Raw genomic sequence first — 92092 nt, forward strand, 5'->3', positions numbered from 1 at the left:
GGCAAAGCTGGACGGCAACGATACCTTGAGCAAGGCGTTGAGCGACGATGCGCTGCGCGCGCTGCCCGGCCAGAGCGACGGCACCTCCCGGTAGCTGATCCAGCGGAGCCTTCTTCCCATCAACTAAAAGGCAGAATGATATGAGCACTCTCACCGTGGAGCGACGCCCCGATCTGACCGCGCTCCTCGCACGCGATCCGTCCCAGAAAGAGTATGCAGCGGAGCTGATCACCGAATTTCACCGCCTGCACGAAAAGATGCACGGTCGTCAGGCGGTCAAGCTGCTGTTTAGCATCGACGACTCCGATACCTTTAGCGTCAAGGAAGTCGTCGAGCATCTGAAGCCGTTTTATCCCGTGCCGGATACGCTCTCGCAGGAGTTTAACAAGGCCGGATTTCCGCTGCCGCGCGACCGGATGGTGTCGATGGAGCGCAGCCGCTACGGGACGAGCTGGAAGATCGCGGCGCTGCTGCCCCACGATCGGGAGCAGGCCTACACCAGCGGCACGATCGCGGCGGTCACGCCCACCAGCATCACCTTCGCGCCCGATGCGCGGCTGGCGGCGATGACGCTGCCGGGATGGACCGCGATCATCACGGGCGGTCCCGGCAAGGGCCTGACGGGAACGATCGCGAGCTATGATCCGCAGACCCATACCGCCACGATGGAGGCCGACTGGGAGCCGCTGCCCGCGCCCGGCTCGCGGTTTGCGATCGATACCGACGCGCCGGTCGAGGGCACGGTGGCCCAGATCGGCCAGAAGGATGGCGTCGCGACGATCACGCTGAATCCGGCGGACGAGGCGCTTCTGGACGCGAGCCAGCTTGCCGGTCGGCGCGTCCAGATCGTCGCGGGGCCGGGGACGGGCCTGCTCGGCACGATCGCCAGCTATGATGCCGCGACCAAAACGGCGACGATGGCCGCCGACTGGCAGCCGCTGCCTACCGCCGAATCGACCTTTATCGTCACCAGGCTGACGAGCTACACACTCAAGCAGGCCGAGCGCCGCCTGGACGTGTACGGCGAGAGCGACGATCCCGCGCTGCTGATTCAGTATCGCATCGCCCAGATCGACGATCTGATCAGCCGCCAGCTCAGCCTGATCATGCATCACCCGGAGTTTCAACGGCTGGAGGCCTCGTGGCGCGGCCTGCACGATCTGGTCCATAAGACCGAGACGGGCACCCGCCTGAAGCTGCGCGTGCTCAACACGACCCGCCAGGAGCTACAGGACGATCTGGACAACGCGGTCGAGTTCGATCAGAGCGCGCTGTTCAAAAAGGTCTATGAGGAAGAGTACGGCCTCTTCGGCGGCTCGCCCTACAGCGCGCTGCTGGCCGACTATGAGTTTGGCCGCCTGCCCCGCGATGTCAGCATGCTCCAAAAATTGTCGAATGTGGCCGCCGCAGCGCACGCGCCGCTGATCACCGCCGCGTCGCCTGGCCTCTTCGATCTGCAAAGCTTCCGCGATCTGGATAAGCCCCGCGATCTGGCGAAGATCTTTGAGAGCGCCGAGCTGATCAAGTGGCGCTCCTTCCGCGACAGCGAGGATTCGCGCTATGTCGCGCTGGTGCTGCCCCACACGATGATGCGCCTGCCCTACGGCCCCAGCACGATCCCGGTGCATGAGTTCCATTTCGTGGAAGATGCGTCCCGGCCCGAATACTTCTTGTGGGGCAACGCGGCCTGGTCGCTGGCGCAGCGCATGACGGCGGCGTTCGCCCGCTACGGCTGGACGGCGGCGATCCGTGGCTATGAGGGCGGCGGCATGGTCGGCGGCCTGCCGATCTATACCTTCAAGAGCGACGACGGCGATATTGCGGTGCAGATCCCGACCGAGGTGGCGATCACCGACCGCCGCGAGAAAGAGCTGAGCGATCTTGGCTTTATCGCGCTCTGCTACCGCAAGGGCACCGACTCGGCGACCTTCTTCGGCGGCCAGACGGCCAACCGGCCCAAGGTCTATGTGCAGGACGACGCCACGGCCAACGCTCGGCTCTCCGCGCAGTTGCCGTATATCATGGCGACCTCGCGGTTCGCGCACTACATCAAGGTGATCATGCGCGATAAGATCGGCAGCTTCCTCACGCAGGGCAACGTCGCGACGCTGCTCAACAACTGGATTGCCCAGTATGTGATGCTGAACGACGATGCCGGACAAGAGCTGAAGGCGCTCTATCCCCTGCGGGAGGCCCGCGTCGATGTCACCGCCGATCCCGCCCGTCCCGGCTGCTACCGCGCCGTTGTCTTCCTCCGCCCGCACTTCCAGCTCGAAGAGCTCACCGTTTCGCTGCGCCTGGTCGCGACGCTGCCGCCTCCGGCTGCGGGCTAGTCTGCGCCTATCCATAGCTCAGGAGATCGATCATGGACTATATGCTGTTGAAAATTCAGGACTCGGTAAAGATCAATGGAGAGACGAATCTTTCCGGCTTTACCAACTGTATCGAGATCACATCCTTCAGCCACGGCGTCGCCAACCCGATCCAGACATCGACCAGCAACACCGGGCGCACGATAGGCCGTCCGCAGTTGTCGGAGCTGACGCTGAACAAAGTGCTGGATGCGACGACGCCGCATTTGAACTTCCACTGCGCCAAAGGCACGAACCTCGGCAAAACCGAGCTGCATCTGGTGCGTCAGGATGGCTCGTCGGAGGGCAATAGCAAGAATGCCTTTGCCTACATGGTCTACGAGATGACCGAGACGATGATCTCGTCGGTTGCGGTCGGCGGCGGCGGCGGCGGCACGCCGATGGAGACGATCTCGCTGAATTTTAGCCAGATCACCTGGACGTATAAGCCCCAGGAAACCAAGACCGGCGCGAAGGGCAATGTCACCCACTCCTGGGATCAGGCGAAGAACACCGGGAGCTAGCGCGCCATGCAGGATCACGATCGGCATGCGCGGATGGTCGCGCCACTCTTTGATCGGCTGCGATCGACGAAATCGGCGGCAGAGCCCCAGCCGCTGGCAACGTTGAGTCGGCGCGAGCTCCACGAGTCGATCTGTCGGGAGCTCAGCGGGCTGCTGAATGTACGCAGCCCGCTGACCGCCGACCGCTACTGTGAGCAGCCGCTCACGGTGCTTGACTACGGTATCCCGGATCTCACGGCGCTGTCGCCCCAGCACAGCGACGATGCCAAACGGCTGTGTCGGCTGATCACCCGCGCGATCACGGCCTTTGAGCCCCGCCTGACGGGCGTGCAAACCAGCCTGACCGTGCTTGATGGTCGGGCCGGGCTGCTGCTGACCTGCACGGCGGCGCTGGTCAACGATTCGGAGCCACTGCATCTGACGGTGTTGATTCCGGGACCCGGCGGCGCGGATCAGCTCGTGAGCGTCGATCTGCCGCCGGAGGCGTGAGCGAACGATGGTCGTGCGCGCGTGAAAGGATCGTATGAGCGGGCATCGCGAGGATAACCTGCTGAAGTACTACCTGCGGGAGCTGGCCTACCTGCGGGCGATGGGCGCTCAGTTTGCCGAGCAGCATCCGGCGGTCGCGGGACGGCTGGACCTGGGCGAGCACCAGGGCAGCGATCCGCACGTGGAGCGGCTGCTGGAGTCGTTCGCGCTGCTGACCGGGCGGATCCAGCACCAGATCGACAGCGAGTTTCCGGAAATTCCCTCGGCGCTGCTGGAGGTGCTGTATCCGCAGCTCCAGGCGCCGATCCCATCGATGTCGATCGCGCAGTTCGAGGTCGAGCCGAGCCAGGGCCAGCTCACGACGGGCTTTACGATTGCGCCGCAGACGCCGCTCTTCGCCACGACCCACGACGGCCAGACCTGCTGGTTTCGGACGTGCTACCCGCTGACGCTGTGGCCGCTGGAAGTGATCGACGCCGCGCTGAGCCTGGCGGCTCCCGGCGGGCCGGCGCTGCGGCTGCGGCTCGCAGCGGGGCCGGGCGTCGACCTGGCGGCGCTGTCGCTGGACCGGCTGCGCTTCCATCTGCGCGGCAATCAGCAGCTAGTTGCCGGGCTGTGCGATCTGCTGTTTGGCTACGCCGACGCCGTGTATCTGGTGCCCGCGAGCGACCGGACAATGCCCGTGGACGATCGGTATCTGAGCGCGTCGTCGCGGCTGCCGTCCGGCGCGCTCAGGCCGGTTGGCTTTGGAGCCGACGAGGCGGTGCTGCCCTATCCCGGCCACGCGCATCCGGCCTACCGTCTGCTTCAGGAGTATTTCGCGTTTCCCAAGAAGTTCCATTTCTTCGAGATCGGCGGCATCGATCTGACCACGCTCAGCATTGCTCCGGGCACGTCGCCGACCGTGTTCGACCTGGTGATCACCTGCCGGAACGAGACGCGCGCCGAGCTGGCCGGTCTTGAGCAGGTGCGCGATCTCGTGCGGGCCGAGACGTTTAGCCTGGGCTGCACGCCAGTGATCAATCTCTTTCCCCAGACATTGGAGCCGGTGCGCCTGGATCATACCCGGACCGAATACCCGCTGATCCCGGATGTGCAGCGCCAGAGCACGATCGAGGTTCACTCGATCGAGCGGGTCGTCGCCGTCTCGGAGCGCGGCACCGAGATGAAGACACTCGCGCCGCTTTATGGGCTGGACCACACGATGCAGCGGCGGAATCAAAAGGCGTTCTGGCATGCCCGGCGGCTGCCGTACCGGCACCAGGGTCTGCCCGGCACGGAGATGACGCTGGCCTTCACGGATCTGATGTTCAATCCGCAGGCGCCCGCCGCGCAGACGGTCTATGTCCACGCGCTCTGTACGAACCGCAGCCTGGCGGAGCACCTGCTGCCCGGCACGCGGCTTCAGTTCGAGCAGGCCGCTCCCCTGCGGCGGATCACCTGCCTTGACCGGCCCACGCCGCCGATCACGCCGCCGCTGCGCGGCGCGACGCTGTGGCGCCTGGTTTCGCAGCTGTCGCTCAATCATCTATCGCTGATCGATCCGGTCCAGTTCAGCGTGCCCAGGCATCATCGCGCCGATCTGAATACCCGGCAGTTTTCGCCGGAGCTGCGGGCGATCTTTCAGGATCATGGCCTGCGGCTGTCGCCCAACGTCCTGGTGAGCGATCAGGCCACTGGTGAGACGGAGACGGCCCGGATCTGGACGATCCAGGATCAGGCGCATGGCAAGACCTACCTGATCGTCGACGAGGCGCAGCAGCTTGCGGTGACGACGAATGCCGGGGCGCTGCACGCGCTCCGCGAGATCCTGAAGCTCTACAGCGTCGCCGACGATCCGGTCAGGCACCGGCAGATCCAGGGTATCGTCGATCTAGCCTGCCGCCGGGTAATGCAGCGGGTCGGCACCGACGGCTGGGGTGGCTTCGGGCGCGGCATCGAGATCACGCTGACCTTCGATCAGACGCTGTACCAGCACGAGAGCGCGCTGCTGCTGGCAGCCGTGCTCAATCACTTCTTCTCGCTGTATGTCGGGGCGAATCTGTTTACCCGGCTGGTGGCGCGGCGCAAGGATAGCAAGGGGATCTGGAAACGATGGCAACCGCTGGCTGGTGGTCAGATAGTGCTGTAGCAGAGGCGCTCCACGCCGAGGGGCCGCGCTTCGATTTTTACCAGGCGGTCAGGCTGCTGGAGCTGCTGCATCCGGCGACGACGCCGGTCGGCGACGGCATCAGGCCGGATCGCGAGGCGGTGCGCTTTCAATCGACGGTGGCGCAGGCGTTTACCGGCACCGACATTGCGGCGGTGGAGCCTGCCGCCGACGAGCACGACCAGGCGCTGATGCGGGTCAACTTCCTTGGCCTGGCGGGCGCGCTGGGACCATTGCCCGCGCCATACACCCGGCTGCTGCTGACGCGGCTTGACGACGGCGATCCGGCTACGCGCGATTTTCTGGACATCTTCAATCACCGGCTGATCTCGCTGATGTACCGGGTGCGCAAGAACCATCGCGCGGGCTTTGGCGGGGAGGCGCCGGGCGACGATCGCGTGGCCGGGTATCTCTTCGCGCTGCTTGGCCTGGGGACGGATGGCCTGCGCGACCGACAGGCGATCCCGGATGTTGCGCTGCTGCGCTATGCCGGGCTGTTCGCGCAGCAGCCCCGCTCGGCGGCGGGCCTCGCATGTCTGCTGCGCGATTACTTCAAGGTTGGCGTCGAGGTCGGCCAGTTTTGCGGTCGCTGGGTGCGGCTCGACGAGGATCAGTGGACGGCGATCGGCGAGAGCGGGCGCAACCAGGCGCTTGGGCGCGGCGCGCTGCTCGGTCAGCGGATCTACGACGTGCAGGGCAGGCTGGAGCTACGGCTCGGCCCGCTCGATCTGCGGGAATATCTGGATTTTCTGCCGATCGGCCACGGCTTTCGCTCGCTGTCCGCCCTGGCCCGCTTCTACCTTCAGGAGACGCTCGATTTCGATGTGCGGCTGACGCTCCGATCCGCCGACGTTCCCAGGTTTCGCCTTGGCAGCGCCGAGGGGGCGCGGCTCGGCTGGACGACGTTTCTCACGACGCAGCCAGCACAGACCGCTCCGGAGCTTCGGCTGTGCACCATCGGCTGAGCGCGCAGCCTGTGCGGAGGACAAGCCCGGTCGCGTCTCGACCCAACCAGCGGAGGCAGCGCTATCATCAAAGCGTGAGCGCATCTGGCCGCAGATGTGGCGTCATCCCTAAGGCATGTTCCGCCTCCAACAAGGCGCGTCCGTCCTGGGAAAGGTCGTCACCATCGACTTCAAAGGCGACATCAAGTACTACCAGATCAGCGGCTGAGCGATCACGTGTTCGCTATCCGTCATAAGGTGAGAGCCCTATCATGTCCTATACGCAAGCCAACTCGTATCTTTCGGTGACAACGCCGCTTGGCAAGGATACGCTGCTGCTCAGGACGATGCACGGCGCGGAGACGATCTCTGGCCTGTTTCACTACACGCTGGAGATGATCTCCGAGGACAAAAACCTGAGCTTCGATACGATCGTGGGCAAGAGCGCGACGGTCAGCATCGGCATGGCGAACGACAGCACGCGCTATATCAACGGCATTGTCGGTCGTTTCTACCAGGCCGGGAGTGACGGACTGTTCACCACCTACTACGCCGATCTGTATCCCTGGCTGTGGCTGCTGACGCTCACCTCCGACTGTCGGATCTTTCAGGCCAAGAGCGCGCCGGAGATCATCACCGCCGTGTTTGACGAGCTGGGCTTGAGCGACTACAAAAAATCGCTGTCGAAAACCTACGCCGCCCGCGAGTACTGCGTGCAGTATCAGGAGACGGCCTTTCAGTTCGTGTCGCGGCTGATGGAGGACGAGGGCATCTCCTACTTCTTTGAGCATGCCGACGGCAGCCACACGCTCGTGCTGGCCGACGACGCCGATGCCTACGCGGGCTGTCCCGGCCTGAGCGGCGCGGTGCGCTACCAGTCGTCGCTGAGCGGCGCGACGGAGGCCGACGCGATCACGCGCTGCACGTTCGAGCGGCAGGTCACGCCCGTCAAGTATGCCGTGGATGACTTCAACTTTGAAACGCCCACCAATGATCTGCTGTCGAGCCAGCAGAGCGGCAGCGGCAAGCTGGCCCTCTACGAGTATCCTGCCGGGTTCAGCAGCAAAGATGCCGGGAGCACCAAGGCGAAGCTGCGCCTGGGCAGCCAGCAGGTTCCCAAAACCCTGCTGCGCGGCCAGGGCTTCAGCCCGGCGCTCACGTCCGGCCATACCTTTACGCTGGTCGGCCACGATCGGGATGAGGTCAACGCCGAGTATGTCGTCTGGCGCGTCTCGCACAGCGCGACCGCCGAGAGCTACACCAACAGCTTCGAGGCGTTTCCATCGAGCGTGCCGTTCTACCCGCTGCACCAGACGCCCAGGCCGGTGATCCCCGGCACGCAGACCGCGATCGTCGTCGGGCCGTCGGGCGAGGAGATCTTGACCGATAGCTATGGCCGCGTCAAAGTGCAGTTCCACTGGGACCGGCTGGGCAAGAACGACGAGAACAGCTCCTGCTGGATCCGTGTCGCGCAGGGCTGGTCGGGCAAAAGCTGGGGCACGATCTTTATTCCGCGCATCGGCCAGGAGGTGGTGGTCAGCTTCCTCAACGGCGATCCCGACCGTCCGCTGATCACCGGCTGCGTGTATAACGCCGAGCAGACCGTGCCGTACGCGCTGCCGGGCGCGCAGACCAAAAGCACGATCAAAAGCAACACCACCAAAGGCGGCGGCGGCTCTAACGAGATTCGCTTCGACGACCAGAAAGACGCCGAGGAGCTGTACATGCACGCCCAGAAGGACCTGAACATCACGGTCGAGAACAATCGCGCCACGACGCTGGTCGAGGGCAGCGATACCTTGACCGTGGAAAAAGGCAATCGGACGGTTGCGGTCAAGACCGGCAACGAAACCCACAGCGTGAAGGGCACGCGCGGCCTGACGATCACCGGCGACGAGACGCACACCAACGAGGCCAATTTTACGCAGAAGGTCACGGGCAGCTTCACGCTCAAGGTCGACGGCGATCTCACGATCGATGTGACCGGCTCGGTGACGATCAAGGCCGGACAATCGCTGACCAACCAGGCCGGGCAAAACCTGAGCAACAAAGCCGATATGAACCTGAGCAATCAGGCCGGGCAAAACCTGACCAACAAGGCGGGTATGTCGCTGACTAACGAGGCCAGCGTGGGCTTGACCAATAAAGGCGGCGCGACGCATACCGTCGAGAGCGGCGGCATTCTCACCGTCAAAGGCGCGCTCGTCAAGATGAACTAATGGAGGGTATCGATCATGGGAATGCAGGTGTGTATGGGCGCGACGCTGCAATGTAGCTTCGGCATCGCGCCAAGCTCGCTGGTGGTGCTGCCGCAGAACGCGGTGCTGACGACGACACCGGCGGCGAATATTCTGGACAATAAGCCGTTCGTCAACGTGGTGCCGTTCGGTATGTGCCAGTCGATGGCGAATCCGGCGGTCGCAGCGGCCACCGCCGCGGCGATGGGCGCGCTCACGCCGATGCCCTGCACGCCAATGCTCAGCGCGCCGTGGATCCCTGGTGCTCCCACGGTGTTGCTCGGCAGCCTGCCCACGCTCGACAGCAACTCGAAGCTGATCTGCTCATTTGGCGGCGTGATCCAGGTGGTGAATCCCGGCCAGGTCACGGTTCAGCTCGGCTGAGCGTGGGAGCAGGAGTACACGATGCCAGACGCAACCATCCAGGTCGGACGCGACACGAGCCAGCCCAGCGGCGACCAGCCCGACGGGGTGGTGCGCAGCTACGACGCGCAGCGTCGGCTGCTGCGCAGCACGATCTATCGCGATGGCCGGATCGACGGCTGGGATCTGCGCTTTGATCCTCCCGGCGAGCCGCTGTTTGCTCTTGCGCTGGACTTCCAGGCCGCGCTCGACGCGGGCGACATCAGGCGGCTACAGCCCGCATTTCGGCAGCACGGTCATGCGCTGGCCGACGATGCGCTGATCGTGGTGGATCTGGCCGACCGCGAGTGGCGGATCGTCCAGAACGAGCGGATGCTGAGCGTGCTGCGCGCCGACCACGGGCTCACGATCTATCCGGGCCGCGTCGCGTGGCGCGCGATCGTTGCCGATGGTCGGCTGATCGAAACGGCACACTACCGGGCGGGATGGCTCGATGGCGTCGTGACGAACTACGGCCCGCTCGGCCCCGCGCTGCTGCGCATCGATCTGTCTGTCTGCGCCGCGCTCGACGCCGGGGAGGTTGGCGCGCTGGCGCGGCTGCTGCCGCAGCACGGCCATCTGCTGGCCTCGGACGCGATCGTGACCACGGTGCTGGAGGGTGATGAGTGGTTTATGGCGCAGGCCGGTCAGAGCTACACGATTCAACGCAGCGCGGATCAGCTCGTGCTGTTTCGCGGTCGCGTGATCAGCCAGAGCAGCTATCGGCGCGGGAAGCTGGACGGCACGACCGCGCTGTATGACGAGCAGGGCATGCTGGCGCAGCAGATCGGCTACCGCGACGGCCTGCTTCACGGCCCGATGACGCTCTATGCCGCTGGCGTGAAACAAACGCTGGTCACGTTTCAGCACGGCAAGAAGCACGGCCCGATGATCGCCTATGACAAGCAGGGCCGCCCCAGCATGATCAGCCACTACCACGAGGATGTGCTTGACGGCGAGCTGCGCCTCTACAAGGCGGGCAGCCTCCAGGCCGTCGCCACCTATCGCGGCGGCGTCCAGCATGGGCCGACGATTGCCTATCATGCCAGTGGCCGGGAAAGTCTGGTGGAGGAGTATGCCGATGGCGTGCTCGACTCCGAGAGCGTGCTCTATAGCGAGACGGGCCAGGTGGTGAAAACAGCGCAGTACCGACAGGGCAAGCTCGAGGGAGCGGTGATCGAGTATTATCCTTCCGGCGCTGTTCGTACCCACGCGACCTACCACGACGATCAGCTGGACGGCATCGTCTATCTGTACGATGATCAGGGCCGCCTGAAAGAAAAGACCCACTATCGGAACGGCGAGCCGGTCGGCAAGCCCGAACGCCGCTCCTGGCGGCAGACACTCACGCAAAGGTAACGACCATATGGACGACAGCTCGCGTCGCAAGGTGATCTGGAGCGAGGGGCTGCTGATCGGGCCGCATCATTTCCAGCAGGCCGATCGCTATCACGAGCACACGCTCGATCTCCGGGTCCGCACGCTGGTCCCGTTTGGCTGGGGCGCGCTCGACCTCCAGATCGATCTGAGCACCTTAGAGCAGCGCAACGCCCTGCGGATCGAGCGGTTTCACGGCGTGCTGCCCTCCGGCGCGGTTGCGAGCATTCCCGATGTGGATGACGTCCCCGCGACGCGGGTGATCCCGCCGGATCGGATACCGCTCTTCTCCGGGCATCTGGATGTGTATCTGGCGCTGCCGGTCGATCGTCCGAATGGACAGAACTATCGCATGAGCGGCAGCGCGGCCAGCGCCGATACGCGCTACGTGCCGTCGTTCGTGAATCTGGTCGACGAGTGCAGCGGCGAGAATGAGCAGACGATCGTCACCGCCAAGCACCATTTCCGGCTGCTGCTCGGCGATGAGGACGATACGCAGCTCGAGCGGATCAAGATCGCGGAGCTGATCCGGCTGCCCGATGGACGAGTCACGCTCAACCAGGAGTACGCGCCGCCGTGCCTGGTCGTTCAGGCATCGGCCACGCTCTCCGGGATGGTTCGGGAGCTTACGCGGCGGCTGAAGCTGATGATCCTCGCGGTCGCGGGCGCTCGGCAGCGCGGCGCTGGCGACACCGGCCTGGATCGGCTGGAGCTGGTATCGGTGCAGGCCAGCCTGAGCGGGGCGCTGGCAGTGCTCAATCACTTCAACCAGATTCGGCAGGTCCACCCGGAGGTGGTCTATCGGAGCCTGCTCCAGCTGGCCGGGCAGCTCCAGGTGCTACTGCCTGCGGCACAGATGCTCGATCTTCCCGCCTATGACCATGACGATCTGGTCGGCTGCTTCGGATCATTGATTCAGAGCATTGAGACGCTGCTGCATGCCGTGCCGACACCACCGCCGGGGCCGATGATCGCGATCGATCTGGAGCCTGCGCAGAGCGCGGCGGGCTATCCCGTGCTGCGCACCCGATCGCCGCTGGATGAGCGGCTGCTGGCGGCTGACTACGCGCTGTTTCTGGTCGTTGAGGTTTCCGGCGAGTATAGCGACCGCCTGCACTTCTTGAGCAAGCACCTGCCGGCAACCGTCACGATCGCCGCCTTCCATCAGATCGATCGGTATATTGAGCGGGCCTATGGCCTGCGCATCACCGCCGAGCAGCGACCGCCGGAAGCGCCGCTGCACGCGCATACCGTGTATTTTCAGCTCGAGCATACCGGCGCGGCCTGGGAGGGCATTCGAGCGGAGCGCTCGCTGGCGATTCAGATCCCGCGCGCCGTCTGGCAGGAGTTCAAACAGCTTGACGTAACGCTGATCGCGATTCACCGGCAGGCGCAGCAGCCAGCCGGCTAAGCAACGCTGTGCCACGGTCGCTCTCCGGGAGCGCGGGACGCACTAGGAGTCGTATGTCCAACGTAGTGTATGCGCCGCCATCACTGGCTGCGACGCAGGGCCAGGAGCATCCGCACGCCGCGACACAGGGCGCTCATCAGGAGGTGAGCGCCGCCCATCGCGTCGGCGCGCAGCCCGCGCCGCGCCTGGCCCAGCTCTGCGACCCAATGCTGAGCCTGATCCTCTCGCTCCAGAATCCTGAGCGTCTGGACAATGTTCCAGCGCTGTACGCCCAGCTTCAATCGCAGCACGCCGCGCTCTGCCACCAGGCGGCGCTGGCAGGCATCGACGAGCGCGACCTGCACCTGGCGACCTTTGCGCTGGTGGCGTTCGCCGACGAGACGATCGCCGAGTCCGCCTGGATCGATCGGGCGCAGTGGCCGTTTCTTCAGTACGAGTACTTCACCACGCGGCGCGCCGGAGAGCAGTTTTTTGAGCAGCTTCAGCAGATCCAGGGAAAGAAATACGATTACGCGATCTGGAAGGACGCATCCAGGGCCGAGCTGCTCGAAGTCTACTATCTGTGTCTGCTGCTGGGCTTTCGGGGAGCGTGGGCGTTCGATCCGCCGCTGCGGGTGCAGCATGAGCTCGAGCAGATCCAGCGCCATGTGCGCGCCCGTCCTGCTGGACGGCTCGCACCGAATGTCGGGCCGCGCTCGTACCGCAACCGGGCGCACGGCTCGGCGCACGGCTGGATGTGGCTGGCGATCCTGATCCAGATGGCGCTGATCGCCGGTCTGGTTATGATTCACGTGAAATAAAGGGAAGCCATGAACCGAGAAGGTCTGCGCGATGACATGATCAATCTGGCGTTCTTCTGGCCGTCGATCCTTGGAGCCTGGATCATCGCCTGGCTGCGTTTTCGCAACGCCGATCAGGTCACGCCGCCGATTGTGCCGTCCCGCATCATGGCGCTCTGGATCGTGCTGGCGGTGATCCTGGGTCTGCTGAGCGTCTGCGTGCTCTGGCTGATCGTCAAGCGGGCGCGGATCGGTCGGCTGGACCCGCTGCCGTGGTATCTGGTGGTCGGGCCGCGCGGATCAGGCAAGACGGTGCTGCTCACGCAGGCGGGCGTGCGGCAGGTGGCCGCCTGGAACGATGACTCGTTTGTCGCGCACCACAGCATTATTCTCGATCAGGTGGGCGGCTATATCCTGGATGAGATCCAGCAGGCGGACCCGAATACGCGCCGCGAATATCTGGCCGACGTGGAGGCGTTTCTGCGCGGCAAGTCGCTCAAGGGGATCATCGCCACGATCGAGGTCGACGCGGCGCTCGACGCGGCGGGCAGCGCCGCCCAGGCCCAGACGCTGCGGACGCACCTTGCCGAGATCACCCACCGCTTCGGCGTTCACCTGCCGGTCTATCTCGTGATCACCCGCTGCGATCACCTGCCGGGCTTTCTGCCGTTCTTTCAGCACCTACCGCCCACCGATCGGGCCAACGCCTGGGGCGCGACCCTTTCGGGACAGCAGCGCGATGCGCTCACCGCGTTCGACCAGGAGTGCGCGCTGCTGCAGCGGGCGCTCGCCGATCGGCGGCTGGCGTTTCTCGATGCCCCGCATCCGGCGACCAATCGGGCGATCTATCAGTTTCCGGCAGAGTTTGCCCTGCTCTGCGAGCGCCTGCGGAGTGCTGTTGAGACGATCTTCACCGGCTCCTCGCCGCAGGAGCGCCTGCTCTTCCGTGGCTTTTACTTTACCGGCGCGTCGCCTGCTGAGCGAGCGCTCGACGATCGCAGCGCGCGCGGGGGCGTATGAAGAGGTTTGACATGAGCAGCGCTGCGCGTCCAGCAGAATCGCACAGCCCGGCGAGCTATTTTAGCCACGGCCTGCTGTCAAAGATTATTCCCAGCGACCGGCACCTGGCCCGACCGACCGATCAGGTATTGCGGCGGCGCTGGCTCAATCGAATGATCCTGGCGGAGCTTGGCTTTGTCGTCGGGGTGGTCCTGCTTCAGTTTTTCCCGGTGATCGAAACGTCGGCGACGACCCAGCCCGCGCCAACGGCGACGGTCGCCGCTGCCACCGTGACGGCGATTGCCAGCCCCGTCGCAACCGAGTCCGCGATGATCGTCGCTCCGACCGCCAGCGCCGAGCCGACGACGCTTACACCAGCGCAGCCTTCAGCCCCGGTCCCGGTTGCGCTGCCGGATACCGGGAGCGCCGCCGCGCTGGATACCGGCTTCTACGCCGCTCCACTGCTCTGCCTTGGAGTCGGGCTTGTCGTGTGGCTGCTGGCCGGTACGCGATCGGCGCATGATTCGTCTGATGCGTCGCTGCCCGCTAACCTTCGGCGCGATGACGAAGGATTCGTCTGATGCGCACATCCTTCCAGCCCCAGTGGCTGCTGCTGCTGCTGCTGCCGGTGCTCCTGATGACGGCCTCGCTGATCAACCAGCAGCCGGGTGTGGTGCCGCGTGTGCCGACCGCGACGCCGACGAATACCGCCACGCCCACCAATACCGCCACGCCCACCAATACCGCGACGCCCACCAATACCGCGACGCCCACCAATACGCCGACGGCGACTATCACGCCGACCGCCACGCTGACGCCGACCGCCACGCTCGTTCCCACGGCGACGCTCGTTCCCACGGCGACCGCAACGCCGACCGCCACGCCGCGTCCGGCGGACGTGCTGAGCGGTCAGCAGCACTGGGGCGGGGCGAATCGGCGCCTGGTGCTGAGCCGCGATCTGATCGTGGCCGCCGACTCGTCACTGACGATCGATCCCGGCGTTGAGATCCGCTTTGGGCCAGGTGTTCGGCTGACGGTTCTCGGCAAGCTCTTCGCCCAGGGCAGCCAGGCAGCGCCGATTCGGATGATCGGCAGCGCTGAAGGCTGGGAGGGCGTGATGGGCTTGAGCGGCAGCATGATCGTGCTGGATCATGTGCAGATGCGGCAGGCCGGCAGCGCAGGCGTCGCGCTGAGCAGCATGGATGGTACGCTGATCGTCCGCAGCGCGTCGGTGCAGCAGAGCGCGGGCGGGATCGTCGCGCGGGGCAGCCAGATTGAGCTGCGCAGCACCACGATCAGCGCCAATACGATCGCCGGCCCTGCCGTCAACATTCAGGCGGTGCGGCACGCGACGACCGTGCTCGTCGGCAATACGATCGGTGGGAATGAGACGCCTGCGGGTGCGCCACAACTGCTGGTCGACGTCTCCGGCGCGTCCGGGCAGCTGACCGTGGAGGGCAATAGCGTGCTTGCCAGCAGCGCGGGCGCGGGATTCGTGCTCACTACGGACCTGCCGATCCAGGGGATCATCCGCTGCAACAGCTTTCGCAACGGCACCATCGGCCTCCAGATCGGAACGCAGCGCGATGACCCGGATGGCTTTCGCCTGCTGATCGATCAGAACTCGTTCACCGGGCAGCTTCGCTATGGCGCGACCGGGCCGCTCGCGTTCAATCTCACAAACAACTGGTGGGAGGCTGCGTCCGGTCCCACGGCTGCCGGACGCAATCCCGGCGGCGGCGGCGTGCCGGTCGGCATCAATCTGTTGTTCGAGCCCTGGCTTGCGGCGCGTCCAGGCTGTGCTCCCGGCGGCTAGGGCTGACCTACCATGCCGCTGGCTCGGCGATCGTCCCGCCCCGCGCAGGCGATCGGGCGTGCTCTGCCCGGCACCCTGCTCGACAGGAGCTAGGCGTGCTCAGCAGTGGGGGTAGGTCCGGCGTGTGCGGGCGGGGTCGCCTTCCTGGCGACGTAGGCGTAGAAGTTGCTGGCACCAAAGAACTGTCCCACGTCTGAATCATGCGCCAGGCGGCCGGCCCAGGCATCGGCCTGCGCCTCGGTCATCGTGCCCGACCTGGGCACCAGTCGGCGGTAGGCCTCGATGCCTGAAGCCCAAAAATCCGCCTGTCCCACCTCCGCCAGGACGTAGGGAAAACAGGCGATGATCGTCAGCCCGGCCCGGCGCAACAATCGCGGCATCTGCCGCATCACGCGGGGATTGGCGACCAGCGCCGTGATGAGCGCTTCATCATCGGCGCGGCCTTGCACGAGATCTTCCTGGTCGAAGGTCAAGGAGGCATAGTCTCCATCAAAGATGCCCACCATACCTCCGGGCCTGACCAGCCGGGCCGCCTCCTGGACCACCGCGCCGGGATCGGTCACGTGACTCAGCAGGGTGTGCGCCACCACCGCGTCGAACTGGGCGTCTGGCAGATCCAGGTGATGCGTATCTCCGACCTGAAACGTGACTCGGCTCGCGACTCCCGCCTCGGCGGCGAGGCGGGTCGCCGCGTCCAGCAGATACGCGCTGAGATCGATGCCGACAATCGTGCCGACGAAGCGGGCGCGCAGGGCGATCGTGCGCGCCGCGAGGCCGGTGCCACAGCCCAGATCCAGCACGGTGCGCGCCGAGTCAATCGCCATCGCCTCCAGATACTCCTGTAACATCGTGCTGAAGAACGGATGCCGTCCGCGAGCTTCCAGCCGCGTCACCATCACGTCGAGCATCTGCTGATCGAGGTGGTCGGTCATGCTAAAGATATCCTGGGGCGGCATACGCAGCCTCCCTTGCCTGATCCTGGGAGCCTCAGGACAGCCACACCGCTGTCGTCGTCGGCGCGCTGGATTGCCCAGGCTCCGGCTGATGCGCATCATGCGCCACTGGCTTCACAGGTATGGCGCGGATACGATGCTGGACCCGTCGAGGCCGCAGCGGGAATCCTCTCGTCCAGCGTAGCACAGCGGTCTATCAACGACCTTGCAAACGGCGGCGAGCGCGCACTGTGCCTGTCGATTTCCCCGACCTCTGGGGTGTCTGCCTCGGCGCGATCCGGCTCAAAGAATCAGTGTCTCGTGTCGCCGTAGCGATAGCACGTCACCGGGCGGCCAGCACGCTTGAGCGATTCCTTCAGCTCGGCGACCTGAGATAGCGGCTCAAACTCATCGTTCGCGGCAAAATGACCGAGGCAGGCCGCGCGTGGCACGGATGTGGCCGGGATCGGCGGCACAGCAACGCTGCATGTCGGCGGGTTAAGCTTCAAGAATCTTCCGCCAGAGCGTGCCCGGCAGGACCCGCCTGCGCCATGATCTTGGCAATGGGCCGGAGATCGAGCCACCACTGCTCGCGCGGTCGCCGCGCCCTGGCGTCGAGCATGTGCGGCAGATCCTCAAGCCGGTGGAACCGTGCCTCACCCTCCTGCATCCCAATGAACGCCGCCCCCGCTACGGCCTTGCCAACTTCGTCGATCAGCCAGTCAATGCAGGCCGCCGCCAGCCGTGTCGCGTGGATTCGGTCGAAGGGCGTTGGATTGCCGCCTTGCTGGAGATGGCCCAGGATGGCCTGCCCGACATCAAACAGGCTGCCGCCCTCTTCCTCAAACAGCGCGGCGATGAAGCCGGTGGTGTAGACCGGGTTGGCGGAATCATTGCGCACGATCAGGCTGAGCCGCTTGCCCTGTTGGAAGTTCTGGATCAGATTCGCCACATCGCGCGCGAGGTCGTGCAAGGTGATCCCTTCTTCCGGCAGATAGATCCGCTCGGCGCCGGTTGCCATGCCGCTCATCAACGCCAGGTAGCCTGAGTCACGCCCCATCACCTCGACGACGTAGGTGCGGCGATGCGCCACGGCGGACTGTTTGATCTTATCGACCGCTTCCACAATGTTGTTGAGCGCCGTATCCGCCCCGATGCTCAGCTCGGAGCCGGGCAGGTCGTTGTTGATCGAGGCCGGTAAGCAGACGATCGGCAGGCGAAAGACCGGAAACGCGGCGCGCTGCCGCACCAGCTGGTAGGCGGCCTGGTAGGCCGACCAGCCGCCGATGATTAGCAGCCCATCGATCGCATGTGCCTCGATCGTGCGGGCGATGGCGGCGAAATCATCGTCCTGCGGGATGGTCCGATTGGTTCCCAGCTCGGCCCCACCCCAGGACACCCATCCGTTGACGCTCAACCACTCTAGCTCCTGGATCTCGCCACGTATCAGACCCTCGACGCCGTTGCCGACGCCGAGCATCTGATGGCCCTGGTCGATTCCGAGTCTGACCGCCGCGCGCACCGCCGTGTTCATTCCGGGCGCCAGCGTGCCAGCGTGCATCACCGCCAGGCGAAAGCGCGGCTGCGTCTCGGTCGGTTGGTGCGGCAGCGCGCGCACGAGCGTCTGGTGGGTGCGGTAGGCCGCCTTGAAGCTGCGGCCACGCAGATCCATCGCCCGCTCATAGTCGTGCGCCGCGATCGCCGCCGCCACCGCATGCGTCTGCTCCACACAGTGCATCAGGGGCGTCCGGGTAATGCGGTTGCCGCGAATGCCGAAGACCTGCGGCTCGCTCGTCGCGCTGTCGTCCAGCAGATGCTCGACGGCAGCATAGCCGAGGATTGTGCTCAAGTTGCGATCGAAGGCGCTGGGACTACCGCCGCGCTGCACATGACCGAGAATCGTCACGCGGGTATCGTCGCCGGTGCGCGCTTCCAATACCTGCTTGACATAGGCGCTGCTGATCGGGTTGCCGTGCCGGTCCTGCGCGCCCTCGGCCACGATCACGATCGTGTCGCGCCGACCTGCGGCACGGCCAGCCTTGAGGCGTCGACACATCGTCTCCTCCCAATCGTCCACATCCGGCGGACTCTCCGGGATCAGCACCCACTCGGCCCCCGTTGCGAGCGCCGCCATGACTGCCAGGTAGCCGCAGTGGCGGCCCATGACTTCGACGACGAAGCTTCGCTGATGGCTGGCTGCCGTGCTGCTGATCGCGTCGATCGCGTCGGTGATGCGGTGTAGCGCCGTATCCGCGCCGATCGTCATATCGGTGCCAAACATATCGTTGTCGATCGAGCCGACCAGCCCGGCGATGCGCAGCTCGCGATGGCGCTCAGCCAGCGCCGGCGCGACGGCACCCTGCTGCATCAGCGCATCCAGGATCTGCGGCCACTCCTGGCGAAAGATGTTGGCGCCGGTAAGGCTCCCGTCGCCGCCGATCACCACAAGGCTATCGATCTCGCGCTCCAGCAAGTTGCGGACGGCGGTCATGCGTCCCTCGGCGGTGCGAAAAGCGGCGCTCCGGGCGGTGCCAATCACGGTGCCACCCCGATGCAAGATACCGCCAACCGCGCTCCACGTCAGTTTGCGGATCCGCTCGCCCCCATCGACCATCCCCTGGTAGCCCTCGTAGATGGCGTAGACCTCCACACCACGGTTGAGCGCCGTGCGGACGACCGCACGGACCGCCGCATTCATGCCCTGCGCATCGCCCCCACTGGTCAGGACCCCCAGGCTTCGCTTACTGTTGGTTGACATAATGGCTATCCTCTCGATCAGGCAGCGATCAGCGCTATTCTTGCGCAAACGTATGCGAATTCGCAAGTGACGGCATGGAGCGTCACCTCCTTATCCCCTCCCGATCCGACGACAGGCGCATCGTGTACACAGTGGCCCCTTGCTCGTAGGTCCTCCCAGTCGGGACTCCAGGCAGCTCAACCATGATGGAGCCGTCTCGTTGTCGCGGTCGTTGCCGCTCGGGGGCGAATGTCCTTACCATCAGGAGCGTCGATCTATTATACAAGCAGGGGGCCGAGGACGACGGCTGCTGCGGGGCGCGGAGGGCCGGGGGCTGTGGGAGCGCCACGGTGTTATTCTCACCCCCTGCCTTCCTACCGCCGCCTGCCACGCGGGTAACGGCTTCTTCGCCCCCCGTGGTCGTTCCTTTTCGCCACCCACCGCCCTGCTGTTGTATGGTGATCCTGAGCTCGGATGGGCGTTCTGCGCTCGTCTTTCCCCCACCATGCGCAGAGCGCTGCGGCCATCCCACACAACGACACCGCCTGCGGGCATGTGTTCGCAGGCACAAGGAGGCACCTTATGGCGACGATAACGACACCAATGATGGCTCCCCATGTGGGACGAAGCTGGTGGCGGCAGGGCTTGCTCAGCTGCGGCATCATCGCGTCGGTGTGGTGGGTCGCGATGGACGTGGTTGGCAGCCTGCGCTATCCCGGCTACAGCTATATCGATCAAACGATCAGTGAGCTGGGGGCGGAGGGCGCGCCGACACGGGCTTTCATGACGGTGCTGAGCGGTATCCCGTACTTCGTGCTGATGATCGCCTTCGGGATAGGCATCTGGATCACGGCGGGTGGGAGACGGACTCAGCGCATCACCGCAGCTCTGTTGATTGGCGAAGTGGTGTGGGGCTTCGTCGGGGGGCTCGCCTTCCCGATGGCAACCCGCGAGGTCATCGCCGCCGGCCAGGACACGCTGCGCAACCAGATGCATGCCTGGTATGGGATCGGGATGCCGATCTTCTTCGTGCTGGCTATCGCCTTCGGGTCGCGGTTGTTCGGCACGCGGTTCTGGTACTTCTCGTATGCGACCATCCTTGTGATGCTCGTGGGTGGCCTGCTGGTGGGCTTGCAGACCAGTGCCTTGACCGTAAACCAACCGACCCCGTGGCTGGGAGTTGAGGAGCGCATGAACGCCTACGCCTCCTTGCTCTGGTTCGCGGTGCTGGCTATTGGCCTGTTGCGTGCGCGGGGTGCCACAGCGCCGAAACCCCTGGACAATCCGACGGAAACCCCGCAGCCGCAAGCACCGTGAGTCGAGCAATGCGGCACGTCGGCAGGCACCACCTGACCAGCCCGGTCAGCCTTACGCACGGTTGCAGCTAGGTTGGGTATCGGTTGAAGGTACCGTCGTAAAACTATCGTGTCTTCTGAGCGCTCGGTCGACGCCGGTGGTGGGAGCTTATCGAGTGCCATATGCGGGCGGTGCAGGCAGCATCGAGGTGTCATGGCGTTGATACGCGCTCGCGCCATCAACCAGCCAACCGGGCGAACGGATCGCTGCCTGGTGTGCCGGCTGGTATGCGATTGGGAGGCCAACGGTGCGGCGAATCACGCGAGCGCGGCGCGGTACAGGGGGTATCACCACGTGCAGCCGCGCTGGATCACGTATGGGCGGTTTTGCGGCATCGTTCCGCTGACACGCGGCACGAAGCTTGCGGACACCTGTAAGCAACTGCGCGGTCGTTCGATCGTGCGCTGGGTCGCCACGATGCGCCGCAAGACGAGGCTGGCGGCGCTATCCGTCGGCGCGGTCGCTGCCCACCCGCCACCGCTGAACGAGCGCGCGGTGGTCTGATCGGAGGAGCGGGAGCCATGATCCGCGAGGATGCTGGCAACCGTGGGAGCGCTCGGTGAGGAGGCAGAGATGCAGTACACGCATTTGGGCCGCACCGGCCTGCAGGTCAGCCGCTTGTGCCTTGGCACGATGAACTTTGGCCCGCAGACCAGCGAGGCGGACAGCTTCGCGATCATGGATCGGGCGCTGGAGCTGGGCATCAACTTCTTCGACACGGCCAATGTCTACGGCTGGAAGCTCGGCGAAGGCGTCACCGAGCAGATCATTGGCCGTTGGCTGGCGCAGGGTGGTGGACGGCGCGACCAGGTCGTCCTGGCGACCAAGGTCTACAACGCGATGGGCGAGCGATCCAACGAGCGTGGCTTGTCGGCCTACCACATCCGTAAGGCGTGCGAGGACAGCCTACGACGCCTCCAGACCGACCACATCGACCTGTACCAGATGCACCATATCGAGCGCACGACGCCCTGGGAGGAGATCTGGCAGGCGATGGAGATCCTGGTCCAGCAGGGCAAAGTTCTCTACGTGGGCAGCAGCAACTTTGCGGGCTGGGATCTGGCGACCGCCCAATGCACAGCCACCGCGCGGCACTTCATGGGCCTGGTTTCGGAACAGAGCCTTTACAACCTCAACGCCCGCATGATCGAGCTGGAAGTGATTCCGGCGTGTCGTCACTATGGCCTTGGGCTGATCCCCTGGAGTCCCCTGGCGGGCGGGCTGCTCGGCGGCGCGCTCCAGCAGGCGAGCGCGGGGCGACGCGCCGATCCCGGCAGGCAGCAGGAGATCGAGCAGCGCCGCTCCCAGCTCGAAGCCTACGAGGATCTCTGTCAGGGCCTGGGCGAGTCGCCGGCGGATGTCGCGCTGGCCTGGCTGCTCCACAATCCGGTGGTCACTGGGCCGATCATCGGGCCGCGTACGCTCGACCAGCTCGACGGCAGCCTGCGCGCGCTTGAGATCCAGCTATCGCCGGAAACGCTGACGCGGCTCGACGAGATCTGGCCGGGGCCGGGGGGGGAAGCGCCGAATGCGTATGCCTGGTGATCGCACCGACCGTCTCCGGCACGGCGTCTGGGTCTGCCGCAGCATCACGGGAGCCGGTCGCGTGCGGCGTGAGCGCCAGTCTTTCTTGGAGTTTCCTGCCATACAGTATGTGTGCCAGGTATGAGGAAACCGTAGCCCTGCATGCAGCGACCAATGACGCTGGCCGTATTCGGATCATTCCTAACGCCTTGGTCGCTGCAACCAGTGGGTAGATCAGCTTCATCGCGCGTACAATTGGAGGCCATGCGGGCGGGAGGTCGCTCACCCCGCCCGATCGCCGCGCAAGACACGCCAGACAGGACCGCTCTCCCGAAGGCTGTCCCGTCCCACGCCGCACCTCCTACTCCTGCGTGTGAACGATCTGCACCAGGTCACTCCCGGCGAAGGCGCGACCGTCGACGAAGTAGCCGATGATGCTCACCTCGACGCTGCCGCTATACCCGGCGAGGACGCTCCCGAACGCACGACCATCAACCTTGAGCATCAGATCAGGAATCCCGTTGCCGTTGTAGTCGCCCCGCTCCATCGGGGATGGCTGCACCTCGATCGCCTTGCCGTCGGCGAAGACGCGCACCGTGGAGCCGACTACATGTGCTACATCGTCGCCGTGAGGAAGCTCGACATACAGCGTCGCGCTGCGCGGGCTTGTATTGGGCGTCTTGACGTTCCAGACGTCGGGATCGATGTCGACCGAGGCTGGAACTACCGAGCCTGTGCGTATGCGTGGCCGCGCAGGCTGCGCCATGCCTTCGCCCAGATAGTAGCTGACGTGCGGCGGCTGGTTGTAGCCGATGTTCTGCCACGCAATGCCCAGCCGGTACACCGGATCGTGCATCAGCGTTGTGAAGCGGTGCTCCGTGACGTAGGGTGTCGTGAACAACCGCAGCGCGCTGCTGTCCTCGGTTCGCCAGATCACCTCCTCGCGCCAGTCGCCCAGGATGTCGGCCTGGAGGCTGGGATTTCCCTTCGTCCCGTTGTTCGAGTACGTTCCCTCGGCGGTCAGCAGGTTAACCGTCCGGCTATTCTGGTAATCCCACTTGCCGATCGTGCCGACGCCCGCGCCGAGTGCATCTGCATAGCTATGGTCGAGCACTTCGCGGAGCAGATCGCCGTCCCACCAGATCGCGAAGTTGGCGGGCGGAATGCTGGTGGAGAGTTTCTGGCCCTGGGCGGTGTAGAGGCCACCGACCGGACTATTCCACGCACCGCTGATCGCCCACGCCTCAGCACCGTTGTGACGCGGATCGACGTCGGCGGCCACGCCACGGCCAGTGTCCTGCCCGGTGAAGACGCCCCAGATCGTCTCGCCGGTGTCGGCGTCACGGAACTCGATCCCAGAGCGCGCATTTCGGTCCTCGTGGACCTGGAACACCTCCAGACCGGGCCGCGCAGGGTCGAGATCGCTCAGGTGCATCGCGTCGCCGTGGCCCAGGCCGGTGGTGTAGAGCGGGGTGCCGTCGTCGTCCACCGCCATCGCGCCATAGGTGATCTCATCGTGTCCATCGCCATCGACATCGGCAACGCTGAGATTATGATTGCCTTGCCCGGCGTAGGCGCTGCCTGCCACGTTGCTATCGAAGACCCACCGCTTCGTAAGCTGCCCATCGCGCCAGTCGTAGGCCGCCAGAACTGTCCGCGTGTAGTAGCCGCGCGCCATCACAAAGCTCGGTCGTTCGCCGTCGAGATACGCCACGCCCGCCAGGAAGCGGTCGACCCGGTTGCCGTAGCTGTCGCCCCAGGCGCTCACGTTCCCACGCGGCGGCTCGTAGTTCGTCGTCGCCAGCGCGCGCCCGGTCGCTCCGTCGAAGACCGTCAGATATTCCGGCCCCGACAGAATGTAGCCGCTGGCGTTGCGGTAGTCGGCTGCGGCATTCCCGATCACGGCTCCCGCTCCGTCCGTCGTGCCGTCGGCGGTCTTCGCCACCACCTCAGCCCTACCATCGCCGTCGAAATCGTAGACCAGGAACTGCGTGTAGTGCGCGCCAGCGCGAATGTTCTTGCCGAGGCCGATCCGCCACAGCCGCGCACCTGCAAGCGTGTAAGCGTCGAGGAAGACGTCGCCGGTGTAACCTGCCTGCGAGTTATCCTTTGAGTTGGACGGGTCCCACTTGAGCACGATCTCGTACTGCCCATCGCCGTCGAGATCGCCGACGCTGGCGTCATTCGCGCGGTAGCTGTAGGCGACACCATCCGGCGTTGTGCCGTCGGCAGGCCGCTGGAGCGGAATGTCACGGTAGTTGGTTGCCCACACGCCCACGCTCTCCGAGCTTGCCTGCTCGGTCCCGTTGACGATCGCCCGTACCGAGTAGGTCGCGCTGTCGGCTCCGGTCGCATCGAGATAGGTGGTGCTCGACGTGATCGGCGTGGGATGTACCATCTGTCCATCGCGGTACAGGTTGAAGGCGATATTCGGCGGATCGGTACCGAGCATGCGCCAGCTCACCAGCACGCCGCCGTCGACGCGCACGGCAACCAGGCCACGGTCGAGCTGCTCCATCTGCCGCAGGGGAGTCCTGGTGATCGGCGTGCGGAGGATGTTCGATGGGCTGGACAATCCGCCCTGGTTTACGGCGACGACGTGATAATATGCGTTCGCCGTTTTCGGCGTCGTGCTATCGGCGTAGGTCGGCTCCACGGTGGTCGCGACCTTGACGAACGGGCCATCTGCGGCGCTCGACTGGTACACATAGTAGCGCAGCGCATCGGCAACCGCGTTCCATGCAAGCGTGATCGTGTCCTGCCGCGCCGCTTCGATGCGCAGACCTGTTGGCGCGCGTGGTGCCGGTACCGTGGTGTCTTTCACGGCGACAGTCAGCGGCTCGCTCTGGGCCGACTCGATCCCCGTGCTGCCGACCTGCGTGACCGTATACACATAGGTCAGTCCCAGCTCGACGCTCGTATCGGTGTATGCGGTGTTGGGCGAGCTGCCGATCCGGATAAAGGCTGTCTGGCCTGCGAGCGCGCGGTAGATACGGTAGCTGGCCGCGCCGTCCACGGCATCCCAGCCGATCGTCACCGACGGCTCGGTGGTCGGGGACATTCCAACAATATGCAGGCCGGCTGGCGCGAAGGATGGAACGATCTCGATCGCGTTAACGCGACCATCCCGGCCAAAGCTGAAGTTCATCTGGCCGTCCGCCACGTTGACAATCGTAGTCAGCGCAGAGAAATTGCCGGTCGTCGACGAGATCGTGCCCCGCGCTACGCCCTCGATCGCGACGGTGGTTGCATTGGACGCGATGTGGTCGCCGGAGATAACGTTGACGGCGTAGTCGCCGCTCGGCAGGTCAACCGTGAAGCCGTAGGTGCCGTTGGTAAAATCGCGGCGCAGATCGTCAGGCGCGCCTCGGTCGCGAAAGGTCGCCGTACCTTCGATCCCAAATCCGCGCTCGGCGGTGTAGAGCATCGTGTTCGTAACCTGCTGATACCCCGCCGCGACCGGACTCGATGCTGAGCCAAAGTCGAAGTTCAGGTTCATGACCGTCGCTGATGACGATGCTGCCAGCGCCGTGGCGCTGCTGCCCGCGACGCTCAACGGCACGGTCGTCACCATCAGAATCGCGGAGACAACGATCTGGATCGCTCGAAGGATCGTATGGCGCTGCTTCACTAGCTACCTCCTTAGTCTTAGTTCGTCGGCTTGACCGCCTATCGCTGCGATCATTCCTTAGCGGTCCTGGCACGCTTGAAGTGGCTGGGGATGTCGAGGGCCTGCGGGCGAAGGAAAATTAGATATTATATATAATTGGATGATATAATATATAATATAGCTGATGATTTGTCAATGGTGCTGGCGAACGACAATCGTTTCAGGTCATTGCGAGCGCGTATCGTCGAGGAGGCGACTCAGCAGCCTTCTGGTGTAATGCCGTGGTCGCGGCGGTGCTTATCCCGCTGGCGTGGCGATCTTCTCGGACGCGCCCGGCACCCGCGCGAACGCACGCCACGCAGCGGCAGGAGGTGAGCCACCCCCGTGGCTGGATGGGGCAGCGTCCGTGGATCTCGCACAGCCCCACACGAGCGCTCCGATGATTTTTGGTTCACGCCCGCATTGATCTTCCATGGAACCGGTCCGCGTGATCTACGGTCGTGAACCACGCCGCCTGTTGCGGCGTACGATCTGCCGATGCTCGACGATACATCTGCTGGGCCGCGATCCACCGCGCCGGGTGCGCGTCCGCGGACATACCGCCTCCGACCGACGACCTTCGGACAGCACGCGCACGGGAAAGGTTGACATGATGCTCATCCCACCCCACATCGAGAATCCCGCCGATGCGGACTTTGCCGCGGCCAGGCGCCGGGCACGTGTGGACGCGCTCCTCGACCGCCTCCACCGCACCCCGCGTGAGCTGCTGCCGTTTGCCGAGGTGCGCGCCCGCCTCGTGGTCCGTGGTCAGTACGACCGAGGTATCCGAATGGTGCCCCTGGCCGCGATTGTCGGGAGCCAGGGTCGCTATCGCGAGTTCGATCGCCGATTTCGACCGCGCACAGCACGCACGGCGGATCGCTGGAAACAGGTGAGCCGCGCCCGCGCGCGGCATATGGAACTCCCCCCGGTGGACCTGTATCAACTGAGCGGGATCTACTTCGTCACCGATGGCAACCACCGCGTCTCCGTCGCGCGACAATCAGGGCAAGTTGACATCCGGGCGCATGTGACGGAGCTGGTGATTGACGTACCGCTCACGCCGGATCTGGCGGTGACGGATCTGATCCGCCTGGAAGAGCAGGCCGATTTCTTCGCGTGGACCAACCTTGGCCTGCTGCGGCCAGGGAGCGGCATAGAAGTGAGCGACCTGGGCGGGTACCTGGAGCTGATCCGACATATCAACTGGCAACGCATCTGCCAGAGCGCGGTGCGCGGGGTGTCCGTGAGCAGCGAGGAGGCCGTCTGTGACTGGTACGACACGGTCTATGCCCCGCTCGTGTCGGTGATCCGCGCCAGCGACGTGCGGCGGCACCTCCCCGATCGCACCGATACCGACCTCTACCTGTGGGTGATGGAACACGGCACCAGCCCCCTCCGACAACCTCCGCGCCACGCCCGCCGCTGGCAGTGGCGGTTCCCTAAGATCCGCTGGGGTGAGGCGATGCGCACGTGGCTCCCCACCCGCCTCTACCGCTAACAGCAACGAACCCGCCGCCAGACGCAGGCCGTCGACTCACAGGGCGGCCTGTTTCTGGTGCTCACTGGACGCGCGTGGGTGGGGCGGCTGCCTTGCGCGACCGTTCGCAGCGGTCGGGTCGATCGCCTGGTTCGGTGGCTGCCCGCTGTCCCCCTCACGCTAAGCGAGGCCGTATCCAATCTCGCGCCAGCGCAACAGTGTGCTCGATGGTACGGCCTGTGGTATCCAGCAAGCTCAGGGGTGGATTCGTCGTTGCCGCATGCATCTTCAGCCACTGGTTGAATGTCACCATCGCCTGGATAAACGCTGTCGTATCAGCGCCCCGCCAGGGTGGACGCGCCGCGAGGCGGTGCATCAAGACCGCATCATCACAGACCAGGGCAAGGTAGTGGAGCGCGGTGAAGTACCGCCGTTCGGGACACGACTCGAACTGCTCCGGCAATGCCGTGCCGCATAACACCACCGGTCGTCCGGCCTGCCCAATATTCTTGGCGACCCGAAGCCACATATTCCGATAACTCCGGTACTGATCTGCGGGCGTCGCAAACTCTGGCCGCCATAAGATGTCGCTGTCCAGCACGACGCATTCAGGGAGCGCCGGAGCGAGCGCGAGAGCGATGGCTGATTTCCCGGCTCCACTGGCCCCCGTGACGATGAATAACGGCAATTGGACAAAGCGATGCTGATAGCCGCAGGCAGGACATATCGCAAACGGCCCGCGTGGGTCAATGGTTTTCTCGTCTGAGTACAGGCCGCAGTGAGGACAGACATTGAACATGGAGCCACTCCAGCGATAGCACGACTGTTGAGAGCGCAGCACCGATGAACATGGCCCACGGTTTGGGGCGCGGAGCGGCAGCGCGGGCACCGATGCGTTGGGCGTGAGCAGTGCAGTTGTGCAGCATCGGAGATAAAACTGAAAACGCCAGCACTGCGCTGCCTCATTAGTCGCAATTCGGAACACCCAGAAAGCAAGGCAGTTGGTCAAGCAGGATGCTGCCCCACAGCCAGGTGAGGAGGATCACACACGCGCCCCTGAGCACCAGGCTGCGGGGATTGACCATAATGCTCTTTCCCGCCCGTAGGTTGTTTACGATTGGCGTGAGGAGGAGCATGACGCCTACAGGCAGGAGCCACAATATGCCGAAGAGCATGATCGGAAACGCCTCATGGAAACCGCTCCTGTTAACCAATTCAAGGATCAGGAACGGAAGCACGAGGATTGCGCCGATGATCGCGGATGACCTGAGGTTGGTAAGGATCGTGTTCATACAACCTCCACCAGGATTCGTCAGAGTCCGTGCTGATCGCAATGGTCAGTGTACCAAACATCATACGCACACGAGCGTCCAACGAGGCGCTGGTGCGCTGGTGACGCGGCAGGCTGCGGGATGAGGAGAGGCTGCTGATGGCCGGGATAGCCTCGTCGGCGTATGGTCGGTTCACCTTCCAGCACAACCCTGTCCTGGTTGAAACACCAGCGCCAGCGCCGATCGGTTTACAGCGCCCCAATCGGGGCTGCCACAGACAGAGCGACCGGGATCGCCGATGACGCTGGGAACGCCCTTCATGCATCACGCCGTTCGAGAGCGGACCGTTTCTCGCTGATTGGGTCATTCCATCTACAACGTCAGGCCCATCGACGGGGCAGGCGAATGGACTACGTCGCGCATCCGCCCCGATCAGGAAACCCAGGCACCAGGAATGCCGCACGACACGCCCTGGCGCTCGGAGCCGTCACCATCGGTTCGATTCCTGCCCTCCGCTCAAAGCCGTCACCATTGGCTCGATTCCTGCTATCACCGTGGGCAATGCGGTGCTGGTTGACGGGGCAGGTACGATTGCAGCACAGGCTGGCACGCGGCAAAACCTGCTCCTGGCGAGAACAACGAGCAGGCACGAACATCGACCGGTCGCGCCCTGGTGTTCGTGGTTTTCTCATCGTCGCTCTCACGTCTTGAGCTGGTTTCGATCCGCGCCTATCGCGCCGCGATGGACGAGAAAAGGAGCACGCCATGTACGCAGCTCTGCGGTGGTACAACGTCGAGCCTGGCTTGGTCAACGAAATGGCACGTCGCGTCAACGAGGGCTTCGTGCCGATCATCCGCACTGGTCCGGGATTCGTAGCCTACTACCTCATCAACGCCGGAAACAGCGTCGTCGTGACCGTGAGCGTCTTTGAAGATCGAGCCGGGGCGGAAGCATCGCACGACATGGCTGCCGACTGGGTTGCGAGGAATTTAATATCGGTTATCCTTGGCCCGCCCACGATGACGGCGGGTGAGGTGCTGGTGCAGAGCATCGGCGGCCAGTAGCGCGCCGACGTTCGTCACGCCCTGATCGGTGGTGCCGCCATGCTCCGCCAGCCGGTCGCCTGATCGGTGCGCGCGCCTGCCAGACATTGACGACGCACGCAACCGAGATGATATGATTGACACCTCATCAAGATACGTATAAGATGGATAGCGTCGGTTTTGTCGGCATATAACACACCGCCGCAATTGCGTCCCAGACATCGCCTTGAAAACGCGGTAAGGGGGCGCAATGTCTCAAGTCTTCCATCCTGCCGCCAATACCATCGCCAAAGTCAGTATCATCGGCGGTATCGCATTCCTGGCCGGCCTCGCCTGGTTCGCCGGAACGTACACCCGATCGCCGTATCGAACTGCCGTCACGACGCATGTTGAGCAGCCCGTGCCCTTCAGCCACCAGACCCACGTCGGGGGCGACGGGATTAGCTGCTTCTACTGTCACACCTCGGTAGAAACGTCATCCTCCGCTGGCATTCCCCCAACCGAAACCTGCATGACCTGCCACTCGCAGATCTGGGCCGACGCGCCCATGCTCCAGCCGGTGCGCGATAGCTTCCAGACCGGCCAGCCGATCGAGTGGAACCGGGTCCACGATCTGCCTGATTTCGTGTACTTCAATCATAGTATCCATGTGCAGAAGGGCGTCGGCTGTGTCACCTGCCACGGGCGGGTTGATCAGATGCCGTTGATGCGCAGGGCACAGCCCATGACCATGGAGTGGTGCGTCGCGTGCCACCGTGAGCCAGAGCGCTTTATCCGACCGCGCGAGGAGGTGCTCAACATGGAATGGGTACCGGAGGAGGATCAGCTTGCCCTCGGACAGAGGCTCGTGCAGGAATATCAGATCAACAAGGCGCAGTTGCTGAACTGTTCTATTTGCCACCGGTGATGGCGATGATGAAAGACACGCATAACCAACCTCTCGATCTGGCGGCGGCCCGCGCTCGGCTTGCGGGGCTCCAGGGACAACAGTACTGGCGCGGGCTCGAAGAGCTGGCCGCGAGCGACGAGTTCGAGGAGCTGCTGCGCCGTGAGTTTCCACGGCAGGCCGCAGGATGGATGGGACCGATCAGCCGCCGGTCGTTCTTGAAATTGATGGGCGCGTCGCTGGCGCTCGCCGGGCTCAGCGCGTGCGGGCCGCAGCCTGCCGAGAAGATCGTGCCGTATGTCGAGGCGCCGGAGGAGATTGTGCCCGGCAAGCCCCTCTTCTATGCGACCGCCTTGCAGCTCGGCGGCTTTGCCAGAGGCGTCCTCGTCGAAAGCCACATGGGGCGTCCGACGAAGGTGGAGGGCAATCCCCGCCATCCCGCCAGCCTGGGCGCCACCGATGTCTTTGCGCAGGCCTCGGTGCTGACGCTCTACGATCCCGACCGCTCCCAGGCGGTGAGCAACGTCGGGCGGATCAGCGGCTGGGATGCGTTTGTCGCCGCCCTGACCACCCAGATCCAGGAGCAGCGCGCTGGCGGAGGCGCGGGGCTGCGCATCCTGACGGAAACCATCACCTCGCCCACGCTGACCAGCCAACTGGAGACGCTGCTCAGCGAGTTTCCGTCAGCCAGATGGCACCAGTATGAGTCGGTCGGACAGCACAACGTGCGAGCGGGCGGCAATCTCGCCTTTGGGCAGAACGTGAATACCGTCTACCGCTTCGACCAGGCTGACCGGATTCTGGCGCTCGACGCCGACTTCCTGCTGTCCGATCCGGGCAGCCTGCGCTACGCCCGTGAGTTCATCGACAAGCGCCGCGTGTCGAGCGGCCAGAACGAGATGAATCGCCTGTACGTCGTCGAGAGCACGCCGACGATTACCGGGGCGATGGCCGATCACCGGCTGCGGCTGCGGGCCAGCCAGATCGAGAGCTTCGCCAGGGCTATCGCGCAGCAGGTGGGCGTGGCCGAGGCAGGCGGCGGCACCGTCCCGTCCGAGGTGCCCGCCGAGTGGCTGGCTGCCCTGGCGCGCGATCTGCAACAGAGTCGCGGCAGGAGCATCGTGCTGGCCGGCGATTGGCAGCCGCCGATCGTGCATGCGCTGGCTCATGCGATGAATCAAGCGCTGGGCAATGTGGGCACCACCGTGCAGTACACCGCGCCGGTCGAGTCCAGTCCGGTCGACCAGATGCAATCGCTGCGGGAGCTTGTCGGCGATATGGCCGCCGGGCGGGTCCGAACGCTGATCATCCTCGGCGGCAACCCGGTCTTTACCGCGCCGGTCGATCTCAACTTCCGCGACGCGCTCCGCCAGGTGCCGTTCCGCGTCCACCTGAGCCTGTACGACGATGAAACGTCGGAAGAGTGCCACTGGCACATCCCGGAAACGCATGACCTGGAAGCCTGGAGCGACGCGCGCGCCTTCGACGGCACGGTGTCGATCGTCCAGCCGCTAATCGCGCCGCTGTATGGCGGGAAGTCGGCGCATGAGCTACTGGCAACCGTGCTTGGGCAGCCTGCCCGCTCGAGCTACGAGATTGTGCGCGAGTACTGGCGGGGCCAGAACCTGGCCGACGATCAGGCGTGGCGGCAGGCGCTCCACGAGGGCCTGATCCCGGACTCGGCGCTGCCGCCGGTCCAGGTATCCGTGCGATCGGGCTTTGCGCAGGCGGCGCCCGCGCAAGCCGCCGAGGGCCTGGAGATCAACTTCCGGCCCGATCCGTCGCTGTGGGACGGGCGCTATGCGAACAACGGCTGGCTTCAGGAGTTGCCCAGGCCGCTGACCTTGCTGACCTGGGATAACGCCGCCCTGATCAGCGCGCGCACCGCGATCCAGCGCCTTGGGCTTCAGGTCGCCGATCCGAACAACCCGACCGCCGAAGACCTGGAAACGCTGAGCCGCGCGAATGGCCGGATGATCGAGCTGCGCTATCGGGGGCAGAGCGTGCGCGCGCCGATCTGGATTCTGCCCGGACATCCCGATGACTCGGTCACGGTGCAGCTTGGCTATGGGCGCAGGCGGGCCGGCACGATCGGCAGCGGTGTCGGCTTCGACGCCTATGCCCTGCGCACGGCGGACGCGCCCTGGTTTGGCTCCGGCCTTGAGATCAGCTCGCTTGGCGAGCCGTATCCGCTTGCCACCACGCAGACCCATCATACGATGGAGAACCGCCATCTGGTGCGCGCCGGGACGCTTGAGCAATACATCCAGCACCCCGATTTCGTGGCCGAGATGGAGATCGCGCCGCACGCCGAGCAGGAGGCCGAGGGCGAGCACGTCGTCGAGGAGCCGCCGTCGCTGTATCCTGAGTACGACTACAGCACCGGCAATCGCTGGGGCATGGCGATCGATCTCAACGCATGCATCGGCTGTAACCGCTGCATGATCGCCTGCCAGGCCGAGAACAACATCCCGATCGTCGGCAAAACCGATGTGCTGCGCAGCCGCGAGATGCACTGGCTGCGGGTCGACCGCTACTACGAGGGCAGCCTGGACGATCCGGCCACCTATTTCCAGCCGGTGCCGTGCATGCACTGCGAGAAGGCACCCTGCGAGCCGGTGTGTCCCGTCGAGGCGACCAGCCACAGCGCCGAGGGACTGAACGAAATGACCTACAACCGCTGCATCGGCACGCGCTACTGCTCGAACAACTGTCCCTACAAGGTCCGGCGCTTCAACTATTTGCAGTACGGCCTCAAAGCAGGCGACGCGCCGGTGCTGCAACTGCTGTCGAATCCGGATGTGACGGTGCGCGAGCGCGGCGTGATGGAAAAATGCACCTACTGCGTGCAGCGGATCAACGCCGCGCGGATCGAGGCCAAGAAGGAGGGCCGCCCGATCCGCGACGGCGAGGTGAAGACGGCCTGCCAGGAGGCGTGTCCGACCCAGGCGATTATCTTTGGCAATATCAACGACGAGCAAAGCCAGGTCAGGCGGCTCAAAGAGCAGCCGCTCAACTATAGCCTGCTGGCCGAGCTGGGCACACAGCCACGCACGACCTACCTGGCACGGCTGCGGAATCCGAATCCTGAGATCGAGGCTGCGGCGGCCCAACCAACCGAGCACGAGTGAGAGCGGAACGGAGAAGCGCGATGGCAACCGAACCTATCCAAGAACCGGGCGACGTGAGACGAGCCGCACCCCTGATCGGTCCGGGCCATACCTACGGATCGATCACCGACCATATCAGCTCGATCGTGCTGACCCGGCGCACGCCCATCGCCTGGTTCGTCGGCTTCGCCATCAGCTTTTCCCTGATGATGCTGTTGCTGCTGGCGATCACCTGGCTACTGGTGCGTGGGCCGGGCATCTGGGGCAATAACATCCCCGTCGCCTGGGCGTTCGATATTCTCAACTTCGTGTGGTGGATCGGCATCGGCCACGCCGGAACGCTGATCTCGGCGATCTTGCTGCTGCTGCGCCAGGAGTGGCGCACCTCGATCAATCGGTTCGCCGAGGCGATGACCCTGTTCGCGGTGTCCTGCGCCGGATTGTATCCCCTGCTGCACACGGGCCGACCCTGGCTGGACTACTGGCTGTTTCCGTATCCGAACACCCTGGCGCTGTGGCCGCAATGGCGCAGCCCGCTGCTCTGGGACGTGTTCGCCGTCTCGACCTATGCCACTGTCTCGCTGCTGTTCTGGTACGTCGGGCTGATCCCCGACCTGGCGACGCTGCGTGATCGGACGCGCAGCCGAGGGGCCAAGATTGTGTATGGCCTGCTCTCGATGGGCTGGCGCGGCTCGGCCAGGCACTGGCAGCGCTACCAGACGGCCTATCTGCTGCTGGCCGCAATGTCGACGCCGCTGGTGCTGTCGGTGCATACGATCGTCAGCTTTGACTTTGCCGTCGCGATCATCCCCGGCTGGCACGCCACATTCTTTCCGCCCTACTTCGTCGCCGGCGCGATCTTTGCCGGCTTCGCGATGGTGCTGACGATCTCGATTCCGCTGCGCCGATTTTATCGGCTGCAAGACTTCATCACGATGCGTCACCTGGAGAATATGGCGTGGATCATGCTGGCGACCGGCCTGATCGTCTTTTACAGCTACATGGTCGAGCTGTTCATGGCCTGGTACAGCGCCAACGAGTTCGAGCAGTACATGCTCTTCAACCGGATCAACGGCCCGTACGGCCCCTACTACTGGGCGCTGATCATCTGCAACGGGCTCGCGCCGCAGCTCCTCTGGTTCAAGCGCTTCCGCACCAACACGATCGCGCTGTGGATCATCGCCATGTTCGTCAACGTCGGCATGTGGCTGGAGCGCTTTGTGATCATCGTCACCAGCCTGCACCGCGATTTCCTCCCGTCGTCGTGGGCGATGTACTCCCCGACGGTCTGGGACTGGTCGATGTTCGTGGGAACGATCGGACTCTTCTTGACGCTGACCTTCTTGTTCGTGCGGGTGCTGCCGGTGATCTCGATCTTTGAGATGCGCGAGCTGCTCACCGAAACAGAAGAGCGCGCGGAGCGGCAAAAGCTCATGCCTGAGCAGGCACATTGAGGAGTGAGGTCCGGCTATGGCGAAGCGCAAGCCTTCTCTCTACGGCATGGTGGCCGTCTTCGACCATCCTGAGGAGCTGCTGACGGCAGCGGAGCGAGCCTATGCGGCAGGATACCGGCGCATGGATGCCTATACGCCGTTTCCCGTGCATGGGTTGCCTGAGGTCCTGGGCCACCGTGGTGTTCGCCTGCCGTGGATCGTCTTGATCGGCGGTATTCTGGGCGCGCTCGTCGGGTTTTTCATGCAATATTACTCGGCGACGATCAGCTATCCGCTCAATATCGGCGGTCGTCCGTATAATAGCTGGCCGCAGTTCATCCCCGTGACCTTTGAGCTGACGATCCTGTTTGGCGCGCTTGCGGCAGTAGTCGGGATGCTCGGCCTCAACGGCCTGCCGGAGCCGTATCACCCGCTCTTCAACGTGCCAAGCTTCGAGCTGGCGTCGCGAACCCATTTCTTTCTGTGCATCGAAGCTACCGATCCCAAGTTCGATCGCAGCGCGACCAGACAATTTCTTGAGAGTCTGGAGCCTCACGAGGTATCCGAGGTTGAACCGTGAGCTGGCAGGCTGCCGGAAGGGACCGGTGCGGCTCCTGCCCGGCAGCGTCGAGGACAAGCTATGACGGCTATCAGGCGATCTTCACGCTTCAGGCTGCGATCTCGGAGGCTCCTCGGAGCCGGGTGGATCACGCTGTGCCTGCTCTTCATGGTCGGGTGCGGCATGAATATGCGCGATCAATATCGCTACGAGCCGTATGAGCGCAGCACGTTCTTCGCGGATCGACAATCCTCGCGCCAGCCGGTGGCTAATACGGTCGCGCGCGGCCAGCTTCGGCCCGACGCGCAGCTTACCACCGGCAAGGACGGCGATCAGCTAGTCAACGAACTGCCGTTTCCGGCGACTCGTGAGGTGCTGGAGCGCGGCCAGCAGCGCTACAACGTCTTCTGCGCGCCGTGTCATGGTCTGTCGGGCAACGGCAACGGCGTGGTTGTGCAGCGTGGCTTTCCGGCTCCGCCATCCTTGCACCAGGATCGCCTGCGCGATGCTCCGGTCGGCCACTACTTCGACGTGATCACCAACGGCTTTGGCCGGATGTATCCCTACGACTACCGCATTCCGGTGGAGGATCGCTGGGCGATCGTCGCCTATATTCGCGCGCTGCAACTGAGCCAGAACGCGCAGATCGAGGATGTGCCGCCGGAGGAACGCCAACAGCTACAGGGAGCGCCATGATGGACCAGCCTGACATGCTGCGACCGCCGCTGGATCGGATTCAGCGGGGCGCACTGATCGCCGGTGTGATCGGCGTGGCGCTCTGCCTGCTGGGCGCCTTCCTCAGCCCGGCGCAGTTCTTCCAGTCCTACCTCTTCGCCTATCTATTCTGGGCTGGCCTTGCGCTCGGCTGCTTCTCGGTGCTGCTGCTTCAGCATGTCTCAGGCGGCGGCTGGGGCCTGCTGATCCGCCGCCTGCTTGAGGCGGGCGCGCGCACGCTGCCGCTGATGCTGCTCCTGTTCGTGCCGCTCGTCTTCGGCATGCAGCAGGTGTACGAGTGGGCGCGGCCTGAGGTGCTTGAGCGCGATGCGGTGCTGCGGCAAAAGAGCGTGTATCTGAACGTTCCCTTCTTTCTGATCCGCACGGCGATCTACTTCGGCGTGTGGATCGCGCTGCTGGCCGTCTGGAACCGGTGGTCGTCCGAGCAGGATCGGACGGGCAATCCCGCGCTGGATGATCGGCTGAAAATGCTGAGCCGGTTCGGGCTGCTGGTGTACTTCATCACGATGACCTTCGCGGCCTTCGACTGGGGCATGTCGCTTGAGCCGCACTGGTTTTCGACGATGTACGGCATCATCTTTGTCATCGGGCAGGGGCTGCTGACCTTCGCGTTTATGATCATGGTCGTGGCGCTCTTCGGCGACCGCAGGCCGCTTGCGGATCTGGTGACGCCGCAGCGCTTCAACGACCTGGGCAACCTGCTGCTGGCGTTTACGATGCTGTGGGCGTATGTGTCGTTCTCGCAGTATCTGATCGCCTGGTCGGGGAACTTGCCGGAGGAGGTGCCGTGGTTTCTCCGCCGTCAGTCGGGCGGCTGGGAGTGGATTGCTCTGGCGCTGATCGTGTTTCAGTTCGTGCTCCCGTTTCTGCTGCTGCTCTCCCGCCAGAACAAGCGCCGGATTCGCGTGCTGGGGCGCGTCGCGGCCTTGATCTTCGTGATGCATCTGATCGAGGTCTTCTGGCTGATCGTTCCGGCGTTTCATCAGTCGGGGCTGAGCATTCACTGGCTGGATCTGGCGGCGATCCTTGGCATCGGCGGTCTGTGGCTGGCCGTCTTCGTGTGGCAGCTCAAGGGGCGTCCAATCATTCCGGCGCATGACGTCCGTCTGCGCGAGGCAGCGCATCATTAGCGCCGCCGCAGCCGGCGGGCGCGTGTGGTAGGCGTCATATGAAGCTGAAGGTTCGCGAGATTATACGGTTCGTCATCGGCCTACTTGTCTTCCTTGGCATAGGTCGTCTGGTCAACAAGCAGCCGAACAGGCAAGAAGCGAGGCCACCCGTGGATCAACCAGGACAACAGACCGTCGTGGACGAGCCGCACCATGTCGATCATGAGTTTCGGGATGCGACGCCCGCAGGGATCACCATGGTCGGGATCGGCATGCTCGTCATGCTCGTTGTCACCTACCTGATCGTGTGGGGCCTGTTCAGCTACTTGAGCGCGCGTCGGGCGCAGGCGGATCAAGCGCCGCCGCTGCTGGCGACCACGCCGCAGGCCGCCCAGGGACCGCGCCTTCAGGTCGATCCGTCCCAGGATCTTCAGCAGGCGACCGCCGCCGAGCACGAGCTGCTGACCACGTACGGATGGGTCGATCGTGCGACCGGAGTCGTCAGAATCCCGATCGACCGCGCGCTGGAGATGATGGCGCAGCCCGGTCGCATCCCGGCCAGGCCAGACGGCACCGTACCGTTCGTCATCGAAGAGGGCCATGAGCTGGAAAGCGAAGGGGGCCAGGAGGCGGAGGGCACGCCGGAGCCAGCGCTGGAAGCAACCGTGGAGCCGGAGGTCGAGGCAACAGCGGAGCCAACGAGGTGATGCGCCGGAATGGAACAATCGGCAGCGCGGATCGCCGCGCGCGGATCGGCGGGCGGAGCGTCTGGACGCGCCGCGCCGCGCTGGTGGTCATGCCGCTGCTGCTGCTCGTCGCGCTGGCTAGCCCGGCGCGGGCCGACCCTGGCCGACCCGAAGATCTGCTGGCTGCGGCGGCCTTCGACCAGCAGGTCGGCGCGCAGGTGCCGCTCGATCTCGCGTTTCGGGATGAGATGGGACGCTCGACTCAGCTTGGCCGCTACCTTGGCGCGCGGCCCACAATCCTGGTGCTGGCCTACTACGAGTGCCCGAATCTGTGCGGCGTGGTGCTCAACGAGCTGGCTGCCAACCTGCGCCGCCTTTCGCTGCGGATCGGCCAGCACTTCGACGTGGTGACGGTCAGCATCGATCCGCGCGAAACGCCGATGCTCGCGGCGGCCAAGAAGCAGGCGCTCCTCCAGCACCACGGCCTGGCGCGCACCGCCGACGGCTGGCATTTTCTCACCGGCACCCACGAGGCGATCGATCGTCTGGCGCAGACCGTCGGTTTCCGCTACGCCTACGATCCCCGGCAGGATCAGTACTCGCATCCGGGCGGCCTGCTGGTTCTGACGCCCCAGGGCAAGATCGCCCGGTACCTGTATGGGTTGCAGTATTCCTTGACCGATCTGCGGCTCAGTCTGGTAGAGGCATCCGCCGGTAAGATCGGCTCGCCGATCGACAAGGTGCTGCTGCGGTGCTATCGCTACGACCCGACCACCGGAACGTATCAGGTCGTCGTGCTGAGCGTCGTGCGCCTGGCGAGCCTCGCGATGCTGCTGGTGGTCGGCGGCTTTGTTGCCGTGCTGGTCCGCCGTGAGCGGCGGGTGAAGGTGCGGGCCGTGCCCGGAGGATAGCGGCTCGCGGAGCGCAGATCGCGGCGCGCGCCTCTCGCGCGGTGCTCGTCGATTGGCTATCCGGTACCAGGCCGTGTTTCGGTGTCGATGTTTGTTGTGCCCTATCAGCAACGGGAGCGCTGGGCGAGTCCCCGGCTCTCAGCCCTGACGGGGAGCGGGTGAGGGAGTATGTGGGGATTTCCGCTGTTTCCTGATCAAGCCTCCACGGTCGCGCCGCAGGTGGATGCCTTATATTTTGTCCTGATCGGGCTCTCCGCCGTGTTCACGCTGCTCGTCGTGGGCCTGCTGGTGTACTTCGGCGTCAAATACCGGCGCGGCGCGAGGGCCGACCGATCGCGGCCTGTCTCGCACAACACCAGGTTTGAGCTTGTCCTGCTGACCGTTCCGACGGTGCTGGCGCTGGCGGTGTATGCCTGGGCGGCGATCCTCTACTTCAACATGCAGCGCGCGCCCGCCAACGCGCTTGAGTTCACGGCCACCGGAAAACAATGGATGTGGAAGTTGCAGCACCCGACGGGGCAGCGGGAAATTAACGAGCTGCACATCCCGGTTGGCCGTCCGATCAAGCTCACCATGATCTCACAGGATGTTATTCATAGCTTCTACATCCCGGCGTTTCGGATCAAGCAGGACGTGCTGCCGGGACGCTACAGTACGCTCTGGTTTCAGGCCACCAAGCCGGGCGAGTACCATCTCTTCTGCACGGAGTATTGCGGCACCGAGCACTCCGAGATGATTGGCCGGGTGGTAGTGATGGAGCCTGCGCAGTACGAGGCCTGGCTGGGCGGCGCGGAGGTGGCGCAGGCACCGGCACAGGGAGCAGGATCGGCGGCCAGCGCCGGGGAGCAGCAATTTCAGCAGCTCGGCTGCGCAAGCTGTCATCGGCTCGAAGGCGGCGGGGCCGGGCCGGCGCTGGCCGGCATCTTCGGCCAGGAGGTGCGGCTTCAGGACGGGCAGAGCGTGACCGCCGATGAGAGCTACATCCGCGAGTCGATCCTGAACCCGAACGCGAAGATCGTCGAGGGCTACCAGCCGGTCATGCCCTCCTTCCAGGGCCAGGTCAGCGAAGAGCAAATCCTGGAGCTGATCAACTATATCCGGTCGCTGGGGACGACCGCAGGACCGTTCGAGCCGGAGGAGACGACCGAGCCGGAGGGGACAACCGAGCCGGAGGAGACGACCGAGCCGGCAATCACGGCAACGCCCGAATGAATTGGAGGCTGAGGGATGGCGGCTATTACAGCGCCGGTGAGCGCGCGCAAGCATTATCTCAACATCGACTACTCGTGGCGATCGTGGCTCCTGACCGTCGATCATAAGCGGATCGCGATCCTCTACCTGCTCTCGATCACGCTGTTCTTTTTCGTTGGCGGCTTCTTCGCCACGCTTCTGCGCCTCGAGCTGGTCACGCCCCAGGGCGATGTGGTTCAGGCCGAAACCTATAACAAGCTGTTTACGATGCACGGCGTGACGATGATCTTCTTTTTCCTGATCCCGTCGATCCCGGCGGTGCTGGGAAACTTTCTGCTCCCGCTGATGATCGGGGCGCGTGACCTCGCGTTCCCGCGACTCAACCTCCTGAGCTGGTATCTCTTCATGCTGGGTGCCCTGTCTGCGGTGGCGGCGATGGCGGCGGGCGGTGTGGACACCGGCTGGACCTTCTATCCGCCGTATAGCACCAGATCGTCGAACAGCCAGGTCGTTCTGACCGGCCTTGGCGCGTTCATCGCCGGGTTCTCGTCGATCCTGACCGGGCTCAACTTCATCGTCACGATCCATACGATGCGCGCGCCCGGCCTGACGTGGTTCCGCCTGCCGCTTTTCGTCTGGGCGCACTACGCCACCAGCCTGATCATGCTGCTGGGCACGCCCGTGATCGCGATCACGATCGCCCTGGCGGGGATCGAGCGGCTGCTGCGCATCGGCATCTTCGATCCGGCGCTGGGCGGCGATCCGGTGCTGTTCCAGCACCTGTTCTGGTTCTACTCGCATCCGGCGGTGTATATCATGATCCTGCCCGGCATGGGCGTGATCAGCGAGATCATCCCCTGCTTTGCGCGGCGGCGCATCTTCGGCTACCGATTTATCGCTTTCTCCAGCTTTGCGATTGCGATCATCGGGTTTCTCGCCTGGGGCCATCACCTGTTCGTCAGCGGCCAGTCGGTGTACGCGAGCATGACCTTCTCGGCAATCACCTATCTGGTGGCGATTCCATCGGCGATTAAAACCTTTAACTGGACGGCGACGCTCTACAAAGGCTCGATCGCGTACCGGACGCCGCTCTGGTACGCTCTGTGGTTCATCGGCCTGTTCGTGATCGGCGGCCTTACCGGCCTGTTTGTCGCCGCGCTGCCGGTGGATGTCCATGTGCATGATACCTACTTTGTCGTCGCGCACTTCCACTATATCATGGTGGGCGGGCAGGTGATGGCGTATCTGGCCGCGCTGCACTTCTGGTGGCCCAAGTTCAGCGGGCGGATGTATCCCGAAGGGCTGGCGAAGTTCGCGGCGTTCACGATCTTCATCGGCTTCAACCTGACCTTCTTTCCTCAATTCATTCTCGGCTACCTGGGCATGCCGCGCCGCTACTACACGTACGCGCCGGAGTTTCAGGTGTTGAACGTTCTGTCCACGGCGGGCGCGTCGATCCTGGCGTTTGGCTTCATCCTCCCGATGGTCTATTTCGTCTGGTCGCTGCGCTACGGACGGAAGGCTGACCCGAACCCGTGGGAGGCAACCGGCCTGGAGTGGCAGACCTCGTCACCGCCGACGACGCACAACTTCGAGCAGACGCCGGTGGTGACGCACGGGCCGTATGCGTACTCGCCTCAGGAGCCGCACGACTATTTACCGCAGGGGGTTGCTCGTGTCTGAGAGTGGTATAGCTCGCGGCCAGGTGGGCGTGGACGACGCACGAACGCGGATGGACGAGCCGAATCCTCTATCCGCGACCGTTGATCGGCATGGCTCGCCGTACCTGGCGCATCATTTCGACGATCTCGAACAGCAGTTTGAGTCCGCGCGGCTGGGAACCTGGGCCTTCCTGGCGACGGAGGTCATGTTCTTTGGCGGCATGTTCCTGGCGTACACGGTCTATCGCGGCGCGTATCCAGAGGCGTTTGCCGAGGCCAGCCACCACCTCGATTGGCGGCTTGGAGCGCTCAACACGATCGTGCTGCTGACCAGCAGCCTGACGATGGCGCTGGCCGTCTGGGCCGGGCAGACCGGCAGGCGCAGGCCGCTGATCATCTTTCTGGCGATCACGATGCTGCTGGGCCTGGTGTTCCTTGGCGTCAAGAGCGTCGAGTACACGGAGAAGTATCTTGAGGGCCATATGCCGCTGCTGGGCCTGCCCTTTGCCTGGGAGGGCGAGCACGCAGGCCAGGCCGCGCTCTTCTTTGACCTGTACTTCGTGATGACCGGGTTTCATGCGCTGCACATGATTATTGGCATCGGGATTATAGCGGTGCTGATCGGGCTGGCGTGGCGCGGTCGGTTCAACGCCCACTACTTCACGCCGATCGAGATGACCGGGCTCTACTGGCACTTTGTCGATATTGTCTGGGTGTTTCTGTATCCGCTGCTCTATCTGATCGGTGGAATCGCGCTGGGGGAGTAAGGCCATGGGACCATACGAGCAGCGGATACCGCGTGAGCAATCGTCGCACCATGATCCGATGGTGCATCACATCATTCCGGTCAGAACGTACCTGCTGGTCTTCGGGGTGCTCTTTGTCCTGTTCATTCTGACCGTGGTGGTCGCCTTCTTCGACCTGGGGCTGCTGAATTTTGTGGTGGCGATCTCGATCGCCGCCGCCAAGGCGGTCTTGATCATTCTGTACTTCATGCATGTGCGCTACAGCAGCCGCATGACCTGGGTCTTCGCCGGAGCGGCCTTCGTCTGGCTGGCGCTGATGCTGGGCATGACTATGGCGGACTATATCAGCCGATCCTGGCTGCCGATCTATCGCTGAGCGGCAGCGCGCGTCGCTTAGCCCGACGCGCGCTGGCTCCACGGCTCCGCCGCCGACACCAGCGGCACGCGCGCCCCTGCGACCTCCCAGCGCCGCCGAGCAACGGCGATACCGCCGCCGACCGTGATCAGCACGGCGCCGAGCCACACGAGCGCGATTGCTGGCTTGACGCTGACCGTGAACACGGCGCGGGCTGGCAGCACCGGCAGGTCGAGCCCCAGCACGCGCAGGCGGATCAGCTCGTCGCCTGCGCTGACGCGCTCCAGCACCAGATCGTTGCCGCCCGGCAGCCGCACCGGCAGCGATGTTCGTCCACGATCCGGCTCCAGACGCAGCCAGGGCGTGAGCACCTGCACCGTGCTCTCGTGGGTGATCGTCACGGTGCTGCCAATCAGCGCATACTCGGCGCTCGCCATATGATCCTGAAGGGCAAATCGATCGAAGCGGATTGCGTATGGGCCGATCTGCGCGTGCTCGCCCGGCGCGAGGATCGCCGTGCTGGGATCATCGGCTGGCACGTACTCCTCTGGCGAGATGTACAGATCTTGCCACAGCGAGCGCCGGATCGCCGGGGTGCGCACCCAGGCTCCCATGCGCTCGTTGAAGTACAGCTCAGGCAGGGCGACAAACGGCGTGTCGGTATCCCTGTCGGCGGTGAGGCGCAGCACGTGTTTGTTGTCGGGCCGTCCCTCGAAGCCCTCGAAGGTGAAGCTATGCCCATAGATCCGCTGTGTCTCGCCCTGGGGAAGGACCAGCTTTTCTTCGGGCGATGCATACGCCGACGAGCCGATCACGCCGACCAGCAGCACCGCCATGCCGACGTGCGCCAGATACCCGCCGATGCGCAGCCAGCCTGCGCGCAGCGTCTGCACGATCATCAGCAGGTTGGTTCCAGCGGCAAACGTGGCGATCAGCAAAAATGCCATCGAGCGCGGATCGCGCACGCCGAGCAGGATGCCGACGCTGGTCAGCAGCACCGCCAGCGCAAACGGCCAGCGCAGCAGACGCAGCAGCCGTGGCGCGCTCGTATCGCGCCAGCCGAGCAGCGGGCCGATCGCCATCAGCATCGCCAGGACGAGCGCCAGCGGCGGCGTTGTCTGCGTGAAGAACTCCGGCGTGAGCGAAAACCGTCCATCGCCGAGCGGCTGCCCGTTGAAGAGGGTCCCATCATCGATCGGAAACACCTGACGCACGATGCGCTCCAGCCGGAAGCTCAGGCCAGGGATCGAGGTGATCCACGGCATCGAGTTGCCAAAGGAGATCACCACGCCCAGCACCACAAACGTCAGGATCATCAGCACGAACATCGTATGGCGCGACAGCAGGACCTCGGAGAGCGGCCTGCGCGGAATATCGCGCCAGCGCAGCAGCAGCAGCAGCACGCTCGCGCTCAGGATCACGATCATCGTGCCGAGCATGATGCCCTTGAGTCCTTCTTCGACGAACGAGTGAACCGAGAAGTTCGACAGCACGCCGGAGCGCGTCAGGAACGAGGCGTACAGGACGAAGCCGTAGGTAAGGATCGCCAGCGCGACGTTTGTCCGCCGCAGGCCGCCGTGCGTCCGCTGGAGCAGCAGGCCATGCACCAGCGCCGTGCTCGTGAGCCACGGCACCAGCGCGGCGTTCTCCACCGGGTCCCAGCCCCAGTAGCCGCCCCAGCCCAGCGACTCATACGCCCAGTAGCCGCCCATCGTCAGCGCCAGCCCCAGCACGCCCCAGCCGGCGATCGTCCAGGGCATGGCGGCACGCACCCAGCCGTCGTAGTCGCGCCGCCACAGGCCGGCCAGCGCCATGCAGAACGGCACGCCAAGCAGCCCATAGCCGGTAAAGAGCGTTGGCGGATGGATCACCATCCAGACGTTGTGCAGGATCGGGTTCAGGCCGCGCCCATCATCCGGTCGACTGGCGACGCCATCGATGACCGTGGGCGTGAACGGGTTTCGCGCCAGCACAAACACCAGGATTAGCGCCTGGAGCAGCATCAGCGTCGCAAGCACATAGGGCTCAAGCTGACGGGTCCGCCGGATCAGCAGCGGGGCGCAGAGCAGGCCCACCAGCGCCCAGACAACGAGGCTGCCGGGCTGCCCGGCCCACACGGCGGCGACGCGAAAGCGCAGCTCAAGGTCAGTCGAAGAGTAGTCGTAGACGTAGCGGACATCATACCGTTGCAGCACAAACAGCGCCAGCAGCAGCAGCGCTGCCGCGCAGGCACCCACCACGGCGCTCCACACACCGGCCCGGCCCCAGCGCAAGAGCGCGGTGCGCCCACTGACGACCAGCGTGAAACATGCTGAGGCTATGAGTGCCGAGAGGATCACGAGCACGATCAGGGTCGTACCAAGCAGATACATAGCGACCTCCGCGCCTAAACCGTGGGTGCATGGCGGGCAAGGGTGCAGTGATCAGTTTGGGATGTCGTGCTGGAATTCCACCCAGTATAACACGGGAAGCTCCCCACGGTCGAGCGACGGTGCGCTGCTCCGGTCGGTCCGCGGCGGGGTCGACCACTGGCGTGGTCGGGGTGGGTGAAGCTTCATTTACGCTTGGTGGCGCTTCCTTTCTGTTGACGCCGCGATCCGCCTGTATACTGGCCTCACGAGGAGAGGCATGCTGCCTGCTCCGGCCCCGCCCCACCTGTCGCCGCCCCGTACGCCCCTCCTCACGTGCGACCGACACCACGCTGACGCTTCAGCCAGCGCATGGAACCAGCAGGAGGAAGGCGATGAAAACGGTACATACGGCGAGTCCTGGCAGCACAGCCCACTATCGTCCAGCGATCGGCGATTGGCTCGGCAGCGCGGTCCAGCGCCTGCACGTGGCGCGCAGGCCAAGGCGGGATAAGGAACCGACCGTGCAGTATATCGTCGATCAGATTATGGATACGGCAGGTGGCGGGCAATGCGAGGTGCGCCTCGATCCGCGCATCACCCGCATCGAGCAGATGAAATGGTTACTGCCGATCTGTGTGCAGCAGCTCGGCTCGCAGATCGAGATCGACGAGCAGCCCGCCGGCGATCAGGTCGTGCTGATCATCTCGGTGATCGCGAACACCCGGTACCCGGCGCACCAGGGCGCGGCCCGTCGCAACGACATGAGCATCCACGCGGACATGGCGGAAGCCGTCGCCTGACGCTGCTTCAGCCTGAGGCGGCGCGCTTCACGCCACCTCCTGCTACTGACGAGCAGCCTCTATGCGGCATTCGCCAGGCATAAGGTTAAATTTGATTAAATTTTAACCATCCCCTATACTGATCTCGCCCACCCTCGACGGGATCGGAACATCATTCCGCCGTGATCGCCATCGCAGCATTTGTAGGGAGGCTCTGGAACGTATGCGCCACCACCATCGCCGTAGCTCGTTCGCCTTGCTCGTTCTTGCCATGCTTATGCTCGCAGCACAAGCGCCTGTCGTAACCGCGCGCCAGCCTCAGGGTAGCAGCCACGTGTCAACGCAGACCATCTGGATCAAACGTCAGTTACGGGCAGCCTGGATCGCCACTGTAACCAACATCAACTGGCCGTCGGCTCCCGGCTTATCGATCGATCAGCAAAAGCAGGAGCTGATTCGCCTGCTGGATTCGTCGAGGCAGATGGGCATGAATGCGGTGATTCTGCAAATTCGTCCCACCGACGATACCTTCTACCCATCGACGATCAACCCGTGGTCGAAGTATCTGACCGGCACGCCTGGCAAGCATCCCGGCTACGATCCGCTGGCCTTTGCGATCTCGGCTGCTCATGCCCGGAATCTTGAATTTCATGCCTGGTTCAATCCATATCGCGTCAGCATGGATACGAACCTGAACGCGCTGGCATCGACAAGCTGGGCGCGACTCAACCCGCAGTATGTGGTCAGCTACGGCGGGAAGCTCTGGTACGATCCCGGCCATCCGGCAGTGCGCAAGCATGTGGTCGATAGCATTGTGGAAGTGGTGCGCAACTACGACATCGACGCCGTCCACTTCGACGACTATTTCTATCCGTATCCGTCCGGCAGCACTGAGTTTCCTGACAACACGACGTATCAGACCTATGGCGCAAGCCAGTTTCCGGTCAAGGCCGACTGGCGACGTCATAACGTCAACACGCTGGTGCGCGAGGTTTCCATCGCGGTCAAGCAGGCCAAGGCGTATGTCAAGTTTGGCATTAGCCCGTTCGGCATCTGGCGCAACCGTTCCACCGATCCGACCGGCTCGGATACGTCGGGCTTTCAGGCGTACGATGGAATCTATGCCGACTCCCGCACCTGGATTCGTCAAGGCTGGCTCGACTATATCGCGCCGCAGATCTACTGGAGCTTCGGCTATGCTCCTGCCGCCTATGAAAAGCTGGTAACATGGTGGACCACCGAAGTGCGTGGCTATCGGGTCAAGCTCTACATTGGTCATGCCGCGTACAAGATCGGCAACGATACCGCCGCGTGGGATAATCCCGACGAGCTGCCGAACCAGCTCGCCTACAACCTGCAATTTCCTGAAACCATGGGCAGCATGCTCTACAACATCGACAGCGTGATCGCGAATCCGCTTGGCTTCCGCGACCGCCTGACCAACGACATATGGCGCTATCCGGCGCTGGTTGATCCGTATCTCTGGATCGACAGCACGGCTCCCAGCGCGCCGAACGCGGTGGCGGCGACGCGATCGGCAAGCGGGGTGCGGGTGGACTGGACCAGCACGGCCAGCGATGACACCGCGTTTGCCGTGTATCGCTTCAACCCTGGCGAGGCGGTGAGCCTTGCCGATCCGGCCAAGATCCTGGTTGTTCAGCGCGCCACGACAAGTACGACGCAGAGCTACCTGGATACGCGCGCCGCCGTGGGCTCCGCCTACACCTATGTCGTGACGGCGCTGGATCGGCTGCATAACGAGAGCGCGGCCAGCAATGCGCTTTCCGCACCCGCCAATTAGCCACTCGTTCGCGCGCCCTCGAAGACACCGGCTGTCTTCGAGGGCCGTTCGTTAATCTTCCCTTCGGCGGTCCGAACAACCGCTGGCTCGTCGTCAGGCGCGTATGGCCCGATCCTCGCCCAGCCCAGCGCCGCGCTCGATAAGCTCCTTCAAACGCTGCGTACACTAGGCCGCCCGTGCGCCGTCGACGAGCGCGTGGTCGAACGCCACCCTCAGGCTGATGGTCGGCTCGTCGGCCCACCATCCCGTATGCTTCCATATCTCATCGTACACCGCAACCCTCTGCGGCACGCGACCTTTGCGTGCCACACCGATCGCGTGGCCTGGCATTCGCAGCTTGACAGATCAGGTGCCTTCCACTATAGTTGTTTCATTCACTGAATGAAATAAAGCGGATCAACGATGAGTCAGACACAGAAGAGTGACCGGGCACTGATGAAACAGAGCAATCAGTCCCTAGTCTTGCAACTCATCCAGCGCCGCGGCCCGATCTCGCGCAAGGCGATTGCCACAGTCTCAGGACTCAGCCCGGCGTCGGTGACGGGCATTACCGGCGAGCTGATCACGCGCGGTCTTGTCCACGAGGTCGGCGAGGCCGATGGGGATGGACGGGCGGGTCGCCGCGCTGTCCTGCTTCGCCTGAATCCGCACGCTGGCTTTGTCGTCGGCGTCAAGCTCACAACGCAATCCGTAGACTGTGTGCTCACCGATCTTGATGCCAATATCCTCCAGGCGGCCAGCACACCCCTGCGGTTCGACGACAACACCGCTCCTTCTCAGGTATCGTACGCACCCCATGCGATGATCGAGGCAACCATTCAAGCGGTTGAGCACCTGCTGTCGATGACGGAGATCGACCGCAAACGACTTCTGGGGATGGGAGTCGGAGTCAATGGCATTGTCGACGCCAACACGGGCGTCAGCCACTTCGCGCCGCACTACGGCTGGCGCAACGTCCCACTCGCCGATCCGCTCGCGGCGCACTTCGGCATTCCAGTCTATCTCGAAAACGATGCCCGGACGCTCACCATTGCCGAGCAGTGGTTTGGGGCGGCGCGCGGGGTCGATCATTTCGCTGCCGTGGCCGTCGGGCACGGGATTGGCGCAGGGGTTGTCACGAACGGTCGGATATATCGTGGCGCGCTTGGCGGCGCTGGCGAGTTCGGCCATACCGTCCTCCAGCCGGATGGCCCGCCATGCTCGTGCGGAAGGCGCGGCTGCGTCGAGGCGCTCGCGGCTGCACCCGCGATCATGCGACAGATCGAGGAGGCCCTTGCACGGGGCGAGCCAAGCTTGCTTGGCGCAACGGAACAACGAACCATGCAGCACGTCGCGGACGCTGCGGATCGTGGTGATGAGCTTGCCCGGCGCGTGCTAGCGGCAGCCGGTCACTGGCTTGGAGTCGGCGTGTCCAGCCTGGTGAATATTCTCAATCCCCAGCTGCTGATCATCACCGGCGAGGCCGTGCAGTGCGGACGCTGGTATTTTGAGCCGATGGAGGCCACGCTGCGTGCCCTCGCCTTCGACGGCCTGGCCGAGACGCTCCGAATTCATATCGAGCCTGCCGACAATAACATGTGGGCACGGGGTGCCGCCTGTGTTGTCCTGAATGCGCTCTTCACCTCACCGATGCACCAGCCCCATCCTGCGTTCCATCCTGATACGCGCGCATTGGCGCTGCCCTGATCCGTCGACTGACTGAAGCGCTGAGGGACACCGCAGCGCACGTCATCGCCACACGGCAAGCGTATGGAGACAGCACGCGCCTGACGAAGGAGCGGTCCGTCAAGCGCGTACCGGGCCGGTGAGACGACCGTCAACGTTACGAGGCGAATCGATCATGGATATTGCTCAGCGACAACCACGAGAAACGGGGCGCGCTCCGGAGCACGTGATGTGGACCGGCGCGGGCCATGACGAGGCATCGTGGCCGATCATGATTTGCTTGCTGGGCAATTTTCGCCTGTTCCGAGCGGGCGAGTTTGTGCCCATCCGTGCCGGTGGCAAGCGCGAGGCGCTCCTGGCGCAGCTCGCGCTCCACGCGGGACGGCGAGTTTCGCGCGAGCGACTCGTGCATGCGATCTGGCCCACCCGTGATCGCGCCCTCGGCCTCAACTCGCTTAATAATCTGGTCCATAGCCTCCACAAGCACCTCGGCCACGCGCTGCATGACGCAGCGCCCGTCCTTCACGAGGACGGCTATTACCGGCTCAACGTCGAAGCAGGCATCGGCGTCGATGTAACGTGCTTCGACAGCCTGGTTGAAACCGGCGACTGTAAGATGCAGCGGGGCAATGCCTGTGTTGCGGTCGAGTGCTATCGCCGCGCCGCCGCGCTGTATCGCGACGATCTATGTCTGGCAGCGGATGCACCGACGATCGTGGAGCGCGAGCGCTTGCGGGCACGCTACCTGTGGGTGCTGGCGCAATTGAGCGATCAGGCCTATCGCACGGGCGATTACCATGGGGCGCTTGAGCATCTCTGGCGCCTGCTGGCCCGCGATCCCTATCGGGAGGACGCCCACCGTCTGGTGATGCGCTGCTATGTGCGGCGCGGCGAGCGCGCGGCGGCGCTGCACCAGTTCCAGGTTTGCGTCGCTCTGCTGCGCGATGAGTTCGATGCACCACCAGAGCCAGCCACGGTCGCATTGTTTGACCAGATTCGGCTACAGCCGGACCTTCTTTAAGCCAAACTTAATGCACATTTAAGGTCGGCGACCACGCTGACTTCGATAGCACTTAAGCGTCGACCGGTAGGATGGAACGATAGACAGAAGGCATCGCACAGAGGTCATGCCATGCCGGATTTCACAGATGACGCTATCGCCAATCGCCTGTACATCACGCTCATTCTGCGCCTGGCGCTGGATGAGCGGGGCCGACTGATCCTGGGCGAGCTAGTCGACACCACAGATGCACCGCCCCAGCGCTTTCGCGGCGTCGTCGGCTTGAACCAGGTCGTACAGAACTGGCTTGTGCAGCACGCCCGCCCGGAGGATGACTGAGCGTGATGAGCGTCCCGGCTCAAGGATGCACCATCCATCGCTCCCACGTCATTGGCCGGATGAGACGGCTCAGGCATGGATGATCCGCGCCAGCACATCTTCTGGAACCGAACGCCGTGCGCGGGAGCGACCGTGATGGATGGCTGTGGAGCGCAGGGAGAGCATGTTCTTCGCCAACGATCACGCGACCGTCGTGTCGTAGCGTATCTGTGACCGTTGCACGGCTGATACGATGCTCAATGGAGGAACCCAGGATGTTCAACCTCAGAAACAGCTTCGTTCCGAGGCTCATGCTCCTGATCGCCGTGGTCGCCCTGCTCGCTGCGTGTGGGAGCGCCTCACCCGGTACCTCGTCCACCGGCGCGTCCCCGGGCGCGTCGCCAGCATCCTCAGGCAGCGCGGCAGCATCCGAGGCTGCGTCGCCGCCCGCCGCCGCATCCGCCGCCACCGGCGAGCCGGTCACGATCAGGTACCTGACGCCCGGACAAGAGACGGAAGGCCTGGAGAGCGTGATTAGCACGCTGTCCAAGTCGTACACCGAACAACATCCCAATGTAACCTATGAGCACGAAGTCGCACCCCAGACTGACCTGATCCAGCGCGTGCAACTGCTGGCCGGAAGCAATAACTTGCCCACGATGTTCGCGTACGAGTCCGGCGCGCCGCTGCTGCCGCTGATTGAGGCCAAGAAGGTGCTCGACGTCGAAAAAACGTTCACGGAGCTTGGGATCTTCGACCAGCTCAACCCGGCGACGGTCGCGCTGCTGAAGAGTCTGGTTAACGATCAAGGACTGTATGCGATCCCGGTTGAGCTGAACATCGAAGGATTCTGGTACAACAAAAAGCTGTTCGCCGATAACGGCCTTCAGGAGCCGAAAACATGGGATGAGCTGCTACAGGTCGCCGAAGCGCTTCATGCGAAAGGCATCCAGCCCTTCTCGGCATCCGGCCAGCAGGGCTGGCCGCTCACCCGGCTGATCAACGGCTACGCGATTCGCAAATACGGCCCCGACGTGATGGAGCGGGTGGCGCAGGGCGAGCTGAAGCTGACCGATCCGGGGTTTATCGAGGCAGCGAAGATCGTGCAAGACATGGGCACCAAGGGCTATTTCGGCGAAGGTGTCGCCACGATCGATTACGACACGGCGGTTGATCAGTTCCTGCAAGGCACTGCCGCTATGCTCTACATGGGTAGCTGGGAACTGCGGACGTTCAACGATCCCGCACGCAACCAGATCGGCGCGGAAAATGTTGGCCTCTTCAACATTCCAACCGTCGATGGCGGCGCGGGAACAGCCGATGCGTGGTCGATGAACGCCGGTCTGACGCGGTCGTTCTCCCAGGCGGCCTACGATGCGAATCCCCAGGCCGTTGGCGACTGGATCAAAGGGGTCTTTAGCCAGTACGGCCAGCAAGCCGCCGACGCCGGCCTGGTGACAGGCTTTACGGTTGCCAATCCGCCGACCAACCAGCCGGAACTCACCAAGATGGTCGTGCAGCAGATTGCGGGAGCCAAGACCGGCGTGCTGTGGTTCGAAGCCCGCTTCGATCCCGAAGCGACGACGCTGTCGCAGACCAACGCCGCGCTGCTGGCGACGGGCGACATGACCCCTGAGCAATTCATGACCGACTTGCAGCAGGCACTGGATTCATAACAACGAGCGCGTGACCGCGAAGGTCCACCAGGCAGCCTTCGCGGCACGGCACCTCAAGGAGCGACCCCTGTGGAGAAAGTATTGCGTGATCCGAAAGCCGTACTGGTATTCGTCGGGCCTGCTTTGCTGGTGTACGCCCTGGTGCTGCTGATCCCGATCGTCTGGTCCATCGGCTACACATTTTTTGAAGGCTCGGCGATTAGCGGCTTTACCTTTGTCGGCTTCGCTAATTTTGTGCGGCTGATGCAGGACCGGCGCTTCTGGAATGCGCTCTGGTTCAGCACTAAATACATGCTCGTCGTCTCCAGCGGACAGGTGCTCCTTGGCCTCCTGCTGGCTCTGCTCTTTCACTTCTACCTCAAGCGTGCCTCGTCGGTGGTGCGGACACTGGTATTCTTTCCGGTCGTCCTGCCAACCGTCGCGGTGGCCGCGATCTTTTCAAAGCTGTTTGCGATTGCGCCGCAGTATGGCATCGTCAACGCCGTGCTGGAGCTGTTTGGCCTCCAGGCCGTATCGTGGCTTGGGCGCGGCACCACGGCGTTCTGGGTGCTTGCGATCATGGATATCTGGCGCGCGATGGGCTTTTACGCCGTGCTGCTGTACGCCGGACTGGTCGATATTCCGGGCGATATTCTCGAAGCGGCCAGCCTGGATGGCGCCAAAGGCTGGCGGCTCGTGCAGTTTATTGTGCTGCCACTGCTCGTCCCGCTGCTGATCTCGTCGCTGATCTTCAGCATGAACGGCACCTTGAAAGTCTTCGATTCCGTGCTCGCTCTCACCAACGGCGGGCCGGGCCAGGCGACAACCCCGCTGACGCTGTACATGTATCGGGCGTCATTCCAAAACAACCAATACGGCTACGGCAGCACCGTCGCCCTGATGCTGACGCTGTACTGTTTACTGGTTTCGCTGCTGGCGTTTCGCTTTGCCCGGCGCGATGTGGCGTAATCACCGATGGGAGGATTCGACATGGCGACCACCACATCACGCAGGCTCAACACGACGACCGCAGTGTCTCGCAGACGCTTCAAGGTCGCTTCGATCCTGATGGGCGGGCTGATCGGGCTGCTGCTGGTGATTGAAGTCTATCCGATCATCTGGCTGCTGCTGTCCTCGATCAAAGCGCCGCGCGAGTTCAATACGCGGCCCATCTATGCGCTGCCCGACGGCTTCTACTGGCAGAACTACACCGATGCCTGGACGCGGGGAAACATGAGCATCTACTTCCGCAACAGCATCCTCGTCACCCTTCCGTCGCTGTTCCTGATTATTCTGCTCAGCGTGAGCGCCGCGTTTTCGATCGAGATTATGCGCTGGAAAGGCCGCAACATCGTGCTGCTGATCTTCCTGGCGGGGATCATGATTCCCCTGCAAATGGTCCTGCTGCCGCTATTCACCATCTACTACCGCGTCAAGCTGCTCGATAATCTCCTCGCCTTGATCCTGACCTATGTCGCCTTCGGTCTGCCATTGAACGTGTTCCTGTTTACCGGCTTTTTGAAGCCCGTGCCGCGCGAAGTACTGGAGTCGGCGATCGTTGACGGCGCGACCATCTATCAAGCTTTTTTCAGCGTGGTGCTGCCGATGGTCAAGAATGCGATCGTCACGGTCGCCCTGACTCAATTTTTCTTCATCTGGAACGATCTGATTCTGTCGCTGACCTTTATCAGCGAAACTGAGCTGCGGACACTTCAGACCGGGCTGTTGAGCTTTGTGGGTCAGTACGGTCAGCGGCAGTGGGGGCCGACCTTCGCCGCGATCGCGATGTCGGTCATTCCCGTGCTAGTGCTGTATCTGGCGCTGAATAATCTCGTGATCAAGGGTCTGACCAGCGGCGCGGTGAAGGGCTGATCGGCACACGGGCGTGGCACAAGCCAGGTGACAAGGAGGTCACAGCCAGCGTGGTCTAGGCACCGACGATGCTTGCGGCAGACGGATCGTTGGCCGACATGCAAGCCCGGCTACACAAGAGGAAAAGGATACCGTGACTCAGGAACTACCTCACCAGAACATATCGTTAAGGGGTGCTGCGGAAGCGGCGGCCATCACCGAGGTGCGGTTTGAGCACCGCGACGATGCGCTTGGGATCGGCACTGCGCGCCCCCGGCTGTCGTGGATCGTTGACACGGAAACCGAGGGCTGGCTTCAGGCCGGCTATGAGCTTGAATGCTACGGTGTCGATGGTCTGCTTCGCGAACAGACCGGGCAGATCGCATCGGGCCAGTCGGTCCTCGTGCCGTGGCCGTTCGCGCCGCTCGCATCCCGTGAGCGGCTCCACGTCCGGGCTCGGGCCTGGAGTACCGAGGGACATCCGTCAGCATGGAGCGCGCAGTTTCCCGTCGAGGCCGGGCTGCTCGATCCCCATGACTGGACCGCACGGTTTGTGACGCCGGACTGGGACGAGGATACGACCACGCCGCAGCCCGCGCCCCTGCTGCGCCATGAGTTCGACATACGACCGGGTGTGAGACACGCCCGGCTCTACATCACCGCGCTCGGCGTGTACGAGGCGCAGCTCAACGGCGTCGACGTCGGCGATCACGTCCTTGCTCCGGGCTGGACCAGCTACGACCATCGGCTGCGCTACCAGACGTTTGACGTAACCACAATGCTGCGCGAAGGCCGCAACGCGCTGGGCGCGCTGCTTGGCGACGGCTGGCTTCGCGGACGGCTCGGCTTCAGCGGCGGGTGGCGCAATACCTACGGCGATCGGCTCGCGCTGCTGGCCCAGCTTGAGATCAGCTATGCCGACGGCACCAGCGCGCGCATCGTCACCGATGAGCGCTGGCGGGCTGCGACCGGCCCCATCCTCGCCAGCGAGCTCTACGACGGCGAGACGTATGACGCCCGCCTGGAGCGGCCCGGCTGGTCGTCTGCGGGCTACGACGACCGCGATTGGAGCGCCGTGCGGCCCATCGACCGCGATCTTGCCACACTCGTGGCGCCGACCGGGCCGCCGGTGCGGCGCATCGAGTTGATCGCGCCGGTCGGCATCACCACGTCGCCATCAGGACGTACGCTCGTCGACTTTGGTCAGAACCTCGTCGGTCGGCTGCGTCTGACGGTCCAGGGCAGCGCCGGGCAGACGATCACCCTGAGCCACGCTGAGGTGCTTGAGCACGGCGAGCTGGGGACGCGCCCGCTTCGGTACGCCGCCGCCATCGACCGCTACACGCTGCGCGGTGATGGTGTGGAAACCTGGGAGCCGCGCTTCACCTTCCACGGCTTCCGCTACGCTGACATCGAGGGCTGGCCTGGGGCGATCGACGCGGATCGTCTTCGTGCGGTCGTGTGCCACTCCGATCTTGAGCGGACCGGCTGGTTCGAGTGCTCCGATCCGCTGATCAACCGGCTGCACGAGAATGTCGTCTGGAGCATGCGCGGCAACTTCCTCGACCTCCCGACCGATTGCCCCCAGCGCGATGAGCGACTCGGCTGGACCGGCGATATTCAGGTGTTTGCGCCTACCGCATGCTTCCTGTACGACAGCGCCGGGTTTCTCGAATCGTGGCTTCAGGATCTGGCTTCTGACCAGCACGATCTCGATGGCGTGGTGCCGTTCGTGGTGCCGAACATTCTGGGAGCAACACCACCCGCTGCGGCGTGGAGCGACGCGGCGGTGATTGTACCCTGGGTGCTCTATCAGCGGTACGGCGACGCGGGCGTGCTGGCGCAGCAGTGGGAGAGCATGCGGACCTGGGTAGACGTTGTGGCCGGAGCGGCGGGCAAGCGACGCTTGTGGGACCGTGGATTCCAGTTCGGCGACTGGCTCGATCCGGCGGCACCACCGGACCGCCCAGCCGATGCCCGCACCGACAAATCGGTTGTCGCCACGGCGTACTTCGCGCGCTCCGCCGAGCTGCTCGGCCAGGCGGCAGAGGTGCTTGGACGCACAGCCGAGGCCGTGCGCTATCTCGCGCTCGCGGCTGAGGTCCGCGCGGCGTTCAACAATGAGTACGTCACGCCCAACGGTCGCGTGATCAGCGATTCCTCGACGGCCTATGCGCTCGCGCTTACGTTCGCCCTGCTCCCTGGCGCCGAGCAGCGGCTTCATGCCGGCGCTCGACTCGCCGCGCTTGTCCGAGACAACGAGTACCGTATCAGCACGGGCTTTGTGGGCACGCCGCTGATCTGCGATGCGCTGTGCAGTGTGGGCGAGACGGACGCGGCGTTCCGGCTGCTGACCGAGCGCGCCTGTCCGTCGTGGCTGTATCCGGTGACGATGGGCGCAACCACGATCTGGGAGCGCTGGGATAGTATGCTCCCGGATGGCACGATTAATCCGGGCGAGATGACCTCGTTCAATCACTACGCGCTCGGCGCTATCGCGGACTGGCTGCACCGCACCGTGGGTGGCCTCGCACCTGCCGCTCCGGGGTATCGTCGCCTCGACATCCGGCCACGTCCGGGCGGTGGCATCTCAAGCGCTCGTACGCGGCATCGAACGCCCTACGGCATCGCCGAATGCGCCTGGGAGATCCGAGCGGGGCAGATGACGGTCGACGTGGTGGTGCCGCCCAACACGACGGCCAGCGTCACGCTGCCAGGTGTCGCTACCCAGCGGTTCGAGGTGAGAGCCGGGACGCACCGCTGGTCAGTGCCGTATCAGGCGTTGCCTCCGCTGCGACCGCCGCTTTCGCTCGACAGCACGCTCGGTGAGATCCTCGACGACCCGGAGGCATGGGTGGTGGTCCGTGCGACGATCGCGCGGCATGCGCCGGAGCTTGTCGACCAGATCGAAGCCCGGAACGGGATAGCGGGAAACCGAGGACTGACGCTGCGCCAGCTCCTTGCGATGCGGGCGAAGATCGGCACGTTGCGCGCCGATCTCGACACCGCGCTGGCGGAGATGCAGCACGACGCAGCACCACGCAGCGATCAAGGGTCGTCATGACGCGCCCTCCATTGGAGAGGCCCACGCAGATGCGCCCTGACTGATGCCTGGCCGACGAGGGGGAATATGCTTCCATGAACAACCGGATTACCTGCGGCACGACCGCTTCGCTGTCGGCTCAGGCGCTAGTGCCGCAGGTAAGCGGACGGGCCGCCGTGATGATCGAAGTCCGGGCATCGTTGTGTGCTGTCCAACCACGATCTCAGGGGCCAGATCGCGGTGGCGGGGGCTGCATTCGTGGACGTGACGGGCTGGAGACTCCAGTTCCAGCCCGCATAGCGCGCGGTTGGGCGTGTGCCTGGCCGATGGGGAGCCGCTGCTCGCGCTGCCCTTCACGGTGATGAATGTCACGTCTCCCCTCAGCGGCACGAATGCCGTTCACGTTCCCCTGCGGTCGGCCCGACGAGCGCGAGATCGGCAATTCTCCTGTGCGCGGTACCAGACCCTGCTACAATACTCAGGAGGACTAGCCTGTCAGCCAAGGAGTGGAGGGTATGCGACGATTACTGTGGATCGTAGTTGGTGGACTGGTTGCGACCGTGTTTGTCGTCGGTGCGGTGCGGGCACAAGGCACAGACACGTTTCCATCGGTAATCAGTCTGCCGAACGGGTGGTTGCCTGAGGGCGTCGTAACGGGGCGCGGGCCGATCATCTACTCCGGGTCGCGCGCGAACGGCGCGATCTATGCCGCTGATCTGCGGACCGGCGAGGGGAGCATTCTGGTCGCTGGTGCGACGGGTCGTGTCGCGGTTGGTCTTGATTTTGATCGCCGGAGCAACTACATCTTTGTAGCGGGCGGCGCGACGGGCGATGCGTATGTGTACGATGCCGCAACCGGCGCGGAGGTAGCCTACTATGATTTCACGTCGAGCACGGCAACCTTCATTAACGATGTGATCGTGACGCGCGACGCCGCCTACTTCACCGACTCGCGGCAACCTGTGCTCTACCGGGTGCCGTTGGGTCCGGCTGGGGAGGTTTCGGCAGCCGATGGATTCGAGGCCATTCCGCTGAGCGGCGCGTGGCAGCAAGGAACTGGTAACAATGCCAACGGGATCGAAGCGACCGCCGACGGGAAATCGCTCATCGTGGTTAACTCGTCCTTAGGCCGTCTGTTCGAGGTCGATCCCCAGAGCGGCGTTGCCACAGTGATCGACCTGGGCGGTGCCTCAGTCACGAATGGCGATGGCATTTTATTAAGCGGGCAGACCTTGTATGTGGTGCGCAACCGGCTTAATCAGATTGCCGTCGTTGAGCTGGCACCCGATCTCAGCACCGGGACCGTCGTCGATACGATAACCAATCCGGCGTTTGATGTGCCCACGACGGTGGCCGCGTTTGGCAACAGCCTGTACGCGGTGAATGCTCGCTTTGGCACGCCGAACACACCCGAAACGACCTACACGATTGTGCGTGTATCCCGCTAGCGCAGCGGGATCGTCGAGCCGCATCTTGCGCAGGGACGAGGACTCGCCGGATCGTGTTCCGCCAGACCGCATCGGCGGCGTAGCCCTTCGCAGCGCAGCGCCACCCGGCGAGCAGCGCTGGAAGGAGGAGCTGGATGCCTGGCTATGACTGATCTCGCCAGTGTGCGAGCGCCTGCTCAATCCTGGCGAGGTCGTCGTTGGTCAAGTCCCAATCGATGCCCTCGACCATCGCGCGCGCTTCGTAGGCATTGCGAATGCCAATGATCGCGCCCGTCACTGACGGTTGCCGGAGCACCCAGGCGATTGCGAGATCGCGTAGCGTGCGGCCATGGCGCTGGGCGATGCGCTGCAACATCGCGCGGAGCTGGCTGAGCTGCTGATAGGCGGGTGGCTGCGCGTACGCAAGGCGACGGCGAAAGTCAGTGGCGCTCAGCCGATGCACATCAAACGAGTCAACCAGAAACCCACTGGCGAGGGGCGCCCAGGCGAGGACGCCAATGTGATGCTGCGCCGAGAACGGGAGCACGCTCTGTTCGATGGCGCGGTTGAGCAGGTTATACTGATGCTGATTCGCGATCACGGGCGCGACGGCTAAGGCGCGCTCCACAAGCTCCACGGGGTGATTCGACAAACCGCCATATCGCACTTTGCCTTCGTCGATCAGCGCTTGCATGGCCTGCCACGACTCCTCGATCGGCGTGGTGGGATCGGGGTCGTGCAACTGGTAGAGGTCGATATAGTCGGTCTGGAGGTTGCGCAGACTCGCTTCTACTTCGCGGCGTATACTCGCCGGTGTGAGATTCTCATACCATGCGCCGCTCCGCGTGGGCAGCGTGCCACATTTCGTAAAAATCAGCATGCCGTCCCGTCGACCGCGCAGGGCGCGGCCAACGAGCTGCTCAGCCCGCCCCCAGCCGTAAAAGGGAGCGGTGTCGATCCAGTTGATCCCCAGATCCATGGCGGTATGAATCGCCCGCAGGGCATCCGTCTCATCCTGGGGACCCCAGTCGATGGACCAGCCGGGCGATGAGCCGATCGGGGCGGTGCCGATTCCGACGCGGGTAATCGCAAGGGTACTGCCGCCAAGTGGTCGCAGGGCAAGGGCGCTCATATGGCCTCCAAGGGTGCTGCTGGCGCAATGCCGGGTACGACATCAAGCGTACCGCGCCTGTCCCGACCTGCCTTCGGGCGTTGGTACAGGATCAACCTGACACGTGGTACACCTGTTACGTCGCCAGAAGCCGCCCAAGGGAACGCGCTGCCCACTGTGCGCAGCGCGAGCCGAGCAATCCATCCACGTACGGCCATGTTGAGCAGCCTCACGTCTCGTCGTGTGCGGCAGCGCGAATCATCGGCGTCCTGGTCCCCACAGGTCGTCGGTGTGTGTGGCCGCACGACGTGGGCAGCGGTGCGGTATCGGGACTACGAGGCGCTCACAAAGCCATAGATCTGCAACCACTCCCTAAGCGTCGTGGTCCACGGATGGGCCTGATGGAACGGTGGCCCATCTCCAAGACCAAGCCCGTGCTGCCCGCGCTGATAGATATGCAGGTCAAAGGGGACGCCATGACGCCGCAGGGCAGCAGCAAACTCCAGGCTATTCTCGACTTTCACCGCCGGATCTTCCCAGGTGTGCCAGATGAAACAGGGCGGTGTTTGTGGAGTCACATGCAGCTCGTTTGAAAGCAGGTGGACCAGATCGGCTGACGGATGATCTCCGAGCAGGTTCTGCCTCGACCCCTCGTGAGTAACGGGTCCCATCGAGATGACGGGATAGCACAGAATGCCGAGATCTGGTCGTGAGCTTTGCCGGTCAATCGGATCGGCGGCATCGGCGCGTCCCGCATCCCAGCGCGTGAGCAGGGTAGCGGCAAGATGACCGCCAGCCGACGATCCCATGACTCCAATCCGTGCGGCATCAAGCTGCCATTCCTCGGCCCGTGCCCGTACCAGCCGCAGCGCGCGGGTCACGTCATCCAGCATTGCGGGGTGGCGATAGCCCTCGGCGCCAAGCCGATACCGCAGGACAAAGGCGGTGATCCCATGCAGCGTGAGCCAGAGCGCATAATCATGTCCTTCATGGGGCGCCAGGTGGTGGTACCCACCGCCGGGGCAGACGACGATCGCCGCACCGGTCGGGGTTTCTCGCTGTGGCACGTAGGGCGTGAGGCTCGGATCGTCGTGGGGCGTCGCCCCACGGGCACGCGGTGGACTACCGTGCCAGAGGGGAATGGCGGGATATTGCAGGGTATGCGTACGGTCGTTCATCGCCGCGCTCCAATCCGCAGAACAAGGACCGGATCATGATACCGAACACATGCAACACGAGTTGGCGTCACGCGAGCGGGGAGCGCCGCCGCGAGATACGGCTACCCGCAGCGGTGCGTGTGTCCGGTTCACGCGCGCCCTCGGACGACTCAGCATCCACGCGCTACAGCGCTGCCACCTCTGGAATAATCTCGCGGCCAAACGTCTCAATCGGGGCGATCTCATGCGTATTTGGCATATTGAAGATGATATGCTGGATGCCGATGTCAGCCATCTCGCGGCAATACGCGACCACCTGGCTCGGCGTCATCCCATCGCTCGCCAGGTGAACCGTGCTGAGGACGGTGCGCTCGATCGCATCGTAGCTGCGGCCAACCGCGTCGCAGTGGCGGCGCAGCACCTCCAGCTTGCCGCGTAGCTCGTCGATGCCCAGTCGCCCGAAGAGATTACAGGCGTCGGCGTACTGTGCCACCAGGCGCAGCGTCTTCTGCTCGCCGCCGCCGCCGATCATAATCGGTGGGTGGGGCCTGCTTAACGGCTGGGGGCGGTTCAGCGGCTCGGCTAGCTGGTAGTGCGTTCCCTGATACGGCTGCGTGTCGTCGCGCCACATCTGCTGCGCGATCTTCAACGTCTCCTCAAGCTGCTCGAAGCGCTCCTTCAGCGGCGGGAAGGGCACCCCCAGGCCACGCGACTCGTGCTCATTCCAGGCTGCGCCGATGCCCAGATAGGCCCGGCCACCGGAGAGCACATCGAGCGTCGTCGCGGTTTTAATCAACACGCCGGGGTAGCGGTAGATCACGCCTGTCACCAGGGCGCCGAGCTTCACGCGCCTGGTCACGGCAGCCAGGTAGCTCAGCGCGGCGTACGCTTCCAGCATCGGCTCGTCGGGCGAGCCAATCACCGGAATCTGGAAAAAGTGATCCATGACCCACAGGCTGGCAAAGCCCGCGTTATCCGCCGCACGGCCAATCTCGGCCAGCGTTGGTCCGATCGTGGCTGGCTGACCCGGCCAGGTGAACGAGGGAACTTGCAACCCGATCTGCATGACGTTCATCCTTTCCACAAGGGCAGGTGTGGACGCGCGTCCACATCGATGTTGTATGTGCCGCTACCATAGCACGGGCTGCAACTGCGAGATAGGTACGCGCCTGGAGTTGACGGTAGAAGAATCACGAGTCTCCGTTGCGTGGGTTACTTTTTTCGCTGCTTAACATAAACTATTAGCTCTGGTAGGAGCGATGCGCGCTCGGTACACTACGTCGCGCTTATGGCATGACGCCATAGAACACATCCATAGGATCATCGCCACGTACATCGATGGCCCATGCGCTATCAGACGCTTCCTGGTGCCAGTGACGAGTCTTGCCCACCGGGTGTGATTCGTTGATTGGCCTGCCTGTATCGTACTCGTTGACGCACCGCACATCATAGCAGCCCACTGTGGCCTATGGTCGCTCGCTCGTAAAAGGATCCCCCCAATGGTAGATTCCGTTCCTTCCGAACCTACCCACCCGGCCAACACCACGCTGAAAGCGCGTCTTTCCGACCTGTTGATCGTTGAACAGCATGGTCTTGACCCAATTCCGGCGGATCAGCGGTACGGACAGCCGCGTGCCTTATTTTGGACCTGGCTTGGCGGCGCCTATAACTACGTGACGCTTGCCGCTGGCGCGCTCCTGATTCTGCTAGGCCTCAGCTTATGGCAGGCGCTGCTGGCTGTCGTGCTCGGCAATATCCTCGGCGCGATTGTTTTTGGCCTGTGTGCGCTGCCTGGGCCAATCACCGCAACAGCCACGATCGTCAACACCCGCGCGGCCTTTGGACACAAGGGCAACCTGTTCGCCGCAGCCATTAGCTTTGTGTCGGTGTCGGGATGGGTAGCAGTGAACTCGGTCTTTGCTGCGTTTGCGCTGTTTCAGGTGCTCCAGGTGGCGGGCATTTCACCCGGCACGACGCTCAAGGCCATCCTCGTCGCTGTGGTCCTGGTAGTACAAATGATCATCGCGATCGTCGGTCATGCGCTGGTGATGGCGCTTGAGCGTGTGTTTGCGGTTGGCGTGTCGATCGTGCTGACCGGCCTGCTCGTGGTGATTCTTCCGCGCGTCAATTGGGCATATCCCGCAGCCGCGACGCTGGCCGACAGCAGCGTCCTTGGCACATGGCTCCTGGCGGTGAGCCTGATGTTCGCCGGACCCCTAGCGTGGACAAACTATGCCGCCGATTATGCGCGCTACCTTCCACGCCAGACGAAAGGCACGCGCGTCGCGTTCTACAGCGCGCTCGGCATGGGTGCCGCCAATATCCTGGGCTGCTCGATCGGCGCGCTGCTGGCTACGCTCGTAGACATGAACGATCCGCTCGCCAATGTTCCGCATCTGCTGCCCGTCTGGTACATCCTGATCTTTCTCGCGGCGGTGCTGATCGGCGCGGTTGCGAACAACGTCATGAACCTGTACACCGCAGGGCTGGGCCTCTTAGCCTTACGAGTCCATGCGCCGCGCTGGATAGCGGTTCTGGTCATCGGCGTGATCGCCAGCATGATGACGTACATCGCCGTCTTTATGGTCGATTTCATGACGTTCTATGCCCAATTGCTGTTGCTTTCCCTGTGCTTTCTTGCGCCGTGGGCCGCGATTCTGATTGTCGACTACTGGCTTCGAGGTGGTCGCTACCATATACGTGGCTTGCACACCTGGGGAAGTGGACCGTACTGGTTTCGCAACGGCGTGAACCGGTCAGCCGTCGTGGTGTACCTTGCAGGCATTATCGCGTCGTTCGCGTTTTCTAACTCCACGCTGTGGGCCAGCCCGCTGGTGATCGCCTACCTCGGAGGCGCAGATCTCAGCCTGTTTGTAGGCATGGTGCTGACAGGAACGCTGTATTATGTTACGGAGCGCCGCACGATCGGGTCCGCGCGCTCAGCCGTACGAGCCGCTGAGGATGAGCACGTGAACGTTTCTCGCTAGGATCGCCAGCGTGTGACGATGTAGTAGCAAGACGACCAGGACACGCACAGCGCCAGCATCGTCTCAGGATAGAAGGGAAAGCAATGATTGATCGTTGCCATCCGGCACCCCAGGAGCAGCAGCTATGGCTATAACGGAGCAGAGCATGAACGCCGATCCCAACGAGGTCATCGCGCTGCGTCAGCGTGTTGCAGAGCTTGAGCAACAGGTGCAGGCTGCCCACGCACTGGGGCAGGCACTCCAACAAAAAACGCTTGAGCAGGAGGCGCTGCTGCAAGCCATTCCTGCCTTAGTGTACGTCAAGGATCGTCAGCATCACTATTTAGCAGGCAGCCAGGCATTTCTAGACATGATTGGCACGTCAATGGAGGACCTGGTTGGCAAGACTGACGCTGAGATCTTTCCACCCGACCTTGCAGAGCTGTACCTGACCTCGGATGAAGAGATCATGGCTTCAGGGCAGCCGATTCATAACTTCGAGGCGCCGCTGACGCGACCGGATGGTTGCGAACGATGGATCACGGCGCATAATGTGCCGCTCCGCAATGCCCAGGGCGACGTGATCGGTATGGTAGGAGCAGCGCTTGACGTCACCGAGCGTCGGCAGGCAGAGGAGGCTCTGCGCCAGAGCGAAGCACGCTTACGAGCGGTGATCGAGCAGCAGGAACGGCTGCTTGAAACCATCAACGAGCTATCGACGCCGGTGATGCCGATTGCCGATCGCATCTTAGTCCTGCCGCTGGTGGGGCATATCGATACCAATCGCGGCGTGAAGATTATGGAGGTCCTGCTTGAGAGCGTGCACCAGTCGGGAGCAGCCTTCGTTATTATCGACATCACGGGCGTGCCAGTCATCGATACGGCGGTAGCGAACCGCATCCTGCAAGCTGCGGAGGCCACGAAGCTGCTCGGCGCACAATGTGTGCTGGTTGGTATCTCGCCCGAAATTGCGCAAACACTCGTTCAGCTAGGCGTCACGTTGCAGGCGCTGGTGACATGCAGCAACCTGCACGCCGGCATAGCCTATGCGTTAGCGCAGCAAGGGTTGGTATTTGCGGCGCGAGCCACGCATGCGCGGACGGTAGGCGGCGCTCAGAAGTCCTGAGCGCTGCGTGCGCGCACGTGTATCGCGACACAGGAGGCTCCGCCCCTTCCATGGTTCCGCTCAGCACCTTGTGTATGCAATGACACGCGGGTGCTGAGCGGCGACTGATCCAGGCTACAAGCAGCCGACCTCCCCGGATCATCGCATCATCATTGCCGCAGGTATGGCGCGCACGCCGACCTCCGCTGCGGCATGCGCGCTTTCGAGCCGCCTCAGCAAGCGCCCGATCGGGATGTCCGATAGGCGCGCCGATCAATCGACGACCCAGGTCTTGACGCTGGTAATGATATACTCGCAAGCGCGCATCCGAGGCTGTTCTGGGCATCGCCCGCCACGGCCAGCCTTCACGCATGCGGCGAGCGGCTGCCGGATGCGGAGCGGCGCTGTTCCACCAGCAGCAGCGCGATGAGCACGATCTCGTTGAGCTTGTTGAGATAGCCGATCACGATTCGTGAGCCAAAGGCCAGCCACAGGCTGATCGTCAGGAGCGTATAGCCGATCAGCAGCCAGCGTATCTGCCGCCGGTATGGCACCAGCATCGGGATCGGCAGGTACAGCGCGCCCAGCAGCCCCAGATAGCCTAGCCCATTCAGGATAAACACCGGGTCGGGGAACAGCAGCGAGACATGCGTGAGCGCCGTGCCCAGGGTCAGCACGATAATGCCGACGCGGATCAGCCGATCGGTGGTCGTACGCGGTGAAACCATAGATCTGCTCCTTAGCTTGCGGAGTGAGTTGGTGGTATGCTGCTACTGTAGATCATCCCTGTCGCGCATTGGAGATCCCAGACATGCAGCAGCCGATTGCAACCGATCAGCCAGCCCATGACCCGCGCGCCGAACAGCTCGCACGGCTGAGTCGTGTCAACACCGATGATCTGCTCGGCGGATTGGGACTCGGCGGCGTTCGACGCGGGCGGCGGCTTCTGGAGCGGCTGGTCCGGCTTCCAGCGCGACGATTTGCCCGGCAGGTGATCGCCTACGATGATCTGGTCGGCGACGAAAGTCTGGCGGCAGGCGGCGCGTGGGCCATTCGCCGCTTTGCCGGGGGACTCTCGATCACGGGACAGGAGCGCTACCCGCGCAGCGGCCCGACGCTCTTTGTGGCGAATCATCCCGGCCTGTGGGATACAACCGCGCTCTTCACGGCGATCGAGCGTCCTGACCTGCGCATTGTCGCAGCGGATCGGCCATTCCTGCGCGCGCTGCCCAATACCTCGCGCTATCTGCTCTATATCGACGACACAGCGGCCAGCCGGACGAGCGCGATTCGCGCGGCGGCGCGGCATCTGCGCTCCGGCGGCGCAGTGCTGACCTTTGCCGCCGGGCAGATCGAGCCCGACCCGGCGGTCCTGCCCGGCGCGTCGGAATCGATCGAGCAGTGGTCGGCCAGCATCGATCTCTTCGCGCGCTTTGCATCCGATCTGACGATCGTGCCGGTGATTGTCAGCGGCGTCCTGTCACGGGCCGCGCTGCGCCATCCGCTCACCTATCTGCGGCGGCGGTCGAAAGATCGCCAGTGGCTGGCAGCGCTGCTCCAGATTCAACTGCGGGCCTACCAGCGCGCCACGGTCAGCGTCGCCTTTGGCAATCCGATCTCGGTTGCCGCGCACCGGTCGGAGACGGCGATCAGCACTGTAGTCAAAGCCGAGGCCCGGCGCGTCCTGGCCCAGGTTCCGCCCCGCTGATGCGCGCAGCCAGCGCATCCGCAGCGCATCGGACGTATGTCCGATCACAAAGCCGCGCCGACATCGTATACTCTTCGAGATCCCTACGATCTGTCACCAAAGGAGTGAGCACCGCTATGACCGAGACGCGACACGTCGCTATGACGATCCTCCCCACGCGGTATGGTGAATTTACCATGCATGTGTATCAGAGCGCGAGCCAGCAAGAACATGTCGCGCTGGTCGTCGGCACCGTGGATGATGGCGCGCCGGTGTACGTCCGGCTGCACTCAGAGTGTCTGACCGGAGACATTTTCGGCTCAAGCCGCTGCGATTGCGGCGAGCAGCTAGAGCAGAGTCTGCGCTTTTTACAGCAGCAGGGCCGTGGCGTGCTGCTGTATCTGCGTCAGGAAGGGCGCGGCATAGGACTGACCAACAAGATTCGCGCCTACGCGCTGCAAGATCAGGGCTTCGATACCGTAGACGCCAATCTTGCGCTTGGCCTCCCCGAAGACATGCGCGATTATGGCGACGCGGCTCTTATGCTGGCCGATCTCGGCATTCGTCAGATCTGCCTGCTGACCAACAACCCGGCGAAGATCGAGGGCCTGGAGCGCTACGGCATTCGCGTCGATGCGCGCGTGCCCGTGGAAACGCCGCCGAATCCTCAAAATCTGCGCTATCTCGAAACCAAATGCACCCGCATGGGCCACATGCTGCCGTTTGGTCAGCTCCGCCTGGTCATGAGCTAGGCGCTGCCACAGTCTGATCCGCTGACCGCCTGCATGATCGCCTGGGCAAACGCGCCCGTCGTATCGGCCCAGCGTGGCAGCGTGGCGGCGCGCTCCATCGCGCCTGACGCCAGCCGGGCGCGAGTCGCCGGATCATGCAGCAGCCGATCGCAGGCCTGTGCCAGCGCGCGCGAATCATCCGGCGGCACAAACACGCCTGCGCGCGGCGTGATCAGCGTCGGCACCGGCCCCACGTTGCAGGCGATAATCGGCAGGCCATGCGCCAGCGCTTCGGCGTAGACCATGCCATAGCCCTCGAAGCGCGACGGCAGCACAAACAGATCGGCGCGGCGATAGGCCTGGTGCAGCGCGTCGTCTGCGACCGGGCCGCGCACGATCACCCGACCCGCTGGAATCTCAGCGAGCAGCGCCTCGACCTGGGCTGCATACGCCGGATCGGCATCCGTCTCACCGATCAGCTCAAGCACGGCGTCGACCGAAGCAAGCTGCTGCCACGCGGCGAGCAGCGTCGTCAGGCCCTTGCGCGCGATCCACTGCGCGACACACAGGACCCGCAGCGGCGCTTCCGGCGGGCGCTGGCGCGGCTCCTGCGCTGGCTCAACAGGCAGGCGATCGAAGCCAGGCGAGACAACGGCAATCCGCTCGGCTGGCACGCCGCGCGCTATCAGCAGGTCGCGGCCATGCTCGCTCACGGCGATCAGGCGATCGGCGCAGAGCAGCGGCGTTTCCAACGCCTGCTCACGCTCGATCTGCCCGCGATCCGCCTCGGCCACGCTGGGTAGCTGATGCACCAGCACCACGACCGGACAGCTCGCCCGCCAGCGCGCGATCCACGCGCCGCACACGCCGCGCGCAAGCGCGTCGATCACCACGGCGTCGTAGCGCTGCGGATCGAACGTCGCGCCGAACGCCGCCGCTGCCGCCAGTTGATCCTCAAGCGGCGCGGCGCTCGCGCTGATCTCGTCGATCGCGAAGCCCTGCGATCGTAGCCCGGCAAATACGCGCGCATGATACAGGTAGCCGCCGGTGTGCCGTCGCGCGTTGCCTACCGTGATGAAGGCGAGACGCAGCATGGCTACTCAGGCAGCCGATCGTCGCGGGCAGCGTAGGCCTGCGGCGATTCCCAGACGCGCACCAGCAGCGAGCGCAGCAGGCTGTCCGCCAGGGTCGGCGCGATCCTGCGCCAGCAATAGTCGGCGACTGTCTCCGCCGTGGTGTTGCTGCCGACCAGGCCCGGAATCTCATCCAGGTCGCGGTAGTGCAGATCGGCGGCGATCGTATCCACGGTGGCGCGCAGCGCCCCAAGATCATAGAGCGTGCCGTCTGGCCGCAGCCGCTCGCCGCGCGCGATGACTTCGAGCCGGTAGGTATGCCCGTGCAGCCGCGTCGCCGGGCCAAAATCGCCGGTCAGCCGGTGCGCGGCCTCGAACTGCGCGATCACGCCAATCTCGTACATGCGCCCTCCTCACGAGGCGATCGATGCGTCGCATGGCGCATCGTAGGTCAGGATGATCTGCCCGATCTGATCCGGCTGCTCGTCGATCAGGCGATAGGCGGCGGGCGCGTCGGCCAGCGCGATGCGATGCGTGATCAGATCGGCCAGCGCCAGCTCTGGCAGCAGATCGAGCACGGTTGCCGAGCGCCGCGCATAGTCCCAGCGCGCGCCGAGCGCCGGATTGAGCCGTCCTACCTGCGACGAGATCAGCCGCACCCGTCCGCGATGAAAGCGGTCGCCCAGCATCAACTGCACGGGCTTGGTCCCATACCACGAGGCGACGACCACCGCGCCATCCTGGGCCACATTGTCGATCGCCGCCTGGAGCGCCGCGCTCGATCCGCTGGCCTCGATCGCCACGTCGGGCGCGCGGCCCGCATTCGCGGCCCGAACCTGCTCCCGCAGGTCGGCGGCGGGTGCCAGCACCACGTCGACACCGACGCGACGAGCCAGATCGCGGCGCACGGGCGCGGGCTCAACCGCGATCACGCGGCGGGCACCCGCCAGACGGAGCACCTGCGCCACCAGCAGCCCGACGATGCCCTGCCCGAAGATCAGCGCGGTTTCGCCAAAATGCAGCGGCGTGTCGTGGGCAATGTTGACGGCGGTTTCGAGATTGGCGGTAAAGACGCCGAGCAGCGGATCGATTGCTGCGGGCAGGCGTAGCGCGGCGCTCGCCGGGAGATTGAAGATCGTCTGGTGTGGATGCAGCGCGAAGACCAGATCGCCCGGCGCGTGCGTCAGCACGTCCGGCCCGACATCACGCACACGACCGACCGCCGCGTAGCCGTATTTGATCGGAAAGCCGAAGCTGCCTGCAAGCGTCGGCAGGTCCAGCGGCAGGTCGGACGGAACCTCGCCGCGATACACCAGCCGCTCGGTGCCCTGGCTCACCGCCGACGCGATCGTTTGCACGCGGACCAGGCCCGGACCTGGCGGCGGCACAGTCTCCGCGCGCAGCTCAACCGTGCGTGCCGCGCTGAACCACACCGCAAGTGCCCGCAGCGACTCAGCCATGCGCCACCTCCGCCGCCGGATACCGGAGATCGCCGCTGATCACAAGATCCGCGCCGTACTGTCTGGTCGACATGTCGACCAGGCGCAGCGCCTCCGGCAGCGACGTGATGCCAAGCTCGCCCACGGCCTCGATGCCGCTGCCAAGAATCTTGGGCGCAACACACACCGCCAGTCGATCGGCCAGGCGTGCCCGCAGCAGCGCCGTGAGCAGCGCCGCCCCGCCCTCGACCATCAGCGTCGCGATCCCGTGGTCGTGCAGCGCCGCGAGCAGCGCCCGGAGATCGACGTGCTTCTCGTCATCGGCAGGCAGCAGCAGCACGCGCGCGCCGAGCTGCTGCATAGCCCTGATCCGATCGGCAGGCGCGCGCGACGTGACGGCGATCAGCGTTCCTGTCGCCGCGCCATCGGCGAGCACGGCTGCCGTCAGCGGCGTGCGCAGCGCGCTATCGACGACGACCCGCAGCGGATTGCGACCGGCGACGTGTCGCACCGTCAGGCGCGGATTATCGATCAGCACCGTGTTGACGCCGATCATGATCGCGTCGTGCTGGGCGCGCAGCGTGTGCGCAAACACCAGCGACTCCGGGCCGCCGATCCACTGCGAGCTGCCGCCGCGTGTCGCCAGCCGCCCATCGAGCGTCTGCGCGTAGCTCAGCGTCACGAGCGGTCGCCGTCGATCGCTGGTGCTTGGCGGACGAACGCTCACGAGCACTGCCGATCCGGTCGGTCGGCCTGCGCCTCGTCGCGCTTGCGCGCCGACAGCCCGTACATCAGCGGCAGCGCTGGCACGCCGTCGGGCGGATACATCCGCCGATCCGCGTCGGCGCGCATGTCCGCGAACGGACGCTCACCGTTGATGTAGGGATACTCGTGCAGCGCGGTGATCACCAGCCCGGCCTCGGCCAGCGCCGTCACGACCTCGCCCAGCCCCCACTGATGAAGGTAGCACGGCTCAGGATTCACAAAGTCTTGGATGCCCTCGGCATAGCCGCCAGGCGTGAGGCCGCCCTCTGATGCGCCCACATAATCGCCGATGCCAGCCAGCGGCAGCAGACGCCCGCCCGCCGGATAATCTGCCGCCAGCCGCCAGGAACGATCGAAGATATTCGAGACTGGATGAAACTCGACCAGCGCGAGGCGGCCTCCGGGCTTGAGGATCGCCGCGACGCCCCGCGCCCACAGGTTGAGATCGTCGAGCCAGCAGATCACGCCGTACGCGCCGTACACGATGTCGAAGCGCTGCGCGCCAGCCGAAGTCTCACGCAGCCAGTCGTACACGTCGGCGCGCACAAAGGTTGCCGGAAGCTGCGTCGCAGCGGCCAGCGACAGCGCGCTGGTGATCGCGTCGTCGCTGAGATCCACGCCGGTCACGATCCCGCCGAGCTGCGCCAGACTCAGCGTATCCTGGCCCGCGTTACACATCAGGTGCGCGATCGTACAGCCCGCGACATCGCCGAGCAGCGCCCGCTCCTCGGCAAAGAGCGTTGAGCCGCCGCCGCGAAAAAACGCAGCCTGATCGGCGCGGTGGCTTTCATGCGCTGGCACAACCGCGTTCCACGATCGTCGATTTTGTTCACGCTGTGCTCGATGATCCAACGCCGTGATCTTTCCCTGGAGCGCCTGTGCGGCCCATTGTATCAGAAATCGCGCCGGGCAATCGCCGTGACGCGCACGATCGCGGCGATCGATGCGCTCGATTAGCTCGCCGCCAGGATGCGCTCGATCGCCTGCAATTCATCTTCCGCCAGGCTTAACCGATCGAGCGTTCGGACGGCATCCTCGATCTGCGCGGGCCGACTTGCGCCAATCAGCGCGGATGTTACCTGCGGGTGCCGCAGCACCCAGGCGAGCGCGAGCTGCGCTAATGACTGACCGCGCGCCGCTGCAAGCTCCTGAAGACGGCGAAGCTGCGAGCGCTTCTCCTCAGTAATGTCGTCGGCTTGCAGAAATCCGTGCGGCTTCGCTGCCCGTGAGTCGGGCGGAATATCCTTGAGGTACTTATCGGTGAGGAGGCCCTGCGCGAGCGGCGAGAACACGATACAGCCCATGCCAGTCTCTTCCACCGCGTCGAGCAGCCCTGCTTCGATCCAGCGATTAAACATATTGTAGCTGGGCTGATGGATCACACAGGGCGTGCCTAGCCGCCGTAGGATCTGCGCGGCTGCACGAGTCTGTTCGGGATCGTACGATGAGATGCCGACATACAGCGCTTTTCCGCTCCGCACAATAACGTCGAGCGCGCCCATCGTTTCTTCCAGGGGCGTCTCCGGATCGGGCCGGTGATGATAAAAAATGTCCACGTAGTCTACGCCCATGCGGCGCAAGCTCTGGTCGAGGCTGGCGACAAGATATTTGCGCGATCCCCAATCGCCATAGGGACCGGGCCACATGGCATAGCCCGCTTTGGTTGAAATGATCAGCTCATCGCGATAGGCGGCGAGATCGCGGCGGAGGATCTGCCCGAACGCTTCCTCAGCAGAGCCCGGCGGGGGGCCATAGTTATTGGCGAGATCGAAGTGGGTAATCCCAAGATCGAACGCCCGCCGCAGCATCGTGCGCGCATTTTCAAACGTGTCTACCCCGCCAAAATTATGCCAAAGGCCAAGCGAAATGGCCGGAAGCATGAGCCCGCTTCTCCCACAGCGACGGTAGCGCATCGTATCATAGCGCGTTTCCGCTGGTTGATAGGCATTCATCGGGGCGTCCTCTCACACGACCGCAGCAAATCCACGGGACGCTATTCTACCACGGCTCGATCCTGGGCCGAGTCCATCGGATGCTGAGGGCGACCATGGATCAGACCTTCGCGGGGAGAGCAAGCGTGAGCGCTGACGCGACGATCGCCAGGGCCGCCCGGATCGATCGGGCGCAGGTGCCGCTGCTTCCCCGGTCGTGTCCGCGCTCATCAAGGCGTCGGAGGGTTCGTCGTGCGCGCTGGCGCTGCTGGCTCATGCCATATCGACCGCGACGATCCGCAGCTCGCAGGTGTAGCGCCGACCCTCGTGATCCGCCAACCAGGTCTGGCTCGGATCGGGCAGCATCTCCGTGACTTTGATACATGCTTCCGCCGGATGCGCTTCCGCCGCGCGGCGCACCGCCTTGGCAAAGAGATCGATCGAGGCGGGACTCTCGAAGTCGACATAAAATGGTTTTTTCTCGGTCGGCGTCGTGATGAACACAAACCGGGGCAGGTCAAACGCGCGGACCCAGCGGCGCACCGCGAGCAGGCGCTCGGTTTCGTCGAGGCCAAACAGCAGATCTTCGGGCCGAAAGCGCCAGGACTCCCGACAAATGACCAGCGAGTCGAAGCTGATGCGCGGCGTGTACGTGGCGCGGCGAATCATCGAGAAATGGTGCAGCAGCCGGATCATCAGCAGCTCGCCGAGCAGCTCGATGATCTCGAAGCACAGGCGTCCGTCGCGGGTCCGAACCATCAACGTCTGGTCGACCGCTTCGATCACCAGCGCGCTGATCGGCAGCGCGTGCTCCGGATCGAGGCCGCACGAGTCATGGGCAAAGACCAGCCGGAGATCGTGGGGCGACATCAACGCGCCGCTGAGCCTGAGGGTCGGCCCGCCGGACTCGCGCGATGCGACCAGCACAACGTTCGGATCGGGAAAATCGGCGGCGACCGCCTGAAACAGCTCCTCCGGCGCGGGGTGCTGGCCGACAAACAGCGCCGTTTTGAGGGTATTGGCAGCGGGATGCAACTCGCCAAGGACGGCCTGATACTGTCCGCTCCTGATCGCCTCGATGCTCGGCGCGGCGATCATCACATCCGGGCTATGGTAGCGCGCCGCTGCCCAGCCGCGACTCGGCGCCTCGAACGCTGCGGCAGCGTTGCGCTGAATCTCCCGACTTGCGTACACGACATGGCGCTGGCCCTCAGGGATCGCCAGAATATCCGCCCAGCGGCTCTGAAATTCGCGCTCAAGCGCTTCGATCGGCTGTGTCACCTCGCCGAAGATCACCGGATGCGCCCAGAGCCAGAAGCTTGCAAAGTCGACGGTTTGCGAGCCGACTTTCTGTGTCAGATCCCAGTACAGCGCGGTGAACGCCTGGCGATACAGGCTGGCTGCCCGATAGGTGAACCAGCGCGCGCTGGTGAAGATCGGCGCCAGCGCCTCTCCGAGCGAGGCGATCAAGGCCGGGCCGAACGTGACCTCAATATCGCGGCGACAGTCTTCATAGACCAGCGTGCGGCCCGCGTAGGTTGTTCCGGCGCGACGGGTGGCTGGAACGCCGGTCAGCCGGGTGAAGGTCGACTCCAGGCGCTCCATCGCCTGCTCCAGCCGCGCAACATCACCGCGCGCATCGGCAACGGCGGTCCGGGCCGTCTCAAGCTCGGCGAGCGCCTGGAGCGATCGCAGCCGAAGCTGATCGTCCTCGATCCGCTGAAGCTGCTGGCGTAGGCTCTGCTCAGGGTATAAGCCTTCGGCGGGAACTTCAAGCGTCCAGACAATCCGGTTCAGCGCGCATAGCTTCTTCAAGATCTTATAAACATCGGCGCTATTCGTCACGCCGGTCGTCGGGTCATTGACCAGATCCGTCGCCAGCTCTTTGGCGGTGCGCACGCCATCACACGCCGCCAGAACCGCCGCCTGGAGCGCCGGAATACGCGCGGGCGGCACCAGCGGCAAATGCAGGGTGGTGCCGTCAACAAAGACATGCGGCAGACGCCGGGGCGCGAGCCAGGGATGCAGCGACTCATCGTTGGCGAGGATCTCGGCCAGCGCGTCGATGCCCCAGCCGTCGAAGTAGACCGTTCTGGCAGCCAGGAGCTGCGCGCCGGGCCGCATGGTGGCCGCCGGTCCCTCGTCCCGCGCATACGCCCATCCGACCGGCCCGAAAAATCCGATGGTGTCGTTTTTGGCGCAGTAGCGCTGGATGTAGCTGACGACCAGCGCCTCGTGCTGCCGATATTTCGACGATCGCACGGGCGTGTCTGGCGATTGTCGCAGGAGCGCATCAACGCCCGTTTGTAGGGCATGACGGTTTTGCCAGATCAGCGCCTCGCGGAAGGCGGGGTCGTGGGCGATCGATCGGATCGCACGCGCGGCGTGCGCCGTTGCCAGCCGCACGGCGCGCTCGACCTCAGCCAGCGCGGCCTGGGCCTCGGCCTGAAGCTCACAGAAGGCTGCGACCGCAGACGCGGCGGCGGGCGGCACGGCCAGCTTTGGGGGCTGGCCCTTCTTCAGCGATTGGATGGCGCGCACGACCGGATCGCGCTGCTCCGGCGGCGGAGCATCCAGAATCTCGCGCAGCGCCTCCAGCGCGCGCTCCTGCGCCTGCTGCGCGGCAGCTTCCAGCTCAAGATAGCGATCAACCGCTGCGGCCCACTGCGGCGCTCCCAGCGCCAGCAGATGATCGATGGGAAAGCCCGCGCTTCTTAATCCCACCCAGCGCCAGATCGCCCACTGCGGATCGGGCAGCCGCGCCAGATGGTCCGGCAACCTGGGTTCTTCGTCCGCGATCATGGCAGATGTCGTCGCGTGGATGGCTGCGTGCGCGGTGGAGCGCTGAAGGGTGTGATCCATAGTGTGACGATCCTTGGTGAGGCAGGTAGGCAGACGCGGGAGGAGCCTCTGTGGGAGGCTCCTTCCCGATCCTCGATCGTTCTCGTCGCAGACAACGCTTAGCCCGCGCTGGCCGCTGGCTCGCCTGCGGGTACGTCCGGCTCGCGCTCCGGCTTGGACGGCTCCGCAGGAGCCGGGGCGGCTGCCGCTGGCTTATCGGTGATCGCGTCCGGTAGCTGGGCTTCTACCGTCCGCAGCGGTCGGTAGAGATAGCCGCCGACCGCCGTAGCCATCACGGTCAGACCGATCAGGACAAAGAGCAGGCCAACGCCACGGCCCGGCCCGGTTCCGATCAGCGCCCCGACCGATCCCGCGAGCGCGCCGCCGTCAGCGAGGAGCGGCTCGAACGCGCCGTCCGAGAGCGGACCCGCGAGCGCATAGGCCAGGGGAGCGGTCGACCAGGCGATCATCAGGCGGGTGGCAAAGACACGGCCTTGAATCTCAGGCGGAACCTTGACCTGCCAGATCGTCTGGGTACAGCCGTTGATGAACGGCACGCAGAACATACACACAAACGACGCCACGCCGATCAGCCAGGTCGAGGCCTGGACACCGGCCAGGAAGAAGCTGAAGCCAAAGAGCACGCCGAAGCCGAGCACGCCGTGAATGCGCGGCTTGGGACCGCCCCAGGTGCTCAGCAGGAGCGTGCCCGCAAGCAATCCCACGCCGCCAGCCGAGGCGATCGTGCCAAGCGCCGCGACGGTCGAAAACTTCAGCACCAGCGGCGTGAACAGCACTTGCGCCAGGCCGTACGCGAAGTTCACCAGCGCGAAGAAGATCAGCATGCCAAGCAGGCCCGCCCGCTGGGTAATATACTGCCAGCCATCGCTGGCCTCACGCAGCACCGAGCGCTTCTGGCCTCCTTTCGAGGCCGGCTGGGGAATGCTGACCACGAGCAGCGTGACGACCGCCACCACGAAGGTCACAACATCGATCAGGATAATGCCTTGCAGGAAAATGATCTCCATCAGCACGCCTGCCAGCAGCGGCGCGACGATCTGGGCGGCGGCGGTGCCAAACTGCATCATGCCGTTGGCCCGCGTGAGCTGCGCTTTGGGGATCAGCATTGTTACCGAGGCGGTATAGGCCGGGAGCTGGAAGGCCCTGATCACCGAGCGGATGGCGACAATGCCCCAGATATGCCAGATCGCGAGCGTATCGCTCCACAGCAGGAGCGCGACGAGCAGCGTGAGGATCGCCGAGCCGAAATCGCTGGCGATCAGCACCCTGCGCCGGTTCCAGCGATCGACATACACGCCCGCGAAGGGCGAGACGAGAATGCTGGGCAGCGTGCCTGCCAGGGTGATCATCGCAAACAGCGTGACGGAGCCGGTGCGCTGATAGGCCCACACGCCGAGGGCAAAGGTGGTCAGGCCCGATCCAATCAATGAGACAAGTTGGCCGAACCAGACGATGAAAAAGGCGCGCATGCCTTCGGGAGCAGCGCTCGGCTGCGGAGCAGCGCTTTGGGTCATGGGGTTTCCTCCTCATGATACAGCCAGCATGCGCGCGCATGCTGGAAAGAGCTGGTCGTCGGGTGGAGCGGTGCTCGCTCGCGACGACCAGTGCGGTGTGGCTCAACTGCCTCCGACGCGGCGGCGGATGGGCGGGCGCTCGCGTGCAGCGCACGCATCGGCACGTCCTCGACCTGCGGCAGTTGAGCGGTCCAGGCATCGTCGTACACCATATCAAGGTAGCGCTCGCCCCGGTCGGGCAAGATCGTCAGGACGCGGTACGACTTCGGAAAGGATGGGCGCAGCTTGGTCAGGGCGGCGATCACCGAGCCCGACGAGCCGCCCGCGAAAATCCCTTCGTGCGTGACCAGCGCGCGGCAGCCCGTGACGGCCTCGCGGTCGCTGATATACACGACGTCGTCAATCTCTTCAAGGCTCAGCAATTCCGGCAGGCGGCTCGCTCCGATGCCTGGGATCTTGCGCGGTCCCGCAGGCCCGCCGAAGATCACCGAGCCGGTGGCGTCCACGGCGATCACATGCAGCCTGGGAAACGCCTGTCGCAGCCGACGGGCAAGGCCGAGCAGCGTGCCCGTGGTGCTGACGGCTGTCACCAGACAGTCGATCGGCCCGTCGAGATCGCTCAGGATCTCGTCGCCGGTTCCGTAGTAGTGCGCCTGCCAGTTGAGCTGGTTGGCATACTGGTTGATCCAGATGCTCTCCGGCAGGACCCGGAGCAGCTCCTGAACGCGCTGAATGCGCGTCTTGAGGTAGCCGCCCTGGTCGTCGGGCTGTTCGACCATCTCGATCTGCGCGCCCAACAGTTGCAAAATCCGCAGATTGGTCGGTGATATTGCCGGATCGACGACACAGGTGAACGCCAGCCGATACCGCTGCGCCACCATCGCCAGCGCGATCCCCAGATTGCCTGAAGAGCTCTCGATCAGATGCGTCTCGGCGTGAATCGTTCCACAGCGCAGACCCTCCTCGACGATAAACCGCGCGGGCCGGTCTTTGACGCTGCCGCCGGGATTCAAGAACTCCAGCTTGGCAATCACGTCGGGGCCGGGCTGCGGAAACAGCCGACGGAGGTACACGAGTGGCGTTCTTCCAATGCACGCGACCACCGATTCATGGACCATATCAACACCTCATTGTGGGCTCGCCGGAGCGCGTCCTGCGCGGGCCGTTACGCGAGCGTGGCTAGCTCCTCGTTGAGCTTGCTCAGACAATTCCCAAGCTGCTCGGCAAGCACGCGGGCATGCTCCTGATCCTCGATGATGCTGAGATGATCGCCCGGCACCATGATCAGCTCGACACCACCCGCAGCTAGAACGCCCCAGTCCAGATCGAGCGTTTCTTCTTCGGGATGGTCTTCGGCGCGCAGCAGCACGATCCGCCCGCCGTAGGGCTGCGCGATAAAGCTGCGATCCGCGATGATGTTGGCACGCGTGACCTTCAGCAGCGCGCGGATCTGGTCCATGCCGATCTTCGAGCCCTGCTGCTGCGCCTCTTCGATCAGGCGGTTGAGCTTTTCTTCCGGTCCCATGTTCGTCAGCGTGGCCGCGCGCGCTTGCAGCGACCGCGACATCGTCATCAGCAGATCGAAATCCTGCTCCTGCTCCAGGCCCTCCGGCGCGATGTCGAGCGGCCCCGAGTCTAAGAGTGCCAGCAGCGCGATCTGCTGTCCCTGCGCCTCAAGCTGACGTGCCATCTCGTAGGCGATGCGCCCGCCGGTACACCAGCCGCCCAGCAGATACGGCCCCTCCGGCTGGAACTCCCGAATCGCCGCGATGTAGCGCGTCGCCATCTCCTCGATCGTCGTGAGCGGCTCCTGATCGCCGTCGATCCCGACCGATTGCAGGCCGTAGAACGGCTGGTCTTCGCCTAAAAACTTCGCGAGCTTGTAGTAGGCCAGCACGCTGCCGCCGCCCGCGTGGACACAGTAGAACGGTCGGCGGGTCCCCCTGGTCTGAATGCCGACCAGCGGCGTCCACGGCGCGGGCGTGGCGGCCTCGCGCAGCACCTGGGCAAGATGCTCGATCGTCGCGCCCTGGAACAGCGTCGTGAGCGGGAGGCTCTGACCGAACTGCTGCTGGATCTGGGCAACCAGCCGCACCGCTAAGATCGAGTGGCCGCCGATGTCGAAGAAGTTATCGTGGACGCCGATCGGCCTGACGTCGAGGATGCTCTCCCAGATCCTCACCAGTTGCTCTTCCAGCGTGTCGCGCGGCGGCACAAACGTGCCCTCGATCTCATCGCGGCGCTGATGAGGCGCTGGCAGCGCCCGGCGGTCGAGCTTGCCGTTTCGCGTGAGCGGCAGGCGCTCCAGCGGCACGAACGCGCTCGGCACCATGTACTCCGGCAGCCGCTCCTTAAGCAGGCTGCGGAGATGCGGCACGACATCCTGCATGAACAGCGCCTGCATGGGATTATTGGCATAGCTCCGCCAGGGCTTGACCGGCACGGTCTGATCCGGCAGGATCGGCGTGACCCAGGCGGCCTCGGCGTGGCCCGTGGCCTGCCGCCGGAAGACCACATCGTAGGTGCCGTCCGCGCCGCCCCAGGTGATCGCAGCCGTGTACGGCAGCTCGTCGCACAGCGACCACAGATCTTCGGGATCGACGCCCTGCGGAGCGGCCAATGTGTCGCGCAGCTCGCCGATCGTTTCGGGGCCGTCATCGCTGTTGAGCCACGACCGAGCCGTGAGATCGCGCGCGATCCGGCTATTCGGGACGTTGCGAATCGCCAGCGTCTCCGGCGTGGTCGCGACCAGCCGCTCGCGGATGCTCTGCATCGTCAGGCCGGGCATGCTCCAGTCCAGCCAGATGTAGTCTGCGGGCGGCTGCTCAACCGCGCCGACATACAGCATCACATCGTAGCGATAGCGTGTAAACTCGTTGTGGAAGCGACCGCGCTTGAGCTGGATCTGCACCGCGCCGATCTGCGGCAGGCGCTGCTTGAGCGCCAGGAAAAAGGCCGGCTCGATCACCATGTCTTTATCGCGGGATAGGCCGCGCTGCACAAGCTGGCGCAGATCGGCCTTTGTCAGCGCCGCGTCTGCCCGATCGACCTGAACCGAGGTGTGGAACGCTTCCAGCAGCGGCAAGCTCCGCACATCGCCGATGAAGATCGCGCCGCCGGGCGCGACCGCCCTGGCGGCTCCTTCGATCACCCGCACCAGATAGTCCATATTCGGGAAGAGCTGCACGATCGAGTTGAGGACGACCATATCGAACTGGCCGTCTTCGATGCCGCTGAAATCGGCGGCCTCCTGCTGGCGCAGTTCAAGCGGCGGGAACGCAGCGGCGCGCGCGGCCACCTGCTGCTCGATATAGCACAGCGCGACCGTTGAGATGTCGGTGCCCCAGTACGCGCGGCAGTGGGGAGCCAGGCGGAACAGGAGCAGGCCCATGCCGCAGCCGATCTCCAGCACGCGCTGCGGCTGTCGCGCCAGGATATGCCCGACCGTGTGCTGGACATACTCGCGCATCTCGGCTTCGGGAACCGGCTGGCCTGTGTAGCTGCTGTTCCAGCTACTAGTGTTAAAGGTCGGGTCGGCGTAGGGCGCGTCCTGGCTGTACGCATCGTCGTAGATCGTCTGCCAGCTCGATACCTGCTGCGCCTGCCGCTCGCTGGCGACGCTGGCGCTGCCGTCGCCCTCGCTCTGGTAGTCGGGATCGGGGACGATATACGCGACCAGCGCCGTGTCGCCTGGCCGATCCTCGCGATCGACAACGACGACCTCCTGCACCGCCGGATGCTGCCCCAGCACCGTCTCGATCTCACCAAGCTCGATGCGGTAGCCCCGGATCTTGACCTGCTGATCGAGACGACCCAGAAAGACGATGTTGCCGTCCGGCAGATAGCGGGCCAGATCGCCCGTGCGATACAGCGTGCTGCCCGGCTCGCGCGAGAACCGATCGGGGATGAACGACTCGCTGGTTCGGCGCTCATCGTTGAGATAGCCCCGCCCCACGCCCACGCCGCCGACGTACAGCTCGCCGGGCACGCCCACCGGCGCTGGCTGCATGCGGGCATCCAGCACATAGAGCCGCATGTTCGCGATCGGACGCCCGATCGGCACGTGCAGCGTGTCGGCAGGCAGCGGTCGGTCGATGCGGTAGTGCGTCACGTCGTCGGAGCACTCCGTGGGACCGTAGGCGTTCAGCAGCGGAATCGTCGGATACAGGTTCAGCCAGGTTGCGCACAGCTCCGGCGGGAGCGCCTCGCCAGTCGGGATCAGCCAGCGCAGCGCAGAGAGAGCCGGTCGATCGGTCGCCTGCGCGATCCCTTCGAGCATGATCCGCATCAGCGACGGCACCGTCTCCAAAATCGTCACGCGATCCTGGGTCACGCGCTCAAGCAGCCGCCGGGGATCGAAGGCGACCTCATCGGGGAAGATCCGCACCTGGCCGCCGACCAGCAGCGCCGCCAGGAATTGCCACACCGAGATGTCGAAGCACTGCGATGCGGTTTGCGCCACACAGTCGGCAGGCGTTAGCTGGAGCGTCGCGACCTTGGCGTGCAGATGATTGAGCATCCCGCGCTGCTCGATCATCGCCCCTTTGGGCGTGCCGGTCGAGCCGGAGGTGAAGATTACGTACGCGAGGTGGCGCGGCTGCGACCGGGCCGCGAGGTTGATCTCGTCGGCCTCCTGCGCCAGGAGTTGCTCGATCTCAGCGACGGCTGGCGCGTAGCCGTGCGCGCCGCTCAGGGCAGCGGCAAGCTCCGCGCGATGCGCCGCCGCGACCAGCACCAGCGGGCTGCGGCTCTGCGCCATGATCTGGACGTGACGCTGGACTGGATGGTGCGGATCGAGCGGCAGATACGCACCGCCCGCCTTGAACACCGCCAGGATCATCGTCAGCAGATCGACGCCGCGCTCGCCAAGCAGCCCGACCACCACATCCGGCCCGACACCGCGATCGACCAGCAGGCGCGCGACACGATTGGCCCGCTGATTCAACTGCCGGTAGGTGAGCTGCTGGCGCTCGTCGACGACGGCAGGCGCGTCGGGCGTGCGCTCGACCTGCGCCTCAAACAGCTCATGGAAGCAGCGGTCCAGCGGATGGGCGACCTCGGTCTGGTTCCACGCGGCGAGCTGCTGGCGCTCGTCCGGCGTCAGCAGCGGTAGATCGAGAATCCGCTGATCGGGATTGCGAACGATGCCCTCGACCAGGATGCGGAAATGCTCGGCCATGCGCGCGATCGTCGACGCCTCGAACAGATCGGTGTTGTAGGCGATCGATGCGTTCAATCCGTCGCGGCCCTCGGACATCCACAGGCTCAGGTCGAAGTGCGACCAGGGCGTTTCAACGCCGAGCGGACGAACGCTCAGGCCCGGCAGCTCAAGCGGCGTCATGGGCGCGTTCTGGAACACAAACAGCACTTGAAAGAGCGGTGTGCGCGTCAGGTCGCGCTCAAGGTTCAGCTCATCGACCAGCATCTCGAACGGAAGATCCTGGTGGGCGTAGGCGTCCAGCGCCGTGGCGCGCACCTGGCGCAGCAGCTCGCGGAAGGTCGGGTTGCCTTCCAGCCTGGTACGCAGCGCCAGCGTGTTCAGGAAGTAGCCAATCAGCCCTTCGATCTCGGCGCGGTTGCGGTTGGCGATCGGCAGCCCGACGACAATATCGTCCTGCCGGGTGTAGCGGGAGAGCAGGATGTTGAAGGCCGCCAGCAGCGTCATGAACAGCGTCGCGCCTTCGCGCTGGCTCAGCTCGGCGATCTCGCCGCTGAGCGCCTTGCCGAACACCACGGCCTGGCGCGCGCCCTGAAGCGACTGTACCTCCGGTCGCGGGTGATCGAGGGGCAGGTCCAGCATCGGCGGAGCATCCGCAAGCTGCTGCTTCCAGTAGGCAAGCTGCTGATCGAGCACCTCGCCCTGCAACCATTGGCGCTGCCAGGCAGCAAAGTCGGCGTACTGGATTGGCAGCGGGGTGCCCACCGGGCCCAGCGGCGGCTGGTCGTCGACCAGGGCCGTGTAGAATGTCGCCATCTCGCGCAAGAAGACGCCCATCGACCACAGATCCGAGACGATATGATGCATCGTCAGCAGCATCCCATGCTCGGCAGCATCCAGCCGAAACAGGTTAGCGCGGATCAGCGGGCCGTCTGCCAGGTCGAACGGCTCCTGTGTCAGCTCAAGCACCAGCCGCTTGACCTCGGCCTCGCGCTCGTCCGGGGGCAGGTGCCGCAGATCGGTGCAGGGCAGGTCCAGCTTGAGCGACGGCACGATCACCTGGATCGGCTGTCCATCGATCGTCGGAAAGGTGGTGCGCAGCGCGGCGTGGCGCTGCACGATTTGATTCAGGCTGCGCTCCAGCACGGACGTGTTGAGCTGGCCGACGAGCCGAAACGAGGCATAGATCGTGTAGGCGCTCGTTCCAGGCTCAAGCTGGTCAAGAAACCAGAGGCGCTGCTGACCATAGGACAGCGGAAACGAGCCGAATTCGACGCCCTTTGCCTCAAGCGCCCGTACCAGCAGCGCCCGCTTTTGGGGCGACAGGGCAGCCAACCGCTTCGATAGATTCTCCATCTGGGATGCCTCCGTATATAGTTCGACGCTCAGCTACAGCCCCGGCTGCCCAAGAAGATCCAGCGCTTCGTCGTCGGAAAGGTCTTCGATCTCGGCCAACAGGTCCTCCAGGCTTTTCTCGGCTATGGGGATCGGTTGAATGTGCTCGTCGGGAGCGGCGAGCGGTGCAGTTTCCGCCTGATCGATCAGGCAGGCCAGATGCGCGATTGTCGGCTCTTCAAACAGCGTGCGCAGTGCAATATCGACATGATAGGTTTCGCGCACAAACGACGTGACCTGGGTGGCGCTGAGGGAGTGCCCGCCCAGCAAGAAGAAGTTATCATAGACGCCGATCTGCTCGACGCGCAGAATGCGGCTCCAGGCATCGGCCAGCGCGCGCTCGACCGGCGTGCGGGGCGCGACATGCGGCTGATCAAGCTCGTCCCGCGTGTGCTCCGGCACCGGCAGGGCCTTGCGGTCGACTTTGCCGTTAGCCGTCACCGGCAGGCTGTCCAGCACGACAAACGCCGAGGGCATCATGTACTCCGGCAGACGCTCGTGGACGAAGCTGCGCAGCGCTCGCGGATCGAGCGCCGCGCGTCGATCGTCCGGCTGCTCCGCTGCCTGCGGCAGATCCAGGTCCAGCGGCGAGCCGCAGACCATCCAGGGCGGCTCGTGGCTCGTCGATGGCGGCTCGTCCGCCAGCACATACGCCACAAGCCGCTTCGCCCAGGGAGCGCCAGCGGCCTGATCGTCGTGCGCGACCACGATCGCCTCGCGGACGGCGGGATGCTCGCGCAGCACCGTTTCGATCTCGCCCAGTTCGATCCGAAAGCCGCGAATCTTGACCTGCTGGTCGATGCGGCCCAGGAACTCGATCGTGCCGTCGGCCCAGAAGCGCGCCTGATCGCCCGTGCGGTAGAGCCGACCGCCCGGCGTGGCGCTCCACGGGTCGGGGATGAACTTGGTGGCGGTGAGGATCGGCTCGTTGGCATAGCCCAGCGCCAGGCACTCGCCGCCGATGTGCAGCTCGCCGGGAATCCCGATTGGACAGGGATTGAGATGGCGGTCAAGAATATAGTAGCGGGCATTTTGAATCGGCCTGCCGTAGGGAATACTGAGCCACTGGCGCTCGACCACGCCGATCGGGTAGTAGTTCGACCACACCGTCGCCTCGGTCGCGCCGCCCAGGCTGATCACGGTGGCACCGACAAACGTGGCGCGGACCAGATCCGGCAGCGATACCGGAATCCAGTCGCCGCTGAGAAACACCAGCCGCAGGTGATGCTCGTCCGGCGCGATCGGCGTCCTGGGAAACAAGGGCGTGAGCTGCTGAAGCGCGGCGGGAGCCGAGTCCCAGAAGGTGATCGGCTCGGCGCAGAGAATCTGCACCAGCCGATCGGGATCGCGCAGCTCTTGATCGGAGGCGATGCGGATCGAGCCACCTGCGGCGAGCAGCCCAAACACATCGTACACCGAAAGATCGAAGCAGACCGAGGTGATAAAGAGCACCCGATCCGTGGGAGCGATCGTGAAGGTGCGGTTGACCCACTCGATCAGGTTGATCACCGGCTGGTGGCGGACCATCACGCCTTTTGGCGTGCCCGTGGAGCCGGACGTGAAGATCATATAGGCCAGGTCGTCGGCGCTCACCGCTGCCGCCGGGTTGTCGGCCGGGCGGTCGCGCAGATCCGCCCGCGACCAGACGCGGACGGTCGTGGCCGCGTCGAGCGGCGGTCGCTCGGTCGTGTCGAGCAGCACGACATGCTCAAGCGCGGGCAGCCCGGTACCCTCCGGGTGCAGCATCGCCGCGACGGTGGGCACGTAGGCCGACTGAGACAGGATACAGCGCACGCCGAGCGTCGAGAGAATCCATTGGACGCGCGCTCTGGGAAACGAAACCTCAAGCGGCACATAGGCTGCGCCCGCTTTGAGCACGCCCAGGAGCGCCGGAATCATCTCCAGCGAGCGCTCCATCACGATCGCGACCAGCGCGCCCCGGCCAGCGCCAAGCGCGATCAACTGGTGGGCGATTTGATTCGCCTGCCGATTCAGCTCGTGGTAGCTGAGCTGCGTGTCGCCAAAGATCGCCGCCGGAGCGTCGGGCTGGCGCAGCACCTGCCGCTCGAACAGGTGATGGATACAGCATTCCTGCTCGTACGCCCGCTGCGTATCGTTCCACACGGCGAGCATCCGGTGCCGCTCGTCGTCAGTCAGCAGCGGCGTTTGGCACAGGCGCAGATCGGGATCAGCCGCGACCGCCATGAGGATCGTCTCAAGCTGCTGCAACATCCTGGCGATCGTCGCGGCGTCAAACAGATCCGTGTTGTACTCCATCATCGCGGACAGCCGATCGCCGTTGTCCCACAAATGCAGCAGCAGATCCAGCCGCGAGGTGCCGCTGTCCACCTCAAGGGTGCTGGCATGGAGTCCGGTAAACGCCAGCGTGCCCACGGGAGCGTGCTGAAGCCCGAACATTACCTGGTAGATCGGGTTGTGGCTCATATTGCGCGGCGGCTGAAGCGCATCGACCAACATCTCGAAGGGCAGATCTTGATGCGCGTGCGCGCCCACAACCGTCTCACGTACCAGCCGCAGCAGCTCGCGAAACGAGGGATTGCCCGGCATATCGACGCTCAGCACCAGCGTGTTGACCAGGCTGCCGACCAGATACTCGATCTCGGCATGGTGGCGATGCGCGACCGGCGTGCCAACCAGCAGCCGCTCCTGGCCTGAGGAGCGATGCAGCAGGATCAAAAATCCGGCCAGCCCGGTCATAAACAGCGTCACGCCCTCCTGCTGGCTCAGCGCCTTGAGCGCGGGGCCGAGCGCTGCGGGAAAGATGATGCGCTGCTTCGCGCCGCGAAAGCTCTGCACCGGCGGGCGTGGCCGGTCGGTGGGAAGCTGTAAGACCGGCAGCTCTCCGGCCAGACGTGCTTTCCAGTAGGCAAGCTGCTGATCCAGCACGTCGCCCTGCAACCAGTCGCGCTGCCACTCGGCAAAGTCGGTGTAGGCGATCGGGATCTGCGGCAGATGCGGCACAGCGCCCGTCGTCGCGGCGTTATACAGGGCCGCCAGATCGCGGTAAAAGATCGCGTGGGAGCCGTCGAACACCATATGATGGGTCGTCAGCAGCAGTACATGATCGTCGGCGGCCAGACGGATCAGGCTGGCGCGCAGCGGCAGGTCGCGGGCAACATCAAACGGTTGTCGCAGCGCTTCGATCGCCAGTCGTTGCGCCTCGGCGATGCGCTCCTCGCCCGCCAGGTGCTGCACGTCGATGATCGGCAGCGTTTGCCGCGCCGCTGGCAAGACGATTTGCCGCAGCTCGCCGTCAATCACATCAAACGTCGTGCGCAGCGCCGCGTGCCGCTCGATCACGGCAGTGAGCGCCTGTTCGAGCGCCGTCAGGTCGAGCCGACCGGTGAGCCGCAGATGGAGCGGCACGTTATAGGCCGTATTTCCCGGCTCAAGCTGGTCGAGAAACCAAAACCGCTGCTGCGCGAACGACACCCGTGCCGGACCGGCATCCGCGCGCCGTGGAATGGTCGGGACGGACGCGCTCGGCATGCCGCCGCGCTTCCACTGCTCCAGCAGCGCCCGCCGCTCCGGCGAAAGCTGCGATCGTCGAATTGCGTGTTGGTCGGAGTTCGCCACCGGGCACCTCATACACTGGGATACGCAGCAGGCGTGACCGCCGCCGCCATCAACTGCTGCACTTCGTCGTCGGAAAGAGCCGCCAGTGCTTCCAGCAGCCGATCCTCGATGATATAGGCCATCTCTGCGATCGTCGGCGCTTCAAACACGCTGCTCAGATGAAGCTCGACGTGAAACGCGCTCTGAATCCGGGCGATGAGCTGGGTCGCGAGCAAGGAATGTCCGCCCAGCGCAAAGAAGTTATCGTGGATGCCGATCGGACTCCGCCGCAGGACTCCAGACCAGATCTCGGCGAGCAGCTCCTCGTCGGGCGTGGTGGGCGCGACGTAGGCGCGGGTCTGGCCCAGCACCGGCGTCGTATCGGCGGCGAGCGCCCGCCGGTCGAGCTTGCCGTTGGGCGTGCGCGGCAGCGTCGGCAGCGCAACAAACGCGGCGGGGATCATATACGCCGGGAGCGTCTGCTGCACGAACGATCGCAGCTCGTCGTCGGCGATGGCCTGCGCGCTGGCCGCGACCACATAGGCGACCAGCCGCTGCTCGCCGGACTCGTCGCCGCGCACGATCACGGCTGCCTCACGAATCGCCGGATGCGCGCACAGCGCATGCTCAATCTCGCCCAGCTCGATCCGAAAGCCGCGCAGCTTCACCTGCTGGTCGAGCCGGCCCTGAAACTCGATCGTGCCGTCGCCGCGATAGCGCACCAGATCGCCCGTGCGGTACAGCCGCCCGCCGTGGACGCCACTGAACGGATCGGGCACGAAGCGCTCGGCGGTCAGCGCCGGACGGCCATAGTAGCCACGCGCCACGCCATCGCCGCCGATATGCAGCTCGCCCCACACGCCAGTCGGCACCGGCTGCCCAGATCGATCGAGGATGTAGAGCTGCGTGTTCGCGATCGGCTGGCCCAGCGCGACCGGTCGCTCGCCAGGCTCGATCTGCCCGGCGGTGGACCATATCGTCGTCTCGGTGGGGCCGTACATATTCCAGAGCGCGGCGACTCGATCGGCGAGCAGATTCGCCAGATCGCGCGGCAATGCCTCGCCGCCGCAGAGCGCCTTCAGCGATCGGTTGCCGGTCCAGCCCGACTCCAGCAGCAGCCGCCACGTGACCGGCGTCGCCTGCATCACCGGAGCCGGGAAGCGCGACAGGGCCGCAGCAAGCTGAGCGCCGTCGGCGGCGGCCTCGCGGCTGAGCAGCATCAGCGAGCCACCGGCGATCAGCGGCAGGTACAGCTCCAATCCGGCGATGTCGAAGCCGACCGTCGTGACGGCGATCAGGGTGTTCGTCTCGCAGAAGCCGGGCTGCTCACGCATGGCGCACAACAGGTTGGTCAATGCCTGATGCGCGATCATCACGCCCTTGGGCTGTCCGGTCGAGCCTGAGGTGTAGATTACATACGCCAGATCGGCGGGCACGACCGCCGAGCGCGGCGGGGCATCCGGCTGCCGCTCGATCGCTGTCCAGTCGGCGTCGAGGCAGACGCTCGGCGCGACCGGCGACAGCGCGGCGACATGGCGCTGCTTCGTGAGGACCGCTGCCACGCCCGCATCGCTGAGCATGTACGCGAGCCGCTCCTGGGGATACATCGGATCGAGGGGCACGTACGCGCCGCCCGCCTTGAGCACCGCCAGCAGCGCGACGAGCAGATCGGGCGAGCGATCGAGACACACGCCGACCAGCAGCGGGTCGTGGAACCGTCGGCTGACGCCCAGCGCGTGCAGGTGATGGGCCAGTTGATTCGCGCGCCGGTTGAGCTGCGCGTAGGTCAGCCGGGTATCGCCGTCGATCACCGCGACCGCATCGGGCGTGCGCGCGGCCTGCGCCTCGATGAGCTGATGCACGCAGCGATCCTGCGGATACGCACGTCGGGTCGCGTTGCGCGCCACGAGGATCTGCTGGCGCTCGGCGGCGCTGAGCAGCGGCAGATCCGCAAGCCGCGCGTCGGGATTCGCCACAATTCCGGCCAGCATCGTTTCAAAGTGGGCGGCCATGCGGGCGATCGTCGCGCCGTCGAACAGGCTCAGATTGTAGCCGAAGCGGCACTGCGCGTCCGAAATGTCAACGGTCAGGTCGAACTGCGTTGTGGATCGCTCGATCCGCGCCAGACTCACCGCCAGATCCGCGCCATCCTTGGTCGGCGGCGGCACGTTCTGAAGGCTGAATAGCACCTGGAACAGCGGCGTGTGGCTCATGTTCCGATCCGGCTGGACGGCCTCGACGACCTTTTCAAAGGGCGTGTCCATGTGCGCGAAGGTGCTCAGCGCCGTCTCGCGGACGCGGCCCAGCAGCTCGCGGAAGGTGGGATTGCCCGCCAGATCGGTGCGCAGCACCAGCGTGTTGACGAAACAGCCGATCACGCCCTCGGTTTCAATCCAGTTGCGGTTGGCGACGGGCGTGCCGACCAGGATGTCGTGCTGGCCCGTATAGCGATACAGCACGGTTGCGAACGCTGCCAGCAGGGTCATGTACATGGTGGTGCCCTGCTGCTGGCTCAGCGCGGCGAGGCCATCCATCAACGGCTGGGGAAGTTGCAGATAGTGCCATGCCGCCTCATAGGTTTGAACCGCCGGACGTGGCCGATCGGTGGGCAACTCCAGCATGGTCGGCGCTCCGGCGAGCTGCTCCTTCCAGTAGCTAAGCTGCTGTTCCAGGTAGCTGCCCTGGAGTCGCTGGCGCTGCCAGGCCGCGAAGTCGGCGTACTGGATCGGCAGTTCCGCCAGGGGCGCGTCGCTCCGGCTGACACAGGCGCGGTACAGATCCAGCAGATCGCTGATATACACCCGCAGCGACCAGCCATCGCCGATGATATGGTGCATCACCAGCAGCAGCCGGTGCTCCCGCTCCGCGAAGCGAAAGAGCGTCAGCCGCAGCAGCGGGCCGCGCGCCAGCTCGAATGGACGATCGACCTCGGCGGCGACGAGCCGCGTCAGGGCGTCGGGCTGCTCGGCGGCAGGCAGCGCGCTGAGGTCGATCACCGGCACCGCGATCTGCTGCGTCGGCGCGATGACCTGGACGGGCAGGCCATCGACCGTGGGAAAAGCTGCGCGCAGCGTCTCGTGGCGCTGCATCAGCAGATGAACGCTCTGCTGCAAGGCCGCGCTATCGAGCTGACCCGCCAGACGCAGCATCAGCGGCAGGTTATAGGCTGTGGCGCCGGGCGCGAGCTGGTCCAGAAACCACAGGCGCTCTTGCGCAAACGAGAGCGGCGGCGGCTCGTCCGGCGGGCGTCGTGGAATCGTGGTCGTGGGCAGCGCCCCGTGCCGACGGGTCCATTGTTCGAGCAACGCCTGCTTGGCCGATGATAGCTTTGCGCGTTGTTGGGCAAGGTGATCTCGATCGATCATGGTACAACTCCGGAGATCGTAGCGCTCTTCACCGTCAGGCGGAAGGGCTGAGGCTCGGAATCTGGTCGTCAGGGATGGCGGTCAGCTTCTCGATCAACAGCGACTCGATCGCCGCTGCAAGCTCGGCGACGGTCGCGTAGTCGAAGATATGACGGAGTGGGACCTCAACCGGAAAGGTTTCGCGGAGCCGGGCAACCAGCAGGCTCGCCACGAGCGAGTTGCCGCCGAGCTCGAAGAAATGATCGTTGCTGCCCACCTGCTCGATGCCGATCAGGTCCTGCCAGATCGCGGCGATGTGCTGCTCAAGCGGATTGCTCGGCGCGATGTAGGGCCGTAGCCGCTGCGGGCGTGGATGCGCCGTCATGGCGGCAGCCGCCTCGGTAGGTGCCGATCGAGGCTGGATCATTTCGGCCTGCTGCCGGGCCGCCCCGCCGATCCAGCAGGTTTCACGCTCGAAGGGATACGTCGGCAGCGGGACGCGCCGCCGCGACTGGTGGGCGTACAGGCCCGCGCCGTCGACCGCTGCGCCCGCCAGCCAGAGCTGGCCCAGCGCGGCCAGCAGCACCGGCAGATCCGCCTGCCGGTCGTCGGGATGGCGCATGGCTGCGACCACAAGCTGCTGTCCGTGCGGATCGACCTGCTTGCGGACCAGGCTACTCAGCGTGACGCCCGGCCCGACCTCGACAAAGATCAGCGCAGGCTCTCGCGCCAGCGTAGCGATGCCGTCGGCGAAGCGCACGGGCTTGCGTAGCTGGTCGGCCCAGTAGCGCGGGCTGGTCGCCTCCGCCGCCGTGATCCAGGTGCCGGTCGCGCTTGAGATATAGGGGATCGTCGGCGGCTTGAGGTCTACCGTGCGGACGATGGCGGCGAAATCGTCAAGGATCGGCTCCATGACCGCCGAGTGAAACGCATGCGAGGTGTGCAGGAGTCGGCTCTTAACGCCCTGGCCGCTGAGCTGCGCCTGGAGCGCGGTGATCGCCGCGTGGGTGCCCGACACGACACACTGCGTCGGGCTATTCACACCAGCGATCTCCAGGCCCGGCCCAAGCAGCGGCGCGAGCGCGCGCTCGGCAAGCGGCACGCTGAGCATCGCGCCTGCGGGCAACGCCTGCATCAGCCGCCCGCGTGCCGCCACGAGCATCAGCGCGTCCTCAAGCGAAAGCACGCCCGCCAGACAGGCCGCGACATACTCGCCGACGCTGTGCCCGATCATCGCCTGTGGCTGGACGCCCCACTCCTGCCAGAGCCGCGCCAGCGCATACTCGACCGCAAAGAGCGCGGGCTGCGCGAGCGCCGTCTGCTGAAGCTGCTGCGCCGCCGTCTCTGGCTGCGTCGCCGCAGGATACACCACGCTGCGCAGGTCTTGGGTCGGCGCTCCTTGCAGGTGTGGCCGCAGCAGATCGCAGCAGCGATCGAACGCTCTGCGGAACGTTGGCTCATGGCGGTACAGTTCAGCGCCCATGTTGACATATTGCGCGCCCTGCCCAGGAAACATCCAGGCTATGGGACGGTCG

At 64.5% G+C, this 92092-nt stretch carries 69 protein-coding genes; 44 read left to right on the forward strand and 25 right to left on the reverse strand.

The window, feature by feature from the left end; genetic code table 11:
- The first annotated feature begins 140 nt into the window (after positions 1-140).
- From tssC to VFZ66_06205, 13 genes are all read left to right on the forward strand, one after another.
- A complete protein-coding gene (tssC, locus tag VFZ66_06145; protein ID HEX6288751.1) occupies positions 141-2333 on the forward strand; it encodes a type VI secretion system contractile sheath large subunit in 2193 nt (730 codons plus the stop codon).
- A 32-nt stretch (positions 2334-2365) separates the two neighbouring features.
- On the forward strand, positions 2366-2875 hold the full coding sequence (locus tag VFZ66_06150) for a type VI secretion system tube protein Hcp (GenBank protein ID HEX6288752.1): 510 nt from the start codon (positions 2366-2368) through the stop codon (positions 2873-2875).
- Between the two features lie 6 nt (positions 2876-2881).
- Entirely contained in the window at positions 2882-3364 is a 483-nt protein-coding gene (tssE, locus tag VFZ66_06155; GenBank protein HEX6288753.1) for a type VI secretion system baseplate subunit TssE, read from the forward strand.
- A gap of 34 nt (positions 3365-3398) precedes the next feature.
- Positions 3399-5495, forward strand: a complete 2097-nt coding sequence (gene tssF / locus VFZ66_06160) for a type VI secretion system baseplate subunit TssF (protein HEX6288754.1) — start codon at positions 3399-3401, stop codon at positions 5493-5495.
- A complete protein-coding gene (tssG, locus tag VFZ66_06165; protein ID HEX6288755.1) occupies positions 5459-6478 on the forward strand; it encodes a type VI secretion system baseplate subunit TssG in 1020 nt (339 codons plus the stop codon). Before tssF ends, tssG begins: the two co-directional genes overlap by 37 nt.
- Before the next feature lie 251 nt (positions 6479-6729).
- Positions 6730-8676: a type VI secretion system tip protein TssI/VgrG gene (tssI, locus tag VFZ66_06170; GenBank protein HEX6288756.1), complete on the forward strand. Its 1947-nt coding sequence runs from the start codon at positions 6730-6732 to the stop codon at positions 8674-8676.
- Between the two features lie 15 nt (positions 8677-8691).
- On the forward strand, positions 8692-9078 hold the full coding sequence (locus VFZ66_06175) for a DUF4280 domain-containing protein (protein ID HEX6288757.1): 387 nt from the start codon (positions 8692-8694) through the stop codon (positions 9076-9078).
- Positions 9079-9099: 21 nt separating this feature from the next.
- Positions 9100-10455, forward strand: coding sequence for a toxin-antitoxin system YwqK family antitoxin (locus VFZ66_06180; GenBank protein HEX6288758.1), 1356 nt, complete (start codon positions 9100-9102; stop codon positions 10453-10455).
- 7 nt (positions 10456-10462) lie between these two features.
- Positions 10463-11884: a type VI secretion system baseplate subunit TssK gene (gene tssK, locus VFZ66_06185; GenBank protein ID HEX6288759.1), complete on the forward strand. Its 1422-nt coding sequence runs from the start codon at positions 10463-10465 to the stop codon at positions 11882-11884.
- 53 nt (positions 11885-11937) lie between these two features.
- The gene (locus tag VFZ66_06190) at positions 11938-12684 is read left to right on the forward strand and encodes a DotU family type IV/VI secretion system protein (GenBank protein ID HEX6288760.1); all 747 of its coding nucleotides are present in this window, start codon (positions 11938-11940) and stop codon (positions 12682-12684) included.
- A 9-nt stretch (positions 12685-12693) separates the two neighbouring features.
- The gene (locus tag VFZ66_06195; protein HEX6288761.1) at positions 12694-13683 is read left to right on the forward strand and encodes a type VI secretion protein IcmF/TssM N-terminal domain-containing protein; all 990 of its coding nucleotides are present in this window, start codon (positions 12694-12696) and stop codon (positions 13681-13683) included.
- A gap of 11 nt (positions 13684-13694) precedes the next feature.
- Complete coding sequence (locus VFZ66_06200) at positions 13695-14243, forward strand: type VI secretion protein IcmF/TssM N-terminal domain-containing protein (GenBank protein HEX6288762.1); 549 nt, start codon at positions 13695-13697, stop codon at positions 14241-14243.
- Positions 14243-15478, forward strand: coding sequence for a hypothetical protein (locus tag VFZ66_06205; GenBank protein HEX6288763.1), 1236 nt, complete (start codon positions 14243-14245; stop codon positions 15476-15478). Before VFZ66_06200 ends, VFZ66_06205 begins: the two co-directional genes overlap by 1 nt.
- 89 nt (positions 15479-15567) lie before the next feature.
- Here the strand turns inward: VFZ66_06205 and VFZ66_06210 are convergent, their stop codons facing one another.
- From VFZ66_06210 to VFZ66_06220, 3 genes are all read right to left on the reverse strand, one after another.
- Entirely contained in the window at positions 15568-16434 is an 867-nt protein-coding gene (locus tag VFZ66_06210; protein HEX6288764.1) for a methyltransferase domain-containing protein, read from the reverse strand.
- Positions 16435-16721: 287 nt separating this feature from the next.
- Positions 16722-16919, reverse strand: a complete 198-nt coding sequence (locus VFZ66_06215; protein HEX6288765.1) for a hypothetical protein — start codon at positions 16917-16919, stop codon at positions 16722-16724.
- Complete coding sequence (locus VFZ66_06220) at positions 16916-19168, reverse strand: 6-phosphofructokinase (protein ID HEX6288766.1); 2253 nt, start codon at positions 19166-19168, stop codon at positions 16916-16918. Before VFZ66_06220 ends, VFZ66_06215 begins: the two co-directional genes overlap by 4 nt.
- 561 nt (positions 19169-19729) lie before the next feature.
- Between VFZ66_06220 and VFZ66_06225 the strand changes: the two genes are divergently transcribed.
- From VFZ66_06225 to VFZ66_06235, 3 genes are all read left to right on the forward strand, one after another.
- The gene (locus VFZ66_06225; protein HEX6288767.1) at positions 19730-20464 is read left to right on the forward strand and encodes a DUF998 domain-containing protein; all 735 of its coding nucleotides are present in this window, start codon (positions 19730-19732) and stop codon (positions 20462-20464) included.
- 192 nt (positions 20465-20656) lie between these two features.
- Entirely contained in the window at positions 20657-21007 is a 351-nt protein-coding gene (locus tag VFZ66_06230) for a hypothetical protein (GenBank protein ID HEX6288768.1), read from the forward strand.
- 69 nt (positions 21008-21076) lie between these two features.
- Positions 21077-22048, forward strand: a complete 972-nt coding sequence (locus VFZ66_06235; protein ID HEX6288769.1) for an aldo/keto reductase — start codon at positions 21077-21079, stop codon at positions 22046-22048.
- 340 nt (positions 22049-22388) lie between these two features.
- On the opposite strand, the gene VFZ66_06240 is transcribed toward VFZ66_06235, so the two are convergent.
- Positions 22389-25658 carry a hypothetical protein gene (locus VFZ66_06240; protein ID HEX6288770.1) on the reverse strand — a complete coding sequence of 1090 codons (3270 nt, stop codon included), beginning with the start codon at positions 25656-25658 and terminating at the stop codon, positions 22389-22391.
- A gap of 628 nt (positions 25659-26286) precedes the next feature.
- Between VFZ66_06240 and VFZ66_06245 the strand changes: the two genes are divergently transcribed.
- A complete protein-coding gene (locus VFZ66_06245; GenBank protein HEX6288771.1) occupies positions 26287-27177 on the forward strand; it encodes a hypothetical protein in 891 nt (296 codons plus the stop codon).
- A gap of 154 nt (positions 27178-27331) precedes the next feature.
- On the opposite strand, the gene VFZ66_06250 is transcribed toward VFZ66_06245, so the two are convergent.
- On the reverse strand, positions 27332-27955 hold the full coding sequence (locus VFZ66_06250) for an AAA family ATPase (GenBank protein ID HEX6288772.1): 624 nt from the start codon (positions 27953-27955) through the stop codon (positions 27332-27334).
- 166 nt (positions 27956-28121) lie between these two features.
- Positions 28122-28448 (reverse strand): hypothetical protein, encoded by a 327-nt coding sequence (locus tag VFZ66_06255; GenBank protein ID HEX6288773.1) that lies wholly within the window; start codon positions 28446-28448, stop codon positions 28122-28124.
- 744 nt (positions 28449-29192) lie between these two features.
- On the opposite strand from VFZ66_06255, the gene VFZ66_06260 reads away from it, so the two are divergent.
- The 13 genes from VFZ66_06260 to VFZ66_06320 all read left to right on the forward strand — a co-directional run bounded on the left by VFZ66_06260 (position 29193) and on the right by VFZ66_06320 (position 42874).
- Positions 29193-29492 (forward strand): hypothetical protein, encoded by a 300-nt coding sequence (locus VFZ66_06260; protein ID HEX6288774.1) that lies wholly within the window; start codon positions 29193-29195, stop codon positions 29490-29492.
- A gap of 229 nt (positions 29493-29721) precedes the next feature.
- Entirely contained in the window at positions 29722-30378 is a 657-nt protein-coding gene (locus tag VFZ66_06265; protein ID HEX6288775.1) for a cytochrome c3 family protein, read from the forward strand.
- Between the two features lie 5 nt (positions 30379-30383).
- Complete coding sequence (locus VFZ66_06270) at positions 30384-33488, forward strand: TAT-variant-translocated molybdopterin oxidoreductase (protein HEX6288776.1); 3105 nt, start codon at positions 30384-30386, stop codon at positions 33486-33488.
- Positions 33489-33508: 20 nt separating this feature from the next.
- Positions 33509-34921, forward strand: a complete 1413-nt coding sequence (gene nrfD / locus VFZ66_06275) for an NrfD/PsrC family molybdoenzyme membrane anchor subunit (GenBank protein HEX6288777.1) — start codon at positions 33509-33511, stop codon at positions 34919-34921.
- Positions 34922-34937: 16 nt separating this feature from the next.
- A complete protein-coding gene (locus VFZ66_06280) occupies positions 34938-35480 on the forward strand; it encodes a DUF3341 domain-containing protein (protein ID HEX6288778.1) in 543 nt (180 codons plus the stop codon).
- Between the two features lie 168 nt (positions 35481-35648).
- Entirely contained in the window at positions 35649-36155 is a 507-nt protein-coding gene (locus VFZ66_06285) for a cytochrome c (GenBank protein HEX6288779.1), read from the forward strand.
- Positions 36152-37324: a hypothetical protein gene (locus tag VFZ66_06290; protein ID HEX6288780.1), complete on the forward strand. Its 1173-nt coding sequence runs from the start codon at positions 36152-36154 to the stop codon at positions 37322-37324. The genes VFZ66_06285 and VFZ66_06290 overlap by 4 nt, the downstream gene beginning before the upstream one ends.
- A 149-nt stretch (positions 37325-37473) precedes the next feature.
- Positions 37474-38010: a hypothetical protein gene (locus tag VFZ66_06295; GenBank protein HEX6288781.1), complete on the forward strand. Its 537-nt coding sequence runs from the start codon at positions 37474-37476 to the stop codon at positions 38008-38010.
- Positions 38010-38900 (forward strand): SCO family protein, encoded by an 891-nt coding sequence (locus VFZ66_06300; protein HEX6288782.1) that lies wholly within the window; start codon positions 38010-38012, stop codon positions 38898-38900. Before VFZ66_06295 ends, VFZ66_06300 begins: the two co-directional genes overlap by 1 nt.
- 168 nt (positions 38901-39068) lie before the next feature.
- Positions 39069-40112, forward strand: a complete 1044-nt coding sequence (gene coxB, locus VFZ66_06305) for a cytochrome c oxidase subunit II (GenBank protein HEX6288783.1) — start codon at positions 39069-39071, stop codon at positions 40110-40112.
- A gap of 15 nt (positions 40113-40127) precedes the next feature.
- A complete protein-coding gene (gene ctaD / locus VFZ66_06310) occupies positions 40128-41774 on the forward strand; it encodes a cytochrome c oxidase subunit I (protein HEX6288784.1) in 1647 nt (548 codons plus the stop codon).
- Positions 41775-41802: 28 nt separating this feature from the next.
- Positions 41803-42519, forward strand: a complete 717-nt coding sequence (locus VFZ66_06315) for a cytochrome c oxidase subunit 3 family protein (GenBank protein HEX6288785.1) — start codon at positions 41803-41805, stop codon at positions 42517-42519.
- A gap of 4 nt (positions 42520-42523) precedes the next feature.
- Positions 42524-42874: a cytochrome C oxidase subunit IV family protein gene (locus VFZ66_06320; GenBank protein ID HEX6288786.1), complete on the forward strand. Its 351-nt coding sequence runs from the start codon at positions 42524-42526 to the stop codon at positions 42872-42874.
- Between the two features lie 17 nt (positions 42875-42891).
- Here VFZ66_06320 and ccsA read toward each other — a convergent pair whose 3' ends face one another.
- Positions 42892-45225, reverse strand: a complete 2334-nt coding sequence (ccsA, locus tag VFZ66_06325; protein HEX6288787.1) for a cytochrome c biogenesis protein CcsA — start codon at positions 45223-45225, stop codon at positions 42892-42894.
- Positions 45226-45596: 371 nt separating this feature from the next.
- On the opposite strand from ccsA, the gene VFZ66_06330 reads away from it, so the two are divergent.
- Positions 45597-46004 carry a hypothetical protein gene (locus VFZ66_06330; GenBank protein ID HEX6288788.1) on the forward strand — a complete coding sequence of 136 codons (408 nt, stop codon included), beginning with the start codon at positions 45597-45599 and terminating at the stop codon, positions 46002-46004.
- A 313-nt stretch (positions 46005-46317) separates the two neighbouring features.
- Complete coding sequence (locus tag VFZ66_06335) at positions 46318-47784, forward strand: family 10 glycosylhydrolase (GenBank protein ID HEX6288789.1); 1467 nt, start codon at positions 46318-46320, stop codon at positions 47782-47784.
- A 165-nt stretch (positions 47785-47949) separates the two neighbouring features.
- Here the strand turns inward: VFZ66_06335 and VFZ66_06340 are convergent, their stop codons facing one another.
- A complete protein-coding gene (locus VFZ66_06340; protein HEX6288790.1) occupies positions 47950-48093 on the reverse strand; it encodes a hypothetical protein in 144 nt (47 codons plus the stop codon).
- Positions 48094-48186: 93 nt separating this feature from the next.
- Here VFZ66_06340 and VFZ66_06345 point away from each other — a divergent pair, with 93 nt between their 5' ends.
- The 8 genes from VFZ66_06345 to VFZ66_06380 all read left to right on the forward strand — a co-directional run bounded on the left by VFZ66_06345 (position 48187) and on the right by VFZ66_06380 (position 58764).
- Positions 48187-49470 carry an ROK family transcriptional regulator gene (locus VFZ66_06345; protein ID HEX6288791.1) on the forward strand — a complete coding sequence of 428 codons (1284 nt, stop codon included), beginning with the start codon at positions 48187-48189 and terminating at the stop codon, positions 49468-49470.
- A 154-nt stretch (positions 49471-49624) separates the two neighbouring features.
- The gene (locus tag VFZ66_06350) at positions 49625-50470 is read left to right on the forward strand and encodes a bacterial transcriptional activator domain-containing protein (protein ID HEX6288792.1); all 846 of its coding nucleotides are present in this window, start codon (positions 49625-49627) and stop codon (positions 50468-50470) included.
- 111 nt (positions 50471-50581) lie between these two features.
- On the forward strand, positions 50582-50788 hold the full coding sequence (locus VFZ66_06355; GenBank protein HEX6288793.1) for a hypothetical protein: 207 nt from the start codon (positions 50582-50584) through the stop codon (positions 50786-50788).
- Positions 50789-51042: 254 nt separating this feature from the next.
- Positions 51043-52443, forward strand: coding sequence for an extracellular solute-binding protein (locus VFZ66_06360; protein HEX6288794.1), 1401 nt, complete (start codon positions 51043-51045; stop codon positions 52441-52443).
- Between the two features lie 69 nt (positions 52444-52512).
- A complete protein-coding gene (locus VFZ66_06365; GenBank protein ID HEX6288795.1) occupies positions 52513-53391 on the forward strand; it encodes a sugar ABC transporter permease in 879 nt (292 codons plus the stop codon).
- Between the two features lie 21 nt (positions 53392-53412).
- Positions 53413-54294, forward strand: coding sequence for a carbohydrate ABC transporter permease (locus VFZ66_06370; protein ID HEX6288796.1), 882 nt, complete (start codon positions 53413-53415; stop codon positions 54292-54294).
- A gap of 133 nt (positions 54295-54427) precedes the next feature.
- The gene (locus VFZ66_06375) at positions 54428-57337 is read left to right on the forward strand and encodes a glycoside hydrolase family 78 protein (GenBank protein HEX6288797.1); all 2910 of its coding nucleotides are present in this window, start codon (positions 54428-54430) and stop codon (positions 57335-57337) included.
- Positions 57338-57831: 494 nt separating this feature from the next.
- Complete coding sequence (locus VFZ66_06380) at positions 57832-58764, forward strand: hypothetical protein (protein ID HEX6288798.1); 933 nt, start codon at positions 57832-57834, stop codon at positions 58762-58764.
- 142 nt (positions 58765-58906) lie between these two features.
- Here the strand turns inward: VFZ66_06380 and VFZ66_06385 are convergent, their stop codons facing one another.
- From VFZ66_06385 to VFZ66_06395, 3 genes are all read right to left on the reverse strand, one after another.
- Complete coding sequence (locus tag VFZ66_06385) at positions 58907-59875, reverse strand: aldo/keto reductase (GenBank protein ID HEX6288799.1); 969 nt, start codon at positions 59873-59875, stop codon at positions 58907-58909.
- Positions 59876-60186: 311 nt separating this feature from the next.
- Positions 60187-61032, reverse strand: coding sequence for an alpha/beta hydrolase (locus VFZ66_06390; GenBank protein ID HEX6288800.1), 846 nt, complete (start codon positions 61030-61032; stop codon positions 60187-60189).
- Positions 61033-61195: 163 nt separating this feature from the next.
- Entirely contained in the window at positions 61196-62077 is an 882-nt protein-coding gene (locus VFZ66_06395; GenBank protein HEX6288801.1) for an LLM class F420-dependent oxidoreductase, read from the reverse strand.
- A 433-nt stretch (positions 62078-62510) separates the two neighbouring features.
- On the opposite strand from VFZ66_06395, the gene VFZ66_06400 reads away from it, so the two are divergent.
- A complete protein-coding gene (locus tag VFZ66_06400) occupies positions 62511-63998 on the forward strand; it encodes a cytosine permease (protein ID HEX6288802.1) in 1488 nt (495 codons plus the stop codon).
- A 145-nt stretch (positions 63999-64143) separates the two neighbouring features.
- Entirely contained in the window at positions 64144-65103 is a 960-nt protein-coding gene (locus VFZ66_06405) for a PAS domain-containing protein (protein ID HEX6288803.1), read from the forward strand.
- Between the two features lie 344 nt (positions 65104-65447).
- Here the strand turns inward: VFZ66_06405 and VFZ66_06410 are convergent, their stop codons facing one another.
- On the reverse strand, positions 65448-65810 hold the full coding sequence (locus VFZ66_06410; GenBank protein ID HEX6288804.1) for a hypothetical protein: 363 nt from the start codon (positions 65808-65810) through the stop codon (positions 65448-65450).
- Positions 65811-65893: 83 nt separating this feature from the next.
- Here VFZ66_06410 and VFZ66_06415 point away from each other — a divergent pair, with 83 nt between their 5' ends.
- Together VFZ66_06415 and ribA are read left to right on the forward strand one after the other, a co-directional pair.
- Positions 65894-66790: a 1-acyl-sn-glycerol-3-phosphate acyltransferase gene (locus VFZ66_06415; protein ID HEX6288805.1), complete on the forward strand. Its 897-nt coding sequence runs from the start codon at positions 65894-65896 to the stop codon at positions 66788-66790.
- A gap of 116 nt (positions 66791-66906) precedes the next feature.
- Positions 66907-67521 carry a GTP cyclohydrolase II gene (ribA, locus tag VFZ66_06420; GenBank protein ID HEX6288806.1) on the forward strand — a complete coding sequence of 205 codons (615 nt, stop codon included), beginning with the start codon at positions 66907-66909 and terminating at the stop codon, positions 67519-67521.
- Here the strand turns inward: ribA and VFZ66_06425 are convergent.
- From VFZ66_06425 to VFZ66_06485, 13 genes are all read right to left on the reverse strand, one after another.
- The gene (locus tag VFZ66_06425) at positions 67518-68594 is read right to left on the reverse strand and encodes a glycosyltransferase family 4 protein (GenBank protein ID HEX6288807.1); all 1077 of its coding nucleotides are present in this window, start codon (positions 68592-68594) and stop codon (positions 67518-67520) included. The genes ribA and VFZ66_06425 overlap by 4 nt on opposite strands.
- A gap of 2 nt (positions 68595-68596) precedes the next feature.
- Complete coding sequence (locus tag VFZ66_06430; protein HEX6288808.1) at positions 68597-68977, reverse strand: 6-carboxytetrahydropterin synthase; 381 nt, start codon at positions 68975-68977, stop codon at positions 68597-68599.
- Positions 68978-68986: 9 nt separating this feature from the next.
- Positions 68987-70033, reverse strand: a complete 1047-nt coding sequence (locus tag VFZ66_06435; GenBank protein ID HEX6288809.1) for a zinc-binding alcohol dehydrogenase — start codon at positions 70031-70033, stop codon at positions 68987-68989.
- The gene (locus VFZ66_06440; GenBank protein HEX6288810.1) at positions 70026-70739 is read right to left on the reverse strand and encodes a dihydrofolate reductase family protein; all 714 of its coding nucleotides are present in this window, start codon (positions 70737-70739) and stop codon (positions 70026-70028) included. The genes VFZ66_06435 and VFZ66_06440 overlap by 8 nt, the downstream gene beginning before the upstream one ends.
- The gene (locus VFZ66_06445) at positions 70736-71578 is read right to left on the reverse strand and encodes a methyltransferase (GenBank protein HEX6288811.1); all 843 of its coding nucleotides are present in this window, start codon (positions 71576-71578) and stop codon (positions 70736-70738) included. Before VFZ66_06445 ends, VFZ66_06440 begins: the two co-directional genes overlap by 4 nt.
- A 152-nt stretch (positions 71579-71730) precedes the next feature.
- The gene (gene mgrA, locus VFZ66_06450) at positions 71731-72729 is read right to left on the reverse strand and encodes an L-glyceraldehyde 3-phosphate reductase (protein HEX6288812.1); all 999 of its coding nucleotides are present in this window, start codon (positions 72727-72729) and stop codon (positions 71731-71733) included.
- Between the two features lie 252 nt (positions 72730-72981).
- A complete protein-coding gene (locus VFZ66_06455; GenBank protein ID HEX6288813.1) occupies positions 72982-75570 on the reverse strand; it encodes a lantibiotic dehydratase in 2589 nt (862 codons plus the stop codon).
- Positions 75571-75668: 98 nt separating this feature from the next.
- The gene (locus VFZ66_06460; protein HEX6288814.1) at positions 75669-77084 is read right to left on the reverse strand and encodes an MFS transporter; all 1416 of its coding nucleotides are present in this window, start codon (positions 77082-77084) and stop codon (positions 75669-75671) included.
- Positions 77081-78202, reverse strand: a complete 1122-nt coding sequence (gene sbnA / locus VFZ66_06465) for a 2,3-diaminopropionate biosynthesis protein SbnA (protein ID HEX6288815.1) — start codon at positions 78200-78202, stop codon at positions 77081-77083. The genes VFZ66_06460 and sbnA overlap by 4 nt, the downstream gene beginning before the upstream one ends.
- Positions 78203-78249: 47 nt before the next feature.
- Complete coding sequence (locus VFZ66_06470; GenBank protein HEX6288816.1) at positions 78250-83598, reverse strand: amino acid adenylation domain-containing protein; 5349 nt, start codon at positions 83596-83598, stop codon at positions 78250-78252.
- A 33-nt stretch (positions 83599-83631) separates the two neighbouring features.
- The gene (locus VFZ66_06475) at positions 83632-87234 is read right to left on the reverse strand and encodes an amino acid adenylation domain-containing protein (GenBank protein ID HEX6288817.1); all 3603 of its coding nucleotides are present in this window, start codon (positions 87232-87234) and stop codon (positions 83632-83634) included.
- 8 nt (positions 87235-87242) lie between these two features.
- Positions 87243-90578 carry an amino acid adenylation domain-containing protein gene (locus VFZ66_06480; protein HEX6288818.1) on the reverse strand — a complete coding sequence of 1112 codons (3336 nt, stop codon included), beginning with the start codon at positions 90576-90578 and terminating at the stop codon, positions 87243-87245.
- 34 nt (positions 90579-90612) lie between these two features.
- Positions 90613-92092 (reverse strand): acyltransferase domain-containing protein (locus VFZ66_06485; protein ID HEX6288819.1); only part of this gene is annotated, 1480 nt, incomplete at its 5' end.

Source organism: Herpetosiphonaceae bacterium (assembly GCA_036374795.1).
GTDB lineage: Bacteria > Chloroflexota > Chloroflexia > Chloroflexales > Kallotenuaceae > LB3-1.

Excerpts from the sequence above, each read along its gene's own strand:
- tssC (HEX6288751.1), top strand. The coding sequence starts at position 141 with ATGAGCACTCTCACCGTGGAGCGACGCCCCGATCTGACCGCGCTCCTC.
- VFZ66_06150 (HEX6288752.1), top strand. The coding sequence starts at position 2,366 with ATGGACTATATGCTGTTGAAAATTCAGGACTCGGTAAAGATCAATGGA.
- tssE (HEX6288753.1), top strand. The coding sequence starts at position 2,882 with ATGCAGGATCACGATCGGCATGCGCGGATGGTCGCGCCACTCTTTGAT.
- tssF (HEX6288754.1), top strand. The coding sequence starts at position 3,399 with ATGAGCGGGCATCGCGAGGATAACCTGCTGAAGTACTACCTGCGGGAG.
- tssG (HEX6288755.1), top strand. The coding sequence starts at position 5,459 with ATGGCAACCGCTGGCTGGTGGTCAGATAGTGCTGTAGCAGAGGCGCTC.
- tssI (HEX6288756.1), top strand. The coding sequence starts at position 6,730 with ATGTCCTATACGCAAGCCAACTCGTATCTTTCGGTGACAACGCCGCTT.
- VFZ66_06175 (HEX6288757.1), top strand. The coding sequence starts at position 8,692 with ATGGGAATGCAGGTGTGTATGGGCGCGACGCTGCAATGTAGCTTCGGC.
- VFZ66_06180 (HEX6288758.1), top strand. The coding sequence starts at position 9,100 with ATGCCAGACGCAACCATCCAGGTCGGACGCGACACGAGCCAGCCCAGC.
- tssK (HEX6288759.1), top strand. The coding sequence starts at position 10,463 with ATGGACGACAGCTCGCGTCGCAAGGTGATCTGGAGCGAGGGGCTGCTG.
- VFZ66_06190 (HEX6288760.1), top strand. The coding sequence starts at position 11,938 with ATGTCCAACGTAGTGTATGCGCCGCCATCACTGGCTGCGACGCAGGGC.
- VFZ66_06195 (HEX6288761.1), top strand. The coding sequence starts at position 12,694 with ATGAACCGAGAAGGTCTGCGCGATGACATGATCAATCTGGCGTTCTTC.
- VFZ66_06200 (HEX6288762.1), top strand. The coding sequence starts at position 13,695 with ATGAGCAGCGCTGCGCGTCCAGCAGAATCGCACAGCCCGGCGAGCTAT.
- VFZ66_06205 (HEX6288763.1), top strand. The coding sequence starts at position 14,243 with ATGCGCACATCCTTCCAGCCCCAGTGGCTGCTGCTGCTGCTGCTGCCG.
- VFZ66_06210 (HEX6288764.1), bottom strand. The coding sequence starts at position 16,434 with ATGCCGCCCCAGGATATCTTTAGCATGACCGACCACCTCGATCAGCAG.
- VFZ66_06220 (HEX6288766.1), bottom strand. The coding sequence starts at position 19,168 with ATGTCAACCAACAGTAAGCGAAGCCTGGGGGTCCTGACCAGTGGGGGC.
- VFZ66_06225 (HEX6288767.1), top strand. The coding sequence starts at position 19,730 with ATGGCGACGATAACGACACCAATGATGGCTCCCCATGTGGGACGAAGC.
- VFZ66_06230 (HEX6288768.1), top strand. The coding sequence starts at position 20,657 with ATGGCGTTGATACGCGCTCGCGCCATCAACCAGCCAACCGGGCGAACG.
- VFZ66_06235 (HEX6288769.1), top strand. The coding sequence starts at position 21,077 with ATGCAGTACACGCATTTGGGCCGCACCGGCCTGCAGGTCAGCCGCTTG.
- VFZ66_06245 (HEX6288771.1), top strand. The coding sequence starts at position 26,287 with ATGATGCTCATCCCACCCCACATCGAGAATCCCGCCGATGCGGACTTT.
- VFZ66_06250 (HEX6288772.1), bottom strand. The coding sequence starts at position 27,955 with ATGTTCAATGTCTGTCCTCACTGCGGCCTGTACTCAGACGAGAAAACC.
- VFZ66_06255 (HEX6288773.1), bottom strand. The coding sequence starts at position 28,448 with ATGAACACGATCCTTACCAACCTCAGGTCATCCGCGATCATCGGCGCA.
- VFZ66_06260 (HEX6288774.1), top strand. The coding sequence starts at position 29,193 with ATGTACGCAGCTCTGCGGTGGTACAACGTCGAGCCTGGCTTGGTCAAC.
- VFZ66_06265 (HEX6288775.1), top strand. The coding sequence starts at position 29,722 with ATGTCTCAAGTCTTCCATCCTGCCGCCAATACCATCGCCAAAGTCAGT.
- VFZ66_06270 (HEX6288776.1), top strand. The coding sequence starts at position 30,384 with ATGATGAAAGACACGCATAACCAACCTCTCGATCTGGCGGCGGCCCGC.
- nrfD (HEX6288777.1), top strand. The coding sequence starts at position 33,509 with ATGGCAACCGAACCTATCCAAGAACCGGGCGACGTGAGACGAGCCGCA.
- VFZ66_06280 (HEX6288778.1), top strand. The coding sequence starts at position 34,938 with ATGGCGAAGCGCAAGCCTTCTCTCTACGGCATGGTGGCCGTCTTCGAC.
- VFZ66_06285 (HEX6288779.1), top strand. The coding sequence starts at position 35,649 with ATGCGCGATCAATATCGCTACGAGCCGTATGAGCGCAGCACGTTCTTC.
- VFZ66_06290 (HEX6288780.1), top strand. The coding sequence starts at position 36,152 with ATGATGGACCAGCCTGACATGCTGCGACCGCCGCTGGATCGGATTCAG.
- VFZ66_06300 (HEX6288782.1), top strand. The coding sequence starts at position 38,010 with ATGCGCCGGAATGGAACAATCGGCAGCGCGGATCGCCGCGCGCGGATC.
- coxB (HEX6288783.1), top strand. The coding sequence starts at position 39,069 with ATGTGGGGATTTCCGCTGTTTCCTGATCAAGCCTCCACGGTCGCGCCG.
- ctaD (HEX6288784.1), top strand. The coding sequence starts at position 40,128 with ATGGCGGCTATTACAGCGCCGGTGAGCGCGCGCAAGCATTATCTCAAC.
- VFZ66_06320 (HEX6288786.1), top strand. The coding sequence starts at position 42,524 with ATGGGACCATACGAGCAGCGGATACCGCGTGAGCAATCGTCGCACCAT.
- ccsA (HEX6288787.1), bottom strand. The coding sequence starts at position 45,225 with ATGTATCTGCTTGGTACGACCCTGATCGTGCTCGTGATCCTCTCGGCA.
- VFZ66_06330 (HEX6288788.1), top strand. The coding sequence starts at position 45,597 with ATGAAAACGGTACATACGGCGAGTCCTGGCAGCACAGCCCACTATCGT.
- VFZ66_06345 (HEX6288791.1), top strand. The coding sequence starts at position 48,187 with ATGAGTCAGACACAGAAGAGTGACCGGGCACTGATGAAACAGAGCAAT.
- VFZ66_06350 (HEX6288792.1), top strand. The coding sequence starts at position 49,625 with ATGGATATTGCTCAGCGACAACCACGAGAAACGGGGCGCGCTCCGGAG.
- VFZ66_06355 (HEX6288793.1), top strand. The coding sequence starts at position 50,582 with ATGCCGGATTTCACAGATGACGCTATCGCCAATCGCCTGTACATCACG.
- VFZ66_06360 (HEX6288794.1), top strand. The coding sequence starts at position 51,043 with ATGTTCAACCTCAGAAACAGCTTCGTTCCGAGGCTCATGCTCCTGATC.
- VFZ66_06370 (HEX6288796.1), top strand. The coding sequence starts at position 53,413 with ATGGCGACCACCACATCACGCAGGCTCAACACGACGACCGCAGTGTCT.
- VFZ66_06380 (HEX6288798.1), top strand. The coding sequence starts at position 57,832 with ATGCGACGATTACTGTGGATCGTAGTTGGTGGACTGGTTGCGACCGTG.
- VFZ66_06385 (HEX6288799.1), bottom strand. The coding sequence starts at position 59,875 with ATGAGCGCCCTTGCCCTGCGACCACTTGGCGGCAGTACCCTTGCGATT.
- VFZ66_06390 (HEX6288800.1), bottom strand. The coding sequence starts at position 61,032 with ATGAACGACCGTACGCATACCCTGCAATATCCCGCCATTCCCCTCTGG.
- VFZ66_06395 (HEX6288801.1), bottom strand. The coding sequence starts at position 62,077 with ATGCAGATCGGGTTGCAAGTTCCCTCGTTCACCTGGCCGGGTCAGCCA.
- VFZ66_06400 (HEX6288802.1), top strand. The coding sequence starts at position 62,511 with ATGGTAGATTCCGTTCCTTCCGAACCTACCCACCCGGCCAACACCACG.
- VFZ66_06405 (HEX6288803.1), top strand. The coding sequence starts at position 64,144 with ATGAACGCCGATCCCAACGAGGTCATCGCGCTGCGTCAGCGTGTTGCA.
- VFZ66_06410 (HEX6288804.1), bottom strand. The coding sequence starts at position 65,810 with ATGGTTTCACCGCGTACGACCACCGATCGGCTGATCCGCGTCGGCATT.
- VFZ66_06415 (HEX6288805.1), top strand. The coding sequence starts at position 65,894 with ATGCAGCAGCCGATTGCAACCGATCAGCCAGCCCATGACCCGCGCGCC.
- ribA (HEX6288806.1), top strand. The coding sequence starts at position 66,907 with ATGACCGAGACGCGACACGTCGCTATGACGATCCTCCCCACGCGGTAT.
- VFZ66_06425 (HEX6288807.1), bottom strand. The coding sequence starts at position 68,594 with ATGCTGCGTCTCGCCTTCATCACGGTAGGCAACGCGCGACGGCACACC.
- VFZ66_06430 (HEX6288808.1), bottom strand. The coding sequence starts at position 68,977 with ATGTACGAGATTGGCGTGATCGCGCAGTTCGAGGCCGCGCACCGGCTG.
- VFZ66_06435 (HEX6288809.1), bottom strand. The coding sequence starts at position 70,033 with ATGGCTGAGTCGCTGCGGGCACTTGCGGTGTGGTTCAGCGCGGCACGC.
- mgrA (HEX6288812.1), bottom strand. The coding sequence starts at position 72,729 with ATGAATGCCTATCAACCAGCGGAAACGCGCTATGATACGATGCGCTAC.
- VFZ66_06455 (HEX6288813.1), bottom strand. The coding sequence starts at position 75,570 with ATGGATCACACCCTTCAGCGCTCCACCGCGCACGCAGCCATCCACGCG.
- VFZ66_06460 (HEX6288814.1), bottom strand. The coding sequence starts at position 77,084 with ATGACCCAAAGCGCTGCTCCGCAGCCGAGCGCTGCTCCCGAAGGCATG.
- sbnA (HEX6288815.1), bottom strand. The coding sequence starts at position 78,202 with ATGGTCCATGAATCGGTGGTCGCGTGCATTGGAAGAACGCCACTCGTG.
- VFZ66_06470 (HEX6288816.1), bottom strand. The coding sequence starts at position 83,598 with ATGGAGAATCTATCGAAGCGGTTGGCTGCCCTGTCGCCCCAAAAGCGG.
- VFZ66_06480 (HEX6288818.1), bottom strand. The coding sequence starts at position 90,578 with ATGATCGATCGAGATCACCTTGCCCAACAACGCGCAAAGCTATCATCG.